The 113,400-nt window shown below is 63.3% G+C and carries 111 protein-coding genes (2 of these 111 running past the window's edge); 41 read left to right on the top strand and 70 right to left on the bottom strand.

Going from position 1 to position 113,400, the window contains the following annotated elements; translation table 11 throughout:
- The 4 genes from C7435_RS10735 to C7435_RS10720 form a co-directional block, all read right to left on the bottom strand.
- On the bottom strand, positions 1–591 hold the 5' portion of the coding sequence (locus C7435_RS10735; protein ID WP_121211385.1) for a DpnI domain-containing protein. Its footprint begins 183 nt before the window's first position; the window shows 591 of its 774 coding nt (coding positions 1–591); the start codon lies at positions 589–591; its stop codon lies off the left edge, out of view.
- Between the two features lie 89 nt (positions 592–680).
- Positions 681–899: a hypothetical protein gene (locus C7435_RS10730; RefSeq protein WP_121211384.1), complete on the bottom strand. Its 219-nt coding sequence runs from the start codon at positions 897–899 to the stop codon at positions 681–683.
- Between the two features lie 140 nt (positions 900–1,039).
- Positions 1,040–3,484, bottom strand: a complete 2,445-nt coding sequence (locus C7435_RS10725; protein ID WP_121211382.1) for a prolyl oligopeptidase family serine peptidase — start codon at positions 3,482–3,484, stop codon at positions 1,040–1,042.
- Positions 3,485–3,543: 59 nt separating this feature from the next.
- Positions 3,544–4,803: an acyltransferase family protein gene (locus C7435_RS10720; protein ID WP_233350750.1), complete on the bottom strand. Its 1,260-nt coding sequence runs from the start codon at positions 4,801–4,803 to the stop codon at positions 3,544–3,546.
- A 126-nt stretch (positions 4,804–4,929) separates the two neighbouring features.
- Between C7435_RS10720 and C7435_RS10715 the strand changes: the two genes are divergently transcribed.
- The gene (locus C7435_RS10715; protein ID WP_121211381.1) at positions 4,930–5,841 is read left to right on the top strand and encodes a LytTR family DNA-binding domain-containing protein; all 912 of its coding nucleotides are present in this window, start codon (positions 4,930–4,932) and stop codon (positions 5,839–5,841) included.
- Here the strand turns inward: C7435_RS10715 and C7435_RS10710 are convergent.
- The 4 genes from C7435_RS10710 to truB all read right to left on the bottom strand — a co-directional run bounded on the left by C7435_RS10710 (position 5,814) and on the right by truB (position 9,845).
- On the bottom strand, positions 5,814–6,284 hold the full coding sequence (locus tag C7435_RS10710; protein ID WP_121211379.1) for a hypothetical protein: 471 nt from the start codon (positions 6,282–6,284) through the stop codon (positions 5,814–5,816). The genes C7435_RS10715 and C7435_RS10710 overlap by 28 nt on opposite strands.
- A gap of 133 nt (positions 6,285–6,417) precedes the next feature.
- The gene (pnp, locus tag C7435_RS10705) at positions 6,418–8,550 is read right to left on the bottom strand and encodes a polyribonucleotide nucleotidyltransferase (RefSeq protein WP_121211377.1); all 2,133 of its coding nucleotides are present in this window, start codon (positions 8,548–8,550) and stop codon (positions 6,418–6,420) included.
- A gap of 29 nt (positions 8,551–8,579) precedes the next feature.
- Entirely contained in the window at positions 8,580–8,849 is a 270-nt protein-coding gene (rpsO, locus tag C7435_RS10700; RefSeq protein ID WP_075190259.1) for a 30S ribosomal protein S15, read from the bottom strand.
- 39 nt (positions 8,850–8,888) lie between these two features.
- Positions 8,889–9,845 (bottom strand): tRNA pseudouridine(55) synthase TruB, encoded by a 957-nt coding sequence (gene truB / locus C7435_RS10695; protein WP_121211375.1) that lies wholly within the window; start codon positions 9,843–9,845, stop codon positions 8,889–8,891.
- Between the two features lie 143 nt (positions 9,846–9,988).
- Here truB and C7435_RS10690 point away from each other — a divergent pair, with 143 nt between their 5' ends.
- A complete protein-coding gene (locus C7435_RS10690; RefSeq protein ID WP_121211374.1) occupies positions 9,989–11,404 on the top strand; it encodes a serine hydrolase domain-containing protein in 1,416 nt (471 codons plus the stop codon).
- Here the strand turns inward: C7435_RS10690 and rbfA are convergent.
- Positions 11,401–11,826, bottom strand: a complete 426-nt coding sequence (gene rbfA, locus C7435_RS10685; protein WP_075190256.1) for a 30S ribosome-binding factor RbfA — start codon at positions 11,824–11,826, stop codon at positions 11,401–11,403. The genes C7435_RS10690 and rbfA overlap by 4 nt on opposite strands.
- Positions 11,827–12,043: 217 nt before the next feature.
- On the opposite strand from rbfA, the gene C7435_RS10680 reads away from it, so the two are divergent.
- Positions 12,044–12,529, top strand: a complete 486-nt coding sequence (locus tag C7435_RS10680; protein WP_170150431.1) for a nuclear transport factor 2 family protein — start codon at positions 12,044–12,046, stop codon at positions 12,527–12,529.
- Between the two features lie 153 nt (positions 12,530–12,682).
- A complete protein-coding gene (locus C7435_RS10675) occupies positions 12,683–13,195 on the top strand; it encodes a nuclear transport factor 2 family protein (protein ID WP_158025603.1) in 513 nt (170 codons plus the stop codon).
- Between the two features lie 101 nt (positions 13,196–13,296).
- Here C7435_RS10675 and infB read toward each other — a convergent pair whose 3' ends face one another.
- From infB to C7435_RS10590, 17 genes are all read right to left on the bottom strand, one after another.
- Positions 13,297–15,885, bottom strand: coding sequence for a translation initiation factor IF-2 (gene infB / locus C7435_RS10670; RefSeq protein ID WP_121211370.1), 2,589 nt, complete (start codon positions 15,883–15,885; stop codon positions 13,297–13,299).
- A gap of 152 nt (positions 15,886–16,037) precedes the next feature.
- The gene (locus C7435_RS10665; protein WP_121211449.1) at positions 16,038–16,646 is read right to left on the bottom strand and encodes an RNA-binding protein; all 609 of its coding nucleotides are present in this window, start codon (positions 16,644–16,646) and stop codon (positions 16,038–16,040) included.
- Positions 16,639–18,357 carry a transcription termination factor NusA gene (nusA, locus tag C7435_RS10660; RefSeq protein ID WP_075190252.1) on the bottom strand — a complete coding sequence of 573 codons (1,719 nt, stop codon included), beginning with the start codon at positions 18,355–18,357 and terminating at the stop codon, positions 16,639–16,641. Before nusA ends, C7435_RS10665 begins: the two co-directional genes overlap by 8 nt.
- Before the next feature lie 31 nt (positions 18,358–18,388).
- Positions 18,389–18,925, bottom strand: coding sequence for a ribosome maturation factor RimP (gene rimP, locus C7435_RS10655; protein WP_075190251.1), 537 nt, complete (start codon positions 18,923–18,925; stop codon positions 18,389–18,391).
- Between the two features lie 139 nt (positions 18,926–19,064).
- Complete coding sequence (trmB, locus tag C7435_RS10650; RefSeq protein ID WP_233350749.1) at positions 19,065–19,748, bottom strand: tRNA (guanosine(46)-N7)-methyltransferase TrmB; 684 nt, start codon at positions 19,746–19,748, stop codon at positions 19,065–19,067.
- Between the two features lie 59 nt (positions 19,749–19,807).
- Positions 19,808–20,227, bottom strand: a complete 420-nt coding sequence (locus C7435_RS10645; RefSeq protein WP_121211366.1) for a helix-turn-helix domain-containing protein — start codon at positions 20,225–20,227, stop codon at positions 19,808–19,810.
- A gap of 86 nt (positions 20,228–20,313) precedes the next feature.
- Positions 20,314–21,927: an apolipoprotein N-acyltransferase gene (gene lnt / locus C7435_RS10640; protein ID WP_121211364.1), complete on the bottom strand. Its 1,614-nt coding sequence runs from the start codon at positions 21,925–21,927 to the stop codon at positions 20,314–20,316.
- Positions 21,927–22,820, bottom strand: coding sequence for a CBS domain-containing protein (locus C7435_RS10635; RefSeq protein WP_121211362.1), 894 nt, complete (start codon positions 22,818–22,820; stop codon positions 21,927–21,929). The genes lnt and C7435_RS10635 overlap by 1 nt, the downstream gene beginning before the upstream one ends.
- On the bottom strand, positions 22,817–23,299 hold the full coding sequence (gene ybeY / locus C7435_RS10630) for an rRNA maturation RNase YbeY (RefSeq protein ID WP_075190247.1): 483 nt from the start codon (positions 23,297–23,299) through the stop codon (positions 22,817–22,819). Before ybeY ends, C7435_RS10635 begins: the two co-directional genes overlap by 4 nt.
- Positions 23,296–24,330: a PhoH family protein gene (locus C7435_RS10625; RefSeq protein WP_121211361.1), complete on the bottom strand. Its 1,035-nt coding sequence runs from the start codon at positions 24,328–24,330 to the stop codon at positions 23,296–23,298. Before C7435_RS10625 ends, ybeY begins: the two co-directional genes overlap by 4 nt.
- Positions 24,327–25,697: a tRNA (N6-isopentenyl adenosine(37)-C2)-methylthiotransferase MiaB gene (gene miaB / locus C7435_RS10620; protein ID WP_121211359.1), complete on the bottom strand. Its 1,371-nt coding sequence runs from the start codon at positions 25,695–25,697 to the stop codon at positions 24,327–24,329. Before miaB ends, C7435_RS10625 begins: the two co-directional genes overlap by 4 nt.
- A 107-nt stretch (positions 25,698–25,804) precedes the next feature.
- Positions 25,805–27,109, bottom strand: coding sequence for a TCR/Tet family MFS transporter (locus C7435_RS10615; RefSeq protein WP_121211356.1), 1,305 nt, complete (start codon positions 27,107–27,109; stop codon positions 25,805–25,807).
- Positions 27,110–27,144: 35 nt separating this feature from the next.
- Positions 27,145–27,564: a Fur family transcriptional regulator gene (locus C7435_RS10610; RefSeq protein ID WP_121211447.1), complete on the bottom strand. Its 420-nt coding sequence runs from the start codon at positions 27,562–27,564 to the stop codon at positions 27,145–27,147.
- A gap of 37 nt (positions 27,565–27,601) precedes the next feature.
- Positions 27,602–28,063, bottom strand: a complete 462-nt coding sequence (locus C7435_RS10605; RefSeq protein ID WP_121211355.1) for a GNAT family N-acetyltransferase — start codon at positions 28,061–28,063, stop codon at positions 27,602–27,604.
- Positions 28,060–28,710, bottom strand: coding sequence for a tRNA (adenosine(37)-N6)-threonylcarbamoyltransferase complex dimerization subunit type 1 TsaB (gene tsaB / locus C7435_RS10600; RefSeq protein ID WP_233350748.1), 651 nt, complete (start codon positions 28,708–28,710; stop codon positions 28,060–28,062). Before tsaB ends, C7435_RS10605 begins: the two co-directional genes overlap by 4 nt.
- Before the next feature lie 68 nt (positions 28,711–28,778).
- A complete protein-coding gene (locus tag C7435_RS17325; protein WP_075190243.1) occupies positions 28,779–29,342 on the bottom strand; it encodes a NifU family protein in 564 nt (187 codons plus the stop codon).
- Positions 29,343–29,410: 68 nt separating this feature from the next.
- Entirely contained in the window at positions 29,411–29,887 is a 477-nt protein-coding gene (locus C7435_RS10590) for a universal stress protein (protein ID WP_075190242.1), read from the bottom strand.
- 72 nt (positions 29,888–29,959) lie between these two features.
- On the opposite strand from C7435_RS10590, the gene C7435_RS10585 reads away from it, so the two are divergent.
- A complete protein-coding gene (locus C7435_RS10585) occupies positions 29,960–30,592 on the top strand; it encodes a hypothetical protein (protein ID WP_121211353.1) in 633 nt (210 codons plus the stop codon).
- A 49-nt stretch (positions 30,593–30,641) separates the two neighbouring features.
- Here the strand turns inward: C7435_RS10585 and C7435_RS10580 are convergent, their stop codons facing one another.
- The 7 genes from C7435_RS10580 to mutS all read right to left on the bottom strand — a co-directional run bounded on the left by C7435_RS10580 (position 30,642) and on the right by mutS (position 40,996).
- Positions 30,642–31,193, bottom strand: a complete 552-nt coding sequence (locus C7435_RS10580; RefSeq protein WP_170150430.1) for a copper chaperone PCu(A)C — start codon at positions 31,191–31,193, stop codon at positions 30,642–30,644.
- Positions 31,194–31,221: 28 nt separating this feature from the next.
- Positions 31,222–32,292, bottom strand: a complete 1,071-nt coding sequence (locus C7435_RS10575) for a transporter family protein (RefSeq protein ID WP_121211349.1) — start codon at positions 32,290–32,292, stop codon at positions 31,222–31,224.
- Between the two features lie 55 nt (positions 32,293–32,347).
- Positions 32,348–32,752 (bottom strand): hypothetical protein, encoded by a 405-nt coding sequence (locus C7435_RS10570; RefSeq protein WP_121211347.1) that lies wholly within the window; start codon positions 32,750–32,752, stop codon positions 32,348–32,350.
- 49 nt (positions 32,753–32,801) lie between these two features.
- A complete protein-coding gene (trpS, locus tag C7435_RS10565) occupies positions 32,802–33,839 on the bottom strand; it encodes a tryptophan--tRNA ligase (protein ID WP_121211345.1) in 1,038 nt (345 codons plus the stop codon).
- 61 nt (positions 33,840–33,900) lie between these two features.
- Positions 33,901–35,445 carry a murein biosynthesis integral membrane protein MurJ gene (gene murJ, locus C7435_RS10560; protein ID WP_121211344.1) on the bottom strand — a complete coding sequence of 515 codons (1,545 nt, stop codon included), beginning with the start codon at positions 35,443–35,445 and terminating at the stop codon, positions 33,901–33,903.
- An 11-nt stretch (positions 35,446–35,456) separates the two neighbouring features.
- The gene (glnD, locus tag C7435_RS10555; RefSeq protein WP_121211342.1) at positions 35,457–38,267 is read right to left on the bottom strand and encodes a [protein-PII] uridylyltransferase; all 2,811 of its coding nucleotides are present in this window, start codon (positions 38,265–38,267) and stop codon (positions 35,457–35,459) included.
- 35 nt (positions 38,268–38,302) lie between these two features.
- Positions 38,303–40,996 carry a DNA mismatch repair protein MutS gene (gene mutS, locus C7435_RS10550; protein WP_121211341.1) on the bottom strand — a complete coding sequence of 898 codons (2,694 nt, stop codon included), beginning with the start codon at positions 40,994–40,996 and terminating at the stop codon, positions 38,303–38,305.
- A 118-nt stretch (positions 40,997–41,114) separates the two neighbouring features.
- On the opposite strand from mutS, the gene C7435_RS10545 reads away from it, so the two are divergent.
- The gene (locus tag C7435_RS10545) at positions 41,115–43,400 is read left to right on the top strand and encodes an NADP-dependent malic enzyme (RefSeq protein WP_121211339.1); all 2,286 of its coding nucleotides are present in this window, start codon (positions 41,115–41,117) and stop codon (positions 43,398–43,400) included.
- Positions 43,401–43,409: 9 nt separating this feature from the next.
- Here C7435_RS10545 and C7435_RS10540 read toward each other — a convergent pair whose 3' ends face one another.
- The 7 genes from C7435_RS10540 to rsmI all read right to left on the bottom strand — a co-directional run bounded on the left by C7435_RS10540 (position 43,410) and on the right by rsmI (position 51,948).
- Positions 43,410–45,029 (bottom strand): MFS transporter, encoded by a 1,620-nt coding sequence (locus C7435_RS10540; RefSeq protein ID WP_233350746.1) that lies wholly within the window; start codon positions 45,027–45,029, stop codon positions 43,410–43,412.
- A gap of 28 nt (positions 45,030–45,057) precedes the next feature.
- Positions 45,058–47,040 carry a hybrid sensor histidine kinase/response regulator gene (locus C7435_RS10535; protein ID WP_233350745.1) on the bottom strand — a complete coding sequence of 661 codons (1,983 nt, stop codon included), beginning with the start codon at positions 47,038–47,040 and terminating at the stop codon, positions 45,058–45,060.
- A 138-nt stretch (positions 47,041–47,178) separates the two neighbouring features.
- Positions 47,179–48,708 carry a YifB family Mg chelatase-like AAA ATPase gene (locus C7435_RS10530; RefSeq protein ID WP_121211337.1) on the bottom strand — a complete coding sequence of 510 codons (1,530 nt, stop codon included), beginning with the start codon at positions 48,706–48,708 and terminating at the stop codon, positions 47,179–47,181.
- Positions 48,709–48,913: 205 nt separating this feature from the next.
- Entirely contained in the window at positions 48,914–49,861 is a 948-nt protein-coding gene (gshB, locus tag C7435_RS10525; RefSeq protein WP_170150436.1) for a glutathione synthase, read from the bottom strand.
- A complete protein-coding gene (locus C7435_RS10520; RefSeq protein WP_075190232.1) occupies positions 49,861–50,553 on the bottom strand; it encodes a BON domain-containing protein in 693 nt (230 codons plus the stop codon). Before C7435_RS10520 ends, gshB begins: the two co-directional genes overlap by 1 nt.
- Positions 50,554–50,671: 118 nt before the next feature.
- A complete protein-coding gene (locus tag C7435_RS10515) occupies positions 50,672–51,055 on the bottom strand; it encodes a YraN family protein (RefSeq protein WP_075190231.1) in 384 nt (127 codons plus the stop codon).
- On the bottom strand, positions 51,052–51,948 hold the full coding sequence (gene rsmI / locus C7435_RS10510; RefSeq protein WP_121211334.1) for a 16S rRNA (cytidine(1402)-2'-O)-methyltransferase: 897 nt from the start codon (positions 51,946–51,948) through the stop codon (positions 51,052–51,054). The genes C7435_RS10515 and rsmI overlap by 4 nt, the downstream gene beginning before the upstream one ends.
- Here rsmI and C7435_RS10505 point away from each other — a divergent pair.
- Entirely contained in the window at positions 51,947–53,296 is a 1,350-nt protein-coding gene (locus C7435_RS10505; RefSeq protein WP_075190230.1) for a penicillin-binding protein activator, read from the top strand. The genes rsmI and C7435_RS10505 overlap by 2 nt on opposite strands.
- A gap of 10 nt (positions 53,297–53,306) precedes the next feature.
- On the opposite strand, the gene hemW is transcribed toward C7435_RS10505, so the two are convergent.
- Both hemW and rdgB read right to left on the bottom strand, forming a co-directional pair.
- Positions 53,307–54,464: a radical SAM family heme chaperone HemW gene (gene hemW / locus C7435_RS10500; protein ID WP_121211332.1), complete on the bottom strand. Its 1,158-nt coding sequence runs from the start codon at positions 54,462–54,464 to the stop codon at positions 53,307–53,309.
- On the bottom strand, positions 54,461–55,054 hold the full coding sequence (gene rdgB / locus C7435_RS10495; RefSeq protein WP_121211330.1) for an RdgB/HAM1 family non-canonical purine NTP pyrophosphatase: 594 nt from the start codon (positions 55,052–55,054) through the stop codon (positions 54,461–54,463). Before rdgB ends, hemW begins: the two co-directional genes overlap by 4 nt.
- 381 nt (positions 55,055–55,435) lie before the next feature.
- Between rdgB and C7435_RS10490 the strand changes: the two genes are divergently transcribed.
- Together C7435_RS10490 and C7435_RS10485 are read left to right on the top strand one after the other, a co-directional pair.
- Entirely contained in the window at positions 55,436–55,990 is a 555-nt protein-coding gene (locus C7435_RS10490; protein ID WP_075190227.1) for a DUF2975 domain-containing protein, read from the top strand.
- A 14-nt stretch (positions 55,991–56,004) separates the two neighbouring features.
- Positions 56,005–56,235, top strand: coding sequence for a helix-turn-helix domain-containing protein (locus C7435_RS10485; RefSeq protein ID WP_075190226.1), 231 nt, complete (start codon positions 56,005–56,007; stop codon positions 56,233–56,235).
- A 171-nt stretch (positions 56,236–56,406) separates the two neighbouring features.
- Here the strand turns inward: C7435_RS10485 and rph are convergent, their stop codons facing one another.
- Entirely contained in the window at positions 56,407–57,123 is a 717-nt protein-coding gene (gene rph / locus C7435_RS10480; protein WP_121211328.1) for a ribonuclease PH, read from the bottom strand.
- 121 nt (positions 57,124–57,244) lie between these two features.
- On the opposite strand from rph, the gene hrcA reads away from it, so the two are divergent.
- From hrcA to C7435_RS10465, 3 genes are all read left to right on the top strand, one after another.
- Positions 57,245–58,324 (top strand): heat-inducible transcriptional repressor HrcA, encoded by a 1,080-nt coding sequence (gene hrcA, locus C7435_RS10475; RefSeq protein ID WP_121211326.1) that lies wholly within the window; start codon positions 57,245–57,247, stop codon positions 58,322–58,324.
- A gap of 6 nt (positions 58,325–58,330) precedes the next feature.
- On the top strand, positions 58,331–58,993 hold the full coding sequence (gene grpE, locus C7435_RS10470) for a nucleotide exchange factor GrpE (protein WP_121211324.1): 663 nt from the start codon (positions 58,331–58,333) through the stop codon (positions 58,991–58,993).
- A gap of 106 nt (positions 58,994–59,099) precedes the next feature.
- A complete protein-coding gene (locus tag C7435_RS10465; protein WP_121211439.1) occupies positions 59,100–60,620 on the top strand; it encodes an FMN-binding glutamate synthase family protein in 1,521 nt (506 codons plus the stop codon).
- A gap of 84 nt (positions 60,621–60,704) precedes the next feature.
- On the opposite strand, the gene C7435_RS10460 is transcribed toward C7435_RS10465, so the two are convergent.
- Complete coding sequence (locus C7435_RS10460) at positions 60,705–61,052, bottom strand: YMGG-like glycine zipper-containing protein (RefSeq protein WP_121211322.1); 348 nt, start codon at positions 61,050–61,052, stop codon at positions 60,705–60,707.
- 72 nt (positions 61,053–61,124) lie between these two features.
- Positions 61,125–61,763, bottom strand: coding sequence for an alpha-ketoglutarate-dependent dioxygenase AlkB (locus C7435_RS10455; protein WP_121211320.1), 639 nt, complete (start codon positions 61,761–61,763; stop codon positions 61,125–61,127).
- A gap of 347 nt (positions 61,764–62,110) precedes the next feature.
- On the opposite strand from C7435_RS10455, the gene dnaK reads away from it, so the two are divergent.
- The 5 genes from dnaK to dapB all read left to right on the top strand — a co-directional run bounded on the left by dnaK (position 62,111) and on the right by dapB (position 68,124).
- A complete protein-coding gene (gene dnaK, locus C7435_RS10450; RefSeq protein ID WP_075190217.1) occupies positions 62,111–64,021 on the top strand; it encodes a molecular chaperone DnaK in 1,911 nt (636 codons plus the stop codon).
- 58 nt (positions 64,022–64,079) lie between these two features.
- The gene (locus C7435_RS10445; RefSeq protein ID WP_121211318.1) at positions 64,080–64,949 is read left to right on the top strand and encodes an FkbM family methyltransferase; all 870 of its coding nucleotides are present in this window, start codon (positions 64,080–64,082) and stop codon (positions 64,947–64,949) included.
- On the top strand, positions 64,946–66,133 hold the full coding sequence (gene dnaJ, locus C7435_RS10440; protein ID WP_075190215.1) for a molecular chaperone DnaJ: 1,188 nt from the start codon (positions 64,946–64,948) through the stop codon (positions 66,131–66,133). Before C7435_RS10445 ends, dnaJ begins: the two co-directional genes overlap by 4 nt.
- Positions 66,134–66,226: 93 nt before the next feature.
- Positions 66,227–67,303 (top strand): hypothetical protein, encoded by a 1,077-nt coding sequence (locus tag C7435_RS10435; protein ID WP_075190214.1) that lies wholly within the window; start codon positions 66,227–66,229, stop codon positions 67,301–67,303.
- Positions 67,300–68,124 (top strand): 4-hydroxy-tetrahydrodipicolinate reductase, encoded by an 825-nt coding sequence (gene dapB / locus C7435_RS10430; protein WP_075190213.1) that lies wholly within the window; start codon positions 67,300–67,302, stop codon positions 68,122–68,124. Before C7435_RS10435 ends, dapB begins: the two co-directional genes overlap by 4 nt.
- Here dapB and C7435_RS10425 read toward each other — a convergent pair.
- Positions 68,121–68,948, bottom strand: coding sequence for a LytTR family DNA-binding domain-containing protein (locus C7435_RS10425; RefSeq protein WP_075190212.1), 828 nt, complete (start codon positions 68,946–68,948; stop codon positions 68,121–68,123). The genes dapB and C7435_RS10425 overlap by 4 nt on opposite strands.
- A gap of 111 nt (positions 68,949–69,059) precedes the next feature.
- On the opposite strand from C7435_RS10425, the gene C7435_RS10420 reads away from it, so the two are divergent.
- Complete coding sequence (locus C7435_RS10420; RefSeq protein WP_075190211.1) at positions 69,060–69,596, top strand: DUF4440 domain-containing protein; 537 nt, start codon at positions 69,060–69,062, stop codon at positions 69,594–69,596.
- Positions 69,597–69,775: 179 nt separating this feature from the next.
- Entirely contained in the window at positions 69,776–70,450 is a 675-nt protein-coding gene (locus C7435_RS10415; protein ID WP_075190210.1) for a helix-turn-helix transcriptional regulator, read from the top strand.
- A 3-nt stretch (positions 70,451–70,453) separates the two neighbouring features.
- Here the strand turns inward: C7435_RS10415 and C7435_RS10410 are convergent, their stop codons facing one another.
- From C7435_RS10410 to C7435_RS10400, 3 genes are read right to left on the bottom strand one after another with little or no spacing between them, the layout of a single operon-like run.
- On the bottom strand, positions 70,454–70,912 hold the full coding sequence (locus C7435_RS10410; RefSeq protein WP_075190209.1) for a VOC family protein: 459 nt from the start codon (positions 70,910–70,912) through the stop codon (positions 70,454–70,456).
- 13 nt (positions 70,913–70,925) lie between these two features.
- The gene (locus C7435_RS10405) at positions 70,926–71,492 is read right to left on the bottom strand and encodes a hypothetical protein (protein ID WP_075190208.1); all 567 of its coding nucleotides are present in this window, start codon (positions 71,490–71,492) and stop codon (positions 70,926–70,928) included.
- 9 nt (positions 71,493–71,501) lie between these two features.
- Positions 71,502–72,350, bottom strand: coding sequence for a methylated-DNA--[protein]-cysteine S-methyltransferase (locus C7435_RS10400; RefSeq protein WP_075190207.1), 849 nt, complete (start codon positions 72,348–72,350; stop codon positions 71,502–71,504).
- A gap of 108 nt (positions 72,351–72,458) precedes the next feature.
- Here C7435_RS10400 and nth point away from each other — a divergent pair, with 108 nt between their 5' ends.
- Entirely contained in the window at positions 72,459–73,166 is a 708-nt protein-coding gene (gene nth / locus C7435_RS10395; RefSeq protein ID WP_121211316.1) for an endonuclease III, read from the top strand.
- A 456-nt stretch (positions 73,167–73,622) separates the two neighbouring features.
- On the opposite strand, the gene C7435_RS10390 is transcribed toward nth, so the two are convergent.
- Positions 73,623–74,510 (bottom strand): ATP-grasp domain-containing protein, encoded by an 888-nt coding sequence (locus C7435_RS10390; protein ID WP_121211314.1) that lies wholly within the window; start codon positions 74,508–74,510, stop codon positions 73,623–73,625.
- Between the two features lie 101 nt (positions 74,511–74,611).
- Here C7435_RS10390 and C7435_RS10385 point away from each other — a divergent pair, with 101 nt between their 5' ends.
- The 4 genes from C7435_RS10385 to C7435_RS10370 all read left to right on the top strand — a co-directional run bounded on the left by C7435_RS10385 (position 74,612) and on the right by C7435_RS10370 (position 79,280).
- On the top strand, positions 74,612–75,619 hold the full coding sequence (locus tag C7435_RS10385; RefSeq protein WP_170150429.1) for an adenosine kinase: 1,008 nt from the start codon (positions 74,612–74,614) through the stop codon (positions 75,617–75,619).
- A 217-nt stretch (positions 75,620–75,836) separates the two neighbouring features.
- Positions 75,837–77,882 carry a putative bifunctional diguanylate cyclase/phosphodiesterase gene (locus tag C7435_RS10380; protein WP_233350743.1) on the top strand — a complete coding sequence of 682 codons (2,046 nt, stop codon included), beginning with the start codon at positions 75,837–75,839 and terminating at the stop codon, positions 77,880–77,882.
- Between the two features lie 85 nt (positions 77,883–77,967).
- Positions 77,968–78,537, top strand: a complete 570-nt coding sequence (gene hslV / locus C7435_RS10375; RefSeq protein WP_075190203.1) for an ATP-dependent protease subunit HslV — start codon at positions 77,968–77,970, stop codon at positions 78,535–78,537.
- Between the two features lie 146 nt (positions 78,538–78,683).
- Entirely contained in the window at positions 78,684–79,280 is a 597-nt protein-coding gene (locus C7435_RS10370; protein ID WP_143742998.1) for a hypothetical protein, read from the top strand.
- 210 nt (positions 79,281–79,490) lie between these two features.
- Here the strand turns inward: C7435_RS10370 and C7435_RS10365 are convergent, their stop codons facing one another.
- Both C7435_RS10365 and C7435_RS10360 read right to left on the bottom strand, forming a co-directional pair.
- On the bottom strand, positions 79,491–80,735 hold the full coding sequence (locus tag C7435_RS10365) for an aspartyl protease family protein (RefSeq protein WP_075190201.1): 1,245 nt from the start codon (positions 80,733–80,735) through the stop codon (positions 79,491–79,493).
- 121 nt (positions 80,736–80,856) lie between these two features.
- Positions 80,857–81,276 (bottom strand): VOC family protein, encoded by a 420-nt coding sequence (locus C7435_RS10360; protein WP_075190200.1) that lies wholly within the window; start codon positions 81,274–81,276, stop codon positions 80,857–80,859.
- A gap of 80 nt (positions 81,277–81,356) precedes the next feature.
- Between C7435_RS10360 and hslU the strand changes: the two genes are divergently transcribed.
- A complete protein-coding gene (gene hslU / locus C7435_RS10355) occupies positions 81,357–82,664 on the top strand; it encodes an ATP-dependent protease ATPase subunit HslU (RefSeq protein WP_121211308.1) in 1,308 nt (435 codons plus the stop codon).
- Positions 82,665–82,673: 9 nt separating this feature from the next.
- On the opposite strand, the gene C7435_RS10350 is transcribed toward hslU, so the two are convergent.
- The 3 genes from C7435_RS10350 to C7435_RS10340 are packed head-to-tail and all read right to left on the bottom strand — an operon-like array spanning position 82,674 to position 85,116.
- Entirely contained in the window at positions 82,674–83,258 is a 585-nt protein-coding gene (locus C7435_RS10350) for a Smr/MutS family protein (RefSeq protein ID WP_075190198.1), read from the bottom strand.
- A gap of 3 nt (positions 83,259–83,261) precedes the next feature.
- Positions 83,262–84,512 carry a murein transglycosylase A gene (gene mltA / locus C7435_RS10345; RefSeq protein WP_233350742.1) on the bottom strand — a complete coding sequence of 417 codons (1,251 nt, stop codon included), beginning with the start codon at positions 84,510–84,512 and terminating at the stop codon, positions 83,262–83,264.
- Positions 84,496–85,116, bottom strand: coding sequence for a Tim44/TimA family putative adaptor protein (locus C7435_RS10340; protein WP_075190196.1), 621 nt, complete (start codon positions 85,114–85,116; stop codon positions 84,496–84,498). The genes mltA and C7435_RS10340 overlap by 17 nt, the downstream gene beginning before the upstream one ends.
- A gap of 213 nt (positions 85,117–85,329) precedes the next feature.
- On the opposite strand from C7435_RS10340, the gene secB reads away from it, so the two are divergent.
- Positions 85,330–85,848, top strand: a complete 519-nt coding sequence (secB, locus tag C7435_RS10335; RefSeq protein ID WP_075190195.1) for a protein-export chaperone SecB — start codon at positions 85,330–85,332, stop codon at positions 85,846–85,848.
- A 6-nt stretch (positions 85,849–85,854) separates the two neighbouring features.
- Here secB and dnaQ read toward each other — a convergent pair whose 3' ends face one another.
- The 5 genes from dnaQ to C7435_RS10310 are packed head-to-tail and all read right to left on the bottom strand — an operon-like array spanning position 85,855 to position 89,431.
- Positions 85,855–86,547 (bottom strand): DNA polymerase III subunit epsilon, encoded by a 693-nt coding sequence (gene dnaQ, locus C7435_RS10330; RefSeq protein ID WP_121211307.1) that lies wholly within the window; start codon positions 86,545–86,547, stop codon positions 85,855–85,857.
- 16 nt (positions 86,548–86,563) lie between these two features.
- Positions 86,564–87,166: a dephospho-CoA kinase gene (coaE, locus tag C7435_RS10325; RefSeq protein WP_075190303.1), complete on the bottom strand. Its 603-nt coding sequence runs from the start codon at positions 87,164–87,166 to the stop codon at positions 86,564–86,566.
- Complete coding sequence (gene aroE, locus C7435_RS10320) at positions 87,166–88,008, bottom strand: shikimate dehydrogenase (RefSeq protein WP_121211305.1); 843 nt, start codon at positions 88,006–88,008, stop codon at positions 87,166–87,168. Before aroE ends, coaE begins: the two co-directional genes overlap by 1 nt.
- Entirely contained in the window at positions 88,005–88,595 is a 591-nt protein-coding gene (locus tag C7435_RS10315) for a Maf family protein (protein WP_121211304.1), read from the bottom strand. The genes aroE and C7435_RS10315 overlap by 4 nt, the downstream gene beginning before the upstream one ends.
- A complete protein-coding gene (locus C7435_RS10310; RefSeq protein ID WP_075190191.1) occupies positions 88,592–89,431 on the bottom strand; it encodes a pyruvate, water dikinase regulatory protein in 840 nt (279 codons plus the stop codon). The genes C7435_RS10315 and C7435_RS10310 overlap by 4 nt, the downstream gene beginning before the upstream one ends.
- Before the next feature lie 445 nt (positions 89,432–89,876).
- On the opposite strand from C7435_RS10310, the gene hemE reads away from it, so the two are divergent.
- The 4 genes from hemE to rho all read left to right on the top strand — a co-directional run bounded on the left by hemE (position 89,877) and on the right by rho (position 93,982).
- Complete coding sequence (gene hemE / locus C7435_RS10300) at positions 89,877–90,914, top strand: uroporphyrinogen decarboxylase (protein ID WP_121211302.1); 1,038 nt, start codon at positions 89,877–89,879, stop codon at positions 90,912–90,914.
- Between the two features lie 16 nt (positions 90,915–90,930).
- Complete coding sequence (gene hemH / locus C7435_RS10295) at positions 90,931–91,971, top strand: ferrochelatase (RefSeq protein WP_407658357.1); 1,041 nt, start codon at positions 90,931–90,933, stop codon at positions 91,969–91,971.
- A gap of 21 nt (positions 91,972–91,992) precedes the next feature.
- Complete coding sequence (locus C7435_RS10290) at positions 91,993–92,448, top strand: CopD family protein (RefSeq protein ID WP_121211434.1); 456 nt, start codon at positions 91,993–91,995, stop codon at positions 92,446–92,448.
- A 223-nt stretch (positions 92,449–92,671) separates the two neighbouring features.
- Positions 92,672–93,982 (top strand): transcription termination factor Rho, encoded by a 1,311-nt coding sequence (gene rho / locus C7435_RS10285; RefSeq protein WP_075190187.1) that lies wholly within the window; start codon positions 92,672–92,674, stop codon positions 93,980–93,982.
- A gap of 13 nt (positions 93,983–93,995) precedes the next feature.
- Here rho and C7435_RS10280 read toward each other — a convergent pair whose 3' ends face one another.
- Both C7435_RS10280 and C7435_RS10275 read right to left on the bottom strand, forming a co-directional pair.
- Positions 93,996–94,970: a quinone oxidoreductase family protein gene (locus C7435_RS10280; RefSeq protein WP_121211299.1), complete on the bottom strand. Its 975-nt coding sequence runs from the start codon at positions 94,968–94,970 to the stop codon at positions 93,996–93,998.
- Positions 94,971–95,033: 63 nt separating this feature from the next.
- Positions 95,034–95,915 carry a glycerophosphodiester phosphodiesterase family protein gene (locus tag C7435_RS10275; RefSeq protein WP_170150428.1) on the bottom strand — a complete coding sequence of 294 codons (882 nt, stop codon included), beginning with the start codon at positions 95,913–95,915 and terminating at the stop codon, positions 95,034–95,036.
- 173 nt (positions 95,916–96,088) lie between these two features.
- Between C7435_RS10275 and C7435_RS10270 the strand changes: the two genes are divergently transcribed.
- Positions 96,089–96,733, top strand: a complete 645-nt coding sequence (locus C7435_RS10270) for a glutathione S-transferase family protein (RefSeq protein WP_121211296.1) — start codon at positions 96,089–96,091, stop codon at positions 96,731–96,733.
- 16 nt (positions 96,734–96,749) lie between these two features.
- Here C7435_RS10270 and C7435_RS10265 read toward each other — a convergent pair whose 3' ends face one another.
- Together C7435_RS10265 and C7435_RS10260 are read right to left on the bottom strand one after the other, a co-directional pair.
- Complete coding sequence (locus tag C7435_RS10265; RefSeq protein ID WP_147422677.1) at positions 96,750–97,574, bottom strand: LytTR family DNA-binding domain-containing protein; 825 nt, start codon at positions 97,572–97,574, stop codon at positions 96,750–96,752.
- 101 nt (positions 97,575–97,675) lie between these two features.
- A complete protein-coding gene (locus C7435_RS10260; RefSeq protein WP_075190182.1) occupies positions 97,676–98,374 on the bottom strand; it encodes a dienelactone hydrolase family protein in 699 nt (232 codons plus the stop codon).
- Positions 98,375–98,421: 47 nt separating this feature from the next.
- Between C7435_RS10260 and C7435_RS10255 the strand changes: the two genes are divergently transcribed.
- The 6 genes from C7435_RS10255 to C7435_RS10230 all read left to right on the top strand — a co-directional run bounded on the left by C7435_RS10255 (position 98,422) and on the right by C7435_RS10230 (position 104,358).
- A complete protein-coding gene (locus C7435_RS10255) occupies positions 98,422–98,670 on the top strand; it encodes a DUF6489 family protein (RefSeq protein WP_075190181.1) in 249 nt (82 codons plus the stop codon).
- A gap of 4 nt (positions 98,671–98,674) precedes the next feature.
- Complete coding sequence (gene mnmE, locus C7435_RS10250; RefSeq protein ID WP_121211293.1) at positions 98,675–99,991, top strand: tRNA uridine-5-carboxymethylaminomethyl(34) synthesis GTPase MnmE; 1,317 nt, start codon at positions 98,675–98,677, stop codon at positions 99,989–99,991.
- Positions 99,992–100,113: 122 nt separating this feature from the next.
- Positions 100,114–101,973, top strand: coding sequence for a tRNA uridine-5-carboxymethylaminomethyl(34) synthesis enzyme MnmG (mnmG, locus tag C7435_RS10245; protein ID WP_121211292.1), 1,860 nt, complete (start codon positions 100,114–100,116; stop codon positions 101,971–101,973).
- Positions 101,974–102,597 (top strand): 16S rRNA (guanine(527)-N(7))-methyltransferase RsmG, encoded by a 624-nt coding sequence (gene rsmG / locus C7435_RS10240; RefSeq protein ID WP_121211290.1) that lies wholly within the window; start codon positions 101,974–101,976, stop codon positions 102,595–102,597.
- Complete coding sequence (locus C7435_RS10235) at positions 102,575–103,432, top strand: ParA family protein (protein ID WP_075190177.1); 858 nt, start codon at positions 102,575–102,577, stop codon at positions 103,430–103,432. Before rsmG ends, C7435_RS10235 begins: the two co-directional genes overlap by 23 nt.
- A complete protein-coding gene (locus tag C7435_RS10230) occupies positions 103,429–104,358 on the top strand; it encodes a ParB/RepB/Spo0J family partition protein (protein WP_121211288.1) in 930 nt (309 codons plus the stop codon). The genes C7435_RS10235 and C7435_RS10230 overlap by 4 nt, the downstream gene beginning before the upstream one ends.
- Here C7435_RS10230 and holA read toward each other — a convergent pair.
- From holA to C7435_RS10210, 4 genes are read right to left on the bottom strand one after another with little or no spacing between them, the layout of a single operon-like run.
- Positions 104,355–105,407: a DNA polymerase III subunit delta gene (gene holA / locus C7435_RS10225; RefSeq protein ID WP_121211287.1), complete on the bottom strand. Its 1,053-nt coding sequence runs from the start codon at positions 105,405–105,407 to the stop codon at positions 104,355–104,357. The genes C7435_RS10230 and holA overlap by 4 nt on opposite strands.
- Entirely contained in the window at positions 105,404–105,907 is a 504-nt protein-coding gene (lptE, locus tag C7435_RS10220) for an LPS assembly lipoprotein LptE (protein ID WP_121211285.1), read from the bottom strand. Before lptE ends, holA begins: the two co-directional genes overlap by 4 nt.
- Before the next feature lie 5 nt (positions 105,908–105,912).
- Positions 105,913–108,510, bottom strand: a complete 2,598-nt coding sequence (gene leuS, locus C7435_RS10215; protein ID WP_121211284.1) for a leucine--tRNA ligase — start codon at positions 108,508–108,510, stop codon at positions 105,913–105,915.
- 55 nt (positions 108,511–108,565) lie between these two features.
- Positions 108,566–109,057 (bottom strand): DUF3576 domain-containing protein, encoded by a 492-nt coding sequence (locus C7435_RS10210; protein ID WP_075190172.1) that lies wholly within the window; start codon positions 109,055–109,057, stop codon positions 108,566–108,568.
- Positions 109,058–109,320: 263 nt separating this feature from the next.
- Between C7435_RS10210 and C7435_RS10205 the strand changes: the two genes are divergently transcribed.
- Both C7435_RS10205 and C7435_RS10200 read left to right on the top strand, forming a co-directional pair.
- Complete coding sequence (locus C7435_RS10205; RefSeq protein ID WP_147422676.1) at positions 109,321–110,598, top strand: hypothetical protein; 1,278 nt, start codon at positions 109,321–109,323, stop codon at positions 110,596–110,598.
- A 173-nt stretch (positions 110,599–110,771) separates the two neighbouring features.
- Positions 110,772–111,134, top strand: a complete 363-nt coding sequence (locus tag C7435_RS10200) for an NtrZ family periplasmic regulatory protein (RefSeq protein WP_158025601.1) — start codon at positions 110,772–110,774, stop codon at positions 111,132–111,134.
- On the opposite strand, the gene C7435_RS10195 is transcribed toward C7435_RS10200, so the two are convergent.
- Positions 111,106–111,741 (bottom strand): thiamine phosphate synthase, encoded by a 636-nt coding sequence (locus C7435_RS10195; protein ID WP_083635102.1) that lies wholly within the window; start codon positions 111,739–111,741, stop codon positions 111,106–111,108. The two genes, C7435_RS10200 and C7435_RS10195, sit on opposite strands and share 29 nt — an antisense overlap.
- On the opposite strand from C7435_RS10195, the gene C7435_RS10190 reads away from it, so the two are divergent.
- Positions 111,740–112,417, top strand: coding sequence for a YggS family pyridoxal phosphate-dependent enzyme (locus C7435_RS10190; RefSeq protein WP_121211281.1), 678 nt, complete (start codon positions 111,740–111,742; stop codon positions 112,415–112,417). The two genes, C7435_RS10195 and C7435_RS10190, sit on opposite strands and share 2 nt — an antisense overlap.
- On the opposite strand, the gene C7435_RS10185 is transcribed toward C7435_RS10190, so the two are convergent.
- Positions 112,414–112,914, bottom strand: coding sequence for a L,D-transpeptidase family protein (locus C7435_RS10185; protein WP_121211280.1), 501 nt, complete (start codon positions 112,912–112,914; stop codon positions 112,414–112,416). The genes C7435_RS10190 and C7435_RS10185 overlap by 4 nt on opposite strands.
- A gap of 253 nt (positions 112,915–113,167) precedes the next feature.
- On the opposite strand from C7435_RS10185, the gene C7435_RS10180 reads away from it, so the two are divergent.
- On the top strand, positions 113,168–113,400 hold the 5' end (the start) of the coding sequence (locus C7435_RS10180; protein ID WP_075190168.1) for a response regulator transcription factor. 454 nt of this gene lie beyond the right edge of the window; 233 of the gene's 687 nt are visible here — the first part of the coding sequence; it begins with the start codon at positions 113,168–113,170; the stop codon falls past the right edge of the window.

Below are 113,400 nucleotides of genomic sequence, written 5' to 3'. Positions count from 1 at the left end.
TTCCACACACCGCATGACATCAAGTAGCCAACCTCGCGCTTTGTCGTTCCTGATCTGCAGGAATGCATTTCGCTTCCATTGCTCAACTACCGATTGGGCGGACCTCGGGGCGCCATTCTCGACAATGACAATCCGTCCTGCGCGGGGTACTTTTCCATAGAGAATGTTGCAGCCGGTCCAACCGGCACGTCGCGCACGAGGCCCCAACGGCTTGCGCTTTTCAATTATGTCCGGCGTGAAGAAGTGCTTTGGAACGACGGTCAGATTACTGACACGAAGGGCTGACCGGTCGTAAGACAGAAGAAACAGGCTGGGATTTGATCGGCTCGTTAGCCGAGCAATCATCGTTGCATGAGCTCCATCAACGACTTTGTTTGCAAACGGCTTTTTCGAACTCTTCAGTTCAAATTGTTCATTGCAAGCACCACAGTGAAGGTCTGCTACAGGCCGATTGTTTTCAAACGGCTGCAACGGCCTTGTACCGCAACTTGGACAATAAAGATTCTCTGACGCCCACGCCTCGGTCCAGGCGCGAGCGGATTGGCTTCCACTAACATATGGAGTTTGAGACTCTTGAAATTCCAACTTCATCCGTAAATCCGAACACTTTCAGTCCGGATCAACGGTAGCCATCCCGCTCAGGTTGGCAATTCCCTTGAAACAATACACAGGCCGGCGAGTTAGCCGTCTCCTCTGGAGTACTCAGAAATCTCCTGAAGTTCACTGTCGAGAGCCGTCACGCGCACTGCATCAAACTCAGACACATCGCCACCCTCCCAACTCAAGGTATCTCCGCTTTCATAGGCAAGGTCTACTGCCTCCTCGGCGCTGTCAGCTTCAACGTCCGCATAGTAGGAAACGTATGCATCGACCTGTTTGCGTACCGTGAAGCTCGGCATGGGACTGCTACCCAGGGTACTATAACAATTTAAACACTACTAAAAATAGCAATCAGGGGCAAGGCCTTTTTAGGCTTTTTAGCTGGTAGCAGCATTTCCCAACGGGACAGGTACCCGAGGTACCTGTCCCTATCTTGCACCTACTCCAGCGCTGTTTCTTCGCCATCACCCATCGGGTCCACCTCCGGCTTCACCCAGCGGTCCAGCCAGTCGATGCTTTCCGCCAGCACGTGGAGGATGCTTTCGCGGCCGCGATAGCCGTGGCTTTCATAGGGGAGCATGACCAGGCGGGCGGTGCCGGCATTGCCTTTGACGGCGGCGAACATGCGTTCGGACTGCATCGGATAGGTGCCGGAATTATTATCCATCTGGCCGTGGATCATCAGCATGGGCTCATTGATCTGGTCGGCATGCATGAAGGGTGAGAGCTCGAAATAGGTCTCCGGAGCGGCCCAGAAAGTGCGGCGTTCGGACTGGAAGCCGAAGGGCGTCAGGGTGCGGTTATAGGCGCCTGAGCGGGCAATACCGGCGCGGAAGACGTCGGAGGCGGCCAGAAGGTGCGCGGTCATGAAGGCACCGTAGGAGTGACCGGCAATCGCCAAGCGCTCGCCATCGCCAAAGCCCATCTCCACCGTCACATCACGCGCAGCTTCCGCCGACAGGACGAGCTGGTGGATGAAAGTGTCATTCACCGTTTCCGGATCATCGCCGACGATCGGCATGGTGGCGTTTTCCAGCAAGGCATAGCCCTGGGTCACCAGGAAGCGCGGGCTGGTGCCGGCAACGCGCGTGAACTCATAGGGCGAGCCGGAGACCTGACCGGCGGTCGAGGCGTCATTATATTCCAGCGGATAGCCCCAGACGAGGACCGGCAGCGTGTCGCCTTCCTCATAATCGGCCGGCAGGTACAAGGTGGCGGAAAGCGGCACGCCATCCTCACGCTCATAGGTGATCAGCTGGCGGCTGATCTCGTTGAGCTGGGGGTGCGGGTTCTCGAACTGCGTGATCTCGGCCGTGTCTTCGCCGGCGCGGTGCCAGCGCACATTCGGCGGCGTCACCGGGTCTTCCCAGCGGGTCAGAAAGGCCGAGCCGTCCGGCGCGGTGAGACCGATGACTTCCTCGTAATTCTCGCCCGTATTGCGCCAGATCTCGGTCGTCTCAAACGTCTCAAAGCTGACCCGGTTGAGGAAGGGACGGTCGCCCTCCGGCGTCGCACCATCACCGGCCATATACATATAGCCCTCATGCACGCCGACGACATTCTGGCCATACGCATTGCGGACCGTCAGCGCGCTGCCCGGATTGGCATAGCTGTCCTGGTAATTGCGCTCCTCGGCCAGGCGCGGCGCGACCGACGGGTCGGCGAAATCGACCAGCCAGCGACGGATGACGCGGGTGTCGCGGTCGTATTCCATCGAGAAGCCGAGCTGGCCCTCAGAGGTGAATTGGGTGCCGTAATACCGGTCTTCCGTGCGCAATATCTCGACCGGCGCGCCATCAAAGGGCGCTTCGAGCGCCCAGACGCTGTCGCGTTCGTCGGTTTCGATCCGCGGATCGCCCCCATCGAGAGCTTCCGCCCAGGTCAGGCTGGCGGCAGCGGCGGCTTGCCAGCCAATCGACCGACGACCAGTGATGACGCCGCCAATCGGCACATTGTCGGCCAGCGGCTGGCGGGCAATTGTCGCCACTTCATCGCCCGCCATGTCGATCACGAAAACGCGGTCCGGGAAGCGCGACCAGGGCACCTGATAGGAGAAGGGCTGCTCCATCTCGCCGATCAGGATGTAATCACCGCCCGGCGCCGGTTCGGCAGAATAATAGAGGCCCGGCTCGCCGATCTCGCGCACCCGTGTGCGGCCGCTCGTGTTGACGAGCGCAAGCTGGCTGGTGGCCAGCCAGGCGAAGAGGGCGGCGTCGTGGTCGTCGGTGAGCAGATCCTGATAGGTCCGCACCGGTGCCTCATAGCCGCTGGCCTCCTGCGTCACCGGACCGATCGGGACGCGTGGACGCTCCGGCATGGCGCCGCGGTCGGGATCGACCAGGCTGACAAGCAGGCGTTCGCCATCCGGCATCCAGTCAATCGGCGAAAAGACGGCATTGATGCCGCTGCGCACCAATTGCCGGGCCCGCGCGGTTTCCACATCGACAACCCACAGGCTGAGCTGGTCGTTGCGGGTCATCACAAAGGCGATCTGCGAGCCGTCCGGCGACCAGCTGATATTGGAAATGCCGGCATCATCCGGCAAGTCGACCCGACGCTCGGCGCCGCTGTCCAGGTCGACCAGCGACAGGCCAACCACCGAACGCGGCCCGTGGCGTCCATTCAGCGTCGCATCGAGCCGAAGACCGGCCAGACGTTCCATCGGGCGGGCCAGCTCGGCAACCGGCGGCAAGGCCTCACGATGCATCAGAAGCAGCGTGTCGCGGGCCGGCGAGAGCGAGGTAAAGGGTGAGGGCGCCGCATCGACGATGTCGATGATTTCCTGCGGCGGCAAGCGATAAGGCTCCTGAGCCATAACCGGTGCCGCCCAGAGCGCTGAAGCGGCAACCAGCCCCAGCCCGCACTTCATCATTGATTTCAGCATGTCCGCCTCCCCGAATAAGTCGTTGCCCGGAAAGATAGGCGGATAGCGGCGGATTGGGCCTAAAGTTTCTGTAATCTCGGATTGGCCGCCCCCGTACTGGCGGGTGCGACGGCCGGCGCGAGCGCTTTCATGCCCATGACGAGGCGCAGGACGGGGATGTGTCGCAGAACCTCGAACCCGATGATACAGCCCCCGAAGGTCGAGATCATGATGATGGCAAACTCGGTCCAGGCACCGAAACCGGCGTCGCGGATCGCGAAACCCACCGCAACAATGATGGTCTGGTGCAGGATATACCAGGGGAAGACTGCGGCCGTCAGATAACGGCGGAGCGGGCCGTCATGGTCCAGCCAGCGACGGGCGGCACCGACCAGCGTCAGGATGATCGTCCACATGAAGACGATCCGGGCGATGCGCGCCGTCCAGGTCAGGACCGGGTCGGAAAAGGCGATCTCGAGATGTGTGTAGGCCCAGAAGAGAAAGGCCAGCAATATCGCGGTGACAATCGCGGTCACCGGCAGGGCTCGGTCAACGGCCTTCCAGATGCCCTCATTCTTGGCGATGAAATATCCGATCAGGACCATGGTCAGCGAATTGGCGTGATTGGCCCAGTCCTCGATCAGGTCGTGGGTGGTCGGGAAATCTTCGGTGAGTGTGAAGCGGACCAGCAAAAAGGGCAGGACGGGCAGCACCACGAGAGCCGCAACACCCAGCCAGCCACCGGCCGCGCCCCGACCCGCTGCCGTCAAGGCCTGGCTGTCGGCCAGGCGCCGCAGAAGCGGGAAGAAGGGTGCCAGAAGCAGCGAATAAACAAACAGATAGACGACATACCAGAGATGGTTCCAGGTCGGCGTGTGGATCGACCACGGCCCGTCCCATTCGCCGGCATATTGCCGCCAGAACGCCCACCATCCCGGTTCGATCTCACCGGCGAGCCGCAGCTCGGAATAGGATTGCGGCGCCACGATCACATACATGCCGAACAGGATGACCGGGAAGAGCCTCCAGACCCGGTCCGCTGCGAAGCGGCCACTGCCCAGCTTGTCGGACAGGAAACGCATCGCGATGCCGGAAATCAGGAAGAGAAGGGGCAGGCGCCAGGGGCTGGAGAGCCACATGAAGGGCTCCATCGCGTCATTGGCATTGAGGCTCTTGGCGTGCCAGCCCTCCGTGTTGAAGAACATGCCCGTGTGGTAAAAAATCAAGAGGATGAAGACGCCGATACGCAGCCAGTCGAGGCCGTATTGGCGACCGCTGCCGGGTGCGTCGAATGACCGGGTCATCGTCGGGGTCATGGTGGGGGTCTTGCTGGGGGTCATGGCCGTGCTCCTTGTCACCCCGCTCATCGGCCCGGCGGGTGACGTGCGCCAGACGATGGTGACCAGCGGCAGGCCGGCGGGACGGCGTGCTGAGCGGCAGGGACCAGCGGCGGTCTGCTGGGGCGAATGGCTGACGCGCCACTTGCCGCCGGCTGGCGGCTGGGCGAGCATCGCGGCATGACCGACACCCTGACTTCCGACCACAGCCGGGCCCGCGATGCCGAACGGCGGGCTTTGTGGCTGGCCTGCCAGTTCGCCTGGCTGAGCCTGATCGCCTTCTGGGTGATCGCCTCGATGTCGATCGACACCGAGTTCGCCCGGGATGGTCGCGACGCACCGCCCTTCTTTGCCTGGGTCACCGAAGGGTCGAGCATCATCATGACGGCGATCCTGGTGCCGGCGATTATGTGGCTGGGCCTGCGGGCGCCGCTGGAACCGGGGCGCTGGCTGACCTCCCTGCCCTGGCACCTGCTGGGCTTCCTCGCCTATACCGGCCTGCACGTGCTCGGCATGGTGCTGATCCGTGAGGGCGTCTGGGCCTTTGCCTATGGCAGTGATTATGAATTCTTCCACGACGCGCCATGGCGGGAGATTGTCTATGAGGCGCGCAAGGATATCGGCACCTATGCCGGCTATCAGATCATCATCGCGGTCTCGCTGGCGCTGCAGATGCGGCGGCTGGAAGTGGAGGTCGCCCGCGCCGAGGCCCGGCGCTCCCATCGCCTCACCCTGAAATGCGGCGGCCGGACCCTGCGCATCGCCGCCGACGAGTTCCGCGCCGCCCAAGCGGCCGGGAATTATGTCGAGGTCCGGCTGGCCGGCGGCGAGCACCTGGCCCGATCCACCCTGACCGAGCTGGAAAAACAACTCGCCGAGGCCGGCATTGACGCCGTGCGGGTGCACCGCTCCTGGCTGGTCAATCGCGATGCGATCCGGGAGATTGCCCCGACCGGCGAGGGCGATGTCGCCATCACGCTGGACACCGGCACCCAAATCCCCGGCAGCCGCCGCTATCGCGACCGGCTCGAGGCGGCTTGAGCCCGTGCGGCGAAGTGGAACAGGGCCGCCGCCGTTGCAAAGAGGGCGGTGAAGACAAGGGTCGCTACAAGCATGTCCACCGGCCAAGCGGGTCCAGCTGAGCCGAGGCCGCCAATCAGGGCAACGAATCCGATCAGGAACTGTCCTGCAGCGACAACGGCAAGGGTGACGGCCAGACCCGCGGGCCGCAGGCGCGTGATCACGGCTCCGAGCGACGCCACCAATGGCAGGGCAAGAAAGGCAAGATTGGCATCATTGTCAGACCGGCCGATGATTCCGACGGCGCCAGCGCTCCAGACCAGCAGAAAAAAGCCGATCAGGGTCAGGCCACCCGCGAGGCGCGCCGCCCAGTGTCGCTGCGTCCTGATGACCAGGACAGTGCCCAGCAGCAGACAGGCGACCATGCCGCCAGCGACGACATAATCGAAGATCGTCCAATTCATGTCCGTGCCCTTGCCCTCATTGCCCGGATGCCCAGCCTATCCGCGCCCGGCCGCTCGGATACAGCCCCCAAAGAAAAACCCCGCCGGCGCAAGCCGGCGGGGTCTTCTTGATCAGTTGATCGAAGCAGACAGCTTATTCAGCGTCTTCTTCTTCCTTCTTGATCTCTTCGCCGGTTTCCTGGTCGACGACTTTCATCGACAGGCGAACCTTGCCGCGATCATCGAAGCCGAGAAGTTTGACGTAGACTTCCTGGCCTTCGGCGACCACATCGTTCGGGTGGTTCACGCGTTCAGCCTTGAGCTGGGACACGTGGACGAGACCGTCCTTGGGACCGAAGAAGTTCACGAAGGCACCAAAGTCCATGACCTTGACGACCTTGCCCTTGTAGACCTTGCCTTCTTCCGGCTCGGCCGTGAGGCCGTGGATCCAGTCGAGGGCGGCCTTGATCGAAGCACCGTCCGAGGACGAGACCTTGATCACGCCGTCATCATTGACGTCGACCTTGGCACCGGTCGTTTCCACGATCTCGCGGATCACCTTGCCGCCCGAACCGATCACGTCGCGGATCTTGTCGGTCGGAATGGTGATGGTTTCGATACGCGGAGCAAACTCGCCGAGCTCGGTGCGGGCTTCGCCCAGCGCCTTGCCCATCTCTTCAAGGATATGCAGACGACCGCCGCTGGCCTGGGCCAGGGCTGTCTTCATGATTTCCTCGTCGATGCCGGCGATCTTGATGTCCATCTGCAGCGAGGTGACGCCTTCGGTGGTACCGGCCACCTTGAAGTCCATATCGCCGAGATGATCCTCATCACCCAGGATGTCGGAGAGAACGGCAACGCCTTCCGGATCCTTGATCAGGCCCATGGCAATGCCAGAGACCGGACGGGTGATCGGCACGCCGGCATCCATCATGGACAGCGAGGCACCGCAGACCGTGGCCATCGAGGACGAGCCGTTCGACTCGGTGATCTCGGAGACCAGGCGGATGGTGTAGGGGAAGTCTTCCTTGGTCGGGAGGACGGCCTTCACCGCACGCCAGGCCAGCTTGCCATGGCCGATTTCCCGACGACCCGGAGCGAGACGGAAAGACGTCTCACCGACCGAATAGGGCGGGAAGTTGTAGTGCAGCATGAAGCGTTCTTTGTAGGTCCCCGTCAGAGCGTCGATGAATTGCTCATCTTCGCCCGTGCCCAGGGTCGCAACGACCAGGGCCTGGGTTTCCCCACGCGTGAACAGGGCCGAACCATGCGTCCGCGGCAGAATGCCGGCTTCGGACACGATCGAACGGACCTGGTCGAGGGAACGACCATCAATACGCTTGCCGGTCTTGATGATACCACCGCGAACGATGGAGCTCTCGACCGCTTTCATGACGTCCTTGAGGGTCGTCATGTCGATGCCGTCCGGTCGCTCTTCCGTCTGGAGCAGGGCTTCGACAGCCTTGTCCTTCGCCGCACCGACTGCCTTGTAGCGCTCGGTCTTGTCGACGATGGTGTAGGCAGCGGCGAGATCGTCACCGATCAGCTCGCGAACCTTGGCTTCCTCGGCAGAGTGATCGGCCGGCTCGTAATCCCAAGGCTCTTTGGCCGCACGTTCGGCCAGCTTGATGATCATGTCGATCACCGGCTGGAAGGCCTTGTGACCCGCCATGACAGCGCCGAGCATGACGTCTTCGGACAGCTCCTTGGCTTCCGATTCCACCATCATGACCGCGTCCTGCGTACCGGCGACGACGAGATCAAGCTCGCTGTCATCCATTTCATCGCAAGGCGGGTTGATGATGTATTCGCCGTCCTTGTAACCGACACGGGCAGCGCCGATCGGACCCATGAAGGGCAGACCGGACAGAACCAGCGCCGTGGAGGCACCGATCATGCCGACAATGTCGGGATCGTTTTCAAGGTCGTGCGACAGGACCGTCAGCATCACCTGGACTTCATTCTTGAAGCCCTTGACGAACAGCGGACGGATCGGGCGGTCGATGAGGCGCGAGGTCAGCGTCTCCTTGTCCGTCGGACGGCCTTCACGCTTGAAGAAACCGCCGGGGATCTTGCCCGCCGCAAAGTATTTTTCCTGGTAATTGACCGTCAGCGGGAAGAAATCGACTCCCGGCTTGGCCTGTTTGACGCCGACGGCGGTGGCGAGAACTGTGGTCTCGCCATAAGACACCATGACGGCGCCGTCAGCTTGGCGGGCGACCCGCCCGGTTTCGATGGTGAGTGGGCGACCCGCCCACTCAATCGTTTCTTTCTGGATATCGAACATATCGTCTTTCGTACGGATGGCGTCGCGGATCAGCGGCGCAGACCCAGTTTCTCGATGATGGCCTGGTAACGGGCCACGTCCTTGTTCTTGACGTAGTCGAGAAGCCGGCGGCGCTGGGAGACCATCTTAAGAAGGCCGCGACGCGAGTGGTTGTCCTTCTTGTGGGTCTTGAAGTGCTCGGTAAGGTTGGCGATCCGGGTGGTCAGGATGGCCACTTGCACTTCCGGCGATCCCGTGTCGGCTTTGCCACGGGCATGTTCAGCGATCAGCGCGGATTTGCGCTCTTGCGTAATCGACATCGGGTTCTCCTAAACTCGTTATGTCGACTCCCTGAATTGTCAGGGAGTGAGGTTGAAAACACGCGAGGGCTGGAACTTTCCCGCCCTTGCGTCGCCGAGCGCCACTGCCACACCATCGCAAAGGGCCAAAGCGGTAAAAGTGCAGTCCTTGCCCGCGATTTCGCGGGGTCGGCGCTGCGCCTTCAGCTCTTGCGCTTGACGCGGGAGCAGGACGATCGAGCGTCCTAGCTTCAACTGGAAGGATTCCTCTTCGGTTATGGCCAGCGCCGGGATGTCGTCCAGCGCGGTCTGAACCGGGAGCAGAGCTTCCGAAGCGGCGCCCTTATGAGCCATTTCTTCCAGTTCGTCCAGCCTTGTGGATTCCGCTTCCGCGAATCCACCAACGCGAATCCGGCGCAGGGCGGCGACATGCCCTTCCGTGCCCAGGGCAAAGGCAATATCGCGCGCCAGGGAGCGCACGTAAGCGCCTTTGCCGCAATGCATTTCCAGCACCGCCATATCGCTGTCGGGACAGTCCAGAAGGCGCAGCGCCTCGATATGGACCTGGCGCGCCTGCAACTGCACGTCGTCGCCGCTGCGGGCCAGATCATAGGCACGTTCGCCATCGACCTTGATGGCCGAGTAGGCAGGCGGCACCTGTTCGATATCGCCGATGAAGGTGGGCAACACCGCCTCGATCGCCGCGCGATCGGGACGGACATCGCTGGTCGCGACAATTTCACCCTCACGGTCGAGCGTATCGGTGCGTTCGCCCCATTTGACGGTGAAGCGATAGGTCTTCGAGCCTTCCACCGCAAACGGCACGGTCTTGGTCGCTTCGCCCAGGGCGATCGGCAAAATGCCCGAGGCCAGCGGATCCAGCGTGCCGGCGTGGCCGGCCTTCTTGGCATTGAATAGTCGCCGGACCACCGAAACGGCCTGGGTCGAGGTGATATCAAGTGGTTTGTCGAGGATCACCCAGCCATGGATGTCCTCGCCCTTGCGGCGTCGCGCCATATTGGCCTCCTTCAGGCGCCGGGGATCGGACCCGGATCGCGGGAGGGGCGGACCTAACGGAACAATGCCCGCAAGGCAAGACCGGTGGCTTGCTGCGACTGTCGGAACACCGTAATCCTCACCCGTACCCAAGGAGTTGCGTCATGATCCGGTTCGCCCTCACCAGCCTTCTCGTGATCGGCATCACCGCCGGCCTGCCGCGCGCCGATGGGCAGGCGCCGCGGGATGGCGACACCAGCCAGGCCGCGATCGCGCAACGGATCCATGACTGGGTGTCGCCGCTGGTTGAAACCCGCGATTTCTCCGGCGTCATCATGGTCCGGCGCGGTGACGGGGGACCGGTTGCCCTCACCTTTGGTTATGCCGACTGGGTCAGCGGCGCCCCGATGACGGCGCAGGCGCGTTTTCCCGCCGGCTCCGTCACCAAGAGCCTGACGGCCGCCATGGTCCGGCGATTGATCGACGAGGGCAGGATATCAGCGACCGGTGCGGTCAATGACTATATCCCCGAGCTGACCGGCTATGGCGCGGTGCGCATCAATGACATCCTGTCCCACACGGCGGGCCTGGCGCGCGACATTCCCGCCGGCGCACTCGCCGATGCCCGCAGCGACACCCTCGTTTCCTGGCTGGCGCGGCAGCCTGCGCCCGGCGCCGGACCGCATGACTACGCCTATTCCAATCTCGGCTACGGACTGCTCGCAGTGGTCGTCGAGCGGGTGATGAATGCGCGCTATGAGACCCTGCTGGCGACTGAATTCCTGATCCCGCTCGACATGCAGGACAGCCGCATCGCCCGGCGCGCGGCAGCGGCGGGTGCCCATGTGCCCCGCGGCTTTGCCGCCGGCCCGCTGCCGCTCGACCTGCGGGCGCCAATGAGCGACAGCCCGGCACTTGGCGATGCCGGCCTGGTGGCGCCGATTGGCGATCTGCTGCGGCTCGCCGACGCCGTCCGGACGCGCCGTATGGACTTGTTCGAGCCGGACGGACGCATGGTTGGGGGTTGGCAGGTCGAGCAGGTCGACGGAGAGGCGATCTACACGATCCAGGGCTCGGTGCCGGGATACAGTGCCGGCATCTCCATCCTGCCCGGGCGAGATATCACAATCGCCTACGGAACGAATGTCGAATCCTATCCCAATTGGGAATTGCGCAACGCCCTTCACGCGCTCGCCCTCGACCGCCCCCTGGCGCCGCCGGCGGGCCGGCCGGCGACAGACCGGCTCACCGCCTCACATCTGGACGCTGCGGGGTCCTATGCCGGAAGCCCGTTCGGGCCGGTGGTGATCGAACCAACCGAAGGCGGTCTCGACCTCGTGCTGAGCGAGCGCGGTTGGCGCTTCTATCTCACGCCGACCGGTCCGGACGCGCTGAACTGGCGCCTGTTCAATGCCGATTTTGCCTATGAGCGTGATGAGGCGGGCCGGGTCGCGGCGATCGCGGTCAACCAGGCCGGTCTGACCGGGGCCGACAATCGCTGGCGACTTGAACGCACGGACTTGCCACCGCTGCCGGAACCTGATGCCGGCGACGTGGCCGAAGCGGGCGACGGTGATTAATCGTCCGGATCGCTGGCCCCGGCGTCCTCATCGTCAAGATCGCGGCGGACCTGCGGGCGATTGAGCAAATCGTCGACATGGCTGGCCGTGTCGAAGGAATTGTCCGGGTGGAAGTGCAGCTCCGGCGTGAACTTCATCTCGATTTCACGGCCCAAACGGCCGCGCAGGAAACCGGCGCAGCGGTTGAGGCCGGCAGCGAGCTTGGCTGAGTCGCCCCGGCCGAGCGGTGCGACATAGACTTTTGCGACACGCAAATCCGGGCTGGGGCGCACTTCGGTCACCGAAATCAATTGCCCTTCCAGATCCGGGTCACGCAATTCCTCTCGGGTCAGAATGCCGACGAGTGCATGACGAACGAGCTCGCCGGCGCGCAATTGGCGCTGGCTCGGGCCTTTGGGCGATTGGTTCTGACGGCGGGCCATGCATGTCTCCATCCCGGCGGAAGCGAGGCGCGGGGGTGTACGCCGCTTGACCGGTCGATGCAAGGGGGCGCCCCGACCCGGTTTCGTCCCTCGCCCCCCGGCGCTCATCACATTGGCCGGCCCCGGGACTTTACCGCTGCCGCCGGGGCAGGGCTACTCGCCGCCACGCACTGCCATCCGTGCAGCGATGAAACCCCGACCGAGTGCCGAGCTTGCCATGACCCGAATGACCCACGCCTGCCTTTTGGCGACCTGCCTGCTGACCGCCGCACCAAGCGCCGCGCAGTCGACCCCGGACGCGACGCCGCGCCACATCGCCGAGGCTTGGCTGGACGCCTATGCCAGCCAGAACTTTGCGGCCATGTCGGCGTTGATGACCGAGGACACGCGGTTCATCGACCCGACCTCCTTCGACATTGATGCCGTGACCGAGCGGATCGAATGGCGCGGCCCCGCGGCGATCACGGCCGGCATTGCTGCCTGGGGCATGGATCATGGCGTCTACACGATAGACAGGACCTATGAGGCCTCCGGTCAGGTCGTGTTCAACGGCCATATGGACGTCGTTTACGGCACCGGCGACGACGCGCAGACCTTTCGCTATCCGATCACGACGATCATTGCGGTAGTCGATGGCCATGTCGCCGAGCATCGCGACTACACCGACTTCAACAATGCCGCGCCGGTGCAAGCCTCACACTGACCGACACAGGGGCGTCGCGAGCGCCCGTCCGAATGGTCTGCAGAGGGTGTGTGCCCCCTTGTGCAGACCGGGCCGGCGCCTCAGGGACTCACTGCCCGAGCCAAATCCCCGGGTCGCCGGCCTGACCCTTCACCCATCATGGAAGACAAGACGATGACACATTTCCTCTCCCTCGCTGGTTTCGCCACAGGCCTCACTCTCACCCTTGCCCCCGCGCTGTCGGCCCAGGACGATACCAATGCCGAAGCCGAAGCCATCGCCCGGACCTATATGGACCACTATTCCGCCGTCGACTGGGATGCGATGGAGGCCATGCTGGCGGCCGACATGGTCTTCAGTGACACCACCGCCCAGGGCGAGAGTTACGGGCCGGACGGCATTCAGGAGGACGGGCGCGACGCCATGATGGCGACGCTGCGCGAGTTCGGCGAGCGCTATCACCCGATCGAGCTCGGGTTTGAGTGGGATGATGTCTTCGCCTCGAACAGCCGCGTCGTCTTCATCGGCCATGTCAACGCGCTCTACCCGACACAATCAGAGGGCCAGGTCTTCCGCTGGCGCTCACGGCAGGTCAGCGTCATCACCGTTCGTGACGGGCAGGTCGTCGCGCATCAGGATTTCGCCAATTACGCGGCGCCGGAACAGGGATTGATCGCAGCCGACTGACAACTGATCCGGACGACGGTTCGACAGCAAGAAAAAGGGCGGCCCCGACGGGGCCGCCCTGTCATGTTTCAAACCTGTCCTGGTCCGCTCGGGACCGGTGATCAGGCCTCGAGCTTGCGCGCGACTTCGATCACTTCGAAACACTCGATCTGATCGCCCTTGCGCAGGTCTTCATAGCGCTCGAAGGCCATGCCGCACTCGGTGCCCGCGCGCACATCCTGCACTTCATCCTTGAAGCGCTTGAGCGTCTTGAGCTTGCCTTCGTGCAGCACCGTATCGTCGCGCAGCAGGCGCACACCACAGCCGCGCCGGACCACGCCTTCGGTGACACGACAACCGGCGACCTTGCCGGTCTTGGTGATGTTGAAGACTTCCAGGATCTCGGCGTAACCGATGAAGTTCTCGCGCTTCTCCGGCGCCAGCATGCCTTCCATCGTGTTCCGCACATCGTCGATGACATCATAGATCACCGAGTAGTAGCGGATCTCCACGCCTTCACGTTCGGCCAGTTCGCGGGCCTGCTTGTTGGCGCGGACATTGAACGCGAAGACCGGTGCACCGGATGACTTGGCGAGCAGGACATCGCTTTCATTCACACCGCCCGGAGCGGCACGAATGATCCGCGCGCGGACTTCGTCATTGCCGATACCTTCGAGCGACTGCTTGATCGCCTCGGCCGAACCCTGGACATCCGACTTCACGAGAAGCGGCATTTCCTGGGTTTCGTCCTGTTTGAGACGCGCCATCATCTGCTCGAGCGAGGCACTGGCCGGCGACGAGCCGCCGGTCGCCTCACGGCCCTTGCGTTGACGGTAGTCGGCGATCTCGCGGGCGCGGGACTCGCCATCGACAACGGCGAAGACTTCACCCGGATCCGGCGCTCCATCGAGGCCGAGGATCTCGACCGGAACCGACGGTCCGGCTTCTTCGAGCTGTTGGCCACGCTCATTGACCAGGGCGCGCACACGGCCCCATTGGGCGCCGGCGACGAGGATGTCACCGCGCTTGAGCGTGCCGCGACGGACCAGAAGCGTCGCCACCGGACCGCGGCCCTTATCGACCTGGCTTTCGATGACAATGCCTTCGGCGCTGCGCTCCGGATTGGCCTTCAGGTCGAGCAGTTCGGCCTGCAGGGCGATGGCCTCGGTCAGCTCGTCGAGACCCTCACGGGTCTTGGCCGAGACATTGACCGATTGCACGTCACCCGACATCGCCTCGACGACGATCTCGTGTTGCAGCAGGTCGGTGAGGACTTTCTGCGGATTGGCTTCGTGCTTGTCGCACTTGTTGACGGCGACGATGATCGGCGTGCCGGCAGCCTTGGCATGATGGATCGCCTCGATCGTCTGCGGCTTCACCGAGTCGTCTGCAGCCACCACCAGGATCACGATATCCGTCGCCATCGCGCCGCGCGACCGCATGGCCGAGAAGGCAGCGTGGCCGGGCGTGTCGAGGAAGGTGATCTTCTCACCGCCCTTGAGCTGGACCTGGTAGGCGCCGATATGCTGGGTGATGCCACCGGCTTCGCCCGATGCGATATCGGTCGAGCGGAGTGCGTCCAGCAGCGACGTCTTGCCGTGGTCGACATGACCCATGACCGCAATCACGGGCGCCCGCGGCAGCTTGGCCTCGTCGGCATCATCATCGGCGATGAAACCGTCTTCGACGTCAGCCTCGGACACACGCTTCACGATGTGGCCAAAATCCTCGACCACGAGCTCGGCGGTATCGGCATCGAGCACATCGTTCACGCGGACCATCTGGCCCTGCTTCATCAAGTATTTGATGACGTCGACAGACCGTTCCGCCATCCGGTTCGCCAGATCGGCCACCGTAATGGCTTCCGGCACGATGACTTCGCGTTCGATCTTGTCGCGTCCACCGGACGTGTCCTGACGGCGCTGCTTCTCGCGTTCACGGGCACGGCGCACCGAGGCGAGCGAGCGCTGACGCTCCTCATCGCCTTCCAGAATGTTCTGGATGGTCAGCTTGCCGCGGCGGCGATTATCGGTCTTGGCACGGGCCGGTTGCTGTTTGGCAGCCGGGCCGGGGCCGGCAGCCCCGCCCTTGCGCTTGACGCGACCGCCGAGGGCTTCCAGCGCGCTGGCCGGATCATCCATCGGGATGGCATCGGGCGTGGCCCGCTTTTCGTCCTTGGCCGGCGCCCGGCGGCGCGGATCTTCATCACGCTTGCGGGACCCGTCCTTGGCTGCGGTCGCAGCTTCGGCCTCGGCTTTCAGTCGCGCTTCGTCTTCAGCGGCCTTGCGCGCAGCCTCTTCGGCTTCGCGCTCTTCACGAACGGCGCGCTCGCGCTGTTCGGCCAGCTGGCGCTGCTCATTGGCAGCCCGCTGCGCCATGGCGGCGTCAGCCTCTTTCTTCTGAGCTTCGCGATCGGCGGCTTCGGCGCGGGCACGGGCAATGGCCCGTTGGCGCGCAACGAGTTCCTCTTCGGACAGGCCGAGCTGGCGTGCCTTGGCCGCCAGTGCGGACTCACCGCTTTTGGCGCCCCCGCCCTGCTTGCCGCCGGGACCGCCATCCTTGGCCGGCGTTGCCACACGTTTGCGCTTCTTCTCCACGACGACCGCCTTGGAGCGACCGCGCGCAAAACTTTGCTGCACGGTACCGCCACCGGGGCGTTTCAGAGAGAGCGGCCGGCGGCCGGAGGAGTTGTTGTCGTCTGCGTCGCTCATACGAGCCTTCCAAATCGGCTTTCGTTCCGCGGGGCCTTCCGGTAGCCGAATGCCGGAAACCCGCACTGTTCAAACCACTGTCCGGCCTGAAGGCTCGCTAAACTAGCCAGCTCAAGGCCGATATCAACCGCTGTCGCGGCAATCTCCGCACGTCAGCCTTGCGGGACGAGCGGCCGGAAGCCCGAAAGCTTCCCCATCACAGTCGTAAATGCCCGCGCCTGCGAGCCTTTCGACATGCTGGCATGGACCACCGGACCGCGACCTGTCGCATCACCGATGGCTTCCGCCGTGAAACATCCCGCGACCGGGACATCACCCCAGGCCGCGAAGGCCAACCGATCCAGCTTGGACCGGCCATCCTCAGCCCCGTCCGACGCTTCGATGCGCCAGGCGGGTTTGGCGGCCTTGAGTGCCAGACGCACCGCGTCATAGCCAACCGCCAGGTCTCCGGACCGTCGCGCCAGACCGAGAAGGCTCAGCGCGCGCTCGACCAGCTGACCCTCAATGAGGCCCGGCAGATCGTCCGGCATTTTTACCGGACACCCGAAGGCCCGGTTGAAGGCGGATTTCTTGACCGCCTTCTCTATCAAAACCCGCTCCGCACTGACCCAGGCACCACGGCCGGGCAGTTTGGCTGCGAGATCAGGCACCAGCTGGTCGCCCGGCCCGAGGGCCATCCGGATGAGATCCGCTTCCTCACGGACCTCCCCGGTGGCAACGCAGCGTCGCTCCCTCGACTGGCTGGCCCGGGGGCTAGTCAGCCTTCGTCTCCTCGTCGCCTTCCGGCACCTCGGCGTCGAGGTCGAGACCAAGCGCCTCGGCTTCGGCTTCCAGGGCCGCCAGATCCATATTGGCCACGTCGAAGGCCTCTTCAGCCTCCTCGACCTCTTCTTCAACCACTTCCGGCTGCGGCAGGTCTTCCTCGGAGATCCAGCCAGCCGCAACGCGGGCACGCATGATCATCATCTCGGCATCTTCGGAGGAGAGATTAAACTCTTCCAGGATGCCCGGCTCGCGAATTCGTTCGCCATTCTTGGTCTCGAACCAGCCACGCAGATCATCGGTCACCAGACCGGCAAGATCGTCGACCGTCTTGACGTCATTCTCACCAAGCTTGACAGCCATGGCGAGCTCGACACCCGGAACCTCAAGCACCGCGTCCTCGACACCGAGCTCCTTGCGCTTGGCGTCCTGTTCGGCAGCCAGGCGATCAAGATAATCGCGGGCACGCGCCTGGATTTCCTCGGCCGTGTCTTCGTCAAAGCCTTCGATGACGGCAATTTCGCCGAGATCGACATAGGCCAGATCCTCGACATCGGTGAAGCCTTCTGTCGCCAGAAGCTGGGCAATCACCTCGTCAACATCAAGGGCGGCGATGAAGAGTTGCGTCCGCTCAGCGAATTCCTTCTGGCGGCGCTCGGACTCTTCTTCCTCGGTCAGAATGTCGATCGACCAGCCGGTCAGCTGCGACGCAAGACGGACATTCTGGCCGCGGCGACCAATGGCGAGCGACAGCTGCTCGTCCGGCACCACGACTTCAATCCGCTGGTCTTCCTCGTCGAGGACGACCTTGGCGACTTCGGCCGGCTGAAGGGCGTTGACGATGAAGGTCGCCGGATCATCCGACCACGGGATGATGTCGATTTTCTCGCCAGCCAGCTCGGACACGACCGCCTGGACACGCGAACCACGCATGCCGACGCAGGCGCCGACCGGGTCGATGGAAGCGTCATTGGAGATGACAGCGATCTTGGCGCGCGAACCCGCATCACGGGCGACCGACGGGATTTCGATGATGCCTTCGTAAACTTCCGGCACTTCCTGCGCGAACAGAGCGGCCATGAAGTCCGGATGTGCGCGCGACAGGAAGATCTGCGGGCCGCGGACTTCTTCGCGAACATCATAGATATAGGCGCGGACCCGCTCATTGTTCTGCAGATTTTCGCGCGGGATACCGTCGGCGCGGCGGATAATGCCTTCGGCGCGACCGAGATCGATGATCACATTGCCGTATTCGACGCGCTTGACGATGCCGGAAATGATCTCGCCAACGCGATCCTTGTATTCCTCGAACTGGCGCTGGCGCTCGGCTTCACGGACTTTTTGCGTGATGACCTGCTTGGCGGTCTGCGAAGCGACGCGGCCAAATTCGATCGGCGGCAGCTCATCGGAGAAGACGGTGCCGATCTCGGCGGTCTTGTCGATTTTCTTGGCGTCGGCGAGGTTGAGCTCCTGGCTGTCATTCTCGACCTCTTCCACAACCGTCATGTTGCGGGTCAGCGACAGCTCGCCCGTTTTCGGGTCGATCTTGGCGCGGATGTCGTTTTCGGCCCCATAGCGGGAGCGCGCGGCCTTCTGGATGGCTTCCTCGATGGCCTCGATCACGATCGATTCATCGATGGACTTTTCCGCCGCGACCGCACGGGCGATCTGCAGAAGTTCCAGACGGTTTGCACTGACACCAATGCTCATCGGGTGATCCCCGTTGCGTTGAAAAGCGACATTATTCGTCTCCTTCAGTCGTCGCGGCGCCACGGCCCCGCGCTTTCAAATCCGCCTCGATCAAGGCGTCTGTCAAAACCAGTTTGGCCTCAACGATCCAGTCGAACGGGATCATCGTGGTGTCGTCCTCGCCTTCCATGTCGAGCCCGACATTATCATCTTCAACCCCGGCCAGAATGCCGCGGAAGCGCTTGCGGCCCTCGGCGAGGCGATCGAGTTCGATCTTGGCCTCATTGCCTTCCCAGCGCGCAAAATGCGCCAGCGTGGTCAGCGGGCGATCAATCCCCGGCGAGGAGACTTCCAGGTCGTATTCCCCGGCAATCGGATCCTCGACCTCGAACACGTCGGACAAGCCGCGTGACAAGCGGGCGCAATCCTCGACCTCGATACCGCTGCCATCGGCGCGGTCGGCCATGATCTGCAGGCGGGCACGCTTGCCCGACATGATGCGCACGCGCACGATCTCGAGCGCGAGCTCGGCAGCCACCGGCTCGGCGAGGGCGAGGATGCGGTCATCCTGAGGCGATTTTGTCTTCAAGGCGCGGGCCCCGGGGTCTGCAGAAACAAAAAGAGCGGCCGCCGTGGGCGACCGCTCGAATGTATCATCCGATACAATCGAACTTGTAAGAAGTCGCCTTGTACTCCGTACGGCGCGACTTGGCAAGACGGGCGCGCGGTCAGCGCCGCACGAAATCCATGAAGACCGGCGCGCAGTCGCCAAGGTTTTTTGTCTCGTAGCGGGTGGTGATGTGATCGTCAGGCGCGCGGGTCCAGTCTGCAGAGGTCTCGGCCTGCCAGACAAATCGTGCGTCGCCGGTCAGCTCGATCATGCAGTGATCGGCATAGGATTTGACGTCGGTCGCGATCCGCAGCCGCCCGCCGGGCTTGAGCAGGCGGGCGAACTGGTCGCGCGTCTCCGGCTGCACGAAGCGTCGCTTGGCATGCCGCTTCTTGTGCCATGGGTCCGGAAAGAGAAGGAAAATCCGGTCGAGACAGGCGCTCTCGAAACGCGGCAGGACTTCGCGGGCATCGGCCCGGGCCAGGCGGACATTAGTCAATTCCTGCGCGTCAAGGGCGGTCAATGCCTTGGCGACCCCGTTCAGGAAGGGTTCGATGCCGATAAAACCGGTCTCCGGGTGGGCCGCCGCCTGGGCGGCCAGGTGCTCACCACCACCAAAGCCGATCTCGAGCGCCTGGGTCCGGCAATCCGGCATCAGAGCCGCCGGGTCGATCACCCCGTCTTCCGGCAGTCCGATGCGCGGCAGCAGATTGTCGACCAGGCCCTGTTGGCGCGCCGACAGGGGCTTTCCCTGGGCGCGTCCGAACAGGCGGAAGGCAGGCGTTTCAGGCGTCTCAGTCATCATGGGAGGCGGGTTTAGCGGGTTCCGGACGGGCTTGCACCGGGAAAGTCAGCGGCACATCACGTCTTGGCAGGATCGTCAGTCGCCAGCGTGCGCACCAGCTCCAGCACGCGCCGACGCACTTTCGCATCCGTGATGCGGGAAAAGGACTCCGCCAGCGACACCCCGTCCGAACTCTGGATGAAATCATAGACGATCGGCGTCTGGTCGCCCTCGGCCATGCCGGTCGCGCCGGACTGCTCCGCCAGACCATCGAAAAAGAACTGGACCGGCACTTCCAGCACGCTGGACAGCCGGTACAACCGGCTCGCCCCGACCCGGTTGGCGCCGCGCTCATACTTCTGAACCTGCTGGAAGGTGACACCGAGTTCATCGCCCAGCTTTTCCTGGCTCATCTTGAGCAATTGCCGGCGTAGCCGGATGCGTGAGCCGACATGGATGTCGATCGGATTGGGGCCACGCGGATTTACCTTCGGCATTGAGTCACCTCGTTGGGATTGGGCCAAAGTGCAGATCAGAACGGTAATTTAGCACAACCAAAGGGATGCGTACCAATCAACTCATCTCACGGCTGCACATCATCGGCTGCGTGGACCTGCCGGAAACGCTGCCAGGACATGCCGAGCAGGACCAGGACGCAGAAGGCGAGGAAAGGCGTGTCACCCCAAAAGGAATAGGGTGTGCGCTCAAGTCGGCCCGGCAGCGCGACATCGCGCACGCCTTCGCCGCTTGGCTCCATTGCGACACGCGCCCGGCCGAGCGCATCGACCACGCCGGACACGCCCAGCGCCGCCGAGCGCACCATCGGAAGCCCGCTTTCAATACTGCGATAGCTGGCCTGGTTGAAATGCTGACGCGGACCTGCGGTCGGGCCGAACCAGGCATCGTTGGACAAATTGTAGAGCCAATGGGCCCGCGTATCAGCCGAACGGACGAAGCCGGGAAAGATCGACTCGTAACAGATCAGCGGCAGCATGTCCGGCGCGCCGGGGATTTCCAGTACATTGGCCCCCGGCCCGGGGCTGAACTCATAGCGCGCAAGATCCTGTAACGCCTCGATTCCGGTCATCGCCATCAGCCCGGACAGCGGTGTGAATTCGCCAAACGGGGTCAGCCGCACCTTATCGTAGAGCGCGGCAATGCGCGGTGTGCCCGACTGGTAACGCAAGGCCGCCAGCGTGTTGTAATAGCCCAGCTCACCGCCGTCGGACGCGCGCCGGTTGACGCCCGCGAGCAAGACCTGCCCGCTGTCCAGAACATCGCCGATCCGCGCCAGCGTCGCGCCGTCTTCCAGCATGAAGGTCGGCAGGGCGCCCTCCGGCCAGACGACATGGGTCACCGTTTCGATGCCGGGGCGGGCGGTCAGCGCGAGATAGCGGTCGCGGGTCAGTTCGGCACCGCCAGCAGCCCATTTCTGCGCCTGGGGAATGCCGGCCTGGACGAGGCGGATCGACACGCCCGGCACATCGTCAGGCGCCGAGGCGGCGAGCCGGATGGCGCCGGTCGCCAGTACGATCATGGACAGGCCCAGCGCCGCGAAGGCCGGCAAGCTGCGCGCCAGTTCCAGCCGCGGCGCAATGGCCAGTACAGGCGCGGTGAGCACGAAAATCGTCAGCAGGCTGAGACCATAGACGCCGAACCAGGACGCCGTCTGGCTGACCAGTCCGCCGGCCGGCCAGACATAGGCGGGCAGGTTCCAGGGCAGGCCCCCGAGAAGATGGCCGCGCGCCCATTCGGCAAAGGCGAGGGCCGCCGCGAACACCAGAACCCGCCAGACGGAGCGCGGCGCCAGTGCGCAATGGATCACCGCGCCGAGCCCCCAGAAAACGGCCATCAGCGCCGCCAGTCCTATCAGCCCGACCGGGGCCAGGAATTCTACGCCATTGCCGCGGGTCAAGAAGGCATAGACGATCCACGCCATGCCGGCGATGAAATAGCCAAAACCGAACAGGAAACCGCGCAGGAAAGCGCTGCGCAGCGGTCGGTCGAAACGGCGCGAGCCATCCAGTGCCGCGAACAGGACCCACAGCCCGATCATCAGGGCGGGCACGATGTGCAAGGGTGCGACCGCGAGTGCACTGAACAGGCCGGCCACGAAAAGCGCGATCCGCGGGCGCCATCCGGACCGCGTTGCCAGCCAGGTTCGCGGCCACCAGACCAGGAGGTGGAGCCGCCGCATCAGCCTGCGTCCGTGGCGTCCGTGGCCTCTGGCCCGGCCGGCTTGGGCCGCTTGTGCGGTGCCCGCACCCGCATGCGCTTGATCCGTCGCGTATCTGCCTCGATCACTTCAAACTCATAGCCGGTCGGGTGACGGATCACCTCGCCGCGCTCGGGGACCCGGCCGATCAGGGTGAAGACCAGACCGCCGAGACTGTCGACATCCTCGTCCTCGTCCTCGGCGGCGATCTCCTCGCCGACCACCGCTTCAAAGGCGTCGATCTCGGCCCGCGCCTCGACATCCCAGACACCGGGGCCACGCGAGCGGATGGCCGGCGTTTCCTCGTCGTCATGCTCGTCTTCGATATCGCCGACGATCGGCTCGATCAGGTCTTCCAGCGTCACCAGCCCGTCCGTGCCGCCATATTCGTCGACCACAAGGGCCAAATGCATGCGTCGGCCCTGCATGCGGCGCAGAAGGTCTAGCGCCTTCATCGACGGCGGCGCGAACAATAATGGGCGACCAATGGACGGCAGAACCTGTTTCTGGGCCCAGCCAGCCGGGCGCTTGCCCGACGAACCCGGCGCCAGATGGCTGACCACGTCCTTGATGTGGACCACACCGACCGGATCATCGAGCGTGTCGCGATAGATCGGCAGGCGCGAATGCGCGGCCTCGGCGAAGATCTTGGCCAGCTGCCCCAGCGGCGTCGACACGTCGACACCGACGATATCAGCCCGCGGCACCATCACGTCAGCCACACGCAGCTTGTCCAGCGCATCGGCTTCGATGGAATTGTGAACCGGGCCCGACGCGATCGCGCTGCCACCGGAAACGGAAGATGACGCGCCACCGAACAGGCGCGCGAACCAGGATCGACTGTCAGGGTCAGAAGGGGCGGATATATCGGTCATTCAGCGTGCGGGTCGGAACCCGAATCCTCATTGGCATAGGGGTCGGCAACGCCCAATCGGGCAAGGGCGCGGCGCTCGATCATTTCCATGAGTTCGGCCTCGTCATCACCCTGGTGATCATAGCCCTGCAGATGCAGGAATCCATGGATGATCAGGTGGCGCAGATGATCGGCCGGGTCGATGGCGCGCGCTGCCGCTTCGCGGGCCACAACGCCGTGCGCCAGCGCGATATCGCCGAGATGATTGTCGGCATGCTCGCCGGAGGGAAATGACAGGACATTGGTCGGCCCGTCCTTGCCGCGGAACTGCACATTCATCGCCGCAATCGCCGCGTCACTGCCGAGCAGGACAGCGACCACACCCGGTGCGCGATCCGGCAATTCGGCACAGGCAGCACGGATCGCCTCCTCGGCGAGGCGTGTCTTGCCCTGCAGCGATGACCAGGCGTCATCTTCGACAATCAGATCAACGGCGTTCATCGCGGTTGCGCGGGGCCTGTCCGACCGCGCGCATCTTCCTCATAGGCTTCGACAATACGGGCCACGAGATCGTGGCGCACCACATCAACGCGCGAAAAGCGCGTAATGGCAACACCTTTGGTGTTGGCCAGGATATCCAGCGCATGCGGCAGGCCGGACGGATCACGTGGATTGAGGTCGCACTGGCTGGGGTCGCCGGTCACCGCCATGCGCGATCCTTCACCGAGGCGTGTCAGCACCATCTGCATCTGGGCTCGCGACGTGTTCTGGGCTTCATCAACGATCACAAAGGCCCGGTTGAGCGTGCGACCGCGCATGAAGGCGATCGGCGCGACCTCGATCCGGCCGTCCTCGCGCATTTTCTCCAGCTGGCTGCGTCCCAGCGTATCGGCCAGCGCGTCCCAGACCGGCAGCAGATAGGGATCAACCTTCTCATTGAGGTCACCGGGCAGGAAGCCGAGCTTTTCGCCCGCCTCGACCGCCGGCCGGGTGATGATCAACTTCTCGACCTTGCGCTGGATCAGCATCGAAGCGCCATAGGCCACGGCCAGCAAGGTCTTGCCGGTGCCGGCCGGACCGACGCCGAAGATCAGGTCATAGGCTTTTTCATTTTTCAGGGACCGCACATAGGCACGCTGGCCTTCGGTGCGGGCGATCAGGCTGGAACCGCGCGGCACGCGGATCACACCATCATCGACGAGACCCGGCGTCGCCTCGTCATCCTGCAGGCGCAGGGCGGCACGCACCGCCGCCTCGTCGCAGGTCAATCCGTGTTCGAGACTGCCATAGAGGCGCTTGAGCACCCGCTTGGCCTCGTCGCGCGCGCTATTGTCCTCGGCCGTGATCACCACTTGCCCGCGACCGGGCGCGCTGATCGAAACGCTCAGATCCTGCTCGATGAGCATGAAAAAGCGGTCACCGGCACCGGCCATGCCGCGCAGGCGTTCAACATCCTCGAAATAAAGGCTTTCCGAGGCCGCTTTGCGGGGTTTGGCGGCTCGCTTGCGAGCCGGGGGACGCGATGCGGTCACGCGGCACTCCGTTTGGTCCCGACCAGGCGCCCGGACAGGGCGTTGCGGGAGGCGGTTTCAATCGCGACCTCGGCGATCTGGCCGATCAGCTCGGCGGGACCGTCGACATGCACGGATTGCAGATAGGGGCTGCGGCCATGCAACTGGCCGTCGAGCCGGCCGGGTTTTTCAAACAGGACCGGCAGGGTCTTGCCGATCATGCTCTCATTGAAGGCAACCTGCTGGCTGTCGAGCAAGGCCTGAAGCGCGGCGAGGCGCTGCGATTTCACACCCTCATCAATCTGGTTGAACATCGCCGCACCCGGCGTTCCGGGGCGCTTGGAGTATTTGAACGAGAAGCAGGAGGCGTAATTGACCTGGCGCACCAGCTCCATCGTTGCCTCGAAATCCGCATCGGTTTCACCCGGGAAGCCGACAATCATGTCACCGGAAATCGCGATGTCCGGGCGCACTTCGCGCAGGCGGGCGATCGTGGCGAGATAATCGGCCGCCACATGCTGACGGTTCATGGCTTTCAGGATCGTGTCCGAACCCGACTGCACCGGCAGGTGGAAATAGGGCATCAGCTTGGGCGTATCGGCGAAGGCCTGGATCAGGTCCTCATCCATGTCGCGCGGATGCGAGGTGGTGAAGCGGATGCGCTCTATCCCGCCGATCAGCGCAACATGGCGCACCAGCTGGCCGAGGCCCCAGGCGCCGTCGGCCTCGCGACCGCTTGGCGGAGCACCGTGAAACGCGTTGACGTTCTGGCCCAGCAGCGTGACTTCACGAATGCCCTTGGCGGCAAGGGCGCGGATTTCGGCGATGATCTGGTCCACCGGGCGCGACCATTCCGCGCCGCGCGTATAGGGCACGACACAAAAGGTGCAGAATTTGTCGCAACCTTCCTGCACCGTCACAAAGGCCGAATAACCCTCGACCTGGCGGTCGCTGCCAAGCTTGTCGAACTTGTCCTCGACCTCGAACTCGGTATCCAGCGCCTCGCCCTTGGCACGGTGGGCCTGGGCAATCAGCTCGGGCAGCTTGTGATAGGTCTGCGGGCCAACGACCAGGTCGACAACCGGGGCGCGGCGCATGATCTCGGCGCCTTCGGCCTGGGCGACACAGCCGGCGACGGCAATTGTCATCCCGCCCGAGGCGGCCTTCTCGTCCTTCAGCGGACGCAGGCGGCCCAGCTCGGAATAGACTTTCTCGGCCGCCTTCTCGCGGATATGGCAGGTATTGAGGATGACAAGGTCGGCCCCATCCGGCGTGTCCGACGACTCATAACCAAGCGGCGTCAGAACGTCCTTCATCCGTTCGGAATCATAGACATTCATCTGACAGCCATAGGTCTTGATGAAGAGGCGTTTGCGCGTCGTACTCATGAATTCTGCCAGTTTGCCACACACAGTCCACACTGTCCCTATCGACCAGCGGGTCGCGGGAAGGCGCGGGTTATGCTTGAAATCCCCTTGCCCCGCAAGGGGTGCGCCTAATCAGCCGGTGGCATCGGGCCGGAACCGACGGGTGCGTTCGCGGCCGGACTGACCGCCGGGACCACCGCTGCAGCGTCCGGCTTGGGATCATGCTTGCGGGCCCGCAGCCCGACCAGCAATGCCAGGAATGTCAGGACCGCGGCGAGATAGAAGGGTGCGCCGGGCAGGTAGACCGGCGCGGTGTCGCCGGAGAAATACTTGAACGCCCGCGACATCAAAAGCGGCCCGACCACCATGGACAGGCTCTGCAGGCTGGTCATCGCGCCTTGCAATTCGCCCTGCGCATTGGCCGGCACCTGGCGCGACATCACCCCTTGCAGGGCCGGCTGTCCGATACCGCCGATCGCCGCGACGCAAATCACCACATAGACCATCCAGCCCTCGGTCACGAGGCCATAGGCCGTATAGGCCGCAACCGCGATGCTGAGCGAAATGATGATGGCCCGCCACTCGCCGAGCTTGGGAACAAGAATCCGCGTCAGCCCGCCCTGGACGATGGCGGCGGTCAGTCCGACCACCATCAGTGACAGGCCGACATCGGCTTCACTCCAGCCGAATTTGAAGGTCGAGTAGTAGGACCAGATCGCCGGATAAACGGCATGTCCGAACAGCATCAGGAAAACCGCGCCCATCAACACCAGGGCAACCGGATAGTGACGCATCTGATAGATCGACCCGAACGGGTTCGCCCGCCGCCAGTCAAAACCGCGCCGGTTCTCCGGCTTGAGTGTCTCCGGCAGCACCAGGAGACCATAGACAAGGTTCAATCCGGCCAAGGCCGCGGCCGCGAAAAACGGCGCGCGCGGACCAAACCATTCGCCGAGAAAACCGCCGATCGCCGGCCCGACAATGAAGCCGATCCCGAACGCCGCGCCGATCATGCCGAAACGGCCGGCACGCTGTTCCGGCGGCGTGATGTCGGCGATGAAAGCATTGGCGGTCGAATAGCTGGCGCCGAAAATGCCGGCGAGAACCCGGCCGGCCAACAACAGCCAGAAGACCGGCGCAAAGCCCATGATCAGATAGTCAATGGTAAAACCGGCGAGCGCGGCCAGCAGCACCGGCTTGCGGCCAAAACGGTCTGACAGCCCGCCGACAATCGGCGCGAAGAAAAACTGCATGCCGGCATAGCTGGCCATCAACCAGCCGCCCATCACCGCAGATTCATTGGCATCCAGACCGGTAAGCTCGTGCAGAAGCGACGGCATGACCGGGATGATCAAACCAAAGCCGATCATGTCGATCAGCACGGTCACGAAAATGAAAATGATCGCGTGTTTGCCGGGCGTGCGCGCGGACATGGCCTCTCCTCGAAACCCGACGATGGGTGGCGCGCTTAGTCCTCGGCGCTCTTGAGGGGAACGCCGTAGAGTTCGAGCCGGTGATCGACAAGCTTGTAGCCCAGCTTGCGGGCAATCGCCTCTTGCAGGCGCTCGATCTCTTCATTGACGAATTCGATGACTTCACCGGATTTCAGGTCGATGAGGTGATCATGGTGTTCATCGCCGACCTCTTCGTAACGGGACCGTCCATCGCGAAAGTCATGGCGCTCGATGATGCCGGCCTCCTCGAACAGGCGGACCGTCCGGTAGACCGTTGCCAGCGAGATGCGCGGATCCTCGTCGGACGCGCGACGGTGCAATTCTTCGGCATCGGGATGGTCGTCTGACTGCGACAACACGCAGGCAATGACCCGGCGCTGATCCGTCATACGCAGGCCCTTGGCAATGCAAAGTTTCTCGATCCGGTCCGGCATGATCATTCCCCTATCGGTCCTGTCGAGAAATAGGCGCTCACGGGGCGGTCTGTCCATCTTTGCGCAGCCATTTTTCAAGGACGAGCGCATCGCTGCCATCGCGGTAATAGGCGGGGCGGCGGGCAATTTCAGTGTATCCGGCTGCCAGGTACAGGGCTTGCGCACCCGGATTACAGGTGGAAACCTCCAGAAATATCCGCGCAATACCCGTGTCGGACAGACGATCTTCGCCCACCGCCAGAACCCGTTCTGCCAGGCCTCGGCGCCGATGATCAGGGTCTGTCGCGAGAGTCAGCAATTCGGCTTCGTCAGCGGCGCTGCGAAACAGGGCCATGGCGATGAAGCCGGTGCCCTTGCTGCTGGCCAGCGCCATGCATCCGGGCAGGTTGAGCAGGGAGGCGATCTCCGCCGCAGACCAGCCGGCGGCAAAACAGCGGGCGTGCAGATCCGCCAGACGCGCTGCGCTCGACGCTTGGACGGTTTCGACCTTGTCGCTCACGCCGGCAACACGCCGCCCGGCAGTTTGGCATCAGGCGGTCTGGCGTAAAACGGGGTGGGCGGGTGTCCGGACGGATCCAGCTCACCCGTCATCGCCAGCAGCACGGCCGGGTCGAGCGTCGTGATGCCGAGATCGGAAAAGCCGTCCGGCAATCGCGCAGCGCCCGAACCCGTGACCTTGCAGCCGGATCCGGCAAGGGCCTCGATGCGGGCCGGCAGATCCGCGACGGGACAACGCTCGGGCGGCCCCGCCTCGCCCTGCGTCCAGAGTTGAAGGATCACCTCGCCGCGCTTGGCATCATGCAAGACTGCGAGTGCCGGTTGCGGGCCGGCTTGCCGTGCCAGGACCGCGAGATTGGGGATGCCGATGCAGCGTGCGCCGCAGGCCAGCGCCAGACCGCGCGCGAATGCCACCCCGACACGTGTGCCCGCGAAACTGCCCGGACCGATCGTCACGCCGATCCGCGCGATCTCGGTCGGTGCCGCCCCGGTATCGGCAAGTATCTGCTCGACCATCGGCGCCAGTCGCTCGGCATGACCGCGCCCGATACGGTCGCTCAGGACCTGGGTCGTCCCGCCATCCAGGCGCAGGGCCACGGTGCAGTTTTCACCGGTCGTATCGATTGCCAGCCACATCATGGCAGCCATTTAGTCGATATTCGCCGCCAGGTCGAAGCCCGGGCACCGTGCCCGCAGCCATGTCCCGTTCAGACGCCCTATTCCACCGCCTCGACGGCCTGGATTTCCGGAATGTAGTGCTTGAGCAAATTCTCGATGCCGGATTTCAGCGTCATTGTGGATGACGGACAACCGGAACACGCCCCGCGCATCTTCAAGCGCACAATGCCGCCGTCGGAAATATAGGAATGGAAGAGGATGTCGCCGCCATCCTGGGCGACCGCCGGGCGGACCCGGGTGTCGATCAGCTCGATGATTTCCTTGACCAGGCTCTCATCCTCGCCGGCATAGGCCGCATGGCCGCTCTCGGTGACGGCGTCGCCAAGCAGGGGACGCCCCGATTGCAGCCCGTCCATGATCGCGCCGAGCAGGAAGGGTTTGATATGATCCCACTCATAGGCGTCGGTCTTGGTGATGGCGATGAAATCCTCACCGAAAAACACGCCCGACACGCCATCGACCAGAAAGAGGTCAGCCGCGAGCGGCGCATCAGCGGCATCCTCTTCGCTTTCAAACTCGCGCGGGCCGTCCGGCGCGATTTCGCGGCCGGGCAGGAATTTCAGCGTGTTCGGATTCGGCGTGGCTTCGGTCTGGATGAACATGGCAGGGCCTCCTGACGCTCACTTGGCGCTCTTTCGCCCGCCATTCAACCACACTCGTGCTAGGGTTTTCAGACGAGCGCGTCGATCTCGGCTTCGTCCATATCACCCGGAACAACCGTCACCGGGACGGCGCGGCCTGAAAACAGACCCTTGCCGCGGGCCAAGGCCGTCACCAGCGGGCCGGGACCCTCGCCATTGGCCGACGCCGCGAGAACCAGCAGGGAGATCAGCGGATCTTCTTCGAGCAATTCGGACAGGACCTGACGGCGATCGCCTTCACGCAGAAACAGTTCCGGACGCTCGCCGGTCACCGCTTCGGCGTCTTCCGCCATCGACTCCAGCAGGGTCTCGGCGGCCGATTCGGCCTCCCGCTTGGCGGTTTCCGCAACGCCGATCCAATGGCTGAAATCACCCGGTTCATGCGTGGCAAGAATGGCAACATGCGCGCCCGTCGCCTGGGCCCGGCGGGCGGCAAAATAGAGTGCGGTTCGGCACTCGGTGCTGTCGTCCGCGACGACGAGAAACTTGCGCGTGCTATGCGGCATGACGCGAGTTTGGCGCCTGCCGCACGACACGTCCAGCAATTCATGCTAACCCCCGCAGCGAAAGGGAAATTTATGGACACTGCGACATTGATCGACCGCCGCAATGCCGGGACACCGCTGCGCAATTTCTCCGTGGATTCGCAAGCGATCACGTGGCGCGACGGGGAGGACGGCCCGCAACACAGCCTGGCGCTGGCCGATGTCCGGCAAGTGCGACTGGCGGTCGAAATGGCCGGCCAGAACAGTCAGGTCGTGTGCCGTGTCAGTGCCTCCGACGGCCGCGAGATCGCGTTCGGGTCGATGCGCTGGGCCGGGATCGGCCAGTGGGAGGCCAATGCCCGCGATTTTCGCGATTTCCTGCGGGCGCTGCATGTCGGCCTCGACGACCAGGCGGGGCCGATCCGCTATGTTGAAGGTGCGTCGATGGCCTTCCTCGCGGTCATGACGGCGCTGGGTGGCGGGCTGGCGCTGATCGGTGCCGGCTTCTTCGTCAAGCTCTTCCTGGTCGATGAAAACGCCATCGGACTGGTGCTGATCCCGGCGATCGCGCTCGGTGTCTGGCTGATGCGCCTGTTCTGGCCGAGGGCCGCCAAAAACTATGACCCGGCAACCTACACAACGCCGCTGGAGGGCGAGAAATCGAGTTCCAGCACCGGTCCCGACGCGGAGCTGGCAGGAAACGAGGGTTCGGTAACCTCTCGTTAACCCTGCCGGGCCCGCGCCGGTCCGTCAGCCAAATGCGGCTGCCACACCGTCATTCGCCGGCATGGGTCTCCGGTGCCGCATTGCGCACCTCAAAAACGACCGGAACCTCGCCCGAGCGCTCGAAAACCAGCACGCCACGAGCCTGATCACCCTCCACGACCGGGGCCAAGCCGTGCACCATCAGGTGAAGCCCACCCGGTGCGAAGCGCAGCGATCCGGTATCGACCAGGTCCTGCGGCGGTACCGGGCGCATCCGCATCATCCCCTGCTCATCCATGGTGTGCCCGTGCATCTCGACACGCTCGGCGCCGTCGATGCGCGCCGATAGCAGCCGATCGGCATGGCCCTCGGACAGGGTCGCGGTGAAGTAGGCTGCCGTGACGTCGCGTCCCTGCGGATGCGGGCGCATCCAGGCAGAGCGCACCTCGACTACCGGCACGACGCCATCGTCCGGCAGGGGGGTGATATCGGCAGTGCCAGCGTGCATGTCGCCAGCATGGTGATCGCCCGCATCATGGTGGGTGTCTTCGCTGGCATTGTCTGACGCGCCACAAGCGGGGAGCGCGGCGGCCAACAGCGAGACCGGAATAAGGTGTTTCATCATCATGTCCTCGAAAAAGAGGGGGGCGCTAATGCGCGCCGCCCCAAGCGTATTGCCATCCAAGCGTCAGGGTCCAGTCTGCGGACATCTGCACGCCGTTGAGATCCTCGTGCAGCGGCGAGGCGAGCTCCGCCGCAAAGCGTTGGCCGCGCAGGGCTCCGCTCTGGCCGACCCAATTTGCCGCTAGGGCCGCGGTGACCCGCTCACCGCCATGGAAGTCCGGATTGGCGGTCTGGACCGGTGCCACAATCCGCGCGTCAGAACCATTGATCGTACCGCGCGTACGTCCCTCGAGCCGGCCGAAGAAGGCCCAGGCCGGTGCCGGCGACCACCCCATCCAGCCGGTGAGCTGGGCCTCGTCACCCAGCCGGTAGCCGGCATCATTGTCGTCGATACGGAAAACCGCGCTCGCTTGACCGCCCCAGCTCCAGTGACCCGTCTGGTGTCGCAGCGTGGCGCCGACGATTGGATCTACCGTGCCGGATCCGAGCTGCATGGGATAGGGCAGGGTCAGGGTCGGCATGGTGTTCATCGGCGTGAGCACGCGCGCGGCCTCGTCGATTGACCCGGTCGGCAGCGACAGGCCGGCCTGGATATGCAGGCGGGTCGGACCGGCGTCGATGATATCGACCAGGGCAGACAGTTTTACGTCGCCAAAGCCCGAGCTGCGTGCCGTGAATTGGCCAAGTTCGTCACTGCCCATCATGCCGGCGAAGGTGACATGGCTCATCTCGTTTTCCAGCCACGGCAACATCGCCATCAGCGTCACCCGGTCGCTCGGCGCATACATGACGCCAAGCATGTGCATGTTCATCGTCATCGATGTCGGCACCACACGCAGCATGGCGGGCGGCCCATTCACATTGCCGATACGGGTGGCAATCGTGTCCGGGCCAATCGGGTCCGTGCCCAGCCGATTGCCGTCCATTTCCATCCGCATGAAGCGATAGGACAGCATCCACTCGCCCTTGGCATGGGTGTGGTCACCCATCACCCCGATCGGAGCGTGGGCGTCGGCGCGGATGGCATCCGGGTCATGCGCCAGGGCAGGCGCGGTCAGGGCGAACGCCATCGCGCCCGCTACAAGTTTGATTTTCATGGTTGTCTCGCAAAGCGGCCGGACCTGTGGTCCGGCGTGTGGATCTCAAACGGTGTCAGATGAGATCGATGCGAGGCGGAGCCCGTGGTTCGGGCCGCAAGGTCCGGACGGCGGCGAAGGGCACCGTTTGAACGGCCACGGTGGACGGCTGAGCCCGGGCAGCGGGAACTGGCGCATGCGACAGCGTCGGCACCGACAGGGCCAGCGGCGGGCACGACAAGCAGTCGTCACACGACATTGGCAGTGTTGCGTCGCGCGGCGCACCGGCCCCGGCAAGCTGAGACAGGATGGCCAGATTGGCGGCATCCGCGTCAGAAATCGACGACCGGACCTGACCGGCGCACAACAGCCAGCCATTATCGCCGGAGACACGCTCCATCGCTTCCGCCGCAAAGGGGAAGATGGCGCTCCAGGCAATGACCAGGGCAAGCAGCGCTGAACGCAGGCGGTCAAATATCATGCGAACCGTCTAGATCAACAGGTGCGACAATACGAGTGCGGCAAAAAGCCTACCCCCAGAAACCGACGATCTTCTTGGTCTCGGCGACGACCGGCTGGGCGACCGCGCGGGCCCGCTCGGCCCCCTTTGCCAGGATGCGGTCGATCTCGGCCTTGTCGGAGATCAGGCGACGGTACTCGTCAGAGATCGGGGCAAGATACTCGACCGCGACGTCCGCCAGCGCCGGCTTGAAAGCGCCGAACCCCTGGCCGCCGAACTCACCGAGCACCTCAGCCTTGGTCTGGTTGGTGAGCGCTGCGTAAATGCCGACCAGGTTGGACGCTTCCGCCCGCCCCTCAAGCTCCTCGACCGTGGCCGGAAGCGGTTCCGGATCGGTCTTGGCCTTCTTGATTTTGCGCGCAATCATGTCGGCATCGTCTTCCAGATTGATGCGGGAATTGTCGGAGACATCCGATTTCGACATTTTCGACGTCCCGTCTCGCAGGCTCATGATGCGGGCGCCCGGGCCTTGAATGACGGGCTCGGTGATCGGGAAGATCGCTTCGCCCTTGCCGTAGTCACGATTGAAGCGGGCGGCGATATCCCGGCACAGTTCAAGATGCTGCTTCTGATCCTCGCCGACCGGCACTTCGGTCGCCTTGTAGACGAGGATGTCGGCGGCCTGCAGCACCGGATAGGTGAACAGCCCGACCGAGGCCCGTTCCTTATCCTTGCCGGCCTTGTCCTTGAACTGCGTCATCCGCTCGAGCCAGCCGAGCCGGGCGACGCAATTGAAAATCCAGGCCAGCTCGGCATGCGCCGGGACCGCCGACTGGGCGAAGATCGTGCTCTTCTCAGGATCAACCCCTGCGGCGATATAGGCGGCAGCAGCGGAGCGAACCGTATCCGGCAGGGTCGCCGGATCATGCGGCATGGTGATCGCATGCATGTCGACAATGAAGTAAAAACACTCCCGCGTCGGGTCTTCCTGCAACGCGACCCAATTCTTCAGCGCACCGAGATAATTGCCGAGATGAAGGCGACCGGTCGGCTGCATGCCGGACAGGACGCGTTGCGGACCTTTGTAATCGGTGGGCGTGTCACTCATGGGAGGGCCTTGCGGGTAAGACGGACAGGGACATGCCTCTTAGCGAGCGCAGGCGATTGCCTCAAGAGCGCTTGAGCGCCGCGCGCACCTCGGCCGGACGCAGCGCACCGGTCGTGAGCGCCGCCAACCCGTACACACCCAGCCCTGCCCCGCACACAACGAGAAGGGTCAGCAGCGTTGAATCGAACAGGATCGCCCGCAAGAGCTCGGCATAGTGTTCGGCGACCAGCAGGAAAACCGCCATGACCGCGCAGGCACCGAGAATGCGCGGCAGCTTGCCCAGAAGACGCGCATCCGGCTCAAGCAGGCCGCGCCGTTTCAGGGTGACCGCTAGCAGGATGGTGTTGACCCATCCTGCCAGCGCCGTCGCCATGGCGAGCCCGGCAAAGCCCAGCGGCCCGAAAAACAGTGCCAGGCCGACGGCCAGGTTCACAACCACGCCGACTGTCGCGAACTTCATCGGCGTCAGCGTGTCCTCACGGGCGAAGAAGCCGGGCGACAGCACCTTGATCAGTACGAAGGCCGGCAGGCCGATGGCAAACGGCACCAAGGCCTGGCTCACCATGATCGCATCGGCGGGCGTGAATTCACTGCGCTGGTAGATGCCGGTGGCCACGAAGACCGGGATGACGGCCAGCGCCGTCGCCGCGGGCAAGGTCAGGGCCATGGAAATCTCCAGTGCCCGGTTCATCGCATTCGACGCCGCCTCGACGGCGCCGGCACGGACCCGCCCGCTGAGCGTCGGCAACAACACCACGCCCATGGCAATCCCGACCACGCCAAGCGGCAATTGATAAAGCCGGTCGGCATAATAGAGCCAGGATCGTGCCCCCTCTTCGATGGTGGCGATGGATGAGGTCACCAGGATGTTGATCTGGGTCACCCCGGCAGCAAGGGCGCCCGGCACGCCCAGCACGATCAGGCGCCGAATTCCGGGAGACAGGCGCGGCAAACACAGGCTCAGGCGCAAGCCGGTGGCGCGGCACGCGGCGAACAACCAGGTCAATTGCGCGATGCCGGACAGGCTGATCCCGATCGCCAGATGCAACGCCAGACCTTCGCCCCCGGCCGGCGAAAAATAGAGAATGCCGATCAGGGTCAGGTTCAGCAGCACCGGTGCCGCCGCCGCGACCGCGAACCGGCCGTGCGAGTTAAGCACGCCGCTGAGCATCGCGCTCAACGACATCATCAACAGATAGGGCATGGTGATCTGGGTCAGCAGCACCGCCAGCTGATACTGGTCCGGCTGTCCGACGAAGCCGGGCCCCAGCGCATACATCAACCAGGGCATCAACAATTGCGCCGCGACGACAAGGACCAGCATAGCCGTCAGCAGGACAGACATGACCTGGCGGGCAAACTGGATGGCTTCTCCGGCCTCGCCGGTCTCCAACTTGCCGGCATAGAGCGGGATGAAGGCGGAGTTGAACGCACCTTCCGCAAATATACGTCTGAAAAGATTGGGGAACTGAAAAGCTGTCAGGAATATGTCAGTAACAGCGCCCGCCCCCAGAGCCGCCGCCAGCAGCATCTCCCGCACCAGGCCAAGGACCCGGCTCGCCATGGTCAGAACGCCGACAACGGCCGTGGATCGAAGCAGATGCATCTGAACCCCTTTTACCGCAACACGCTCGCCCGGGCCCGGGCGATACCGCGTTGGGCCGCTTTCTTGTCGAAGGCGGTTTCGCTTTCGGAAAAGACCGCCAGCAACCCGCTTTGCACACGCTCGACAATCGCCGCATCGACCAGTTTTTCGCCGCGATGGGTGACATAGAACACGTCCGTCGCCCGCTCGCCATAACCATCGATCTGGGCTGAAGTAAGGGCGAGGTGTTCGTCGGCGAGGATGTCGGCAAGGTCGGCCAGCAGGCCCGGCCGGTCGCGCCCCGACGCTTCGATCACGGTCGCCTGCTCGGCGATCTCGTTGGAAATCGTCACATTCGGTGTCACCCGGAAAGCCGCGTCCCGGCGCTTGAGCGGCGCCGCCGGACGCCGCCTGACCGTGACCTCACCGGTTGCCACTTCGCGCAGATACTCAACCAGGGCCTGGCGCTGTACGGCATCATGCCGGCCATAGGGCTGGCCGGCGGCATCCTGGATGTAGAAGATGTCAAACACCTGATGCGACGCCGTGGTGTTGATGGTGGCCCCGACCACATCAGCGCCAACCTCGGCGAAGGCGGCGACGATATCGGCAAACACTCGCTCCCGGTCCGGCGACCAGATCATGACCTCGGTGGCCGCCCGACGCCGGTCAACACGCACCGCCGCCGAAGTCTGGCGGGCGCCATTGCGGGCATGGCGCACGAACGCGGCGTGGCGGAAGCGGTCTTCTTCCGAAAAGGCCGTCCAATAGGCGTCATTCAGCTCGGCGGTCCACCAGGCGGCAAAGTCCGGATTGACCCGTTCGAGGCGGGGCCGGATCCGGCTGCGGGCCAATTCCGCCTTGTCGGCAAGGGTTTCGCGCGCCAGTTGGAGATTGTCGCCATCACTCGACAAGACCTGCTCGGTCGCCGTGTAGAGTTCGCGAATGAGCTGGCCTTTCCAGCCATTCCAGACACCGGGGCCGACGGCCCGAATGTCAACAACTGTCAGGACGGTGAGCAGACGCAGCCGCTCAACCGTGCCAATGGCGGCCGCAAAGTCCGCCACTGTGCGCGGATCTGACAGGTCGCGCCGCTGCGCCGTATCGCTCATCAGGAGATGCGAGGCGATCAGCCAGGACACCAGTTCGGTCTCGGCCTCACCCACACCCATGCGTTCACAGGCCGTCAGCGCCCGCGCGGCGCCTTCGATACACTGGTCCCCGGCCCCCTTGCCGGTATCATGCAACAGGACAGCCAGATGCAGGGCCCGGCGATTCTGGATCAGCGGCGCCAGCTTGGTCGCCAGCGGGTGATCAAGCGGATGCAGCCCGTCCTCGATCTCGCGCAGGAGGCCAAGCGCCTGCAGCGTGTGCTCATCGACGGTATAGCGGTGATACATGTTGAACTGGGTGCGCGCGACAATGTCCCCGAACTCGGGCAGATAACGCCCCAACACCCCGGCCTCGGTCATCATCCGCAACACCGCCATCGGCGCCGCACTGTCCAGCAAAACCGCAAAAAAGGCCCGCGCCGCGCGCGGGGCTCGGCGGAAATCATCATCGATCAGATGCAGCGTCCGGCCGATCCGGGCCACGGCCTCGGGATGAAGGTCGAGGCGCCGCGACGCCGCCACATGGAAAAAGCGCATCAAGCGGATCGGGTCTTCGCGGATCTGGGTGGCGTGGGCAAAGTCGAGCCGCCCTTCGCGGACGATGAATTCACCGACATCGGCGTCCTCGGCGGCGTCCATGCCGGGCGGCAAAAAGCGCGCCAACCCTTTCGGCTTGGACTTCCAGGCATCGGCCTCCAGCTTGGCGCAGACGAGACGGGTCAGGGCGCCGACATCCATGGCGGTGCGGAAATAGCGGCGCATGAAGCGTTCGACGCCGCTCTCGGTATCGCCATCCTCAAAGCCCATGCGGGCGGCAATCTCGGGCTGGACATCAAAGGTCAGGCGTTCATCCTTGCCGCCGGCCAGCTGGTGCAGGTGAAACCGCACCGTCCACAAAAAATCATCGGCGAGAATGTATTTCGACACATCCTCGACCGAGAGCAGGCGGCTGCCGACCCAGCGCTCGAAAGCGTCGGCGCCATAGAGGAACTGCGCCAGCCAGCGCATCAGTTGCAAATCGCGCAGCCCACCCTTGCCGGATTTCAGATTGGGTTCGACCGTGTAGCGCGACCGCCCGGCCTTCTCGATCCGGGCGTCTCGCTCGCGCAGCTTGGCCTCGACGAAAGCCGGCAGGTCACCGGCCACGACTTCGTCGCGAAAACGCTGGGCCAGGGTCGCGGTCGCCGCTTCTTCGCCGGCAAGATGACGCAGCGACAACAGGGCCGTGCGCTCGGACGCATCCTCGCTGGTCAGCGCGATGGTCTCGTCCATTGTGCGACAGGCACCGCCGCCGACATCAATCTTGAGGTCCCAGAGCGCATAGAGAAATTGCTGCAGGAAGGCGTCGGTCAGCTCACTCGGCGCATCCGGCTTGATCAGCATCAGATCAATATCCGACGAGGGTGCCAGTTCGCCGGCGCCAAACCCGCCCTGGGCACACAGCGCCACGCCGGCCGACCCGTCCGGGTCTGCGGCGGCCATCGAGTCAAACAAGGCATGCAGGCACGCGCTCATCCCGTCGGACAGAAGATGTGCCGCGACCGCCCCACCGCCGGCACCGGACAGGCTGGCAAAGGCCTGGCCGCGGAACCGGTCAATCGAGGCGCGAACATGGCTCAGGGCCGATGCTCGCGCAGCCGGCGAGTCCCAGCCTTGCTGGGCCAGGGCAGCCGCCAGTTGCGCCCGCAATTGCAGACCATCCAGCGAAGCAGGCAGAACGGGCATCTTCATCGTGGGACCAATCTAGTTTACCGCGGGACGGGACGTCACGTTTTCTTCGTCATCGCCTTGAGGGCGTAAAGGACTTCCAGGGCTTCGCGCGGACTGAGCGCATCCGGATCAATCTGTGCCAAGCGTATCTCGACCTCGGAGATGAAGGGTTCCGGCTCCGGTTCGGCGAGCGCAAAAAGCGGCAGATCGGTCAGGGCGGCCGCCGGTGTGCCATCCGCCTCAAGCCGCTCCAGGATGGCTTGCGCGCGCTTGACGGCCATGCGCGGCAGGCCGGCGCGGCGGGCGACCTCGATCCCGTAGGAGCGGTCCGCCGCGCCACTGCCAACTTCGTGCAGGAAGACCAGCTCCCCCTTCCATTCGCGTGCCTTGAGCGAGACATTGCCGGCCGCGTCGAGATCATCAGCCAGCCGCGTCAGCTCATGATAATGCGTCGCGAACAAGGCGCGGCAGCCATTGACGGCATGAAGATGCTCGGCTGCCGCCCAAGCGATAGAGAGACCGTCAAAGGTCGCGGTACCGCGGCCAATCTCATCGAGAATGACAAAACTGCGCGGCGTCGCCTGATTGAGAATAGCGGCAGTCTCGATCATCTCGGCCATGAAGGTCGAGCGCCCACGCGCTAGGTCGTCCGCCGCCCCGACCCGCGAATAGAGCCGGTCGGCAATGCCGATCCGTGCCGCCCGCGCCGGCACATAACAGCCGGCCTGGGCCAGCATCAGGATCAGCGCGTTCTGGCGCAAAAAGGTGGATTTACCGGCCATGTTGGGGCCGGTCACGAAGGTCAGCCGCGCCGCCTCGCCACCGGCCCCGTCGAGATGGCAATCATTCGGCGTGAAACGGCCATCGCCGGCCTTTGCCAAGGCCCGCTCGACCACCGGATGGCGTCCGCCCTCGATGTGAAACACGCTGTCGTCGGACATCACCGGCCGGCTGGCCTCTGAGTCCTCGGCCCATTCCGCGAGGCCGGCCGAGACGTCGAATTCGGCCAAGGCCCGGGCGGCGGCCCGGATCAGCTCGGCCTGAGCCTCGACGCGGTCGCGCAGGGCCGCGAAAGTCTCGATCTCCATCGCCAGTGCCCGGTCGCCGGCCGACGCGATCTTGGCTTCCAGCTCGGCCAGCTCCGTGGTCGAAAAACGCACCGCATTGGCCATGGTCTGGCGATGGATGAAGCGCTCATCGCCCATCAGGGCGTCGCCATGCTTGGCGGTCACTTCGACGAAATAGCCCAGCACATTGTTGTGCTTGACCTTGAGGGCGCTGACCCCGACCGCCTCGGCATAGGTCTGCTGCAGGCCGGCCACGACCCGGCGCGAGGCATCGCGCAGCTGCCGCAACTCATCGAGTTCTGCCCGCCAGCCCTCAGCGACAAAACCGCCGTCACGAGCCAGAAGCGGCGGCTCGTCGACAATCGCGCGTTCCAAGTCAGCGATCAGGGCGGCGAGGTCCGGCTTGTCATTCATGACCAGCGCCGTTAGCCCCTCAGCGATCAGGGCCGGCGGCGTATCGAGTGTCTTGTCGAGCAGGCGCGAGGCAATGATTTCGCCTTCCTGCAGGGCCGCTGCCAGAGATTTGAGGTCCCGCGGCCCCCCGCGTCCCAGCAACAGGCGCGACAGGGCCCGCTCGGCATCGCCGGCCTGACACAGACTCTCACGCAGGTCACGGCGTTCGGCCCGCCCCCGTTCGAACCAGGCAATCGCATCCAGGCGTGCTTCGATCATCGCCACATCGGTCAGCGGCCGGGCCAGGCGTTCCGCCAGACGGCGGGCGCCGGGGGCCGTCACGGTGCGGTCGATCGCGTCGAGCAGGGATCCCTGACGTGATCCTGACAAGGTGCGCTCGATCTCAAGACTGGCGCGGGTGGCCGGATCAATGGCGAGGCTTGCTCCGGCCCGGATCTGGCGCGGCGGGGCCAGCTTGGCCGGCGCCCCAGCCTGTGACAGGGCGAGATAGTCCAGCAAGGCCCCCAGCGCCGCGCATTCGGCCTTCGAGAAATCACCGAAAGCGGTCAACTCCTGGACCTTGAACTGGTCCTTGAGCTGACGCTCGGCCGAGGCCGGGTCGAACTTGGGCCGCGGCAACGGCGTCAGCGTCGAGCGCGGTGCCAGCAGGGCCGCTTCCGCAAAAGCGCGCTCTTCGACCAGCAGCTCGGCCGGACTCATCGCGGCGATCTCGGCGGCGAGATGGTCGGCATGGACTGGCGAGACCCGGAAATCACCGGTCGAGACATCGGCCCAGGCGAGGGCCGCCTCGCCCGTCGCCAGCTGCGCCAGGGCGGCGATCCGGTTCGAGACGCGCGGATCGAGCAGGCTGTCCTCGGTCAGCGTGCCCGGTGTCACAACGCGTGTGATGGCGCGCTCGACCACGGCTTTCGATCCGCCGCGCGCCTTGGCCGCCTTGGGGTCTTCCATCTGCTCGCCGACCGCGACCTTGAAGCCGGCCTTGATCAGCCGGGCCAGATAGGCCTCGGCGGTGGCGGCCGGAACCCCGCACATGGCAATCGGTTCGCCCTGGTGTTCGCCGCGTTTTGTCAGGGCGATGTCAAGAGCCGCCGACGCCCGCACCGCGTCGTCGAAAAAGAGCTCGTAGAAATCGCCCATGCGGTAGAATAACAGCGCATCCGCTGGCGCCTGCGCCCGTAGGGCCAGGAACTGCTGCATCATCGGCGTCGCGCCCTCAGCAGAGGGGAAGGTGCGATCGCGCGGCACGGGGAGGGTCGACAGGGCGTTCATCGGCGCAGACGGTGGCGAGGTTTCGCCTTGCGTGCAAGGGGGTGAAGCGGCTAGAGCGCTGTAAGGCCCGGGACTTCAAAAATTTACCCGGAGTTTGGAAGTTACAAGGACATCGGTGATGAACGACAGAACCAGCCACGTCGAGGACGAGGAAGCCCTCGCCTTCCACAAGGATCCCGTTCCCGGCAAGCTGGCCATGTCCCCGACCAAGCCGATGGCGACCCAGCGCGACCTGTCACTGGCCTACAGCCCGGGCGTCGCCGTGCCGGTCAAGGCGATCGCCGCCGATCCCGACAAGGTCTACGACTATACCTCCAAGGGCAATATGGTCGCCGTGATCTCGAATGGCACGGCCATTCTCGGCCTCGGCAATCTGGGCGCCATGGCGTCCAAGCCGGTGATGGAAGGCAAGGCGGTGCTGTTCAAGCGCTTCGCCGATATCGACGCCATCGACATCGAGGTCGAGGAAGAAGACGCCGAGCAATTCATCGAATGCGTCAAACGGATCGGCAATACGTTCGGCGGCATCAATCTGGAAGACATCAAGGCGCCGGAAAGCTTCATCGTCGAACAGCGCCTGCGCGAATTGCTCGACGTGCCGGTCTTCCATGACGATCAGCACGGCACCGCCATCATCTCGGCCGCCGGCATCATCAATGCCTGCGAACTGACCAATCGCCGCATGGAAGACCTCACCGTGGTGGTCAATGGCGCCGGCGCGGCCGGGATCGCCGTCCTCGAACTGCTCAAAGCGATGGGCGTGCAGCCGGACAATGCGATCCTGTGCGACAGCAAGGGCATCATTCACACCGAGCGCGACAATCTCAACCAGTGGAAAACCGCCCACGCCATCGAAACCGACAAGCGCTCGCTGGCCGAAGCGGTCGAGGGCGCGGATTGTTTCCTCGGCCTGTCGGTCGCCGGCGCGCTGACCCAGGACATGGTCAAGACCATGGCCAAGGACCCGATCATCTTCGCCATGGCCAATCCGGATCCGGAGATCACGCCGGAAGACGCCCGCGCCGTGCGCGAGGACGCCATCGTCGCCACCGGCCGGTCGGACTATCCCAACCAGGTCAATAATGTTCTCGGCTTCCCGTATATCTTCCGCGGCGCCCTCGATGTGCGCGCCCGCACCATCAATGAAGAGATGAAGATCGCCGCCGCCCAGGCGCTGGCCGCCCTGGCCAAGGAAGATGTGCCGGACGAGGTCGCCGCCGCCTATCACGGCGCCCGCCCGACCTTTGGCCGTAATTACATCATCCCCTCGCCCTTCGATCCGCGGCTGATTTCCTATGTCCCGCCCTATGTCGCCCAAGCGGCCATGGATACCGGCGTCGCCCGCAAACCGATCCCGGACATGGCCGCCTATCGCGCCTCGCTGGCCCGCCGCCTCGACCCGACCGCCGCCCTCTTGCAGCGCATCCAGGGTGCGGTGATGGGACATGGCCGCCGCATCGTGTTTGCGGAAGGCGAGGAACCGTCCGTGATCCGCGCCGCCTATGCCTTCCAGAACCAGGAATTGGGCAAGGCCATCCTGGTCGGCCGCGAGGAGATCACGCGGGCCAATATGCGCCTTGTCGGCGTGCCGGAAGATTGTATCGAGATCGTCAATGCGCGGCTGTCGGATCGCAATGCGGATTATTCCGACTTCCTCTACAGCCGCCTGCAGCGCAAGGGTTATCTCAAGCGCGACGTGCAGCGCATGGTCAATAATGACCGCAATGTCTTCTCCGCCTGCATGGTCAAGCTGGGCGATGCCGACGGCATGGTGACCGGCACGACGCGCGCTTATGGCGCCGCGCTGGCCGATATCTCACAAGTGCTCGACCCGGCCGAGGGCCAGCGCGTGATGGGCATGTCGATCGCGCTGGTGAAAAACCGCACCCTCTTCATCGCCGACACCAATATCGCCGAATTCCCCGACGAGGAGGCGCTCGCCGACATCGCCATGGAGACCGCCGCGGCCGCCAAGGGTTTTGGCTTCACGCCCCGCGTTGCCTTCCTGTCCTATTCGACCTTCGGCAATCCGTCGGGAGACCGCTCCGACAAGCTGAGTCGGGCCGTCCAGATCCTCGACGAACGCGGGGTGGATTTCGAATACGAGGGCGAGATGAATGTCGATGTGGCGCTCGACCCGTCACACCGTTTCCTCTACCCGTTCTCGCGCCTGAAAGGCCCAGCCAATGTGCTGGTCATGCCGGCCATCCATTCCGCCTCGATCGCCACCAAGCTCTTGCGCATGGCCGGCGGTGCCACGGTAATCGGGCCTATGCTGGTCGGCGTCGAAAAACCGGTCCAGATCGCCCGGCTCGGCGCCTCGGTGTCAGAGATCACCACGCTGGCAGCGCTCGCGGCCTATGATCCGGACAAGCATGATGTGGAAAGCGGGCTGGCGGAGTAGGCGTCAGCTCTATTCGGTCTGTCGTTCCGCGAATTTGTGTTCGCCTTTGGCAGCGGCCGGTCCAAACCGGATGACGACGGCAAGAAGAATGGCCGCCGGAATGGTCCAGGCCGCCGTGAGTACAAAGAAGACGACCCAGCCGACGGCATCCGCCAAAACGCCGGAGAAACCGGACAGGAACTTCGCGAACAGGGCGTAGAAGGAGCTCACCCACGCGTATTGGGTGGCGGCGCTAGCCGGATCAACCAGGCTCGACAAATAGGCGATGAAGACGGTTGTAACGAAACCGCCGGCCAGATTGTCACCGACGATCGCGATCAGCAATTTCCAGCTTTCGTCCGGCTGCGCCGTGGCGGCCAGCCAGGCATAGGCACCATTTGTCACAAGTGTGATGACCAGCCCGATCACCAAGGCCCGCATCATGCCGATCCGCAAGGCCGTCACACCGCCCACAAAGAGCCCGAACATCGTCGCCGCGAGGCCGGGCCCTGCCTGTATGCCACCAACAACAGCGCGGTCGAATTCAAGGTCCGAATACAGGGGCGAGGCCATCACACCCATGGTGAAATCGCTGATCCGATAGAGTGAAATCAACGCGACCACCGGGATGATCCACCAGCCGAGGCGGGCGAAGAAGTCCTTGAAGGGCTGCCACACGGCATTGACGACCTTCACCCCGAAACTGCCTTCAAGGGCGCGGCGTCCGACGCCGGCCTTCGGTTCCTTCATGAAGAAGACGAGGCCGGCCGAGATGGCCATCGCGGCGGCCATGACAAGAAACGAAACATGCCAGTTGGACCATTCTGATATCGCCAGACCCAGTCCGGACGTCATGTAGGCGATGCGGTAGCCAAAGGAGTATGCCGCCGCCATGTTCGCTTGCATGTCATTCGACGCCGACTCGATCCGCCAAGCGTCAATCGCGACATCCAGGGTCGCGCCGGAATATGCCAGCAACAAAGCCGCGATCGCGATAGGAAGCAGGGTCGCGAGAGTCCGGAACACGGAGAGGGCCTCGAAGTGCTCGTCTTCTCGCACCAGAGACAACAAGCGCCGGTATTCATCTTCCGGTAGCTCCACGACCTGGGCGCCGGTTTCGTCCACAACCGGCTCGACGGGATGGATCACATGGCCGATGACGGCACCGGCATCTCGGTCCGGGTCCGCCTCGGCCGTTGCCAGTGAGTCCAGAAGGACCTGGTATTCGCCCGCTTCGATCTGGGCGATGCGCACACCGGTGTCATCGCGGCGGTAGGAGGCACCTGTCGGGTCTGTCGTCGCCACGAATCCAAGCGCAATAACCGTTCCGGCAATGGCCGTGACCATCCAGGCCCGGCGGGTGCCGAGACGCTTGGACAGGAACGGAATTTTGACCCGATCAACGACCGGGGCCCACAGCCATTTGAGTGTGTAGGCCAGCGTGACAAAGTAGAAAAAACCAATGGTCGAACGGTCAATTCCGGCATCGCGGAGCCAGTAGGACAGCTTCTGGAAAACCATGTAGAGCGGAAGCCCGGACGCAAAGCCCAGGATCAGCATCGAGATCATGACCGGTGTCGCATAGACGACCAGGGTTTGCATGAAGGTGCGCTGCCCCGCGACGCCGGCAGTTTCTCGCAAGTCAGACATGGGCTTACCACTCCGGCAGGGGACGTTGTCACCCCATGCTGGCGCGGTTTCCGGGGCGGCACAAGCGGGTGAGGATGTCGGCGAGCTGGTCGGCGTCGAGCGGCTTGGTGAGGAATTCATCCATGCCGGCGCCCAGGCAGAGCTTGCGATCGGCCTCGCTATCATTGGCGGTCAGGGCAATCAGCGGCAGACGAAAGCCAGCCTCGCGGGCGGCGCGGGCCACATCCGGCCCGTCCAGGCCGGGCATGCGTTGATCCAGAAGGGCAGCATCAAATGCCTGTGAAGTCAGGCTTTCCAGCGCCGCGTCACCGCGCGCGACCGGTGTGACCCGCACGCCGAGGCCTTCCAGGCATTTGCGCGCAATCAGGGCGTTGACCGGATCGTCCTCGGCGACCAGCAGGTGCAGGCCCGACAGGTCCGGCTGGAAACGGGCGCCCGGCGCCAGCTGGCCCTGCGGGACGACTGTTGACCCGTCGACCGCCTGCCCGGATGTCAGTTGCGCCACAAGGGTCGCAGCCCGGACCGGTTTGACGAACCAGTTGGCGTCACTCTCGGCGACCAGGTCGGTGCGCTGTGCTTTTTCTACCGGCGTCACCAGCTGCCAGACCCGGGCGCTGCCGGCGTCATCCGCCCAGGCCGCGTCACACAAGAGCTCGCGACCTTCCGCCTTGGCCAGATCCGCCGCGGACATGATCGCCGTGGCCTCGGCGCCGAGGGCTTCAAGCTGGTCGCACAGGCTTTCGCGCAGCGTGTCATTGGCGCTGGCGACAAAAACATGACGGCCCGACAGCGGCCGGTCGGTGCGCGTGGCCAGCACGGGCAGATCGAAGATCAGCCAGAATTTGGCACCCTCACCGAGCCGGCTCTCAACGCCCATGGCGCTGTTCATGGCGTCAGCGAGACGGCGGACCATGGCCAGACCAAGCCCGGCCCCGCTTTCGGCGCCATTACGCTCGGCAGCACCGCGCTCGAAATGCTCGAACAGGCTTTCCTGGTCGGCTTCGGAAATACCCGGCCCGGTATCGCTGACCGACAGGGCGAGCCGGTCGCGACCTTCACTGTCGGGTGCATTGGCAATGTCGAGCCGGACGCCGCCGGCTTGCGTGAATTTCACGGCATTGCCGAGCAGGTTGTAGAGGATTTGCTTGAGCCGGGCGGCATCGCCGGTGATCCGTGACGGTGCGCCGGCGGCATGAACGACGCCGATTTCGAGGCCTTTTTCCTGGGCGCGCGGCGCGGCGAGTTCCACCGTCTCGCGGACGAGGTCAGCGACATCGACCGTCTCCGGACGCAATTCCAGCCGTCCGGCCTCCAAGCGTGACAGGTCAAGAATATCGTCGACCATCGACAGGGCATGATCGGCGGACGCCGCGATCGAGCGGACATAATCCGCCTGGTCGGGCTTGAGCGGCGTCGCTTCGAGCAGGCGTGACACGCCGAGTGCACCGGCCAGCGGTGTGCGCAATTCATGGGTTACCGCAGCAAAGAAAAGGGATTTGGCGCGCTGCGACGCTTGCAGGTCATCGTGCGCAGCACGGCGGCTGGTGACGTCGCGACCCACCGAAATGACGCCGGCACCGTCCGGCAGGAGGCGCTCATCCCACTCGATCCAGATCGCGCCCTTGCGCGTCCGCATCAGCATTTCATAGCGCCGGGAATCCTGGGCCGAGACCGGCGGGGCAACCGAGAACCAGCGTCCGACCCAGTCCTCGCGCGCGCCGCCAAAGGCCCGCAGGAAAGCCGCATTCACATACATCACCCGGCCGCCATTTCCGCGCACGAGGATGAGTTCGCCGGCCGCGTCGAGGGCCGTCAGAAGCAGGGTGTCGATCGCGCCGGGCAGGGTGTCAAACGGGCTTGCGGTATCAGCCGCAGCATCGACTGCAATACCGGACCCGTCGCCTGGTTTCGGTGCGCCGGACCGGCCGGAGGCAGACGCAGTCCCACCATTCGCCGCGATATCAGGCCGCGATGAACTGGCTGTCAGGCGATCTTCCGGCTCGTCGGCCATCTGCATCCTTCGGATCGAACTGCCTGATTGATAGATGATTTGGGTTAATGAAGCGTCGTTATGCCCCGCCTGGATTGACGAGTTTGCGGCAGGCCGGGCTGGCTCCGCGCTTCCCGCAGTCAAGGTGCCCGCCAAATCTCAGGCACGCACGGCCGGGTTGGCCGTCGGACCGGCGCGTTGCAGGCCACGGCGGCAGGACAGGGCTTCGGCAATGTGGAGACGGCGCACCGCGTCCTGGCCCTCCAGATCGGCAATGGTTCGCGCCACCCGCAAGACGCGGTGATAGGAGCGGGCGGTGAGCGCGTGCTGGATGGCGGCCTCGTTCAGCAGCGCCTCGCCAGCCCGATCCGGCGCAGCGACATGATCGAGCAGGTCGGTCGGCAATTGTGCATTCAGACAGCCGCGCCCGGCCTGTGCCTCCCGCGCCCGCGCCACCCGGGCGGCGGCCTCGGCGGTGCCTTCGACCGGTGGCGGCAGGGCGAGATCAGCAGGCGTGACGGGCGGCACCTGGATCTGCAGGTCGATCCGGTCGATCATCGGACCGGATATGCGGGCCTGATAATCGATGGCGCAGCGCGCGCCGCGGCGACAGCTGGCGCCGTCAGCGCCGCCACCGCCGCAGCGGCAGGGATTCATCGCCGCAACCAGCTGGAAGCGGGCCGGATAGGCGATATGGGCATTGGCCCGCGCCACGGTGATGGATCCGGTTTCCAGGGGCTGACGAAGACTATCAAGCACTTGTGGGTGGAATTCAGGCAGTTCATCCAGGAACAAGACCCCGCGATGCGCCAATGAGGCCTCACCTGGCCGGGCACGGCTGCCGCCGCCCACCATAGCGGCCATCGAGGCCGAATGGTGCGGTGAACGGAAAGGCCGGTTTCGCGTCAGCCGGCCGCGCTCGAGCAGGCCGGCCACCGAGTGGATCATGGACACGTCGAGCAGTTCCGGCGCGGTCAGTGGCGGCAACAGGCCGGGCAGGCGCTCGGCCAGCATCGATTTGCCTGACCCCGGCGGGCCAACCATCAGCAGGTTGTGATTGCCCGCCGCGGCGATTTCCAGCGCCCGCTTGGCCCCTTCCTGTCCCTTGACCTGACGCAGGTCGACATCGGGACCAGCCTCGATCAACTCGCCGGGCGCCGGGCGGTCAATCACCTGGCTGCCCTTGAAATGATTGATCAGCTGGATCAGCGTCGTCGGCGCCAGAATGGCCAGGTCACCACCGGCCCAGGCGGCTTCCGGACCACAGGCTTCGGGGCAGATCAGAGCCCGGCCGGCCGCATGCGCCGCCACGGCAGCGGGCAGGGCACCCGGCGCTGGCCGGATGCGCGCGTCGGCGCCCAGCTCACCAAAGGCCAGATAGTCCTCGGCCACATCCTTGGGCAGGACATCCAGCTCGGCCAGCACGCCGATCGCGATCGGCAGATCGAAATGCGCGCCTTCCTTGGGCTGGTCGGCCGGGGCGAGATTGACGATCAGCCGTTTCGACGGCAGCGACAGACCCAGCGCCGAGAAGGCTGCCCGGACCCTTTCCCGGCTTTCGGCGACCGCCTTGTCGGCCAGCCCGACGATGGAAAAGATCGGCTGGGACCCGCCCGCAACCTGAACCTGTACATCCACAAGACGGGCTTCGGCGCCGTGGAAGGCCACTGACGCGGTTCGAGCCGCCATGACGAATCTCCCGACATACCGGGGATTTGATTCACAGACATCGGCCTGTGTCGCGCCCCGCCACCAGATGCAACCCACCTGTCTCGCAGCGCAACCCGATCCGGTAACCGTCCGGCATCATTGGGTTTTCCACAGGCTCGTTCACAACCAGATCAAAACAGGAACAAACCATGTACGATAAATTGTCACACGTCAAGCGTGTATTCTAGGCGCCGGTCCGGCGAGCCACTGCATCCCAGAAGGCGGCGCAGGCATCGATCCCGGAGAAACGCTTGAGCTCCTGGACGCCGGTCGGTGAGGTGACATTGATCTCGGTCAGGCGATCACCGATCACATCAATGCCGACGAGGACCAGGTCCCGCTCCTTGAGGATCGGACCGATCGCGTCACAGATCCGCATGTCACTGTCGGTCAGGCCGGACGCTTCGGCGACCCCGCCCACATGCATGTTCGAGCGGGTCTCACCGGTTTGCGGCACGCGATTGATGGCACCGATCGGCTCGCCATCAATGATCAGGATGCGCTTGTCGCCCGCTGACACCGCCGGCAGGAAAGCCTGCGCGATCACCGGCTCGCGCGATTGCGCGAAGAAAGTCTCGAGCAGCGCCGAGAAATTACCGTCGCCCGGCTTCAAGCGGAAAACCCCAGCGCCACCATTGCCATAGAGCGGCTTGATGATGATGTCCTGATGGGTATCCCGAAACCCGGTCAGGGCCGCAAGGTCGCGTGTGATCAGGGTCGGCGGGATGATGTCGGGATAAAGGAGCGGCAGGATTTTTTCCGGGCTCGAGCGGACCCAGAACGGATCATTGAGTACCAGGGTTTCACCCTTCAGCATTTCCAGCAGGTGGGCGGCGGTCTGATAGGCCATGTCGAAGGGCGGATCCTGGCGCATCAGGACGACATCGACATCGCGCGCCAGATCCAGCACCCGCGCCTCACCAAGCTCGGCGTGCTCGCCCTGGACATGCCTGACCCGAACCGGGCGGGCCCGGGCGAGAATGCGGCCTTCCTGCCAGGCCAGCTGGTCGGGATGATAGACGTAGAGCTCGGCGCCCCGGGCCTGGGCCTCTTCCATCAGGGCGAACGTCGTGTCGGCGTCCACATTGACCGTCTCGATCGGGTCCATCTGGACCGCAACACGCCATGCCATCATCTCGTCTCCGGTCCGCCGATCAATTGTGGTCCGGAGTTAGGGCCGTCGCCCCGGGATTCAACCCCCGGATTCGCTTCGCCGACACAGGCTTCAGCCCGGCGTTCGCCGCGCGCCGGCAGATTGGTCGGCACGCCGGCGATGCGGACATAGGAGACGACTTCCTCAACCCCCTCAACCAGCGAAGCATGGGCGCTGGCGCGCTCCAACTCACCGCGATTACGGGCCACGCCGAGCAGATAGACCCGGCCGGCACGGGTTTCGACGTTGAAATTGATCGAGCGTACGGAGCGGTCGGAGATCAGACGGCCATTGACCCGGGCCGTGATCTCGGCGTCGCGGGTACGGTCACGGAAGCCCTGGCCGGACCCGACCACGATTTCATTAGCAACATTGCGCACCGCAACCGAGGACCAGGCCAGACATTCGGCCATCAACCGGTCATCCTCGCGCGGTACCCGTCCGGTCAAAAGCGCGATGCCTTCGGTCACTTCGACATCGACGCCATCAAGGGCAAAGCCTTCCGAGCGCAGCATGGCCGACTTGATCGAGACCGAGGCATTGGTGTCGTCGAGCTGGCGGCCGATCGACCGATCCTGGCCAACCGCACCGACGGAACTGCAGGCCGACGGGGCCAGCCCGACAAGCCCGGCCAGCAGCAGGGTGGACATAAAAGATAGACGGTCGGCCATACACGAAGCTCCTGTCGAATCGCCCGCGCCCCAGCTTAGTCATTTGCAGACGCGCTACCATGACAAGTCGCGGCGCCCAGGCCAAGCCACATCACAAAAGACACGATACCGGGCCGGGTCAGAGCAGGTCGCGGGCGCCGTCTCCGGGAATCCAGGCCGCGCGGCGATGTTGTGGCCAACGGCCCGGCACGACCAAGAAGAGGTCATAGCGCAAATGCAGCGCCTGCACGGCCGGGCGCGAGGCCCGCCAGATCGAGGCCGCACGGGTGATGCGACCGCGCTGGCGCGGCCCGATCGACTCAAGCGCAGCCTTGATGCTGGGCCGCGCCTTGACCTCGACAAACACCAGATACTCACCGCGACTGGCGACCAGGTCGATCTCACCGGCAGCGGTGCGGGCACGATGATCGAGCAAGCGATAACCCTTGGCGACCAGCCAGGCCATGGCCAGCCATTCAGCCCAGCGGCCGCGGGCTTCCGCCTGCCGCCGCTTACGGGTCACCGGCCCTGGTCCTTGAGCGCCAGGGCGCGGGCATAGACGTCGCGTCGCGGCCAGCCGGAGGCTTCGGCGACGTGGCTGGCGGCCTCCTTGACGCGCATGTCCTCAAGCGCCGCGCGCAAGGCGGTATCGATCCGCCCGGCATCCCAGTCATCCACCGGCGGCGGGCCGACGACAATCACGACTTCACCGCGTGGCGGCCCGGCTTCTGCGTAATGAGCGGCGAGTTCGGACAGGGAGCCGCGGCGTGCCTCCTCGTGCAGCTTGGTCAGCTCGCGGCAGACCGCCGCCGGCCGGTCTCCCAACACCTTGGCGAGGCTGGCGATCATCGCCGGAAGGCGCGATACGCCCTCATAGAAAACAAGGCTGCCGGGGATGTGGCGGAAAGGCTCAAGCCAAGCTTCGCGCGGACCGGTCTTTTGCGGCGGGAAGCCGGCGAAGGTGAAACAATCGGTCGGCAGACCGGCAATGGCGAGCGCCGCCAGCACGGCCGACGCGCCGGGGATGGCAATGACCGGGATACCGGCCGCGATCGCGTCGCGGGCCAGCTTGTAGCCCGGATCAGAGACCAGCGGCGTGCCCGCATCCGACACCAGGGCAACGCGTTGACCGGCTTCAAGATCTTCGAGAATTCCGGGCCGGACCCGCTCACCATTATGGTCATGATAGGCCGTCAACTCGACCCGCAGCCCGTAGGCATCGAGCAGTCGCCGGGTGACGCGGGTGTCTTCGGCAAGGACGCGGTCGGCTTGTCCGAGCACGTCGAGCGCCCGCAAGGTGATGTCGCGCAAATTGCCGATTGGCGTCGAAACCAGGTAAAGCCCCGGCCCGAGCGCTTGCCCCCTGCCGCCACGGCGGATAGCTTCGCCAAGAATTTCCCGGGATGTTTCGGTCATGCTTTCAGTCTTCAATTCGCGTATCGCCCTGCCGACGGACACATTGGCACAAAGCCGCGGCCTGCGCTGCCTCGCTGTCATCGCGATGGTCGGCACACTCGCCGCCTGTGGCACAACGCAGACCGCGCCGCCGGCGCCGATCTACACGCCGCCGGAACCGGTAATCGATGAACCGGTCGAAATCGAGCCCGATCCGGTCGAGGAGCCGGTCGCCACCGGCCTCATCCCGCCACACATGGCGGACCGCGAAATCGCCCGCGTCGCCCTGCTATTGCCTTTCTCGGCTGACAATTCCGGCGCCCGCTCGGAAGCGCTTCGCCTGTTGAATGCGGCCGAGCTGGCCCTGTTCGAGCGCGGCAGCGGCAATCTCCTGCTGATCCCCAAGGACACACAAGGCACACCGCAGGGCGCCCGGTCCGCGGCCCAGGCCGCTGTCGAGGACGGTGCCGACATCATTATCGGACCGCTGTTCGGACCGGCTGTTTCCGCTGCCGGCCAGGTGGCTCGCCAGGCCGGCATCCCAGTCATCGCCTTCACGACGGACGCCACGGTTGCCGGCAATGGCGTTTATCTGATGAGCTTTCCGCCGGAGATTGAAGTCGCCCGCATTGTCGAATACGCCACCCGTCAGGGCGTCGAGCGCTTCGCCTATCTCGGGCCGCAGAGCCGCTACGGCATGGCTGTGCACGCCGCGCTGCAGGACAATGCCGCGCTGACCGGCGGCTATGTCGCCGCGGAGAGTTTTTATACCGGCGATGTTGAAGCCATGGCACGCGCCTCAGCGCGCCTTGCGGAAGGCGTGTTCGAACCGCTGACACCGGAAGAGGCCGACGAGCTGCGGCGCGAAGCCTGGGTGCCCGACCCCGAGGCCGCCTTCCAGGCGGTAATCCTGCCGGAGGGCGGGACGCGCCTTCGCGCGCTGGGACCGCTGTTGATCTCGCAATCGGTCGACCCGCTTGTCGTGCGCTTCCTCGGCACCGGACTTTGGAATGACCCCGACCTGCTGCGGGAGCCGGCCCTGCACGGCGGCTGGTTCGCCGGTCCGGACCTGGACGCCCGCACCAATTTCGAGACGGCCTATCGGGCAGCCTATGGCAATGATCCCTCGCGGATCGCCAGCCTTGCCTATGACGCGATGAGCCTGGCCGCCCATCTCGACGGCGGTGAGCGCGGTTTCACCCGGGAAGCCATTGAGGAAGAGCAGGGTTTTCTCGGCGCCGATGGCCTGTTCCGTTTCGTCGGGACCGGACTGATCGAACGCGGACTGGCGATTTATGAAATGCGCTCCCGCGGACTTCGGGAAATCGAACCGGCGCCGCTGACCTTCGAACCCATCGAGGCGTTCTAGTCCCGGCCGCTCAGGGCAATATTTCGCGGGTAACCCGGTCGGCCAGCAGACGGCCCGCCGGTGTGAGGCGTATACGCACCCCGTCACGGGCCAGGAATCCCTCGTCGATCATCCGGTCGATGCCGGCCGCCTCTGGCTGGCATCCGGTGGCGGCGGCGAGATGGTCGAGATCCAGACCGTCGGTGATCCGGAGCCCGAGAAAGGCCCGCTCGATCATGTCGTCGTGCGGAGAAAGCTGTTCGCGGCCAGCGTCCGGCACGCCGGAGCCGCGCGTCGCAACACCGGCAATATAGTCAGACGGGCGCCGGGCAGCCGTGGTGGCGATCCGGCCACCGTCCGCCGTACTGCGCCCGAGCCGGCCATGCGCGCCGGGTCCGACACCGATCCAATCCCCACCTTCCCAATAGATCCGGTTATGGGTCGAACGATCCGCGTCGCTGCGGGCATGGTTGGAGACTTCATAGGCGGGAAAGCCTGCCGCCTCGCACATCTCGCCGGTGAGTTCGTAGAGATCGGCGGCGCTGTCTCCGTCCACGGCAAGCGTCTCGCCCCGCTCGGTCCGCTTGCCGAAGGCCGTGCCCGGCTCGATGGTCAGCTGGTAGGCCGAGATGTGACCGGCGCCAGTGGCCAGCGCCTCTCCGAGTTCGGTCCGCCAGTCAGACAGGGTCTGACCGGCATGGGCATAGATCATGTCGACCGAGACCCGATCGAAGGAAGACAGGGCCATGTCGATGGCCTGACGCGCACCGGAGCCGTCATGATCACGGCCGAGACCGGCAAGGACCGCATCATCGAAACTCTGGACCCCCAGCGACAGGCGGCCCACGCCGGCCTGTGCAATGCCGGCGAAACGGGCCTGGTCATTGGGATTGGCCTCAAGACCGATTTCCGCGCCCGTCGACAACCCCCAGAGCCGGTCCGCCGCCTCTATCACCCGGGCAATCCAGTCAGGCTTCATCAGTGAAGGCGTTCCTCCGCCGAAATGCAGGCTGGCCAACGCCCGCGGCCCGGTGCGCTCGCGCCAGTCCGCCATGTCGTCCAGAATTGCCGCGAGCAGCGCCTCGTCATCGCCCTTGGGCCGATAGACATTGAAATCGCAGTAGGGACAGATCCGCGCGCAATAGGGCCAGTGCAGGTAAAGCCCGAGCGCTTGGCCGAGATCGGTCATCGCTGGAAACCCTGCGCGATCATCGCGTCCAGCGCACGGGCGCGATGGCTGAGCTGGCGCTTCTCGTCAGCGCTCATCTCGCCGAATGTGCGGTCATGACCGGCGGGCTGGAAGACAGGATCATAGCCGAAACCTTCCGGACCACGCGGCGGCCAGACGATCTCGCCTTCGACCTCGCCCTCAAAGAAGACAATGTCCTCGCCAGGTCGAGCCAGGGCAATCGTGCACACAAAGCGCGCAGTGCGGTCAGCGCTGCCAGACGCCGAAAGCGCGTCCTCGACCCGCTGCATGGCGCGACTGAAATCGCGCGGCTCGCCGGCCCAGCGGGCTGAATGGATGCCGGGATCACCCCCGAGCGCATCGACAGACAGTCCGGAATCATCGGCCAGGCAAGGCAGGCCCGTCGCCTCACAGGCCGCCCGCGCCTTCAGCGCCGCGTTACCGCGAAATGTCGTCTCGGTTTCTTCCGGTTCAGGAAGGGCGAGGTCGCGGGCGCTCTTCAGGGTCACTCCGAAGGGGGCCAGAATCCGCTCCATCTCCTTGATTTTACCGGCGTTATGGCTCGCCAGCACCCAGGTTTCCCGGTTCATTTTGCCGCTCCCGCGCCATCTCATTTATCGCCTTTCGAAAAATTCATATCGAAAAACGATATTTTTCGCTTGCGCCCGCCGAACTTTGTGTTTATCGATAAACAACAAGGACGGGACACGTCGTCCGAACAACATGAATGACAACGGTAATTGGTCAGATACAAGACAAAGGAAACAGTGAAATGGTCAGGTCCAACAATTCAGGCATGCAGATGATCGGCTCCATCGCCATCAACCTCATGCTGCTCGTCGCAGTCGGCGCCGGCGCGTTCTACGCCATTGCCCCGGTCGCGGCATGATGGAAAAAGTCGCGTGAGGTCCGGTCAAACGGATTAAGGTCACCGGACCTCGCGTGCGACGCCTAGCAGGGAAGGGGCGGCTATGAAGGCACTGGGAAGCGGATCACTCGCATCCGTTTTGAAGGTGGTACTGGACGTGGTCTGGTACCTGGCCTGGGCCCTATTGGGTTTTGCAGCCCTCGTCCTGATTGCAACCGGCGCCACCCTGCTGATGGACTGGCTTGGTTATTCGCCGAGCTTCGTCACACAGTTTTTTGAGACCATCCGCAATCACGGCTGGGTCTACCCGATCTTCGTCGCCGAGATCGTCGCCTTCCTGGTCGTGATCGACCGGCTGCGCCGCATCTTCTCGACCCTGATCGCCGGCGACCCCTTCGTACCGGAAAATGCCGGCCATTTGCGGGTAATCGCGATTGCCATCGCCGCCTACCAGGTCCTGCGTCATGTCACCCAGGGTGCGGTCGCCATGATCCTGACCCTTCTGGATACCGATAATCCGGTGGTCGGCGGGCTCGAACTGGCAGGCGTGGACGGAATTGATCTGGGGGCCTGGTTCGCCGTGGTGGCGCTTCTGGTCCTGGCGGAAGTCTTCCGCGAAGGCGCGCGGATGCGCCAAGAACAAAAATTGACGATTTAGGGGAGACGCACACCATGCCCATTCGCGTCACTCTTGATCGCATGCTCCTCGAGCGCCGCATGTCGCTGACCGAACTCTGCGACCGTGTCGGCATCACCATGGCCAACCTGTCCATCCTCAAGACAGGCAAAGCCAAGGCCGTCCGCTTCTCGACCCTGGAAGCGCTCTGCCGCGAACTGGGTTGCCAGCCCGGCGATCTGCTGAGTTTTGATGATGAGGATGATGACGCCGACGCTGCCGAATAGGCGCGAACGTCACCCAAAGACCGCCGACCCAAGGGTCGACGGGACAGACGGCGGGGGTGGGCCTGCACGGTAGCCCCTTCCCAAAGAGGCCGTGCGGGCCGTTTCCAGCCCCCCAGCGCGCCCCCGCCGTCTGTTCTTTAATTCAACCGGCTTCCGCCTTCAGTGCAAGTACTAAGCCTTCAGTGCGGCCAGTTGCGCTGCGCACAGGTCGGTGACGCCGGCCTTGGCGAGGGCGAACAGCAGGTCGAAATCTGTCTCCGGGATCGGCTTGTCTTCCGCGGTGGCCTGGATCTCGACAATCCCGCCCTTGTCGGTCAGCACGAAATTGGCGTCGGCCTCGGCGCGGCGGTCTTCCTCGTATTCAAGGTCGAGCCGGGTTTCGCCGTCGATGACACCGCAGGAGATGGCCGCGAGCTGGCCGTGCACCGGATCGCTGGTCAGCAAGCCTTCCTCGATCAGATAGCCGGTCGCCTGTTTCAGCGCCACCCAGGCGCCGGTGATGGCCGCCGTCCGGGTGCCGCCATCAGCTTGCAGGACATCGCAATCGATGGTGATCTGGCGCTCGCCGAGGGCTTTGAGATCCACAACGGCGCGCAGGGAGCGACCGATCAGACGCTGGATTTCCTGGGTGCGGCCGGACTGCTTACCGGCAGACGCTTCACGGCGCGAACGCGTATGCGTCGCCCGCGGCAACATGCCGTATTCCGCCGTCACCCAACCCTTGCCGCTACCGCGCATCCACGGCGGGACGCTTTCTTCAATGCTGGCGGTGCACAGGACATGCGTGCCGCCGAAACGGGCCAGACAGGAGCCTTCGGCATAGAGCGAGGCGCCGGCCTCAAGGCTGATTTCGCGCATGGCGTCGCGGGCGCGTCCATTGGGTCTCATGCTCGTCTCCGGTGTCGGTGCTGTCATGCCCCGCTCCTAACGGCGTTGTCGGCGGGCTTCAAGCGCCAAGCACGCGCAAAGCGGATTGAACCCGGGCGCGGGCACGACTAATTGAAGACACATGTCCCAGACTGCACCGCAATCGGCCCTGGCCGCGCTGGATGACCGCATGCGCACGATCTTTCGCGAGATCGTGGAAGCCTATCTGCGTTCCGGTGATCCGGTCGGCTCACGCACCCTGTCGCAGACCGGCAATCTTTCCCTGTCGCCGGCCTCGATCCGCAACACGATGGCCGACCTCGCCGATCTCGGCCTGTTGAGCGCACCGCACGCCAGCGCCGGTCGCATGCCGACCCATGCCGGCTTGCGCCTCTTCGTGGATGGCCTGCTGCAGGTTGGAGAATTGTCGGCAGATGAGCGCAAGGCCATCGAAGGACAGGTTTCGGTGTCCGGGCGCTCGACACAGGATTTGCTGACTGAAGCAACCTCCCTCCTTGGCGGGCTTGCTGGCGGCGCCGGTTTGGTGATCACCTCGAAGCGCGAAGCGCCGATGCGGCATGTGGAATTCGTACCCTTGTCCGCTGTGGAAATGCTGGCGGTTCTGGTGTTTGAGGATGGCAGCGTCGAGAACCGGCTGATGCGAACACCGGACGGCATCCCGCCGGCCGCGCTGATCGAGGCCGGCAATTACCTGTCCACTCGCCTCAAGGGACGCACGCTGAGCGATGCCCGCAAGGCCATTGAGCTCGAAATTGCCGAACGTCGTTCCGCTCTTGATGGCGCCGCGGAAAGCCTTGTGACGCTGGGGCTGGCGGACTGGAGCGGTGGCCAGGGACGCGAACGTTCGCTGATCGTGCGCGGCCAGGCTCGCTTGCTGGAGAGCCTCGAGGCCGCCAGCGACCTGGAACGCATCCGCCTCCTGTTTGACGACATCGAGCGCAAGGAAGAGCTGATCACCTTGCTGGACAAGGCCCGCGACGCCCAGGGCGTGCGCCTGTTCATCGGCGCCGAGAACCCGCTTTTCAGCCTGTCGGGTTCCAGTGTGATCGTGGCGCCCTATATGAATGCCGAACAGGAAATCATCGGGGCGCTGGGTGTAATTGGCCCCACCCGTTTGAACTATGCCCGTGTTATCCCCCTCGTCGACTACACCGCCCGTGTGGTCGGACAGATACTGGACAGCGCGCGATCGCGAGAGTGAAGACAGATGAGCGACACAGAGAACAAGCCGCACGAAGACCCGCAAGCCCCGCAGGACGAAACCGCACCCGCCGCTGCTGAAGACAGCGCCGAAGCGGCTGTCGACCCGGCAGACCAAACGGCAGACGAAACGACCGAGCTGGACCCGGTCCTCAAGCTGACCGGAGAACTTGATTCCATGCGGGACAAGCTGTTGCGTGCCCTGGCCGAGGCCGAGAACACGCGCCGCCGTGCCGAGCGCGATGTTGCCGATGCCCGCAGCTACGCCGTTTCCAGCTTCGCCAAGGACATGCTCGACATTTCCGACAATCTCACGCGCGCCATGAGCGCCGTTGACGAGACCGCCCTCGCCGACGCACCGGACGCTGTGAAAAACCTCGTCGAAGGCGTGGCCATGACCGAAAAGGCCATGGCCACCAAGATGGAGCGTCACGGCGTCAAGAAGGTCGACCCGCAGCCGGGTGACACTTTCGATCCGCACAGGCACCAGGCCGTTGCCCAGATTCCGTCCGACCATGGCGCCGGCAAGATTGCTGCCGTCATGCAGACCGGTTTCGTGATCGCCGACCGCACCCTGCGCGCCGCCATGGTCGCCGTCTCCTCCGGCCCGGCGGCCGGCAATGGTGACGCGTCCGGCGGTACCGGCGGCAATGTCGACGTGAAGGCCTAGCCTCCGCGCCGGGCGTCACACCCGCGACATTCGCGCCGCGGACTCTCGCATCACGCTCGATGACGGGTCATGATACGGCGCGAACGAGCGGGAGACACCCATGACAATGCTGCCTGGTTGGGCGATGGATGCCATGAACATCCTGGCCCAGGCGTTCATTCTGGCCGTGGGTCTGGCGGCCCTGATCGCCTTGCTCATGTATGTTACCGACATCACCCAGACGCGCGACGCGATCCGGCGCAATTATCCCGTCGTCGGTCGCTTCCGCTCGCTCTTCACAACGCTGGGCGAATTCTTCCGGCAGTATTTCTTCGCCATGGATCGCGAGGAGCTGCCCTTCAACCGGGCTGAACGGGAGTGGGTGGGCCGTTCATCGGAGGGCAAGGGCGGCACAATTCCATTCGGCTCGACCAAGCCGATGGACAAGCCGGGCAATGCGATCTTCGTCAATTGTCCATTCCCGCTGCTGGACGACCATGCCGCCGATACCCAGCCGATGCGGGTCGGACCGGACGCCCGCATCCCCTATGACGCACCCTCCTTCTTCAATGTTTCCGGCATGAGCTATGGCGCCCTGTCCAAACCGGCGGTGCGGGCGCTGTCACGCGGGGCCGCCAAGGCCGGCATCTGGATGAATACCGGTGAGGGCGGGTTGTCGCCCATGCATCTGGAGGGCGGCTGCGACCTCGTCTTCCAGATCGGCACCGCCAAATACGGTGTCCGCGACGAGCTGGGCGGCCTGTCCGACGAGAAGCTGCGCGAAGTTGCCGCCCACGAAACCGTGCGCATGTTCGAACTCAAGCTGTCGCAGGGCGCCAAGCCGGGCAAGGGCGGCATCCTGCCGGCCGAGAAAGTGACCGCCGAAGTCGCAGCGATACGCGGCATTCCCGTTGGCCAGGCATCGATCTCGCCCAATCGGCATCCTGAGTTCGACGATATCGGTGGTCTGCTGGACATGATCGGGCATATCCGCGAGGTCACCGGCAAGCCCGTCGGCTTCAAGGCGGTGATCGGCGCCTATGGCTGGATTGACGAGCTGTGCGTCGAGATCACCAAGCGCGGACCCGACAGCGCCCCCGACTTCTTCACCATAGACAGTGGTGATGGCGGCACCGGCGCGGCGCCGATGGCGCTGATGGACAATGTCGGGCTGACGATCCGAGAAAGCCTGCCGATCGTGGTCACCATCCTCGAACGCTATGGCTTGAAGGACCGTATCCGCGTGGTCGCGTCAGGCAAATTACTGACCCCGGGGGCGGTCGCCTGGGCGCTCGCGGCCGGCGCCGACTTCATCCAGTGCGGCCGCGGCTTCATGTTCTCGCTCGGCTGCATCCAGGCGCTGAAATGCCACAAGAATAGCTGTCCGACCGGCGTCACGACCCACAAGAAACACCTGCAGCGCGGTCTCGTGGTCAAGGACAAGGCCGAGCGGGTCGCCGCTTACGCCAATACCGTGCGCCAGCATGTCGAGATGATCGCCCATTCCTGCGGCGTGCCGGAACCGCGCCGACTGGGCCGCAAACATGTCCGCATCGTCCAGGCCAATGGCCGCTCCCTGCCGATGACGGCGCTGAGTTACCTGCCTGACGACGAAGCACCCAACCGGGAAATCCCCGGCCAGGCCTGATATCCACGCCATCGGACACAAAAGAGCGCCGGAACCCGCAGGCTCCGGCGCTCTTTTCATTCGGCCACATCCACCGTATCGCCGTTAACAGGCGCGATACTCACCATTGCGCCAATAGGTGCAACCATCGCGATTGTTGACGTAGTAATAGCGATTGGCGCGCTCATCGAGATAGAGGCGGGACTGGTTGGGATTGTCTTCGGTCCAGCGGCAGCCGCCTTCCGAGCGACAACCGGCATAAGCACCGGCGGCGCCGCCGACGACGCCACCGATGATGGCACCAGTCTCGGCATCGCCCGAACCGGTATTATTGCCGATCACGGCACCGGCCGCCGCGCCCATGGCCGCGCCGGTGGCCGCACCGCGGGTCGTTGCACCACAGGCCGACAGACCCACAACGGCAACGGAAACAACAAGCAGTGACTTCAACATGACGGCGTCTCCCGTATTGGTTCGACTTGCATAGACGTGTGAAACGCCGAGCCGCCGGGAAAGTTCCGCCGCCTACGCCAAATTCACCCGCCGCATCGTCAAATTGACCCGGCCACCCGCCGGAAAATGTTCCGCCGGCAAAAGGGTCGACGTGCCGGGATAGATGCGGTCGATGCCATGATGACAATGGCGGGCTTCGCCGCCGAGCACGACGACATCGCCGGACGACAATACCATTGAGGCCGTTTTGCCACCGCGTTTCGGACCGCCGAGGCGGAAGCGCGCCTTGTCGCCCAGCGAGATCGACACGACGGCGGCATCCGTCGCCGCCTCGTCCCAGTCAACATGCAGGCCCATCCGGCTCTCCGGCGTGTACCAATTGACGAGACAGGCTTCAGGAAGGGCAGGATAGTCTGCCAGCTCCTGCCACAAATCGGTCAGCAGGGCGGGCATGGCCGGCCAGGGATTTCCGGTTTGCGGATGGGCCGGCTCGTAGCGATAACCTCCATGCTTGTCGGTGACCCAACCCAGCGACCCGAAATTTGTCATGGTCACCGATAGTGGCTGCCCGGTCCGCGGCATGGACGGACGCCAGAACGGGGCTGTCGCCTGGGCCGCGACTACGGCGTCGATCAAGCCTTCCTGTTGCTGTCTGGACAGGCGTCCGGGCAGCAGGCGAAAGCCGGCGGGCATGGCGAATCTGTCACTCATACCGTCAAGATGGGGCGCACACGCCCGCCTGGCCACCCGCTCCTTGCGGCGCCAGAGCCTGAATCTGTCGTCCCTCCGTCGCGTTTACGTGTCCCGGAGTCATACCAAATGCGTATGGGCGATATGCGATGGAGCTGCAGCAGGCCTTGCACTGTTCGCCATCCCTCCCTAAATCGCCCACTGACAGCGGGGTTATTCCTGCGAACACTTGAACCAGACCGGTGTCGGCACACCGGTATCATCAATGACGATCCCGAAGGGGGCGGTCAGCGGGGTGTGAGGTGCTTCTTTTGAAGGCCGCACATTCGCCGGACGGGTCCCGCTTGGAAAAAACGGAGAAGCGATCAATGAGCAAGGTCATCGGCATCGACCTGGGTACGACCAATTCCTGCGTGGCGGTTATGGAAAGCGGCCAGCCAAAGGTCATCGAGAATTCCGAAGGCGTCCGGACCACCCCGTCCGTCGTGGCCTTCACCGAGGATGGCGAGCGCCTGATCGGCCAGCCGGCGAAACGCCAGGCCGTCACCAACCCCGACTACACCTTTTTTGCCATCAAGCGCCTGATCGGCCGCATGATGGACGACCCGACGGTCAAGAAAGACATCGACATGGTGCCCTACGCCATCGTCCCGTCCGACAGCAATGACGCCTGGGTCAAGGGCCGCGACAAGAAATACTCGCCGTCGGAAATCTCCGCCTTCACTCTGCAGAAGATGAAGGAAACGGCGGAAAGCTATCTCGGCGAGAAGGTCGAAAAAGCCGTGATCACGGTTCCGGCCTATTTCGACGACGCCCAGCGCCAGGCCACTAAGGATGCCGGCAAGATCGCCGGTCTGGAAGTCCTGCGCATCATCAACGAGCCGACCGCGGCCGCCCTGGCCTATGGCCTCGACAAGGGTGAGAACAAGACGATCGCCGTCTTCGACCTCGGCGGCGGCACGTTCGACGTCTCGATCCTCGAGATCGGTGATGGCGTATTCGAGGTGAAGGCCACCAATGGTGACACCTTCCTCGGCGGTGAAGACTTCGACATGCGCATCGTCCAATACCTTGCGGACGAGTTCAAAAAAGAGAACGGCATCGACCTGAAATCGGACAAGCTGGCTCTCCAGCGTCTGAAGGAAGAAGCCGAGAAGGCCAAGAAGGAACTGTCCTCGGCCACCTCGTACGAAGTGAACCTGCCCTTCATCACGGCCGACGCCTCGGGCCCGAAACACCTCAATATCAAGCTTTCCCGCGCCAAGCTGGAAGCCCTGGTCGAGGATCTGGTCAAGCGCACACTCGATCCCTGCAAGAAGGCGCTCAAGGATGCCGGCCTCAGCCCGTCCGACATTGACGATATCGTCCTCGTCGGCGGCATGACCCGCATGCCGAAGGTCCAGGAAGCCGTGAAGGGCTTCTTCGGCAAGGACCCGCACAAGGGTGTGAACCCGGATGAAGTCGTTGCCATGGGTGCCGCCATCCAGGCCGGCGTGCTACAGGGCGATGTCAAAGACGTGCTGCTGCTCGACGTCACCCCGCTGTCGCTGGGTATCGAGACCCTGGGCGGTGTCTTCACCCGCCTGATCGAGCGCAATACGACGATCCCGACCAAGAAGTCGCAGACCTTCTCGACCGCCGACGACAACCAGACCGCCGTGACCATCCGGGTTTCCCAGGGTGAGCGCGAAATGGCGGCCGACAACAAGCTGCTCGGCCAGTTCGACCTGGTCGGCATCCCGCCGTCACCGCGCGGCCTGCCGCAGATCGAGGTCACCTTCGACATCGACGCCAACGGCATCGTCAACGTCTCGGCCAAGGACAAGGCGACCGGCAAGGAACAGCAGATCCGCATCCAGGCCTCCGGTGGCCTGTCCGATGACGATATCGAACAAATGGTCAAGGACGCCGAGGCCAATGCCGAGGCCGACAAGCAGAAAAAGGAACTCGTCGAGGCCCGCAATGGCGCCGAGGCGATGGTCCACCAGACTGAAAAGCAGCTTGAGGAGTTCGGCGACAAGGTGCCGGGCGACGACAAGGACGCCATCGAGGCGGCCCTGAACGAGCTGAAGGAAGTCAAGGATGGCGAGGATCTCGAAGCCATCCAGCAAAAGACCCAGGCGCTGGTCCAGGCCGCCATGAAGCTTGGCGAGGCCATCTACTCGGCCCAGCAGACCGAGGCGGCCGAAGCCGATGCCAAGTCTGACGCCGAAGGTGATGATGACGTGGTCGACGCGGAGTTCTCCGAAGTCGACGACGACAAGAAGAAAGACGCGTAAGGTCCGGTTTGACCGGGAGGGCAGCGTGCCCTCCCGGCCCAAGCCATAAAGTCCGGCCATGACCCGTCCCGATCCCCTGACCGCTCCGTTCGGAGCTTTCGCCCTCTCGCCAATGGCCGAGACGTTTCGTCGTCTGCCCATGGCGATGCCGGGGGATGCGCTGCGCCGTAGCGCGGAATCCGTCGTCCGCCGCGCCCTGATGTCCGGCGGTCGCGACATTGCCGATATCGAAGTCTTTCCTGGCCAGTTCGCCCGCGTTCACCTGCGGGATAATCGCTGCGAGAAGCGTGTCTTTGCCGGTTCAAAAAGCTGGGACAGTGCCGAGCGCCGCGCCATTCGTGACGCCATGGCGACCAAGCCGGCGGGTGAGACCTTCGTCTTTGTCGATGCCGGCGCCAATGCCGGTCTCTACACCCTGTCAGTGCTCGCCGATGCCGCCGCCCAATCGCGTCCCGTCAAGGTCATCGCGGTCGAGCCGGATGTTGAGAACCGCCGCCGGCTGGAATTCAATCTCGATGTGTCCAAGGCGTCGGCCGTGACCGTCCTGCCCTATGCGCTTGGCGCCGAAGAGGGTGAGGGCGCAATGGTGCAGTCGGCGACCAATCGTGGCGAAGTCCATGTCGCCAGCGGCAGCGAGACCGGCGACACGATCCGGCTGCGCCCGCTCAAGGCGGCCCTGGCCGAGGCCGGAACCGGCCGCGTCGACGTCATGAAAATGGACATTGAGGGCTTTGAGGCCCCGGTCCTTAACGGCTTCTTCGCGGAATCACCGCGTTCCTTGTGGCCGACCATGATCCTTCTCGAGACCCGGCATGAAGCTGCCATTACCGATGGCGCCGCCGGTCTCTGTCTTGAACACGGCTACGAGCTAGCCAAGCAAATGCGGCAGAACGCAGTTCTCGTTCTGCCGACAGGTGACCCGTCATGAGCAAGCGTGATTTCTACGAAGTCCTGGGTGTCGAGAAGGGCGCCGACGAGAAGGCGCTGAAGAGCGCCTATCGCAAACAAGCGATGAAATTCCACCCGGACCGCAATCCTGGCGATGCCGCGGCTGAAGCCCAGTTCAAGGAAGTCGGCGAGGCTTATTCCGTCCTGTCAGACCCTGACAAACGCGCTGCCTATGACCGCATGGGCCATGCCGCGTTTGAGCAAGGCGGCATGGGCAATGGCCAGGGACCATTTGGCGGCGGCGGCGGTGCGGCCGATTTCGCCGATATTTTCGAACAGGTCTTTGGCGAAGCCTTCAACATGGGCGGTGGCATGGGTGGCCGCCGTGGCGGTCGCGGCCATTCCGGTCCGGCCCGCGGCGCCGATCTGCGCTTCGACATGGAAATCAGCCTGGAAGACGCCTTTCACGGCAAGGACGAGACCATCAAGGTCCCCACTGCCATGCATTGCGAGCGCTGTGATGGTCAGGGCAATGAACCCGGCACCCAGCTGGAAACCTGTGGCACCTGCCACGGTGCCGGCCGTATCCGCCGCTCGCAGGGCTTTTTCACGATGGAGCAGACCTGTCCGCAATGCGGCGGTCGCGGCCAATACGTCAAAACACCCTGCCAGGATTGTGATGGCGTCGGCCGGGTCCGCAAGACCCGCACGCTCAATGTCACCGTCCCGTCCGGTGTCGAGGATGGCACCCGCATCCGCTTGGCCGGTGAAGGCGAGGCCGGTGCCCGCGGCGGGCCGCGCGGCGATCTCTACATCTTCATCTCCGTCCGCGAGCACGAGATTTTCGAGCGCGACGGACCGAATCTCTACTGCCGGACGCCGGCGTCGATGGTGCAGGCAGCGCTCGGCTGTTCGATCCAGGTGCCGACCATTGAAGGCGGCAAGGCCGAGATGAAAATCGCTGAGGGCGCCCAGACCGGCAAGCGCATGCGCATGCGCGGCAAGGGCATGCCGCGCCTGCGCGGCGGCCCGCGCGGCGACATGATTGTCGAGCTTTTTGTCGAGACGCCACGCAATCTGTGCGACCGCCAGAAAGAACTCCTGAAAGAATTTTGCGACCTGTCAGGCGAGGGCTGCAATCCGGACAGCGCCGGTTTCTTCAACAAGGTCAAACAATTCTGGGACGAAGTCACGACCGATGACGGCCGCCCCAACGCCGGCTGACAGGCTCCAACAGACGACGTGACATGGCCTGCCAGTGCAGACTAGGCTTGCCCGGTCTTGCCGCCGTTCACGGGGTGGCGCACGGGGGGCAAAGTGACAGAGCCAGATCTCAAACCCGACGACGAAGCCCGGTTCGACACGGCCGAATACGTGCTCTACCAGCGCTCACCCTTCGGCATGATCGGCACCAGCGCTCTGATCTTCGTTCTGGTCTACGGGTTCTACGTCCTGATCGCTCAGCTCACCCAACGCCCGGCCTTTCTTGCATTCGATGACGCCGGCAACTGGATTACCCATCCGGTCAGCTGGGTCGCTTTTGTCCTGTCGCTGATCCAGACCGCCGCCATTGCCTTCGCCGGCAGCGCCAAGGGGCGCTGGGAAACCGAAACCGACGATCTTGTGCTTGCGGTCAATCCTGCGGGCAGGCAAGCGGCGCTCAATCTTTCGAAAGGCACACCGGTCAGCTGGCGGGCCGGCTATCATCGCCTGTTTTGGGCCGGTTTCGTGTTCGGTATCATCTTCAATGTGGTGATGATCCTGATCGAAGGCATCTCGCCCTTGGAGTATGCAAACTCGGTCGGGCTGTGGTTCCTCATCGTCTCACCCATCCTGTTCGGCACCGGTTTTCGGGCCGGCATGGACGTGTCGCGGCGCAGCCGTGAGATCAAGCAATTGATCGCCGATCACCTGCTGGTCGACCTCTTCCATCTCGACCGTCTGAACACGATCGGAAAGATCGGCCTCCGGGCCGCACGCTCCTGGATGATCATGGCCGCCATCCTGTTGCTGTTCATGCTCAACCCTGAACAACTCTGGATCACGGTTCCGACCATTGTCGCCACCGCCGCCGGCGGTGTTTTCATCCTGACCAGCGCGCTCAATCCGGTACACCGCAAAATCGTCGCCGCCAAACAAGCCGAGCTGGCGCGCATTCATGACGAGATGGCACAGGTCCGGGACCGGGCACTGGCCGGCGAAGATGCCGCCTCGTCGGCGCTGGCCGGCCTGACCGACTATGAAATCTGGGTGACAAACCGCCCCGAATGGCCCCTGTCGACCGGACTGGCCACACGCTTTTCGCTCTATATCCTGTTGCCGATCATACCGATTGTCGGCTCCTACCTGTTCGAGAAGCTGGCAGACCAACTCGTAACGGGAGGGCCGGCTTGACCTCACCCATTCGTACCACTGTGCTCGGCCCGACCGGGCGCTTGGGCAGCGCAATCTGTCGGGCCCTGCTGGATAGTCCGGACTTCACACTCGCCGGCGCCGTCGTGCGCTCTGAATCGCCCGCGGTCGGTGAGGATATCGGCGCCTGGCTGGGCGGGGAGCCGGTCGGTTGCCGCGCCGAAACCGCGCTCGAACACGCCGTTCACGAGGCCCAGATCGTCATTGATGCCAGCCTGCCGAGCATGACGATTGCCGCCGCCGAGCGGTTGGCCAGCTTGGGCGGTCCGGCCCTGATTACCGGTGTTACCGGCTTCAATCGCGACCAGAACCGGCGACTGGATGCCTGCACCGATCGCATCGCCCTCCTCACCGCCGGCAATTTTTCGCTGGGCGTTGCCGTCACCGAAACGCTGGTTCGCGAAGCGGCTCGCCTGCCCGCAGAGGCTTGGGATATCGAGGTCCACGAGACCCATCACAAGCGCAAGGCCGACGCGCCGTCCGGCACCGCCCTGATGCTGGCCCGCGCCGCTGCGGCAACCCGCGGCGAAACCCTGGAAAACATCGCCACCTGGAGCCGCGAAGGCACGACCGGACCCCGCAAGCCCGGCTCGATCGGCTTTGCCGTGTCGCGCGGCGGGTCGGTGGTGGGCGAACATTCCGTACGCTTCCTGGCAGAGCTGGAGGAGATCACGATCTCGCACCGGGCGCTCGACCGCTCCATCTTCGCCCGCGGCGCCCTGGAAGCCGCACGCTGGATGGTCAATGGCAATGCCGGCCGGCCGGCCGGTCATTATTCCATGCAGAATGTTGTCGCCGGCTAGCTTTTGGCGGTCGGGGCGTCGGCCGGGATACGCGCCAGCCAGCCGCGCGCCTTGACGGCTTCGGCCCGGGGTCGCGCCACCGGCACCCGTTCGCCCGTCTGCAAAGTGATACGAAGATCACGTCCGACCCGTTTCACGGTGGCAACCGCATCATCGGCGATCCACCAGGACCGGTGCACCTGCAAACCGTCCTTGCCCTCGAGCCGCAGCAGCGCATCGGACAATCGACCGCGCACAAATAGACGCGCCTGCCCGGTCCTGATTTCCAGATAATGATCCTCCGCCCGCACATACAGGAGTGGCTCGTTCGGCCAGGCCGCATTGAGACCGGGAATATCCGGGTCCATCAGAAGGCCCGGCCCGCCATCGACCGGTCCGGCCAACAGGGCACGACCCGCGACGGCGAATTTCAGCACCAGGACCAGCGCCGCAACCGGCATCGCCGCCGGTGCCAGGAAGACAAAGAATTCGACGAGCGGATCCGGTGCCTTCGGCAGGATCGGCGTAAACTTCAGCGCGTGAAGTTCCAGCGTCAGCGCCAAGGTGCACAGCACGACAGCAAGGCCAGAGCAAACCAGCTTCCAGGCCCGGGTACGCGGGACAAGACGCGACAGCCCGTACTCGATCAGCCACGGCTGGAGGAGCATCAGACTGGCGACGATTAGCCACAGGAAAAAGCGGTGGCCAACGCCCAATTCATCAGTGTCATAGGCACCTGCCGCCGAGAACAGCGCCGCCAGCACGACAATGCCCAGGGCAAGGCAAGCGGCCTGCATGATCGCCGGCAGCGGCAGGTTCGGACGATTGACGTCGGGTCCGGACACTTCACGACTCCCCGATTGGACAGGCCCCATACGAAGGCTAACAGCGGGTCAGGCCCGCCACCAACGGCGTGGTGGCACACCTGACCTAATCAATCACAACGGAGTTCGTCCATGGTCCATCTGCTGAAACCCTTGCCCGCCCTCACAGCGCTTCTGCTCATTACCGCAATGGCCGGGGGCGCACCGGCCCAGGAGCGCCGGGACATACCGGCCCTGACCGTTCATGGCGAACCGGCGCAGGCCGGTGATGCCGCCGGTATTGCCGATTTCATTGATGACTACCGCGCCGCCTGGGGCATGCAGGACACCGAGACCCTGATGGCGCTGCATACCGCCGATACCGAGTGGATCAATGCCTATGCCCGCATTTTCCAGGGCCGGGAACCGCTCGGCGAATTTCTGGAAACCCGTCTTTTCCCGGGCTTCGATGCCTCGGTGTCGCAGGGCGAGGCCGACAATATGACCGTGATTTCAACCCGCCATATCGGCAATGATGGGGCGGTCGTTCACCTCTACACCGACAGTGATCGCGGCGCCGCCGCCAATCCCGGCGAGCCGCTGCGGCGGGTCCATTTCCATCTCGTCCTGGAACGCGCCGGCGCGGGCTGGCAGATTGCCCACACCGTGATCATGGATGCGCGCACCTGACCCTCGCACAACACTCGGTCATGAACCCAAAAAGCCGGCCCGGTCGCTGCATTGCGACCGGGTTTCCGCTCTCGCCATACTCCTGACAAATCCGGGATGTTGCACGTGAAACCTCCCATCTTGCCGCATCACACAAACCCTGACATCATCCCGCCAGATCAAATCTTCAGGAGGTGTCAGTGCGCCGCGCCGAACGTCTCATCCGCATTGTCCAAGCCCTGCGGGAAGCCGCGCCAGGTGCTGTGACGGCCCATGAGATGGGCCATCGTTTCGAAGTGTCCGAACGCACCATCTATCGCGACATCGCCCATCTGATCGGATCGGGCGCACCCATCGATGGCGAGGCCGGTGTCGGCTATGTGCTGCGACCGGGTTTCGACCTGCCGCCGCTCAACTTCTCCTTCGAACAGCTCGACGCCCTGGCCCTTGGCGCCCGCCTGGTCAAGGCAACCGGCGACAAGGATCTCGCCTCGGCTGCCAATGAAGCCTTGGCCAAGATCGAGCACGCCCTGCCGGACACGCACCGCCAGCGCCTGCGGAATGTGCCGCTATTCGCGGCCTTTCTTGACGAGACCGTGCGCCCGGAAGCCTTTGGCCCGGTGCGCAATGCGATCGCCAACCGGCGCAAGCTGCGGGTGCGCTACCAGTCGCTGGCCGATGACACCACGGAGCGCGTCATCCGGCCGCTGGCGCTGACCTGTTTCGGCCGCGTCTGGCTGCTCTCGGCTTGGTGCGAGCTGCGCAATGATTTCCGTCATTTCCGCACCGATCGCGTCGAACGCCTGACCGTGCTCGCCGAGAGTTTCGAGGACGAGCCCGGCAAGCGCTATGAGGACATGCGGCGGGCGGCTTAGGGCCTACCAGCTCCCGGTATTCTCCATCGACGCCCAAGGCTCTTGCGGTGGCAGATTGTCGCCGCGCTGGAGGAGTTCGATAGAGATACCATCGGGTGAGCGCACAAAGGCCATGTGGCCGTCCCGCGGCGGGCGGTTGATGGTGACACCCATATCCATCAGGCGCTGGCAGCACTCATAGACATTGTCCATCCGGTAGGCGAGATGGCCGAAATTGCGGCCGCCCTGATAGGTCTCCGGGTCCCAGTTATGGGTCAGCTCGACGCACGGCAGGCCTTCGGGGATTTTGCCACCCGTATAACCGGCCGCAGCGACATCTTCCGGCGCCGCCAGGAAAATCAGGGTGAAGCGGCCCTTTTCACTGTCCATCCGGCTGATTTCGGTCAGTCCGAGGCCGTCGCAATAAAAGCGCAGGCTGGCTTCGAGATCCGCGACCCGGACCATCGTGTGTAAGTAACGCATGGATATCCCCGTATCAGTTATCGGCCGAACCGGCCGCATCGCTATTGGCGCCCGACAAGGCTTTCACCGCCCATTTGGGGCGCTTTCTCGGAATGACAACATCATCAAGCGGTTCACCGCGGGCCCGGGCGAGGGCCGGGTTGAAATTTTCCGGCGTACGGGCGTGGTGGATGCGGGCAACCACGGCGCCGGCAAAGGCCCAGCAGCCACACAATCCGAAGAACATGTAGAACATCCACGGATAATAGCCGACATCATACCAGGGCCCGCCGTCCAGCGTCATGACGATATAGGGCCACAGCGCGATCAGCCCGATCGCGGCGGGCGGCGTGATGGCGATGGCGAGCAGCAGGGCGGCGGCGATATAGAGCGCGCCGCGCGGTTCATGGGCGGAGACATAGATGCGCTCGAATGTAGCGGCATCGACCCCCTTGATCGTGCCGGCCTTGGTCTCGCGGCGCTCGGCATATTCGATGCGGGCATCCTCCATCAGCGAGCGCCGGGCGGCGAGCCAGCTGAGGAAAAAGGCGGCAGCAGCGATCAGGGCGACGGCCGCCGCATAGAGGAAGGGATTGCTCATCCCGGCAATTTAGCCCCTTGCGGCCTCATAGGCGAGCATGGCGCGCTTGCGTTCCACACCCCAGTGATAACCGGTCAATTTGCCATTGCTGGCGAGCACGCGGTGGCAGGGGATGAGCCAGGAGATCGGATTGGCCCCGACCGCCGCGCCGACCGCCCGTGACGCCTTGGGTGTGCCGACCCGTTCGGCGATTGATTTATAGCTGGTGACCTCACCGGTCGGGATGGTCAGAAGAGCCCGCCAGACCTGGCGCTGCCAGGGCGTGCCGTAAAGCGCGAGCGGGAGTTTGTCCGGCCCGGTCGGGGTGAAAATACGCTCCGCCCAGCTGCGGGCCACGGTGTCATCACGGCTGAAGTCCGCCGCCGGATAGCGTGCTTGAAGATCGGCGAAACCGCTCTCGACATCCGGATCGGCAAAAGCCATCGCCGACAGGCCGCGCGGCGCGATCAGCAGGACCGCATCACCAAAGGGCGACGGCGCCACGCCCCATTGAAAATTCAAACCGGCCCCGCGGCGGCGGGCATCGCCGGGCGTTACCGCTTCATGGGCGATAAAAAGATCATGCAGACGGCCCGGTCCGGACAGACCGGCTTCAAAGGCGGCATCCAGCACGCAGGCCCCATCCTCCAGCGCGTCACGGGCCGCGTCATGCGCCAGGGCGCCAACAAATTTCTTCGGCGAAACACCGACCCAGCGCGTGAAAACACGCTGGAAATGATGCGGCGACAGGCCGGCCGCTTTTGCGGCCCGGTCAAGATCGGGATGGTCACGCCAGTTATCGCCCAGAAAGGCAAGCGCACCGGCGATGCGGTCATAATCCTTGGACGAGGCGTCGAGTGTGTAGATATCGGCTGTCATGGATATGAGTTTACGCGCTCCAAGGCGCCACTCCACCCGGTTCTTGCGGTGATATCCCGGCGCAAGAAGCGGGATGACACCGGTGCGCGCTTGGTTATAGGTGGGGCCATGACCCAAACCTCCCCCAAGCCGAAAAAGCGTGTCGCCCGGCAACCACGCGGCCTCAATCGCGAGCAAGCCCACGACCTGATGGCGCGCCTGGCGCAGGATCGACCCGACCCGAAGACGGAGCTGGACTACACCAATCCCTATACACTGCTGGTCGCCGTCGCCCTGTCGGCCCAGGCGACCGATGTCGGCGTCAACAAGGCGACCCGGCTGCTGTTCCAGGAAGCTGATACGCCGGAAAAAATGGTGGCGCTGGGCGAGGACCATGTCCGCGACCGGATCAAGACGATCGGCCTGTTCCGCAACAAGGCCAAGAATGTCATCGCCCTGTCGGAGCTGCTGATCGACCGTCATGGCGGCGAAGTGCCTGCGGACCAGGCGGCCCTGGAAGCCCTGCCCGGGGTTGGTCGAAAGACCGCCAATGTGGTGATGAATGAGGCTTTCGGCGTGCCGACCATCGCTGTCGACACCCATATCTTCCGGGTGTCCAATCGCACCAGGCTGGCGCCGGGCAAGGATCCGCTGGCAGTCGAATTGCGGCTGGAAAAGATAATGCCCGACGAATTCCGCCAGGGCGCCCATCACTGGCTGATCCTGCATGGCCGTTATCTATGCAAGGCAAGAAAGCCAGAATGCTGGCGCTGCCCGGTCGAGGATATCTGCCAGTTCAAGGACAAGACGCCCGCACCGAAAGGCGCCACGACGTAACCGCCTGGCGTTTGAGTATAAGAGAGAGGGCGCAGGATACCGGCCGGAGCCGATAAAGCGCTGATTCAAATTCAAGTAGGCTGCCACCGGCATCCCGCCAAATCTTTTCAAAAAGAACTGGGAGATTTCCCGGCCTGCCTTCCAGCCCCCGAATAACGATCCGAGCGTCGAATGGCCTGGGAACCGGAAAGACTATGCGCTGGGGCGAAAAGGGGGAGGGGGGACAAGTTTTTGCCGATCCCCCCCCAAGCACCGTCATCCCGGCGCAGGCCGGGACCCAGTCTGCGACGCAAGTTGTTGCCAGGTCTGGCGAAAGCACGTCTGCGAGACTGGGTCCTGACTTCCGTCAGGATGACGTTTGTTTTTGGTAGTTGCGGGAAGAACCCGCCTCTCCCCGACCGGGGAGACGTTCCGGAGTGCATGCGCGCGCAGGCGGTAAGGTCGAGAAGCTTGCCGCTACGCCTCGAGCAGGGATTTCAGCGCCTCGGCGAAGATGGGGCCAATATCGGGACCCTGTTCGGGATAGAGATAGGGCTCGATCAGTTCGATTTCGATCAGGGCCAGCTGGCCATCGAGACCGCGCAGCATGTCGACACGGGCATAGAGCAGGTCACCCTCGATACAGTCGAGCACCGAGCGCGCCAGGGCCAGCTCCGCCTCGCTGGGCTGATGGATTTCCTCGTGGCCGCCATATTCCGACTGGACCCGGTAATCGCCCTTGGCGGGGATTTTTCGGGCGCAATGGGAGAATGTGCGATTGAAGAAGAGAAAAGCATATTCGCCCTCCTCGCCGACAGCCGGCAAGAAGGGCTGGATCATGCACTCGGCCGGCGGCAGGGCGGCAGCAGCGGGCAGGGCCTCGCCGCGGCGGATGCGGGCCTGGCGCCAGGCGCCGGCGCCCAGGACCGGCTTCACAACGATATCATCCGCCCCCAGCGTGTCGAAAGCGGCGTGGATGGTGTCGGCGTCCGCGGTTTGCGCCCAGACCGTCGGGATCATCGGCGCACCGCGCGCGGCCAGGTCCTTGAGATAGGTCTTGCGGCTGTTCCAGCGCACGGTCTCGAGCGGATTGAGAAGCCGGCTCTCGCGATCACAGCGCTCGAGCCGGGCCATGAAGGCGTCCGGCTTTTCCATATAGTCCCAGCAGGTGCCGATCATGACCGCGTCGAAGCCCGACGGATCGAAGTCCGGCGCATCCCAGATCACCGGTTCAAGACTCAGCCCCCGTTCGGCGCAGGCCGAATGAAGCGCAGCGATTTCAAGCTCATACTCCCAATAGTCCTTGCGGACATCGGGATGGTCGCGAAGCATGCAACTGGCGGTGAGAAAGGCGATACGGGTCATGAAAGGTTGGCTAGCGCCGCGCCGCCGTGGCCGCAAGCCTTGTCCTTGCCCGGCGCTGCGTTTAACCCTGCGCCGGACAGCAGCCGAAATGGATGAAACCCATGTCCGCAACCCGTTATGACGTCCTCGCCGTTGGCAATGCCATTGTCGATGTTCTCGCACCCGCCACCGACGCCTTCCTGGCCGCCGAAGGCATCGCCAAGGACGCCATGACGCTGATCGACGAGGAACGGGCCCGCACGCTTTACGACCGCATGCAACCGGGCAAGGAAGCCTCCGGCGGCTCGGCTGCAAATACTGTCGCGGGCATCGCCTCTCTGGGTGGCAAAGCGGCCTATATCGGCAAGGTGGCCGATGACCAGTTGGGCGAAATCTTCAGCCATGACATCCGCACGATCGGCGTTCATTTCGACACGCCGCCACTGCAGGACGGGCCAGCCACGGCGCGCTGCCTGATCAATGTGACCCCGGATGCCGGTCGTTCGATGTCGACCTTCCTCGGCGCCGCCGCCCTGGTCACGGAAGCGGATGTCGCCGCCGGCGCGGACGCGCTGCAGGCCTCGCAGATCATCTATCTGGAAGGCTATCTGTTCGACCGCGAAGAGGCCAAGCGGGGCTATGTCGCCGCGGCCGAAATGGCGGCCGCCCACAAACGCCGCACAGCGCTGACCCTGTCGGACCTGTTCTGTGTTGAACGCCACCGCGCCGCCTTCCGGCACCTGGTTGCCAATCATATCGATATCCTGCTGGCCAATGAGGCCGAGCTGAAGGCCCTCTACGAGACCGAGGATTTCGACGCAGCCATTGCCCAGGCCCGCAAGGATGTCGCCATTGTCGCTGTGACACGGTCGGAAAAGGGCGCCGTGATCGCCCGCGGGGACGAAATGATCACCGTCGCCGCCGAACCGGTCAGCCAGCTGGTTGATACCACCGGGGCGGGCGACCTGTTCGCCGCCGGTTTCCTGCTGGGTCTCGCCCAGGAGCGCAGCCTCGCCGAAGCGGGAAAAATGGGTGCGATTTGTGCTGCGGAAATCATCTCGCACTATGGTGCAAGGCCGGAAACAGCACTGAAAACACTCGCTGAATCCGCCGGGATCGCCTTTGAATAAAGGCGTCTCGGGCATTTGCCTAAAAACTTAATGAAACAACTCCGGCATTTTAACCACAATTCAAGTGCTTGCTGACATTCTGATCGCTGAGAACGGGTGAGTGGCGACATTCATCCCGTGTGTTTGGTGGCGATATCGCGACCTCTCGGGGAAGCGTTCAGGGGTTAACATGGCACCCATCCGCAAAGCAGTGGCGCGGGTAATGCGATCACTGGTCATGAAGTTCACACTTCTCACCGGTGCGCTTATCTTCGCAACTACACTGATGCTGATGACGTTGGAGAGCGTGTCCGCACAGCGCGAGACACGGCGCCTGCTCATCGATCGGTCTGTCGCGACCCTGCAGGCAACCGCCAGCCGGTTGGCAAATCCGATTTCCACCAATGATGCCGGCTATGTCGACGTCTATGTCGAGGAATTGATTGCCTCCATCGGCGCCTCGCAACTCTATGTCCTCAACAATCGCCGCGAAGTCCTGGGCGAAGCCTATGATGATGACCGCGATCAGGGCCAGTTGCGCGCCGCCGATCTGGCCGTGATGTCGCTGGGTGCCGGCGATCTGCGCTACGACCTGTCAAACGGCATGCTGGAAGTGGCCGCGCCGGTTTACACCCAGTCGCGGCGCCTCGTCGGTGTCGTCTACATGCAGCAGCCGCTGGTCGAGCTGGCCGCCTCGCGCAATGCCGCGATCCAGCGCCAGACCCTGATCGCCCTGTTTGCCCTCGGCATTTTCCTGCCGCTCGCCGCCCTGATCGTCGGCCGTGCCCTCAAACCGGTACAGACGCTGACCGATGCAGCCCGCCTCGCCTCGTCGAAAAATCTCGACATGCGCATCAAGGTGAAGACCGGCGACGAGCTGGAAGTGCTCGCCAATGCCTTCAACCGCATGTTTGCCCGCCTCGACGGCAATCTGAAGCGCATCCATCGCCTCGCCTATGTCGACCTTGTTACCGAGCTGCCGAACCGTGAGCGTTTCCGCAAGGAAACTGAACGCGTGGCCCGCAAATCGCTCGAAGAGGGCACATCCGGTGCGGTTCTTTTCCTCGATCTCGACCGTTTCAAGCGGGTCAATGATTCGCTCGGTATCGGCGAGGGCGACCGGTTGCTGGAAATGGTGGGTCGCCGCTTGTCGGAAGTGACGCGTGGCTGTGATCTGGCCTCGGGCAATCTCGACGAACCGTCCATGGTCGCGCGCCTCGGTGGCGACGAATTCACCGTGCTGGTGCCGGGTATTGAAGACAGTGCCGACGCCGCCCGCATCGCCAACAAGCTGGTCGATGCCATCCGCCTGCCGTTTGAGATTTCCGGCCACCAGGTCTTCCTGGGCGTCTCGATCGGTGTCGCCGTCTTCCCGCAGGACGGAGCCGACCCGGAAACCCTGATGCGTCATGCCGACCTTGCGATGGCGCATGCCAAGCGCGCTGGTGGCTCGGCTGCCCAATTCTTCGAACCGACGATGAACCAGTCCGCCTTCGAGCGTCTGGTGCTGGAAAACGAGCTGCGCGACGCCGTCGCCCAGGACCAGCTGGTCGTCTTCTACCAGCCGAAAGTCCTGATGAAGGACGGTGCCTGCGCCGGCGCCGAAGCCCTGGTGCGCTGGCAGCATCCGACCGCCGGCTTGCTCTCGCCGGGTGCCTTTATCGAGGCGGCTGAGGAATGCGGCCTGATCGGCGAGATCGGTGACTGGGTGTTGCGCGCGGCTTGCCGTGAAGCGGCGGCCTGGCGCGAAAAAGGCCTGGAAATCCCGGTCGCCGTCAATGTCTCCGCCATGCAATTCGATCGTGACGGTTTCTCGGACTCGGTGCTGGAAGCGCTCGCCGCCGCCAACCTCCCGCCGCACCTGCTGGAACTCGAGCTGACCGAATCCATCGCCATGGAAAATCCCGAGCGGGTGATCGAACAGGTCCAGCCGCTGCGTGATCGCGGCGTCAATTTCGCCATTGATGATTTCGGCACCGGCCACTCCTCGCTGTCCTATCTGACGCGCATGCCGTTCGACGTGTTCAAGATCGACCAGAGCTTTGTGCGCGACATGACGACGGACCATCACGCCCGCATCGTGGTCGAGACGATCTTGGCCATGGCCAAGTCGCTGAAGCTGGAAACCGTTGCCGAAGGCGTCGAGACCACCGAGCAGATGACCATGCTGCGAGCCCAGGGTGCGACGCTGGCGCAGGGCTTCCTGTTCGGTCGCCCGATGCCGGCCACCGACTTCGTGGCCTTCGCCTCGGACAGCTATTCAGACCGCGCCGTCGGCGAATAATCCGGCCCGCAACTCAGCTTGAACCCTTGATCCGCCTCTCCGGGTCGGCCACATCGTGTGCACGACTTCATCCGGAGACCGGTCCATGACGCACGCTTCCTCGCCCGACTATGCCGATGCCAGCGCCTGGCGCGGCACCACGATCATCGCCGTGCGCAAGGACGGCCGCCTGGTGGTCGCCGGCGACGGCCAGGTCTCGATCGGCCCGACCGTGATGAAGGGCAATGCCAAAAAGGTCCGGCGCCTGGCCGGCGGTGACGTGATTGCCGGCTTTGCCGGCGCCACCGCCGACGCCTTCGCCCTGTTTGAACGCCTGGAGGCCAAGCTCGAGCAATATCCCAAACAACTCGCCCGGGCCTGTGTCGAACTGGCCAAGGATTGGCGTACCGACCGCTATCTGCGACGCCTGGAAGCGATGCTGATCGTCGGCGACAAGACTGAGACCTTCCTGCTGACCGGTGCCGGTGATGTGCTGGAACCGGAAGATGGTGTCGTGGCCGTCGGCTCCGGCGGCAATTTCGCCCTCTCGGCCGCCCGCGCCATCTATGAATACGAAGCCGATCCGGAAGTCATCGCCCGCAAGGCCATGGCGATCGCGGCGCGGATCTGCGTCTACACCAATGAGACGCTGACGGTGGAAACACTGGGCGACTGACATCGCCACGCCCACCGCCTGACCATCGCGCCAGTCAGCCCGGACAAGGCGGGCCGCCTTGGCGACTGCCCCGATGCGAACAGATTGCATCCAAATCCCATTGCCGCTGCATCTGTGGTCAGAGACGCGCTGCAAAGGAGGCCGCGATGGGTAAAAATTCAATCTGGCATGCTTGTGTGTTCGCCGCCGGCCTTTGTTTTCCTGCGGGTACAGTGGCCCAGTCCGACCATGCCTTCCTGGCACCGCATGCCGGTGGCGGATTCGAGACACGGCATAACTTACCGCTGATCATTGAGGCCGATACCACCCTCAATGCCACCGCGATAACCAACCGCTCCGCTGTTTTCAACGACGTGCCGTTTGACATCTCGCTGGCCGCTTTCATTGCTGCGGATCAGGCCGTCATGGTCCATGCCGAGCGGGTTGCGGACGGGTCCGGTGCCGCCAATTACACCCGGTTCGAAGCGTCGAGCTGGCCGATGGACGGATTTCGGCACAAGCCGCTGCGCTGCTTCGACGTCGATGCGGAAATCATAGCCGAGGAACACGACCTCAACTGGCTTCGCGACCGGGGGTTTGATCCGCTCGGGCCAGTCTGGATCGAGCAATACTTTCTGTCCGACACCCGTTTCAACAATGAAGTCGTAATTTCGCTCCTGGTCCGCAGCACCAGCTGCGACACCGAACCCGTCGCGACCCTTGATGCCTTGCGGGCCACCACCACCGTCAGACCGCACGATTAACCCGCAAACCTGCGCTTCATCCCGAAACATCATGAATTCCAAGGCATTGCCGGCAGGGTCTCGGATGAAGACCATGCCTTGTTCGCCGGGCTCTGTTCCTCAAACACGGGCATTGGGCTCGATGATGAAGTCCAGGCTGGCGGCCACGTGCTGGAACCGTAAGACGGTGTGGTCGCGGTCGGACCTGGCGGCAAGGAAAAGGCCGGGCAGTTAATGCGGCGGCACGTGGATCACGACAGGCCCCGACGCGCGCGTGACTTCAATGTCTGCGGCGTCGCCTGCGTTGAAATCGGCGAATAGCCAGCGGACAGTATTGCAGACCGCTGCGCCGTCGGCCTGCATCGAGCGGTCATTGAGCCGGACCACATGGTCGCCAAGACGCAGGCCTGCCTGCGCCGCCGCCGACCCCTCGAACAATTGCACCACCTCGGCATGATCATCGACCCAGGCAATGGCGTATCCGGCATCGACCCGCGGTTCGGCCGGCTCGGGACGCGCTTCGAAGAAGATGTTCGCGCCGGCATAATCCAGCGTGATTACATGGCTGGACAGCCAGCCGGCACCCAGCAGGGTGGGCGGTACGGCACGGATGGTCGCGGGAGCGGTCGGCAGGGCTTGGCCGGACAGTTCAAATTCACGCAATGAAAAACGGGCCAGCGGTCCGGTCGGCCCGCGTCCGCCGGCAGACTCGCCTTCCTGGCCTTCGCCGCGCTGCAGCGACCCCGGGACCATGCGCGCCCGGGCCGACGCGCTCTCGGCGACCCGGGCGAACAGGGTGATCGCATCGGCGCTGCCAGTGTCAAACAAGGCGCGATCACTGATTTCACCGAGCTGGTAGTCGATGATCGGCGCGTGCGGATACCCGAAATCATGCAGCCGCCCGCTCAGGTCCGGATCATGGTCGGCCAGGGCATCCGTCGTCGCGGCAATGGTCAGCGTCTCACTTTGTGCATCAATGCGCCAGACACTGCCGGGAAGAATTTCCGAACCGATCACACCGCCCCCGATCAGGCAGCCGCCCGTCGCTAGGCTGCTAAAGTCGAACACCAGGACCGGGACGTCACGAAACACCGTATGGCCAATCACCAGCTGGTCCAGTTGCACGATATCCATTGTCACAGGATTGCCATTGGCATCAAAACCGGTGTTCTGACCGAGCGGTTCAAGACCCAGCTGGTCAGCCAATTGCCGCGACAGGATGGTCGGCGAGCCGGTGTCGAAGATGAATTCCTGTTCGATCCCGTTCGCGGCGGCTGGGACGAAGAGCTTCCCGCCGCGGACTTCCATCGGGATGGCGTCGGGCGTGTCGGGGCGTTCAAGCCGGACCGGCTGTGAAAACAACGCCCGAAGCTCTGCAGACTGGGCAGTTGCGGCGCCGGAAACCAGACCGCTCACCACCGTCACAGCAGCGAACAGGGTAGCGGCGCAAATACGAATGAAAGGCGGAAGGGACATGCTTAATTTCACAGTTGTCTCCAATCATGGACAAACCGTGTCAACCCATTCCCCAATGGTCGCCGGATATTAGAGACTTGCGTCGCGCTTGACCAGATCAGGCGGTATCAATGCCGGCCGGTCAGGACGCGAATATCTGGCTTTCATCCCGGAAAGTCTTGAATTCCAGGGCGTTGCCGGCGGGGTCACGGACAAAGAAAGTACCCTGCTCGCCGCGTTGACCCTCGAACCGGACATAGGGTTCAATGATGAAGTCCCACCCGGCGGTCTTGAACCGTTCGGCCAGGCCCTCCCAATCGGACCAGTCCAGCAACAGGCCGAAATGGCGAACGGGGACGGCGTGATTGTCGACATCACCCGTTGCGGCCGGTGTGCACTCGGCGGGAGCCAGATGGGCGACGATCTGATGGTCGAACAGGTCGAAATCGACCCAGTTCGCCGAGGACCGCCCCTCGCGACACCCCAGAAGCTCGCCATAAAAACGACGGGCTGCAGCGAGGTCATCAACCGGGAAGGCAAAGTGGAAACGCGGGCGTGTCATCAGATTGTGCCTTTCAGGACTGGTTTTGGTCACCGCCCCTGATTACATCAAGGGACCGCGCAAGCAATGCAAAGACAATAATGACCGATTTTTCTCCCCGCGAAATAGTTTCCGAGCTCGACCGATTCATCGTTGGCCAGGCCGATGCGAAGAAGGCGGTCGCCATCGCCCTGCGCAATCGCTGGCGCCGCCGTCAGCTGGACGAGGACCTGGCCGAGGAGATCACGCCGAAAAACATCCTGATGATCGGGCCGACCGGCGTCGGCAAGACCGAGATCTCGCGCCGCCTGGCCAAGCTCGCCGGCGCGCCTTTCATCAAGGTCGAGGCGACCAAATTTACCGAAGTCGGTTATGTCGGTCGTGATGTCGACCAGATCGCCCGCGACCTGGTGGAAATCGCCATCAGCATTGTGCGCGAGAAAAAGCGTGAAGACGTCAAGGCGAAGGCCCATGCCGCTGCCGAGAACCGGGTGGTGGACGCGCTGGTTGGCCCCGGCGCCAGCGAAAGCACGCGCGAAAGCTTCCGCAAACGCCTGCTCGCCGGCGAGCTGGACGACAAGGATGTCGAGATCCAGCTGGCCGATAGCGGGGCCGGCATGCAGATGCTGGACATTCCCGGCATGCCCTCGGGCGGGGCCGGCGTCATCAATCTTGGTGATATCCTGGGCAAGGGCTTCGGCCAGAAGACCAAGACCGTGCGCCTGAAGGTGAAAGACGCCTACGAGCCGCTGATCAATGAGGAGGCGGACAAATTGCTTGATGACGGCCAGATCACCGCCGAAGCGATCAAGCTGGCGGAGAATGACGGCATTGTCTTCCTCGACGAAGTCGACAAGATCGCGGCCCGCTCGGATGCCCGCGGCGGCGATGTCTCGCGCGAAGGCGTTCAGCGCGACCTCTTGCCGCTGATCGAAGGTACGACCGTGGCGACCAAGCATGGCGCCATCAAGACCGACCATATCCTGTTCATCGCATCCGGCGCCTTCCATGTCGCCAAACCGTCGGACATGTTGCCGGAATTGCAGGGCCGCCTGCCGATCCGGGTCGAATTGTCAGCGCTCAGCGAAGCCGATCTCAAGCGTATCCTGGTCGAACCTGAAGCCAGCCTGATCAAGCAATATATCGCCCTTATGGGGACGGAAGGCGTGACGCTGGACTTCACCGACGACGCCATTGATGCGCTGGCCAAGCTGGCTGCCGACGTCAATGCCAGCGTCGAGAATATCGGTGCCCGTCGTCTGCAGACGGTGATGGAGAAGCTTGTGGAGGAGATTTCCTTCACCGCGTCGGACAAATCCGGTCAGGCGATCACCATCGATGCCGACTATGTCGCCGAACATGTCGGTGAACTGGCCAAGAATGCCGACCTGTCGAAATTCATCCTGTAACCAGTGCCGTCAGTTACGGCTTCGAGTCCTCAGCGTGACATAGAAAGCCCCGCTGCCGCCGTGGCGGGCGTGCGATTTCGCGAACCCTGATACATACTGACTAAACTCCGGAAGGCCCAGCCATTCCGGTAGCTTACGACGCAGAACGCCGGGTTCTTCAACCTGTTCCCAGGGCGCCGTATCGCGGTCACGGGACTTGAACCCCTTGCCGGTGATGACCAACACCGTGCGATAACCGCTGGCGAAAGCCATTTGCAGGAAGTGGCGCAACGAACGCAGCGCCTGGTCCTGGGTCAGGCCGTGCAGGTCGATCCGGCCGTCAATCTCGACGCGGCCGCGCCGGACCCGTTTTTCACCGGATCGGTCATGAGGGGTCGGTGGGTCGTAGGTGGCGGGTTCGCGTCGGGCCGGAGGAAGACGCAGACCGGTATCATAGGCCCGCGCCGCCGTGTCCATCTTGCGATTGGCGTCGGACGGAGTCTCCTCGGGGGTTTCGAGTTTGCGGAGCCGGTCCTCGGCGATCGGGGTCACCGACTTGGCAACACGCGCCCAAAGAGCCCGCTCGTCCGGCCGCATGGTCCGTTTGCGGGCCATCAATCAGGCCGGTTCGGTATCGGCGAAGAGGCGCGCCACCACGGTGTGGGGCAGCAACACAACCCAACCGGCCTGGGCCCGCGTCGTGCCGGCGCGGCGCTCGGCCGTCTCTCCCCAGCCCCAGAAAAAATCGCCGCGCAACGGGCCGTTGATGGCACCGCCGGAATCCTGGGAAATGACAAGGCCGGTCCAGTTTTCCAATTCCGGCAAGTCGGCGCTCAGCCACACCGGGACACCATGCGCCATGACCCGCGTATCGACCGCGATCGAGGCCATCGGCGTCAAGGCGACACCGGAGGCACCGCGCGGGCCCAGTGACGGGTCGTCCAGTCGCTCGCTGGCAAAGAAGACATAGCGCGGATTGACGCCGAACAATTCGGCAGTCGCTTCCGGACCGCGGGCGCTGAGCCAAGCTTCAATGCCCTGTTTCGAGGCGGCATGCGCCTCAAGCTCGCCGCGCTGCACCAGTTCGCGTCCGATCGAACGGTAGGGCAGGCCGTTATGGGCGGCAAAGGCCGCGCGCTCCTCATGACCGTCGGCGAAGACCAAACGGCCCGAACCCTGGATCTGCAGAAAGAAAACATCGACCGGCCGACCCCAGGCAAACACCTCACCGGCATCGCTGGTCTCGATCTCGGCCCGGTCCTTGTAGAGAACGAGTTCGCCATCCTCGACTTCACCGACAATTCGGCGTCCGGCGAGGCTTTCGTCAAACCGGCCGAGATCGACTGTCACCAGATCATCGGGACGGCGCCGCAAGGGCTGGGTGAACGCGCCCTGCCGGCTGCGCCGTACATCAACATAGGGTTCATAATAGCCGGTCAGGAGCCCCTGTTCGCGGACGTCGCCGGTCTCGGCATCGCGGGACAGAAGCCGAACAGGCGTGAAGACGGCTTCCAGGCTGGCTCGCGCCGACGCGGCACCCGGTTGGGTCATCGCGGCGGCAGCACACGCTCCGCGCCAGTCTTCGACCCGACCGGCCCAGGGCGCTTGCGGATTGAGCCAATCCCCGTCGGCGCGGCGGCCCAAACGGTCACAACTGCGACGAAAAGCCTGCAAGGCCGGCTCGAGATCGCGCGCGGTCCACCCGGCCAGCCCGTCCCAGAGAACGGGTTGGAAATCGAGTGTTTCCGGCCGCTCAACGACCGGGGTCTCCGGTTCCGGCTGGGGCTCGGGTTGCGGCGGGCCAGGCTGACAGGACGCCAGCAACAGCGCAGCACCGATCAGAACCGGGCAATCAAACCGCCGCGACACGGGTCAATACCCAGTTCGGATTGCCGGTGTCGGTGCGACGCTCGAACATCCAGTCCTCAGTCACTGTCGACAACCGGCTCAGATCACCTTGCACCACCACGCCCTCATGATCGCGGGTTTCAGTGGCGATCTCGGCCACGAAACGAACCTTGATGCGGGCAACATGATCAGCATGACCGGCTTCGGTAATGTCGGCCGCCTTGATGCGCTCGATCTCGGTTTTCACCGTTTCACCGCGATCGGCTCGTTGGTCGATAGCAGCGGTGTAGCGATCCAGCACGCTGGTTGCGAGCAGGGGTTCAAGCGCCTTGCTGTCACCGGCCGCAAAAGCCTGGACAATCATCGTGTAGGCATTTCGCGCGCCGTCGAGGAAAGCGTCCGGGTCAAACCGGGTGTCGACCGCCGCAATGGCTTCCAGGCCAGCCGCAGCCGGACCCTCGAAAGCCGGGCGCAAACTGGTGGTCCTGGCCGCGTCCGACGGGTTCGCCGCTTTGCCTTGGGATGCAGGCGCCTCCATATGGCCCTCCCGCCGCCCGAGCACCGTATACAGGCGATAGGCAAAGAAGATTGCGGCGACCGCGCCAATAAGAGTCCAGATATCCATGCGGACAATTATACCTTTTCGAAGCTGAATGATCGTGACCCTCGGGGTCGCCGACCGGTTCTTGTTCAAGATATAGGCTCAATTTGGACTTTCGTCAGCCTCCGTGCTGTGGTCTTGCCAGCTTGCCGCAGCCCGGCCCGCATGCTAACGGGCGCGCTCTCACCAGACCCGGCCGATATGGCCAGCCGTTTACAGACCCATTCGGGGAGTTCCATGACCGACGCACCCACCACGCCCGCCGACAACGCTGCGGCCCAAGCGCCCCAGCTGCGCGTTCTCGCCCAATACGTGAAGGACCTGTCCTTCGAGAACCCCGGCGCGCCGGACACGCTGCGTCCCGGTCAACAGACCCCGGCAATTGATCTGGGCATTGACGTCCAGGCCCGTACCGCCGGCGACGACACTTATGAAGTCGTACTGACGATCAACGCCAAGGCGACACGCGAAGACACGGTCGTCTTCATCGCCGAGCTCTCCTATGCCGGTCTCTTCCAGATGGCCAATGTTGGCGATAGCGAGCGCGAACCTTTCCTGCTGATCGAGTGCCCGCGCCTGATCTTCCCCTTCGCGCGCCGCGTCCTGGGTGATGTCACGCGCGACGGTAATTTCCCGCCGCTGATGCTGGATCCGGTCGATTTCGCCGGCCTCTACCGCGCCCAGCTGGCCAAGCGCGCTGCCGCCGTTCCGGGCCCGGACAGCAATGGCAATGGCGATCCGGCCGCTGCCAACTAACTGAACCTACTGAAGCGTCAGTTTTTTCCAGAGCGCGTTTTCGCCCATTTCGTCGATAAAGGCGGCATGGGCGGCGCGCTCTGATTCTGTCTGGCGGGAAGCCAGTGCCGCAGCTCGCGCCGGTCGAGCCGGAAACATCACCTTGCCGTCACCGCCAGCCCCTTGTCCCGACAGGTCAAGCGCCCGCGTACGGCCGCCCATCAGTTCGAGATAGACTTCCGCCAACAGGAAGGAGTCGATCAGAGCGCCGTGCTTGTCACGGGTGTCGAGCGAGATGTCGAAGCGTTTGCAGAGCGCGTCCAGCGACACATAAGAGCCGGGAAATTTCGCCCGCGCGATCCGGGCCGTGTCCTTGAAGCGATTGTCCGGATAGATGTCCATGCCCAGGCGGGCCAGTTCCATATTGATGAAACCGCGATCGAAGGGCGCATTGTGGGCGACCAGGGTCGCATCGCCGACAAAGGCAACAAACTCCGGCCCGACTTCGTCAAACAAGGGTTTGTCGGCGAGAAATTCGGTCGTCAGGCCAGTGATGTCGACCACTTCCTTGGGAACGGAACGCTGGGGGTTCACATAGGCGTGGAAGGTCTTGCCGGTCGGGATGTAGTCGATGATCTCGACACAGCCAAGTTCGGTGATCCGGTCGCCATTATTGGGGTCAAGGCCCGTGGTCTCGGTATCGAAGACTATTTCACGCATCTCGTCCGCCCTCGTTCTACGTGTCGGCCGCCCGCCGTTTCAGTGCCGTGATGATGGTCGCGACCTGGCGCCGCGCATCCTCGATGCCACCGGATGTTTCCACGACGTGATCGGCACGTTCCAGCTTGACCGAATCAGCCAGCTGCCGGGCGATAATGGCGTCCAGCTTGGCCGCCGTCATGCCGGGTCGCTGCAAGACCCGGGCGCGGCGCACATCATCCGGGGCATGCACGACAATCACCACGTCGACATGCTTGTCGCCACCGGTTTCAAACAAGAGCGGCACGTCGAAAACCAGGATATTGTGTCCAGCCGCCGCCTGTTCCGCCACAAAGGCCTCGCGTGCCTCGTTGACGAGTGGATGGACAATACCCTCCAGAACCTCGAAGCCGGCAGGGTCGGCATTCAGAGCCTCGGCCAAGCGCCGACGATCAATCGCGCCATCGATGACCACGCCCGGAAAGGCTTGGCCGACCGCATCGACCGCCGCTCCACCTCGCGCGTAAAGGGCATGAACTGCGGCATCAGAGTCGAATACCGGTATGCCAGCCTCGCGCAGGATCTGCGCCGTGGCCGATTTTCCCATGCCAATCGACCCTGTCAGCCCGACCCGCAACATCATTTGGCCTCAAGCCGACGCACCAGGCGATCACGGAGATCGGGAATGTGGGGGGCGGGTCGGCCGTAAAAAGCCTGAAAGCTCGGTCGGGCCTGGCCGATCAGCATGTCCAGCCCGTCGATCGCGGTCAGACCCCGTTGACGGGCACCGGCCAGAAATCCCGTGTTCAAAGGTGTGTAGACCGAATCAAACACAACACTACCCGGTGCCACCCGCTGCCAGTCGAGCACAAGGTCTTCGGTGCCGTTCAAACCCAAAGAGGTCGCATTGACGATCAGATTGCTGCCGGCCAACGCATCATCGCGGGCATCCCACGGAATAATACCGGCATCAGGCGCAATCTCCCGCGCCAAGCCCTGGGCGCGCGTGGTATTGCGATTACAGATCGACACTTGCGCGACCCCGACTGTCAGGAGTGCATAGACCAAGGCTCGCGCCGCACCGCCGGCGCCGAACACCAGCGCCTGGGTCTTTGTATAATCGAGATTGGCCGGTTCAAGAGCATAGAGAAACCCGGAAATGTCAGTATTGTCAGCATGGATGCCGGACGCGGTGAATGTCAGCAGGTTGGCCGCCCCGACCGCTCGCGCCGTGGAGGACGTTGCTGCCGCAATTTCCAGGGCTGCTTCCTTGTGCGGCAGGGTCACATTGAGACCGCGACAACCGGTTTTGGCGAGACCGCGAACCGCACTGTCGAAATCTTCCGGTTTGATCGGAAATGGTGCGTAAAGCGCATCAATCCCGGCCGCCTCGATCCAGTACTGCATCACCACGGGTGACAGGGAGTGGGAGATCGGGTCACCGGTGACACCGGCAAGTCGGGCCGCACCGGTAGGGGTCATGTGACGAGCGCTCCGTGTTGGCGCAGTGCCGCGATCAGCGGCAAAAGAGGCAAGCCGAGAATGGCGTAATAGTCACCATCGACGCTTTCAAACAATTGCGCGCCCAAACCTTCATAGGCGTAGGCTCCGACACTGGCCGTCAACGCGCTCCCTGCTTGTTGAAGATAGTTCTCCAGGAAGTCATTCGAGAAATCGCGGACACGGATGGTCGATGTCTGTTGCAGGGACCACACCGTCTTGCCGTTTTTCAACATGGCGAGACCGGAATGCAATTGATGCAGGCGGCCCCGCATTTTTTCCAGACGGGCGCGCGCCAGACTTGCATCCGGTAATTTGTCGAGTAATTCGCCATCCAGCTCCATTGTCTGGTCGGCACCCAGGACCAGGGCATCCGGATAAGCCCGTGATACCGGATCCGCCTTTGCACCAGCGAGACACAGCGCCATGTCACGCGGATCAAGATCCGTCCGCTCGGCCTTGATCACACTCTCATCAACATCCGCTTTGATAACTTCGAAGGGGATGTGGGCCTGTGTGAGTATTTGGGCGCGTATCTGGCTGCCGGAGGCCAGGATGAACCGGGTCATACGGTGAGATTCCGTTTTTCCATGAGAAGGTTGATGATTTTTGCCGCTGTTTCCTCGATCGAACGGCGGGTGACATCAATGGTCGGCCATTTGTGTTTAGCGTAAAGACGCTTGGCGAACAGGATTTCCTCCCGCACCGCAAAATCATCGATGTAATTCGTGTCGCGGTCCTCATTGAGGCTGAGCAGGCGGTTTCGCCGGATCTGCACGATCCGCTCCGGCGACGCCGTCAAGCCGACAACCAGCGGATTGCGAAGATTGAAGATCGCCGGCGGCAAGGGCACATCCTTGACCAGCGGGATATTGGCCGCCCGAAACCCGCGGTGGGCCAAATAGACACTAGTCGGGGTTTTCGAGGTCCGGCTGACGCCGAGCAACACGATATCGGCGCCTTCAAAATCATCCCCCTGGCCATCATCATGCGCCATGGCGTAATTCAGCGCGTCGATCCGGCGATAGTAATCAGCATCCAGTGATCGTTGGGCACCGGCACGACTGGCGACCGGCCGACCGAGATAAGCGCTCAGTGTTGCCAGCATCGGATCAAGAATGGCGATCGCCGGCACACCCAGTTCAACACAGCGGGTTTCCAGTTCTCGGCGCAGATCGGCATTGACGATCGTGTACATCACCACGCCCGGATAGGCGGCGACTTCATCCAGCACTCGATCAAGCTGTTTCGATGAGCGCACCAGCGCATAGAGATGTTCGAGCGGACTGGTTCCTTCAAACTGGGCAACCGAGGCCCGCATGACCTCCATCAGGGTCTCACCGGTCGAGTCCGAGACCATGTGGATGTGAAAGCAGGTATCAAAAGGAGAATTCGTGGGAGGCATGAGGCCGGGTACCGGGCTAGCGTTTACCAATTGTTAATAAGTTGGGCTGTTTTCCCCAACTCAGCAATCGGCTCCTGAGACATGTGAGTAGTACCCGGTCTTACCACGAACAACCCACAACACTGTCCACATGCCGCAGCTATGTGGAAATGCCTGTGGATGAACTTTCAGGCCATGCTTGCCAAAGAACCTGTTTTCCACTGTCATTCCACATAAATCATGCGCGATAACTGGCTGAGACAAAAGACTGATTTTCTTTTTGCCGCTCTCGCTTGGCTAGCCAATGTGGAAGAAAATTTTGAGGTCATACTAACCCGGGCAGCGGGCAAAACCCGGATCATCCACGTCATTCACGCCCCCACAAACCTCAACAATCCTTTTAATATTATTAGAGAGATGAAGGGGACAGATTGATCCGTCGATAAGACATGCCTAAGCAGGGCGGATGAATGACACGATCAAAAAACCCATGCTTCAGGTGCTTGCCGGTGAAACCGTCGCACCACCGCCTGTCTGGCTGATGCGACAGGCTGGCCGTTATCTCGCCGAGTATCGCGAGGTTCGTTCCCGAGCGAAGAACTTCATCGATTTCTGTTTTTCTCCCGATCTGGCCGCCGAAGTGACATTGCAGCCAATCCGGCGTTTTGGCTTTGATGCGTCCATCCTGTTTGCCGATATCCTGCTGGTGCCGATCGCGCTGGGTCGCAAGGTCTGGTTCGTGACCGGTGAAGGTCCGCAGCTTGAACCCTTCGACCCCAGGCTGTTCGAGCAATTGCGAACCGATCAGACCGAGGCCGTGCTGGCGCCGGTGGGTGAAACGCTCAAGCGCGTGGTGCCGCAATTGCCGGAGACCACAACAATGATCGGTTTTGCCGGTTCGCCTTGGACGGTGGCGACCTACATGATCGAGGGTGGTGGATCGAAGGACCGGTTCCGGGCCCGGGTCGCGGCATGGGAACATCCCGAAGCATTCGATGCGATGATGGACCGGATCGCCGATGTCACGGCGGAATATCTGGTGATGCAGGCCCGGTGTGGTGCCGAAGTCCTCAAACTGTTCGATAGCTGGGCGGAGGGTTTGCCCCAGCCCCTGTTCGAACGGGTGATCATCCGCCCGACCAAGCGGATCATCGAAGCGGTGCGCGCTGCTGGTGTTGATGTACCGATCATCGGTTTTCCGCGCGGCGCCGGTACGCTGTATCCGCGATATGCCCGGGAGACCGGTGTAACGGCGATCGCTGTTGACACTTCGGTTGACCCGGCCTGGATACAGTCGGTTCTGCCGGCCGGCATGGCGGTGCAGGGGCATCTGGACCCGGCCGCGCTGAGAGCTGGAGGGCGAGCGCTCGACAGTGAGATTGACCGGTTGCTGGATAGTTGGGCCGGGCGGCCCCATATCTTCAATCTGGGACATGGCATTACTCCGGATGTGCCGGTAAGCCATGTCGAGCAGTTATTGGCGCGGATCCGGTCCCGTGGCTGATTTCGGGGAGTTGGCAGTGAGCGACGGGCGCAAGAAACTCGCGATTATCCTGTTCAATCTGGGCGGTCCGGATGGACCGGATGCTGTGCGGCCGTTTTTGCGGAACCTGTTTCGTGATCCGGCAATCATTCAGGCTCCGGGCTTGATCCGCGAGGCGCTGGCCCTGTTCATTTCAACCGTTCGGGCCAAGGAAGCCAAAGCCAATTATGCCAAGATGGGCGGTGGATCACCGCTTTTGCCCGAGACGATCCGGCAGGCCAATGCCTTGGCCGATCACCTGTCACCGCAATGGCCGGATCATGACATCCGGATCTGGCCGGCGATGCGCTATTGGCACCCGTTCACCCATGATGTTGCGGCCGAAGTGAAGGCCTGGCAGCCGGATGACACAGTGCTTTTGCCGCTCTATCCGCAATTTTCAACGACGACGACGGGGTCATCGCTGAAGGCGTGGCGCGATGCAGGTGGTCCGGAAACGCATGCGATTTGTTGTTATCCGACCGAATCCGCTTTTCTCGATGCCCATGCAGCACTGATCCGGAAAACCTGGGAGAAGGCCGGCAGGCCGGAGAATGTGCGCTTGTTGTTCTCGGCTCATGGTTTGCCGAAAAAAATCATTGATGCCGGTGATCCCTATCAATGGCAGGTCGAACAGACCGTTGCGGCGGTTCGCCAGCAATTGCCGGAATTTCCGGATGTCGAGACCTGTTATCAAAGTCGGGTGGGGCCATTGGAGTGGATCGGGCCATCGACCGATGAGGCCATTCGCAAGGCGGCAGCTGATGGCAAATCCATCCTGTTATCGCCAATCGCCTTTGTGTCGGAACATATTGAAACGCTTGTTGAGCTGGACGAGGAATATGCAAAAATAGCTGAAGAATTGGGGATCTCGAGCTATGTCCGCGTGCCGGCGCTGGGCAGTGATCCGATTTTCATCGAGGCCTTGGCCAATCTTGTTGGTGAGGCTTTGCAAGGTGGGTCGGGCCTGCGTCCGGAAGGGCATGAGCGGATTTGTCCGGCTGACTGCAGCGGATGCCCGTGCCAATCTGCGGCGTGATATCAGATAATGGATTTGGGCATGTTGTTGGCAGCATACGATTGGTTGCGGGCTTTCCACATCCTGGCGGTGATTGCCTGGATGGCGGGGCTTCTCTATTTGCCGCGGCTCTATGTCTATCATTGCGACGCGACGTCGGGCGGTGAGCTTGATGAAACGCTGAAGCTGCAGGAACAACGCCTGCTCAAAATCATCATGAACCCCGCCATGATTGTCACCTGGCTGTTCGGCTTGGCGCTGGTCTGGGCGAATATGGAGCGGGCAGGTGGCTGGTCAATTTTTCTGGATTGGGCCTGGATCGCCAAATTCCTGCTGATTATTGCCATGACCGGCCTGCATCATGTTTTTGCCGCGCGGTTCAAACACTTCCAGGCGGGGACCAATGATTGGCCGGGCAAGCGCTATCGCATGCTCAATGAATTGCCTTTCGTGGGCGCGATCGGGATTGTATTGGTGGCTGTAGTTGCCCTGAACTAGCCAGCTGTGTTGCGCTGGCGCTTGACGATGGGCAACCTGCATGGCAAGGGTTTCCAAGCTCCTTTCTCAGGATCCTTTCTTTCGTGACGTGAGACGCGTGGAACACAGCGCGCCCGTCTGCTCCTCAATTCTCGGGTTACCTCCGCAATGGCGGCGCCCGGCTTGCTTGATCGCGTAAGGCCTTGTTCGGCCACGCTCTTGTGCTTGAGCTGATAGTATCATCATGACCGACGAAAATACCGTACCCGTCCCCGCCCTGCTTGAAGGTCTGGAGCGCATGACGCTGCAGGGTCTCAAGGAGAAAAAGCCGACAGAATTGCTTGAATTTGCCGAGGCGCTCGAAATCGAGAACGCTTCCTCATTGCGCAAACAGGGCATGATGTTCGCCATTCTCAAGGCCTTGGCCGAGCGCGATGTCGAGATTCATGGCGGGGGTGTTCTGGAAGTCTTGCAGGATGGTTTCGGTTTCCTGCGCTCGCCGGAGTCCAATTATCTGGCCGGACCCGATGATATCTATGTTTCGCCGACCCAGATCCGTAAATTCGGCCTGCGGACCGGTGATACGGTTGAGGGTGAAATCCGCAGCCCGCGTGACGGTGAACGCTATTTCGCACTGCTCAAGGTCTCGACGATCAATTTCCAGGACCCGGAATCAGCGCGTCACAAAGTCCATTTTGACAATCTGACTCCGCTTTATCCCGAAAGCCGCTTCAACATGGAGCTGGCCGATCCGACGGTGAAGGATCGTTCCGGTCGGGTCATCGATATTGTCTCGCCGCTCGGCAAGGGCCAGCGCGGACTGATCGTGGCACCGCCCCGGACCGGCAAGACGGTCCTGTTGCAGAACATTGCCCACGCCATCGAGAGCAATCACCCGGATTGTTATCTGATGGTGCTCTTGATTGATGAACGTCCGGAAGAAGTGACCGACATGCAGCGGACCGTGAAGGGTGAGGTGATTTCCTCGACCTTCGATGAACCGGCCACGCGCCACGTTCAGGTTGCTGAAATGGTTATTGAAAAGGCCAAACGACTGGTCGAGCACGGCCGCGATGTGGTGATCTTGCTCGACTCGATTACGCGACTTGGTCGGGCCTACAACACGGTTGTTCCGTCCTCGGGCAAGGTGTTGACCGGTGGTGTTGATGCCAATGCGTTGCAGCGCCCGAAACGTTTCTTCGGTGCCGCCCGGAATATTGAGCATGGCGGATCGCTGACCATTATCGCCACAGCGCTGATCGATACCGGTTCGCGGATGGATGAAGTCATCTTCGAAGAGTTCAAGGGTACGGGTAACTCGGAAGTCGTGCTTGATCGCAAGGTGGCTGACAAACGCGTCTTCCCGGCCATCGACATCCTCAAATCCGGTACCCGGAAAGAGGAACTCCTGGTGGATCGTGGCCAGCTTCAGAAAATGTATGTGCTGCGCCGCATCCTTAACCCGATGGGTGCCCAGGATGCGATCGAGTTCCTGCTCGACAAGCTGCGTCAGACCAAGACCAATGACGAGTTCTTCGACTCGATGAACACGTAAGGCTGAGCAAATGTTAGGGGATCAGGATGCTGGCCCCTGTCGTTCGTCGGCTTTCAAGGTCTTCATGGGCCCGCACGGCTTCGTCCAAGCCATATCGCTGGTTGATGGTGATGTTCAGCGCACCGCGTGCAACAGCATCAAAAACGTCTGCTGTATTGGCGGCAAGGGCATCATCGCTGGCAACATAATGTCCCAGTGATGGCCGGGTGACATAGAGCGAGCCTTTCTGCGTCAATATTCCCAGATCAACGCCCGTGACCGGTCCTGACGCATTGCCGAAGGTTGCGAGCAAGCCACGCGGTTGCAGGCAGTCCAGGGATATTTCGAAAGTCGCCTTGCCAACCCCGTCATAGACGACCGGGACACCTTTACCGCCCGTGATCTCGCGCACGCGGGCAACAATATCCTCGCGTGTTGAATTGATCATGTGGGTCGCCCCCATCGACAGGGCGAGGGCACATTTTTCATCGGTACTGGCGGTGCCGATCAGGGTGACATCGAGATCGCGCGCCCACTGGCACATCAACAGGCCCACCCCACCGGCGGCGGCATGATAGAGGATCGTGTCACCGGGTTGGACCGGATAGGTCTCCTTGAGCAAATACCGCGCTGTCATACCCTTGAGCATGATCGCGGCGGCGGACTCGAAATCGACGCCTGGCGGGAGTTTGGCAACGCGATTGGCGGCGACCAGGTTAAGGGTGGCGTAGGCGCCAATCGGACCATTGCCGTAAGCGACCCTGTCACCGGGTGCAAAACCGTCGGTATCCGCTCCGACCGCTTCAACGATGCCGGCTGCCTCCAGTCCGATACCGCTGGGCAGCGGAACGGGATAGAGGCCGGACCGGTGATAAGTATCGATATAGTTCACGCCGATTGCCGCATGGCGGATGAGGAGCTGACCGGGGCCGGGTGTCGCCGGATTGGTGTTGACCAGCTTCATGACCGCAGGACTGCCAGTCTCGTGGATGCGGATTGAGTGGCTCATTGTGTGATCCTGTATGAATGGCGCGACTGTCTGCTGCCTATGTGGGGCGGGGCTGTCGTCTTGCTAGGGCGCACAGGTGGCAATCTGGTCCTTCAGCTGCGCGGATCCGCCCAGTGCGGCAACAGCAGCATCCACATTATCGATGGAAAGAAGTTCAATGCCGGCGGCTCGGGCTTCCAGATATGGATCGGCGCTGCCGTCTTCCCGGCGGAACAGGCCAGCGGAGCTTTCCAGTCCCTGCCCTGCCAGGGCGGCGTCGGCACTGGCGTCGATCGCACCGGTTCCCAGCCAGATATAGCTTGTCTCGAGATTGACGCCGGCGGCAGCGAGAGCGGCGAGTTCATTCGGAACCGACAGCACAAGGCCCGGATCGAGGGCATGCAAGGCCGCTGCATCGTCCACGGTGTAGGCGATGATGGCGACCAGATCACGGGCGTCGTGATCATGGATGAATGACACAATCTCGGTGGCATCGACGGATTTCAGGTCGAGATTGAGAATGACACCATTGACGCGCGCGATATTGACGGCGTCGGCGAGGGTGGGAATGCGCTCTTCGGTCAGTTGCCCGTCATTGTCACGCAATTGAAAGCCGGAAAGCTCCGACCAGTCTTGGCCTTCCGCATCGCCCTGGCCGGTGGTGGTGCGATCGAGTGTGTCGTCATGCAGCAGGAAGAGCGTGCCATCGACCGAGCGGCGGACGTCGACTTCGGCATAAAGCACGCCGAGGTCGGCCAGACGTTGTAGACTGGACAGGGCGTTTTCCGGATACCCAGCCGCCGGTCCACCGCGGTGCGCGGCGAGCATGGCATGGCCGTTTTCGCGAAAACAGGTGAGGGCCAAGGCTGGCGCTGCTGGAGCCGCGATCGTTGCGGCCAGCTGGCTTTCGCAAGCTGTGACCACGGCCAGGCCGGCAAACAGGCTGGCGATCAGGGGTGCGCGCATACGGAGCTCCTTTGCGAGGCATTGGCGACTGGTGATCGCGGGATCTTCGATCCGGGCGCGGGACTGTATCGTCGGCATGCGTGGTTTGCGATGGCCAGCGCAGGTATATTTGGCTTCAATGTCGCCACAACGACAAGAACAAGATTTCAAGATCAGAAACGGGGAGAATTTCCATGGTCGATAAATCCGGACTCCGTCTTTTCCACGCCCCGCGGACCCGCTCGGTTCGCGTCCGCTGGTTGGTCGAGGAAATGGGCCTGCCCTACGAATTGGAGCAGGTAGCTTTCGCCCAACGCCCGGCGGGTGACGAGGCCTATGCCGCGATCCACCCCCTGCGCAAAGTGCCGGCCCTGGAAGACAAGGGCCGTGTCATGTTCGAGTCGGTCGCGATCCTGCAATACCTGATGGGGCGCTATGGTCCGACCGAGCTGGAGGTGACGCCGGACGAGGCCGATTACGACCTTTATCTGCAATGGCTGCATTTCGGGGAGAGCGGCATGCTCATGCCGGTTACGCTTTTGCTGGCGCATACAGCGCTATTGCCGGAGAAGGCGCGAAATCCGGTGATTGCCCGTTCGGCCAAGTCCGATACGGTCAAGGTGTTGGCGATGCTGGCTGATCATGGTCTGGCGGGGCGTGATTATCTTGCCGCCAACCGCTTCACCGCTGCCGATATTTCCGTGGGTTATATGCTTTTCCTGCTGAAAATCATCAAACAGCTCGAGGACGCACCGGAAGCCGTGACGGCTTATTTTGCGCGCCTGACGGCCCGTCCGGGCTGGAGTGTGGCGAGCGCTGTTGATGCGGTACCGGCCTGACGCCGGGATTTGGTTTTCACGCGATGACGCGTTGGTCGAGCTGGTCACGGACCTCGTTGCGATAACGGTCGGAGACCGGCAATTGTGTTCCGTTGGTCAGTTCGACAATACGGAAGCTTTCGCCGCGTGAGCGCGCAATGCTGATACAGGCCGGATTGACCAGGTGGGAGCGGTGGATGCGTACAAAGCCGGCATCGGTCAGGGCATGCTCAAGCTGGGCCATCGTGGTCCGGTGGAGGACATCCCGATCGGCGAGGTGTAGCGCGATGTAATTGCCCTGCGCGGTGGCGCCGAGGATATCACGAACGGGCACATATTCGACCCGGCCGCTGGACTTGACCGCCAGCGAGCCGAACTCTGGTGAGCGATACGCTCGCGGATCGATCGTCGGGCGCATTTGCCGGCCGAGCAGGAAGGTCACAACGTAAAAAACGATATCCCAGAGAAAGGCCTGCAGGCCGAAATCAATCAGGGTCTGGACCGGGCTGCGATCGGTCCCGATTGAAAAGGCAATCGCGGCGTAGGCGGCGACGGCGGTCATTGAAATGACGCCAGCGGTCAAGGCGGATGTGAGCGTTTCCCTGGGCCGGGAGTTGGCGTGGCGCGCCCCGAGTTTGAATACGAGCGGGAACAGGATGAGCCATGGTGCCATGCCGCGCGTCCAGCCGAGCAGGACTGGCAGGTAGGGTGCACCGGGATTGTTGCGAACAATGTCGACCCAGCTGGCGGCGGAGAAGACCAACAGGCAGACGAGCCATGCCGCTGTGGTCATGGCGAGGAAGGGCGGGCGGATTGGGAAGCCGGCGAAGCGGACTTCCCTGAGGTCATCGACGAGGGCCAAGGCTATATTCCGGTTTTCGTTGGTGCGCGAGTGTCGGCACGGCCCAGCATTGTGACGCAAGATGGACGATCACGGTAATCACGCCCGCGTGACGATGAGGGTCAACGCAGGATTTCGCGGAGAAATTGCAGCGTCAGCCCGTTGGCCCGGCCAGCGCTTTTTTCGGAATAATGCCTGCCGCCGGGACGGGCGAAGGCGTGGTCTTCGTCGGGATAGTCTTCCAGGCGGATCATCGGATGATCGTCGAAGGCGGCGTGGATGTCGGCCTGGGCCTGCGGGGACACGAACTGATCTTTGCCGGCGATATGCAGAAGCAGGGGGCGATCGAGCGCGTCGGCCTCGCCGAGCCGGGCTTCTATCCCGACGCCATAATAACCGACCGTGGCGTCGCTGTCGGTGCGGCAAGCGGTCAGATAGGCGAGCATGCCGCCGAGACAATAACCCATGGCGCCTGCCTTGCCGGTGCACGCCTCATCGGCTCGCAGATGCGCCAGCGCCGCGGCGACATCGCGCATGCCGGTGTCGAGGTCGAATTCGCCATAGAGCTGGAAGGCGCGTTTCAGATCCGCATCAACATGATCGTCGAGTTCGATGCCGGGCTCGGCACGCCAGAACAGATCGGGGCAAAGCGCGACAAAGCCGGCTTCAGCGAGACCGTCGCAGATTTGCCGCATGCCCTCATTGACCCCGAAAACCTCCTGCAGGACAAGCACGCCGGGTCCCGTGCCGGAGGCGGGCACGGCACGGTAAGCGGAAAAGGCTCCATCAGCTGTGTTGATGGAGATATATTGACCTGTCATGGGGGGCTCCTGTTGAGTAGTCTTCGAACAGTTCAAGCGAGGCCGGAATGAAGGTCAAGATCGACATTGATTGCACGCCCGAGGAGGCCCGGACTTTTCTGGGTCTTCCCGATGTTTCCCGGATCAATGAGGCGATGGTGGATGAGGTCGTGCGGCGGACCGAGGCCAATCTGGAATCGATGGAGCCGGAGGCTCTGATGCGTCAATGGTCCGCTGTAGGTGGGCAAATGACCAATCAATTCATGGACATGATGCGCCAGGCAGGCGGTGTTCCCGGCGGTGGCAAGGACCGATAGCCCGTTGAATACAACAGTTTACGCCCTTGCGACGCCGGCTGGACGCTCCGGAGTGGCGGTTATCCGTCTGTCCGGGGTCGGCGCTGGCGGCATGCTCGATGCGATCGCGGGCCTGCCACGTCCGGCGCCGCGGCAGGCGGTCTTGCGCGGGCTTCGCAATGCGTCCGGTGTCCTGATGGATCGCGGCCTGGTGGTCTGGTTTCCGGGACCGGGCAGCTTCACCGGTGAGGACAGTGCCGAGTTTCACGTGCATGGCGGTCCTGCGGTGATCGAGGCGGTTCTGGAGGCGCTGGATGAGGCCGGTGGCATGCCGGCAGAGGCCGGGGAGTTCACCCGTCGAGCATTCGAGAATGAGAAGATCGATCTCACCGAGGCGGAAGGCCTGGCCGATCTCATCGAGGCCGAAACCGAGGGTCAGCGGGTCCAGGCGCTGTCGCAGATGTCTGGCGCGCTGCGTCAGTTGTATGATGGTTGGCGCGAGCGGTTGATCACGGCGATGGCCTCTATCGAGGGGGAGATTGATTTCCCGGATGAAGCGGATGTCCCGGACGCTTTGTCGCACGCCGCACACGCGCCCTTGTCCGAGCTGATCGCCTCGATGTTTGCCCATCTCGATGATGGCCGGCGCGGCGAGCGGGTGAGGACCGGCTTTTCGATTGCGTTGATTGGGGCGCCCAATGCCGGCAAATCGAGCCTACTGAACCGGTTGGCGCGGCGAGACGCGGCTATCGTTACGGACATCCCGGGCACCACGCGGGATATTGTCGAGGTTCAGCTCACGCTCGCGGGTTTCCCGGTGGTGATCTCTGATACAGCCGGGCTGCGCGAGGCGGTCGATGCGATCGAGGCTGAGGGCGTGCGGCGGGCATTGGATCGCGCTGAACATGCCGATCTGCGGATCGGTGTGGCCGATGCCCGTTCCGATGACGAGTTGAAGGACCTTCAAGGCCGTCTCGTGGACGGCGATCTACTCGTTCTCAACAAGCTCGACCTGGCGCCCCGGTCAGGACGCGACGGTGCCTATCGGCTCAGCGCGAAGTCGGGTGAGGGTGTCGGGAAGTTGGAGGCGCGGATTGAGGCGATTGTGCGAGAGCGGTTGTCGGCGCGGGAGATGCCGGCGCTGAGCCGGGCGCGTCATCGACGCTCGGTGGAGGCCGCGTTGGAGGCCCTGGTCCGGTGTCGCGACAACCTCGCCGATGCGCCGGAACTCGCTGGCGAGGATGCACGCCTTGCAGTTCGGGCGCTGGGGAGTCTGACGGGCCGGGTGGACGTTGAAGACATTCTCGACCGAGTCTTCTCGCAATTCTGTATCGGCAAATAGGCCAAGATTAAGCTTGTTGGGTGTTTCACGTGAAACATCGACCTGCTCGCCTCGACTCTGTCGGGCGGAAGCCCTATGTAGTCCGGCCTCAATTCGAACTCAGATTGAACGGATGAACTCCCATGCAGATTTGGGATGTCTTGATCATTGGTGGCGGGCACGCCGGCTGCGATGCGGCCGCGGCGTCCGCGCGGCTGGGCGCTCGCACCCTGTTGCTGACCCACAAGAGCGAAACGATTGGTGAGATGTCCTGCAATCCGGCCATTGGCGGATTGGGAAAGGGACATCTGGTTCGGGAAATTGACGCGCTCGACGGTGTCATGGGTCGGGTCGCCGATGCGTCGGGCATCCAGTTTCGTTTACTCAACCGGTCCAAGGGACCGGCGGTACGCGGGCCGAGGACCCAGTCTGATCGGGCGCTTTATCGCGCGGCGATGCAGGCTGAACTCAATGGCACTGCCAATCTCGATATTCATGCCGCTGCGGTCGAGGACCTGTTGTTTGACGGCGAGACCTGTGTCGGTGCTGTGGATGCGGACGGCCGCGAGTATCACGCCCGAGCTGTGGTCCTCACGACCGGAACATTCCTGCGTGGTCTGATCCATAAGGGCGCGCAACGCATTCCCGCCGGGCGTGTCGATGAGGCCCCGTCGATCGGATTGTCTGACACGCTCTACGGTCTCGACCTTCGCATGGGACGGCTGAAGACCGGGACGCCGGCGCGGCTTCGTAAATCGTCGATCGATTGGGACGCGCTCGAGCAGCAGGCGGCCGATGATGCGCCGGTGCCCTTCTCTTTCATGACGGACGAGATCCGTGTTCCGCAGATCAGTTGCGCGATTACCCGGACGACCGAGGCAACGCACAAAATCATCGCAGACAATCTTGGCCAGTCGGCTGTTTATTCCGGCGCCATCGCTGGTCGGGGGCCCCGTTATTGCCCGTCTATCGAGGACAAGGTGGTGCGGTTTGCGGATCGATCCCAGCACCAGGTTTTCCTGGAGCCGGAAGGTCTGGATGATGACACGGTCTACCCCAACGGCATCTCCACCTCGCTTCCAGACGACGTACAGCAGCGCTTTCTTGAGACCATTCCGGGGCTCGAGCAGGTCGAGGTTAAACGCTACGGGTATGCGATCGAGTATGATTATGTCGATCCGCGTGAGCTCGATGCCACGCTTCAGATGCGCAAACGACCGGGGCTCTGGCTGGCCGGCCAGATCAACGGCACGACCGGCTACGAGGAAGCGGCCGCGCAAGGCGTGATGGCTGGTGCGAACGCGGCGCTTTCCGCGACGGGGCGCGAGCCGTTCGTGCTCAGCCGGTCCGATGCCTATATCGGTGTGATGATCGATGATCTGATCACGCGCGGCGTCAGCGAACCCTATCGCATGTTTACATCGCGTGCCGAATACCGGTTGACCTTGCGGGCGGACAATGCCGACCAGCGCCTGACCCCGAAAGCGGTAGAGCTGGGCCTGGCCGGGGTTTCACGTGAAACACGGTACACAGCGAAAATGGACGAGTTGTCGGTCGCGCGTGGTCGGACGTCGTCACTGTCCCTGACGCCGAACGAGGCGAAAGCCCACGGCCTGTCGGTCAACGCTGATGGCAAACGGCGAAGCGTGCCGGAATTGCTGGCCTATCCGGACGTCGATTGGAGCAAGCTTAGCGGGATCTGGCCGGAGCTCTTGGAGATCAGCGCGGGTGTCGCCGAGCAGATCGAAATTGATGCGCTTTATGCCGGCTATATCGAGCGTCAGCAGGCTGACATTCTGGCCTTCCGTCGTGATGAGTCCGTGCGCATTCCACGTGATCTGGATTATGGCCGGATCGGCGGTTTGTCGAACGAGGCGCGTGAAAAGCTCGAGCTCGCCCGACCGGACACGCTGGGTCAGGCGGCGCGGATTGAAGGGGTCACGCCGGGCGCTTTGACCGCCGTGCTGGCCCATGTGAAGCGGCGTGCGCAGGAGGCCAGCTAGATGGATCGGGTCGCGTTCGGACGCGAGACCGGTGTTTCACGTGAAACACTGGACGGGTTTGAGCTCTGGCGCCGCCTCCTCACGGAGACGAATGCGCATACCAATCTTGTCGGCCGTTCGACGCTTGACCAGTTCTGGCAGCGCCATGCGATGGACAGTTTCCAGCTTCTGGATCACATCTCGCCGGATGTGAAACGGGTCGCTGATCTGGGTGCGGGAGCCGGTTTTCCCGGCATTGCCCTGGCGCTTGGCTTTCGCGATCGTGGCCAGGCTGCGCGCGTCACGATGGTCGACTCCATCGGCAAGAAGGTCGCCTTCCTGCGCAAGACGATTGATGCGCTCGCCCTTGATGCCGAAGCCCGCTCGGTCCGCGTGGAAACGCTGGATCCGGCCGAGGGGTTCGACCTGGTGACGGCCCGGGCCTTCGCGCCGTTGAATAAATTATTGGGCTATGTCGCGCCCTTGCTGAAAAACAGGGCCCAGGGCCTTTTCTTCAAGGGACAAAACTATCGCGATGAATTGACCGAAGCCGGTAAACACTGGACATTCGATCACGAAGTCATACCCAGTCGGACCAGCGACGGGGTGATCCTGCGCATTCATGAGGTGGAACGTGCCAAATGACGTCCAGCGCGCCAAGGCGCCCCGTGTTATTGCTGTCGCGAACCAGAAGGGCGGGGTGGGCAAAACCACGACCGCCATCAATCTGGGCACCGCGCTGGCGGCCATAAAGCAAAAGGTCGCGATCATTGATCTCGACCCCCAGGGCAATGCGTCAACCGGCCTTGGTGTGCCGCCGGCCAAGCGCAGTCTGACATCTTATGATGTCCTCGTTGGTGGCGATTCCCTGAAGTCAGCCTTGGTTCCCACCGTGGTCCCCGGCCTCAGTATCGTGCCGTCCGACGAGCTTTTGTCAGGAGCCGAGCTTGAACTGGCCGATGATCAGCGCCGGTCCTATCGTCTCAAGCGCGCGATTGATCAAAGCATGCAAATGCTTGGCCCTGATGCTGCTGGTCTCGATTATATCCTGATCGATTGTCCGCCCTCGCTGAATGTTCTGACCGTGAACTCTCTGACCGCGGCGGACGCGATCCTGGTGCCGTTGCAGTGCGAGTTTTTTGCATTGGAGGGGCTGTCTCAGCTGCTCAAGACCATTGAGCGGGTTCGCGGTCATCTCAATTCGCGGCTGGATATCCAGGGCGTCGTCCTGACCATGTATGACAGCCGCAACAATCTCTCGGCGGAAGTGGCGGCCGATGTCCGCGAGCATTTCGGTGACAAGGTCTACAAGACGGTGATCCCGCGCAATGTGCGGGTTTCCGAGGCGCCGTCGGTCGGGAAGCCCGTCCTGCTCTATGATATCCAGTGCTCGGGATCGCAGGCCTATATCAGCCTGGCCAAGGAAATCGTTCAGCAAGAACGAAAGCGTCGTCGCGAAGAACAGGGTGAAGTGGCATGAGCGCCAGCGAAAAGAACAAACGTCTCGGCCGCGGCCTGTCGGCCCTGCTCGGTGAGACCGACACTGAAGGCTATAGTGTCCCGGAGACGACCAATGAACGGCCATCGACGTCGTCCCGCGACGGCGTCCGGATGATCCCGATCGAGCTGATTGCGCCCAACCCGGATCAGCCGCGCAAGACAATCACTGAGCCGGAGCTGAATGCACTGGCCGAGTCGATCGCCGACAAGGGCATTGTCCAGCCGATCCTGGTGCGTCCGGTCGATGGTGGTGAGCGTTTCCAGATCGTCGCTGGCGAACGCCGCTGGCGTGCGGCCCAGCGGGCGCGATTGCACGATGTGCCGGCCCTGGTCCGTGAACTGACCGATCGCGAGACGCTCGAAATCGGCATTGTCGAAAATGTTCAGCGTGCGGATCTCAACCCGGTTGAAGAGGCTCAAGCCTATCGCCAACTGATCGATCGTTTCGGCCATACCCAGGAAGATGTGGCGCACGCCGTCTCGAAGAGCCGCAGTCATGTCGCCAACATGATGCGCCTCCTATCACTCCCTGACATGGTGCTCAAGCTGTTGGCTGGCGGGGAAATTTCTGCGGGTCATGCGCGTGCGATTGCCAATGCACCCGATCCGGAAGCGCTCGCAGAAGAGATTGTTGCCAAGGGTCTGTCAGTCCGCGATGCCGAAAAGCTGGCTCGTGCCGCCAATAATCCGGCTGCACCGGAAACCAAGTCGTCGTCGACGACGGCCGGCGGCCGGAAGGACGCCGACACCCGGGCACTCGAGGTCGATATCACGGCCCGGCTCGGTCTTGCGGTGGATATCCGGCACAGCGCCAAGGGCGGTGAGTTGCGGGTCCAGTACACAACGCTGGAGCAACTGGATGATGTTTGCCGGCGGCTGAGTGCCGAGACCGGGCGAGGGCACTAACGACCCATTTGTGCCGCACCGCGTGCGAGTCGGATCAGGAGATCGCCAACCAGCGCCTCAGCAGGTGCGCCGGAGCGTTTGACCGCCCGTTCGGCGTCGAAGGCCAATTGTCGCGCGTGATCGAGACGACGCCCGCGCCACAGCGACAATTGTCGTTTGAACGCATCCGCCTGAGGCCCGAAGCGCGGCGCCCCGCTGCGTGCCATCGCCCCATCATTGCCGCCGGCCGCATGTACGGCGCCGAGCTGATCAAGTCGGCGTTGCAGCGCCCGTAGGATACCCACCGCCGAACCACCCGCCGTGATCGAGCGGTGATAGGCGCTATCGGCTTTCTCCATTAACCCGAGCAGTGCCGGCGCGAGGACAGCGTCGAGTTGCGCTTCGCCCTGATCGGCCGCGATGGCCTCGATATCCTCGCGCGTGACATCATCCTCGCCCTCGGCGCGTTGGGTTCGGAGGCCCTTGTAGAGAATCAGCTTCTCGATCTCACCACGCGCCAATGCCCGGTCGCCCTCGAGCCGCGGCATCCAAAGATCACGCGCATCCCGCGAGAGTGTCAGATCCTCAACCTTGAGCATGTCTTCACAGAGTGATTCGAGTGAATGAGCGTTGTCAGCATAACATGCTATAGATATTGCCCTTTTCGCCGGTTCGAAGGTTTTTCTAAGCTTCCCTCGCGGCGTTAAATCTCCGGATTCGACCAGCAGCACCGCTTCCGCTGCGAGAGAGCCGTCTTCGAGGGCCTTGATCAGCTCTACAATCGGCCCGCTTCCGGTTTCACCGTTCAGGCGGACACGGACGAGTCGTTTGCTACCGGTCAGCGACATCGCTGCCATCGCATCGGCAAGACCGGCCGGATCGGATTTGAGGTCTTCTTCGGTCAGTTGGGTGAGCGCGAAGGGATCGTTCGGATCTTCCAGGACCGCCGCGACCAGCGTCTGGGCCCGTTCATGGGTCAGGCCGCGATCGGGACCATAAATCAGATAGGCGCGTATGGACGGGTCCGGCTTGCTGACCCGAGCGTCGGCATCGCGCGCACTCGCCTTCACTGCGTGTCGGCGTCCTGCAGCGCCCGAACGAGCTGATTGGCAATCCGCTCGGCCGCAAGCAGGGCGGCGCGCTCAGTGGCGTCGCGCTCGGCGGTAACCGAGGCATAGACTTCCCGGGGAAGATTGTAGGAGGCCTCGGTGCGCACCGAGCCGGTAATGACCGGCTCGACATCGCCGTCGCGGAACAGACCATAGTCGACAGTCAGGCCGATGGCATAACGCGAAACAGCGGCATCCGCACCGACGCCAAGGCCGACACGGCTAGACTCGCTTTCGGTCCGCAATGTGTAGGGGCCGCGGGCGTGTCGAGCCCCCATCCGATCTAGCAGGGCCTCCTGCAGATGAAAATCAACCAGTTCACGCCCGGTCTCGACATGAATGTCGGATAGCTGGCCACCAATGCCGGCCCCGCCATACATGGGCGTGAAGCCGCATCCGGACATGGCCAGACCCGCCATCGCGGCAAGACTGGCAAGGAAGACGCGGCGGCTGGAATCCATGAGATCTATCCTGCGACGATATTCACGATACGATCAGGTACCACGATAACCTTGCGCACGGTAAGCCCTTCCAGGGCTCGTTGCACGGTTTCGTCGGCCATCGCCTGCGCCTGCACCGCATCCTGAGAGGCGCCCTTGGGTGCTGCAATCTCGGTGCGGCGCTTGCCATTGACCTGGACCGGCATCACGACCGTGTCCTCGATCAGAAGACCGGTATCACCCGCGGGCCAGGCGGCATCGATCACCAGACCGTCGCCACCCAGCCGTGACCAGCACTCCTCTGCCAGGTGCGGCACGAACGGCGCAATGATGCGGACCAGGATGCCGAGCGCCTCTGCCTTCGCAGCGACCTCCGCCGCGTCACCCGGCTCGAACTTGCGCACCACATTGACCAGGTCATGCACCTGGGCGACGGCCGAGTTGAAGCGGAAGCCCTCGATCGAGTCGGTAACCGAGTGCAGGGCCTTGTGTGCGGCACGACGTATGTCGAGTGCAGCCCCTGACGCATCGGACGCTACGGTCAACGGCCCCGGGGCATTGTCCGGCAGGGAGATGATGGTGGTCCATAGGCGTTGGATGAAGCGCCAGACGCCCTCGACACCACTGTCGGTGTATTCGACATCGCGCTCCGGCGGCGAATCCGACAGCACGAACCAGCGAACAGCGTCGGCGCCATAGCTTTCGATGAAAGCGTCCAGGTCGACGACATTCTTCTTCGACTTCGACATTTTCTCGATGGAGCCGACCGTAACCGGCTTGCCGGTTGCAATCTCCACCATGCCGTCGCCGCCACGCTCGACGTCTTCCGGCGAGAGCCATTTGCCTTCAGCCGACTTGTAGGTTTCGTGCGTCACCATGCCTTGGGTGAACAGGCCGGCGAAAGGCTCGCCGGAGCTCATATTCATCAGGCCGGCATCGTTGAGCGCGCGGGTAAAGAAGCGCGCATAGAGCAGGTGCAGGATGGCATGTTCGATCCCGCCGACATACTGGTCGACCGGCATCCAGTGCTCGGCCTCGCTGGCCAGGAAGGGCGTGTCTTCCGACGAGGGCGATGTAAAGCGCAGGAAATACCAGGATGAGCACACAAAGGTGTCGAGCGTATCGGTCTCCCGGCGGGCCGATTTACCACAGGAAGGGCAGTCGGTGTTCTTCCAGGTCGGATGGCGCTCGAGCGGGTTGCTCGGATGATCGAAGGTGACACCGTCCGGCAGTTTGACCGGCAGCTGCTCTTGCGGTACCGGCACGACACCGCAATCGCCGCAATGAACCACCGGGATCGGACATCCCCAATAACGTTGACGTGAAACCAGCCAGTCGCGCAGTCGATAGCTCGTGGCGCCCTTGCCGAGATGCCGCGATTCCAATTCCGAAATGGCCCGCTCGATTGCGTCGGTCGTGGACAAACCATCGAGGAAGCGTGAATTATAGATGGTGCCCGGGCCGGTATACGCCTCGTCGCCGATCGTGTGGCTTGCTGCATCAGTATTGGGCGGCAGGACGACGGGATTGACGGCGAGATCGTATTTGCGGGCAAATTCCAAATCGCGCTGATCGCCGGCCGGCGAACCGAAAATGGCGCCGGTGCCATAGCCCGAGAGCACGAAATTTGCCGACCAGACCGGCAATTCCCAATCCTTGTCAAAGGGATGGCGAACTGTGATGCCCAGGTCGACACCGCGCTTGGGCGCCTTCTCGATCTCCTCCGCCGTCGTGCCCATGCGGGCGCATTCATGCATGAAACGATCAATTTCCGGATCGTCGGCGGCCAGTGCCTTGACGATCGGATGGTCTGGCGCGAGCGCCAGGAAGCTAGCGCCGAACAAGGTGTCCGGCCGGGTGGTGAAAACGTCGATATTGGCGCCGAACTGGGCCGCCAGGTCGGCGTCAGTCAAGGGGAAGCTGACCTCAGCGCCGCGTGACCGCCCGATCCAGTTGGATTGCATTGTCCGGACCTTGTCCGGCCAGCGATCGAGCTCATCGAGTGCGTCAGTCAGTTCGTCGGCATAATCCGTGATCTTGAAGAACCATTGATCAAGTTCACGCTGCACCACCAGGGCGCCGGAGCGCCAGCCGCGGCCATCGATGACCTGTTCATTCGCCAGCACGGTCTGGTCAACCGGGTCCCAATTGACCTTCGCCGTCTTGCGATAGACCAGGCCGCGTTCCATCAGTTTCAGGAAAATGGCCTGCTGGTGCCGGTAATAGGCCGGATCACAGGTCGCGATTTCCCGGTCCCAGTCGAGCGCGAGGCCCAGCCGCTGCAATTGTCCGCGCATGGCGTCGATATTGTCATAGGTCCAGGCGCCTGGGTGCACACCGCGATCACGGGCGGCGTTTTCAGCCGGCAGGCCGAAGGCGTCCCAACCCATCGGATGCAGGACATCAAAGCCGCGCGCGCGCTTGTAGCGCGCGACCACGTCGCCCATCGTGTAGTTTCGGGAGTGGCCGACATGAATCCGCCCGGACGGGTAGGGAAACATTTCGAGCACATAGTATTTCGGCTTGTCATTGCCAGCGCGCGGGCCAATGGCCTTGAACGCATCACAGGCATCCCAGGCCGCTTGCCACTTGGGTTCGGCCTCGCGAGGATTATATCGTGTCATGTCTGGCCCGCGGCCGCGCCGCGCCCCCGGTAATCAATCAGGCTGTGCAGCCGGATCAGTTTTCCAGCTGCGAGATCCGCAGTTGGCGTGCGCGGGTCAGGATCGCGTTCTCGATGTCATAGGCGGTCTGGGCGCCGGTTTCGGCATCGATCCACTCGCCGCTGTCGCTGCGTACCTGACGGAAAACGCTGACAGCCAGTGCATCCGCACGCAGCCGGGTATCGAGAATATAAACCGTGAGCTTGAAGCGCTCGCTCGCCATTTGCGGATTGGCGTACCAATCGGTGACGATCACGCCTCCGAACGGATCAACCTCGGCCAGTGGCATGAAGCTGATCGTGTCGAGACTGGCGCGCCACAAGAAACCGTTCACGCCAATGCCTTCCGGCTCGACAACACGGTTGTTGGCGAGCGGGTTTGACAGCGAGGGCAGACGCAGCCCGGACGACTCAGATGAGTCCGCCGCATCGGCGTTGCGCGAGGCGCAGGCCGGAAGGGCAAGAATTGCGGCAGAAAGGATCAATCCAAGAATCCGACGGTCCGACATGTGCCGTGACTCCTTCGAAACAAACGGCGAAAACGCACGAGAAACTGCAGGACGCGGGTGCGCCTCAGGTTTTGAATGGTTTGTATAACACGCGAAATCGCGCACGCCAGCGATGAAAGGCACCCTGTGAGCGTGACAAACCTGCAACATGTTTGCGTCAACACGCAACCGACCCTTTTCCGGCGCTTGACCAGACGCCCGGCCTCACCTCCTGTAAGGCGCGACGTCCGGGGGGACGGGGCCGATCGGCGGGACCGCGAGAGATGATACGGACTGTCAGCGCGATACTTGTCGCGGCTTTGTCCGGAACACTTGCGGGCCCGCCGGCATCCGGCCAAGGCGCGGGTTCAGCCGCCGCCAATTTTTCCGACAATCTCTTCGCCGAGGATGTGCACAGCCTCGACTGGCGCGCCGATCTTGGTCTTGTCCTGCTCGCTGGCGATACGCCGCGCGACGGTGCGGAATGGCTTGCCGATATCCAGTTCGGCCTTGATTTTGAGAGCTTTACCGATGGTGGCCGACGCTGGGGGCTGGTCCTGACCGGGCATGCCGAGCGTGACCTGTATATCGATGTTCAAGGCGGCCGGGTTGGCGCCTGCCCGGCGGCCATTGGTGACTGTGCGACGGTCGGCCCGGCGGGTGCGCCCTTGACGCCGGTCGCACCTGACAGTGGCCTTTACAGTGCCGGCCCGGCATCGGGAAACCGGGTGCGCGCGGTGTTGTCTGAGGCCTATGCGTTTGCGGATACGGGCTGGGGTGAAATCCGTTTTGGCTATGGGGATGGCGCGGCCCGGCTTGATCCGGTTGGCGGTCCCGCTGCCGCCCGGCTGATCCGCGCCGATGGTGGTCATCTTCTGGCCGCCTCACGTCAGGCGATCCGCACCGAGACACCGTTCTCCGGCCAGGATCCGAAACTGGTCTTCCGTTCGATCGCCCTCGGCCAGGAAACCACGGTCGGTACGCTAAGGGCCGCAGTGTCGTTCACGCCCGAGGCCAGCCAGTGCGGCATTGATTATTGCCCTCGCCGCACGCTTCCCGGTGGCCAGGTCGGCGCCATCAACACCGGGATCGCCGAGCTGGCGGTCAATTGGGATATTCGTCGTGGCGAGCATCAGTGGGCGATCAGCGCAAGTGCCAGTCATGCTGGCGGTGCTGATGGGGCGCCCGGTTTCGACCCCGTGTCCGGGCTGGATGCCGGCTTGTCCTGGCGCTGGCGGGACTGGCGTGCCGGCGGGCGCTGGCGTCGCAGCAATAACGGTGTGTCCGGCGACGGTGACTATGAAGCGCTTTCGGCGTCTGTCGGCTGGGAACAGGGCGACTGGCTGACCACGCTGGAATATGCGGCGTACAGTGACGACTTCGTGCACAGCGATGGAAGCGCCTGGCAAGCCGCAACCTCGCGCCTCGTTGGCGATCATGGCCTGGTTGCCCTCGGCGTTCAGGCCGCGCGGCGCACCGAGCCCGACGTCGAGATCGGCGGGCGTGTTCAGCGCGAGATTGACGGCACCACCGCATTCATCGAGCTGGGTTGGCGGTACTGACAAATCCGCCACAGGACTCGGACTTCTTTCACCCTCGCCGCAGATTCTGTTTGGGCTGGCAAGCTGTGCTGCGTTACAACAGAGTGGCGTGAGGGAGTAGTACGATGGTCTGGCGGGTCAATCCGTTTGAAATCATTGGAAAAAAATCGACTGTGGCAGGTGCTGCCGCGGCCTTGATCCTTTGCACCCCCGCCGCAATGGCCCAGGACGCGACGGCTGAGACCGAAGTGTCAGCGCCCTGGTACGAAGCTTTCACGCTGTCGATGGCGGAAGCGCCGACGCCGGAGCTGGAAGAGGGCACGACCTATGATTTTGAGCTGGGCGAACGCTGGGGCGTGACCGTCGGCATTCAGGATCGCAGCGACACCCGCGTGAACAATGATCTCAGCGCCGGTGCCTTCGTGACCTTTGGTGATCGTATCCGTCTTGGTGGCCAGGTTCGCTTTGCGTCCCCGGATGACAGCTTCTTCGTACGCAATAACGATGATGAAGAGCGTCAGCCGGAAATCAAGTTTGAGTCGGCGCTGCGTTTCTGATCGCGCCGACCACGGCAACACCAGAAATACCCAATCCTTCCAATCGGCCTATGGTTCGGGCGTTGATTCCGCCGAGCGCATGGACGGCCAGCTCGGTCTGTCTTGCCCAAGCGGCCAGCGCCAGCGCCCCCATCGGGCGGCCCGCGCTCGGACTGGCACTGGGAAAGACAGTCGAGACAAGTGCCGCGTCGATGCCCGCTCTTGCGGCGCGTTTGAGCGCCATCGGCGAATGCGCCGACGCCGTGAACAGCCGGATATCGCCATGCGCCCGCGCCCGAGCCGCCAGCGGTAGATCGCGCTCGGGCCAGTGAATGCCATCGGCGCCACACCGCCGCGCCAATCCTTCATCATGCGAAACCAGAAAAACCACGCCGCGCCGCCGCGCAGTTCTTGCGGCGAGCTCAGCAAGGCGCGCGCGGTTGGCGGCGCCGAAATGGCGGTAGATGAGGCCACTGCCCGGTGGCAAGGCATTCGCGAGAGCAACCGGATCCGGCTGACGCAGCGGGTCGGTCAGGGCCAGAAATGGCGGTAAGGCAGCCCGTTTCAGGCCGCCTAGCTTGGCGGCTGCGCTTGCCAATCCGGCCACTGCATCGTAGGGCGACGTCATGACTGCTATCCCTGATATTGCCGCCCGTCGCGACGGCCTTCTCGCTGAAATCCGGACATTGGCAGGCGATTTCGGACGCCTTCCAGACGCCATCAAACTGGTCGCCGTGTCAAAACGCCAGCCCGAAGAACGGCTTGAGGCCGCTTTGGCCGCCGGTCAGCGTGTCTTCGGTGAAAATCGGGTCCAGGAAGCACAGGCCCATTGGGCGGCGCGGCGGGCCGACTTTCCGAACCTTGAACTGCGCCTGATCGGTCCGCTTCAGACCAACAAGGCGGCTGAGGCCGTGGCCCTGTTTGATGTCATCGAAACGCTTGATCGGGAGAAGCTGGCGGCCAGCCTTCGCAAGGAGATGGACCGGCAGGGCCGCACACCGCGGCTTCATGTTCAAGTCAACACCGGTGACGAAGCGCAGAAGGCCGGTATTGCCGTGTCCGAGGTTGGCGCCTTTGTCGGCCGCATGCGCGAACATTACGGGTTCTCGATCACCGGTCTGATGTGTATCCCGCCGGTCGAGCAGCCGGCCGGGCTGCATTTTGCATTGTTGGCAAAGCTGGCCGCTGAGTCTGAAATCGCCGATCTGTCCATGGGCATGAGTGCCGACTATCCGGTCGCCATCGGCCTGGGCGCAACCTCGATCCGTGTCGGCACGGGCTTTTTCGGCCCCCGGCTGGACTAGGTTATCCGCAGACTGTCACCGGCACGGGCGGCAGCCAGCAAGGCGCGGACATCGACCGGGTCCAGTGCCACACACCCTTCTGTCGGCTCGTAATCGCCGCGTTTGCAGTGCAGGAAAATCGCTGATCCGGCGCCGCTCACCGGCGGATCGTCATTATGGCCGAGGACCAGGATGATGTCGTACAGCCCGTCCTCGCGCCACAAAGTCTCGTGGGACGCGGGATAGGGAAGGCGGACCGGCCGGTTATAAGCCGGGTCTTCCGGTGCATCACACCAGCCATCATCCCGTTGCAAGGGCCGGCACGGCAATAAGGTTGGTGGCGGTTCAATCCGGTCGGCGCGATAGAGAACGCGGCGCAATGGATAGCATCCGAGCGGCGTCGCACCGTCGCCCTCACGCTTGTCTGACGCCTTCGTGACTCCGCTTCGACCGAGCGCTGCGCGTACGGTGCCGGTGTCCAGCACGAGGCTGCCATTCTGGCTGACTTGCCAATCCATCCAAAAAACGTATCGGGAAATGCGGTGGTCGGCGAGGGACGTCGTGCACACCAAGTGTGCCATCGTCCACTTCGCCTCCCCCACCACGGAGCTTTGTCCACGCAAGCGGACCTGTCATTAACCAAGCAATATCGGGACCAGACACCAACCACGGCAATGCAGGACAATTTCGACCCGACCAGCAAAATCTGCCGGGCAAAATCTGCCACTCGGCAGGAATTGCCTTGTGAAACGAAATGGGCATGATCAACGCATGAACGCGCAAAAAACCATTCTGATCGTCGATGACGATGAAGACCTTCGCGAAGCTCTTGTCGAGCAGTTCGCCCTGCACGAGGAGTTTCGGACCCTGTCAGCGGAAACCGCCGGCGGCGGCATGACGATTGCCCGCAATGAACGCGCCGACCTTATCCTGCTTGATGTCGAGCTGCCGGACATGGACGGCCGCGAGACCTGCCGGCTGATGCGCAAGAACGGGATCACGGC

This window comes from Maricaulis maris (assembly GCF_003634045.1).
Lineage (GTDB): Bacteria > Pseudomonadota > Alphaproteobacteria > Caulobacterales > Maricaulaceae > Maricaulis > Maricaulis maris.
This window is presented reverse-complemented; position numbering and strand designations above follow the sequence as displayed.

Excerpts from the sequence above, each read along its gene's own strand:
- C7435_RS10730 (WP_121211384.1), bottom strand. The coding sequence starts at position 899 with ATGCCGAGCTTCACGGTACGCAAACAGGTCGATGCATACGTTTCCTAC.
- C7435_RS10725 (WP_121211382.1), bottom strand. The coding sequence starts at position 3,484 with ATGCTGAAATCAATGATGAAGTGCGGGCTGGGGCTGGTTGCCGCTTCA.
- C7435_RS10720 (WP_233350750.1), bottom strand. The coding sequence starts at position 4,803 with ATGACCCCCAGCAAGACCCCCACCATGACCCCGACGATGACCCGGTCA.
- C7435_RS10715 (WP_121211381.1), top strand. The coding sequence starts at position 4,930 with ATGGCTGACGCGCCACTTGCCGCCGGCTGGCGGCTGGGCGAGCATCGC.
- C7435_RS10710 (WP_121211379.1), bottom strand. The coding sequence starts at position 6,284 with ATGAATTGGACGATCTTCGATTATGTCGTCGCTGGCGGCATGGTCGCC.
- pnp (WP_121211377.1), bottom strand. The coding sequence starts at position 8,550 with ATGTTCGATATCCAGAAAGAAACGATTGAGTGGGCGGGTCGCCCACTC.
- rpsO (WP_075190259.1), bottom strand. The coding sequence starts at position 8,849 with ATGTCGATTACGCAAGAGCGCAAATCCGCGCTGATCGCTGAACATGCC.
- truB (WP_121211375.1), bottom strand. The coding sequence starts at position 9,845 with ATGGCGCGACGCCGCAAGGGCGAGGACATCCATGGCTGGGTGATCCTC.
- C7435_RS10690 (WP_121211374.1), top strand. The coding sequence starts at position 9,989 with ATGATCCGGTTCGCCCTCACCAGCCTTCTCGTGATCGGCATCACCGCC.
- rbfA (WP_075190256.1), bottom strand. The coding sequence starts at position 11,826 with ATGGCCCGCCGTCAGAACCAATCGCCCAAAGGCCCGAGCCAGCGCCAA.
- C7435_RS10680 (WP_170150431.1), top strand. The coding sequence starts at position 12,044 with ATGACCCGAATGACCCACGCCTGCCTTTTGGCGACCTGCCTGCTGACC.
- C7435_RS10675 (WP_158025603.1), top strand. The coding sequence starts at position 12,683 with ATGACACATTTCCTCTCCCTCGCTGGTTTCGCCACAGGCCTCACTCTC.
- infB (WP_121211370.1), bottom strand. The coding sequence starts at position 15,885 with ATGAGCGACGCAGACGACAACAACTCCTCCGGCCGCCGGCCGCTCTCT.
- nusA (WP_075190252.1), bottom strand. The coding sequence starts at position 18,357 with ATGAGCATTGGTGTCAGTGCAAACCGTCTGGAACTTCTGCAGATCGCC.
- trmB (WP_233350749.1), bottom strand. The coding sequence starts at position 19,748 with ATGACTGAGACGCCTGAAACGCCTGCCTTCCGCCTGTTCGGACGCGCC.
- C7435_RS10645 (WP_121211366.1), bottom strand. The coding sequence starts at position 20,227 with ATGCCGAAGGTAAATCCGCGTGGCCCCAATCCGATCGACATCCATGTC.
- lnt (WP_121211364.1), bottom strand. The coding sequence starts at position 21,927 with ATGCGGCGGCTCCACCTCCTGGTCTGGTGGCCGCGAACCTGGCTGGCA.
- C7435_RS10635 (WP_121211362.1), bottom strand. The coding sequence starts at position 22,820 with ATGACCGATATATCCGCCCCTTCTGACCCTGACAGTCGATCCTGGTTC.
- ybeY (WP_075190247.1), bottom strand. The coding sequence starts at position 23,299 with ATGAACGCCGTTGATCTGATTGTCGAAGATGACGCCTGGTCATCGCTG.
- miaB (WP_121211359.1), bottom strand. The coding sequence starts at position 25,697 with ATGAGTACGACGCGCAAACGCCTCTTCATCAAGACCTATGGCTGTCAG.
- C7435_RS10615 (WP_121211356.1), bottom strand. The coding sequence starts at position 27,109 with ATGTCCGCGCGCACGCCCGGCAAACACGCGATCATTTTCATTTTCGTG.
- C7435_RS10610 (WP_121211447.1), bottom strand. The coding sequence starts at position 27,564 with ATGCCGGACCGGATCGAGAAACTTTGCATTGCCAAGGGCCTGCGTATG.
- tsaB (WP_233350748.1), bottom strand. The coding sequence starts at position 28,710 with ATGGCTGCCATGATGTGGCTGGCAATCGATACGACCGGTGAAAACTGC.
- C7435_RS17325 (WP_075190243.1), bottom strand. The coding sequence starts at position 29,342 with ATGTTCATCCAGACCGAAGCCACGCCGAATCCGAACACGCTGAAATTC.
- C7435_RS10590 (WP_075190242.1), bottom strand. The coding sequence starts at position 29,887 with ATGCCGCATAGCACGCGCAAGTTTCTCGTCGTCGCGGACGACAGCACC.
- C7435_RS10585 (WP_121211353.1), top strand. The coding sequence starts at position 29,960 with ATGGACACTGCGACATTGATCGACCGCCGCAATGCCGGGACACCGCTG.
- C7435_RS10580 (WP_170150430.1), bottom strand. The coding sequence starts at position 31,193 with ATGAAACACCTTATTCCGGTCTCGCTGTTGGCCGCCGCGCTCCCCGCT.
- C7435_RS10575 (WP_121211349.1), bottom strand. The coding sequence starts at position 32,292 with ATGAAAATCAAACTTGTAGCGGGCGCGATGGCGTTCGCCCTGACCGCG.
- C7435_RS10570 (WP_121211347.1), bottom strand. The coding sequence starts at position 32,752 with ATGATATTTGACCGCCTGCGTTCAGCGCTGCTTGCCCTGGTCATTGCC.
- trpS (WP_121211345.1), bottom strand. The coding sequence starts at position 33,839 with ATGAGTGACACGCCCACCGATTACAAAGGTCCGCAACGCGTCCTGTCC.
- murJ (WP_121211344.1), bottom strand. The coding sequence starts at position 35,445 with ATGCATCTGCTTCGATCCACGGCCGTTGTCGGCGTTCTGACCATGGCG.
- glnD (WP_121211342.1), bottom strand. The coding sequence starts at position 38,267 with ATGAAGATGCCCGTTCTGCCTGCTTCGCTGGATGGTCTGCAATTGCGG.
- mutS (WP_121211341.1), bottom strand. The coding sequence starts at position 40,996 with ATGAACGCCCTGTCGACCCTCCCCGTGCCGCGCGATCGCACCTTCCCC.
- C7435_RS10545 (WP_121211339.1), top strand. The coding sequence starts at position 41,115 with ATGAACGACAGAACCAGCCACGTCGAGGACGAGGAAGCCCTCGCCTTC.
- C7435_RS10540 (WP_233350746.1), bottom strand. The coding sequence starts at position 45,029 with ATGTCTGACTTGCGAGAAACTGCCGGCGTCGCGGGGCAGCGCACCTTC.
- C7435_RS10535 (WP_233350745.1), bottom strand. The coding sequence starts at position 47,040 with ATGGCCGACGAGCCGGAAGATCGCCTGACAGCCAGTTCATCGCGGCCT.
- C7435_RS10530 (WP_121211337.1), bottom strand. The coding sequence starts at position 48,708 with ATGGCGGCTCGAACCGCGTCAGTGGCCTTCCACGGCGCCGAAGCCCGT.
- gshB (WP_170150436.1), bottom strand. The coding sequence starts at position 49,861 with ATGGCATGGCGTGTTGCGGTCCAGATGGACCCGATCGAGACGGTCAAT.
- C7435_RS10520 (WP_075190232.1), bottom strand. The coding sequence starts at position 50,553 with ATGGCCGACCGTCTATCTTTTATGTCCACCCTGCTGCTGGCCGGGCTT.
- C7435_RS10505 (WP_075190230.1), top strand. The coding sequence starts at position 51,947 with ATGCTTTCAGTCTTCAATTCGCGTATCGCCCTGCCGACGGACACATTG.
- rsmI (WP_121211334.1), bottom strand. The coding sequence starts at position 51,948 with ATGACCGAAACATCCCGGGAAATTCTTGGCGAAGCTATCCGCCGTGGC.
- hemW (WP_121211332.1), bottom strand. The coding sequence starts at position 54,464 with ATGACCGATCTCGGCCAAGCGCTCGGGCTTTACCTGCACTGGCCCTAT.
- rdgB (WP_121211330.1), bottom strand. The coding sequence starts at position 55,054 with ATGAACCGGGAAACCTGGGTGCTGGCGAGCCATAACGCCGGTAAAATC.
- C7435_RS10490 (WP_075190227.1), top strand. The coding sequence starts at position 55,436 with ATGAAGGCACTGGGAAGCGGATCACTCGCATCCGTTTTGAAGGTGGTA.
- C7435_RS10485 (WP_075190226.1), top strand. The coding sequence starts at position 56,005 with ATGCCCATTCGCGTCACTCTTGATCGCATGCTCCTCGAGCGCCGCATG.
- rph (WP_121211328.1), bottom strand. The coding sequence starts at position 57,123 with ATGAGACCCAATGGACGCGCCCGCGACGCCATGCGCGAAATCAGCCTT.
- hrcA (WP_121211326.1), top strand. The coding sequence starts at position 57,245 with ATGTCCCAGACTGCACCGCAATCGGCCCTGGCCGCGCTGGATGACCGC.
- grpE (WP_121211324.1), top strand. The coding sequence starts at position 58,331 with ATGAGCGACACAGAGAACAAGCCGCACGAAGACCCGCAAGCCCCGCAG.
- C7435_RS10465 (WP_121211439.1), top strand. The coding sequence starts at position 59,100 with ATGCTGCCTGGTTGGGCGATGGATGCCATGAACATCCTGGCCCAGGCG.
- C7435_RS10460 (WP_121211322.1), bottom strand. The coding sequence starts at position 61,052 with ATGTTGAAGTCACTGCTTGTTGTTTCCGTTGCCGTTGTGGGTCTGTCG.
- C7435_RS10455 (WP_121211320.1), bottom strand. The coding sequence starts at position 61,763 with ATGAGTGACAGATTCGCCATGCCCGCCGGCTTTCGCCTGCTGCCCGGA.
- dnaK (WP_075190217.1), top strand. The coding sequence starts at position 62,111 with ATGAGCAAGGTCATCGGCATCGACCTGGGTACGACCAATTCCTGCGTG.
- C7435_RS10445 (WP_121211318.1), top strand. The coding sequence starts at position 64,080 with ATGACCCGTCCCGATCCCCTGACCGCTCCGTTCGGAGCTTTCGCCCTC.
- dnaJ (WP_075190215.1), top strand. The coding sequence starts at position 64,946 with ATGAGCAAGCGTGATTTCTACGAAGTCCTGGGTGTCGAGAAGGGCGCC.
- C7435_RS10420 (WP_075190211.1), top strand. The coding sequence starts at position 69,060 with ATGGTCCATCTGCTGAAACCCTTGCCCGCCCTCACAGCGCTTCTGCTC.
- C7435_RS10410 (WP_075190209.1), bottom strand. The coding sequence starts at position 70,912 with ATGCGTTACTTACACACGATGGTCCGGGTCGCGGATCTCGAAGCCAGC.
- C7435_RS10405 (WP_075190208.1), bottom strand. The coding sequence starts at position 71,492 with ATGAGCAATCCCTTCCTCTATGCGGCGGCCGTCGCCCTGATCGCTGCT.
- C7435_RS10400 (WP_075190207.1), bottom strand. The coding sequence starts at position 72,350 with ATGACAGCCGATATCTACACACTCGACGCCTCGTCCAAGGATTATGAC.
- nth (WP_121211316.1), top strand. The coding sequence starts at position 72,459 with ATGACCCAAACCTCCCCCAAGCCGAAAAAGCGTGTCGCCCGGCAACCA.
- C7435_RS10390 (WP_121211314.1), bottom strand. The coding sequence starts at position 74,510 with ATGACCCGTATCGCCTTTCTCACCGCCAGTTGCATGCTTCGCGACCAT.
- C7435_RS10385 (WP_170150429.1), top strand. The coding sequence starts at position 74,612 with ATGTCCGCAACCCGTTATGACGTCCTCGCCGTTGGCAATGCCATTGTC.
- C7435_RS10380 (WP_233350743.1), top strand. The coding sequence starts at position 75,837 with ATGAAGTTCACACTTCTCACCGGTGCGCTTATCTTCGCAACTACACTG.
- hslV (WP_075190203.1), top strand. The coding sequence starts at position 77,968 with ATGACGCACGCTTCCTCGCCCGACTATGCCGATGCCAGCGCCTGGCGC.
- C7435_RS10370 (WP_143742998.1), top strand. The coding sequence starts at position 78,684 with ATGGGTAAAAATTCAATCTGGCATGCTTGTGTGTTCGCCGCCGGCCTT.
- C7435_RS10365 (WP_075190201.1), bottom strand. The coding sequence starts at position 80,735 with ATGTCCCTTCCGCCTTTCATTCGTATTTGCGCCGCTACCCTGTTCGCT.
- C7435_RS10360 (WP_075190200.1), bottom strand. The coding sequence starts at position 81,276 with ATGACACGCCCGCGTTTCCACTTTGCCTTCCCGGTTGATGACCTCGCT.
- hslU (WP_121211308.1), top strand. The coding sequence starts at position 81,357 with ATGACCGATTTTTCTCCCCGCGAAATAGTTTCCGAGCTCGACCGATTC.
- C7435_RS10350 (WP_075190198.1), bottom strand. The coding sequence starts at position 83,258 with ATGGCCCGCAAACGGACCATGCGGCCGGACGAGCGGGCTCTTTGGGCG.
- C7435_RS10340 (WP_075190196.1), bottom strand. The coding sequence starts at position 85,116 with ATGGATATCTGGACTCTTATTGGCGCGGTCGCCGCAATCTTCTTTGCC.
- secB (WP_075190195.1), top strand. The coding sequence starts at position 85,330 with ATGACCGACGCACCCACCACGCCCGCCGACAACGCTGCGGCCCAAGCG.
- dnaQ (WP_121211307.1), bottom strand. The coding sequence starts at position 86,547 with ATGCGTGAAATAGTCTTCGATACCGAGACCACGGGCCTTGACCCCAAT.
- coaE (WP_075190303.1), bottom strand. The coding sequence starts at position 87,166 with ATGTTGCGGGTCGGGCTGACAGGGTCGATTGGCATGGGAAAATCGGCC.
- aroE (WP_121211305.1), bottom strand. The coding sequence starts at position 88,008 with ATGACCCCTACCGGTGCGGCCCGACTTGCCGGTGTCACCGGTGACCCG.
- C7435_RS10315 (WP_121211304.1), bottom strand. The coding sequence starts at position 88,595 with ATGACCCGGTTCATCCTGGCCTCCGGCAGCCAGATACGCGCCCAAATA.
- C7435_RS10310 (WP_075190191.1), bottom strand. The coding sequence starts at position 89,431 with ATGCCTCCCACGAATTCTCCTTTTGATACCTGCTTTCACATCCACATG.
- hemE (WP_121211302.1), top strand. The coding sequence starts at position 89,877 with ATGAATGACACGATCAAAAAACCCATGCTTCAGGTGCTTGCCGGTGAA.
- C7435_RS10290 (WP_121211434.1), top strand. The coding sequence starts at position 91,993 with ATGTTGTTGGCAGCATACGATTGGTTGCGGGCTTTCCACATCCTGGCG.
- rho (WP_075190187.1), top strand. The coding sequence starts at position 92,672 with ATGACCGACGAAAATACCGTACCCGTCCCCGCCCTGCTTGAAGGTCTG.
- C7435_RS10280 (WP_121211299.1), bottom strand. The coding sequence starts at position 94,970 with ATGAGCCACTCAATCCGCATCCACGAGACTGGCAGTCCTGCGGTCATG.
- C7435_RS10275 (WP_170150428.1), bottom strand. The coding sequence starts at position 95,915 with ATGCGCGCACCCCTGATCGCCAGCCTGTTTGCCGGCCTGGCCGTGGTC.
- C7435_RS10270 (WP_121211296.1), top strand. The coding sequence starts at position 96,089 with ATGGTCGATAAATCCGGACTCCGTCTTTTCCACGCCCCGCGGACCCGC.
- C7435_RS10260 (WP_075190182.1), bottom strand. The coding sequence starts at position 98,374 with ATGACAGGTCAATATATCTCCATCAACACAGCTGATGGAGCCTTTTCC.
- C7435_RS10255 (WP_075190181.1), top strand. The coding sequence starts at position 98,422 with ATGAAGGTCAAGATCGACATTGATTGCACGCCCGAGGAGGCCCGGACT.
- mnmG (WP_121211292.1), top strand. The coding sequence starts at position 100,114 with ATGCAGATTTGGGATGTCTTGATCATTGGTGGCGGGCACGCCGGCTGC.
- rsmG (WP_121211290.1), top strand. The coding sequence starts at position 101,974 with ATGGATCGGGTCGCGTTCGGACGCGAGACCGGTGTTTCACGTGAAACA.
- C7435_RS10235 (WP_075190177.1), top strand. The coding sequence starts at position 102,575 with ATGAGGTGGAACGTGCCAAATGACGTCCAGCGCGCCAAGGCGCCCCGT.
- C7435_RS10230 (WP_121211288.1), top strand. The coding sequence starts at position 103,429 with ATGAGCGCCAGCGAAAAGAACAAACGTCTCGGCCGCGGCCTGTCGGCC.
- lptE (WP_121211285.1), bottom strand. The coding sequence starts at position 105,907 with ATGGATTCCAGCCGCCGCGTCTTCCTTGCCAGTCTTGCCGCGATGGCG.
- leuS (WP_121211284.1), bottom strand. The coding sequence starts at position 108,510 with ATGACACGATATAATCCTCGCGAGGCCGAACCCAAGTGGCAAGCGGCC.
- C7435_RS10210 (WP_075190172.1), bottom strand. The coding sequence starts at position 109,057 with ATGTCGGACCGTCGGATTCTTGGATTGATCCTTTCTGCCGCAATTCTT.
- C7435_RS10205 (WP_147422676.1), top strand. The coding sequence starts at position 109,321 with ATGATACGGACTGTCAGCGCGATACTTGTCGCGGCTTTGTCCGGAACA.
- C7435_RS10190 (WP_121211281.1), top strand. The coding sequence starts at position 111,740 with ATGACTGCTATCCCTGATATTGCCGCCCGTCGCGACGGCCTTCTCGCT.
- C7435_RS10195 (WP_083635102.1), bottom strand. The coding sequence starts at position 111,741 with ATGACGTCGCCCTACGATGCAGTGGCCGGATTGGCAAGCGCAGCCGCC.
- C7435_RS10185 (WP_121211280.1), bottom strand. The coding sequence starts at position 112,914 with ATGGATTGGCAAGTCAGCCAGAATGGCAGCCTCGTGCTGGACACCGGC.